Annotated in this window: 102 protein-coding genes and 1 riboswitch (2 of these 103 only partly in view); of the genes, 38 read left to right on the top strand and 64 right to left on the bottom strand. The window is 39.5% G+C overall.

Annotation, left to right across the window (positions count from 1 at the left end):
- The 5 genes from AC0VX1_RS04965 to AC0VX1_RS04945 form a co-directional block, all read right to left on the bottom strand.
- Positions 1 to 1,156, bottom strand: partial view of a malate synthase G gene (locus tag AC0VX1_RS04965; protein ID WP_475470170.1) — the 5' portion only. The gene continues 1,019 nt to the left of window position 1, outside the view; the window shows 1,156 of its 2,175 coding nt (coding positions 1–1,156); it begins with the start codon at positions 1,154 to 1,156; the stop codon falls past the left edge of the window.
- A gap of 290 nt (positions 1,157 to 1,446) precedes the next feature.
- Positions 1,447 to 2,751, bottom strand: a complete 1,305-nt coding sequence (locus AC0VX1_RS04960; RefSeq protein ID WP_475470168.1) for a uracil/xanthine transporter — start codon at positions 2,749 to 2,751, stop codon at positions 1,447 to 1,449.
- 204 nt (positions 2,752 to 2,955) lie between these two features.
- Positions 2,956 to 3,339, bottom strand: a complete 384-nt coding sequence (locus AC0VX1_RS04955; RefSeq protein WP_194719361.1) for a cupin domain-containing protein — start codon at positions 3,337 to 3,339, stop codon at positions 2,956 to 2,958.
- Between the two features lie 110 nt (positions 3,340 to 3,449).
- Positions 3,450 to 4,214: a (S)-ureidoglycine aminohydrolase gene (allE, locus tag AC0VX1_RS04950; protein WP_063577190.1), complete on the bottom strand. Its 765-nt coding sequence runs from the start codon at positions 4,212 to 4,214 to the stop codon at positions 3,450 to 3,452.
- Positions 4,215 to 4,469: 255 nt separating this feature from the next.
- Complete coding sequence (locus AC0VX1_RS04945; RefSeq protein WP_413009339.1) at positions 4,470 to 5,822, bottom strand: allantoinase; 1,353 nt, start codon at positions 5,820 to 5,822, stop codon at positions 4,470 to 4,472.
- A gap of 979 nt (positions 5,823 to 6,801) precedes the next feature.
- Here AC0VX1_RS04945 and AC0VX1_RS04940 point away from each other — a divergent pair.
- On the top strand, positions 6,802 to 8,454 hold the full coding sequence (locus AC0VX1_RS04940) for a PucR family transcriptional regulator (protein WP_475470165.1): 1,653 nt from the start codon (positions 6,802 to 6,804) through the stop codon (positions 8,452 to 8,454).
- A gap of 337 nt (positions 8,455 to 8,791) precedes the next feature.
- On the opposite strand, the gene AC0VX1_RS04935 is transcribed toward AC0VX1_RS04940, so the two are convergent.
- The 18 genes from AC0VX1_RS04935 to AC0VX1_RS04850 all read right to left on the bottom strand — a co-directional run bounded on the left by AC0VX1_RS04935 (position 8,792) and on the right by AC0VX1_RS04850 (position 33,054).
- A complete protein-coding gene (locus AC0VX1_RS04935; RefSeq protein WP_413022547.1) occupies positions 8,792 to 10,042 on the bottom strand; it encodes an allantoate amidohydrolase in 1,251 nt (416 codons plus the stop codon).
- A 203-nt stretch (positions 10,043 to 10,245) separates the two neighbouring features.
- Positions 10,246 to 11,184, bottom strand: a complete 939-nt coding sequence (locus AC0VX1_RS04930; protein ID WP_057275700.1) for a sugar phosphate isomerase/epimerase family protein — start codon at positions 11,182 to 11,184, stop codon at positions 10,246 to 10,248.
- A 143-nt stretch (positions 11,185 to 11,327) separates the two neighbouring features.
- Positions 11,328 to 13,085, bottom strand: a complete 1,758-nt coding sequence (locus tag AC0VX1_RS04925; protein WP_413022545.1) for a thiamine pyrophosphate-binding protein — start codon at positions 13,083 to 13,085, stop codon at positions 11,328 to 11,330.
- On the bottom strand, positions 13,086 to 14,540 hold the full coding sequence (locus AC0VX1_RS04920; protein ID WP_413022544.1) for a four-carbon acid sugar kinase family protein: 1,455 nt from the start codon (positions 14,538 to 14,540) through the stop codon (positions 13,086 to 13,088).
- Between the two features lie 33 nt (positions 14,541 to 14,573).
- Positions 14,574 to 15,521 carry a transketolase family protein gene (locus AC0VX1_RS04915; RefSeq protein ID WP_475470161.1) on the bottom strand — a complete coding sequence of 316 codons (948 nt, stop codon included), beginning with the start codon at positions 15,519 to 15,521 and terminating at the stop codon, positions 14,574 to 14,576.
- 1 nt (position 15,522) lies between these two features.
- Entirely contained in the window at positions 15,523 to 16,347 is an 825-nt protein-coding gene (locus AC0VX1_RS04910; protein WP_413022542.1) for a transketolase, read from the bottom strand.
- 979 nt (positions 16,348 to 17,326) lie between these two features.
- A complete protein-coding gene (locus tag AC0VX1_RS04905) occupies positions 17,327 to 18,082 on the bottom strand; it encodes an IclR family transcriptional regulator (RefSeq protein WP_034314964.1) in 756 nt (251 codons plus the stop codon).
- 167 nt (positions 18,083 to 18,249) lie between these two features.
- Positions 18,250 to 19,632: an allantoinase AllB gene (gene allB, locus AC0VX1_RS04900; RefSeq protein ID WP_475470159.1), complete on the bottom strand. Its 1,383-nt coding sequence runs from the start codon at positions 19,630 to 19,632 to the stop codon at positions 18,250 to 18,252.
- Between the two features lie 133 nt (positions 19,633 to 19,765).
- On the bottom strand, positions 19,766 to 21,163 hold the full coding sequence (locus AC0VX1_RS04895; protein WP_413009331.1) for an NCS1 family transporter: 1,398 nt from the start codon (positions 21,161 to 21,163) through the stop codon (positions 19,766 to 19,768).
- A 341-nt stretch (positions 21,164 to 21,504) separates the two neighbouring features.
- The gene (locus AC0VX1_RS04890) at positions 21,505 to 22,170 is read right to left on the bottom strand and encodes a GntR family transcriptional regulator (protein WP_230134720.1); all 666 of its coding nucleotides are present in this window, start codon (positions 22,168 to 22,170) and stop codon (positions 21,505 to 21,507) included.
- 557 nt (positions 22,171 to 22,727) lie between these two features.
- Entirely contained in the window at positions 22,728 to 23,258 is a 531-nt protein-coding gene (tpx, locus tag AC0VX1_RS04885; RefSeq protein ID WP_283930081.1) for a thiol peroxidase, read from the bottom strand.
- A 148-nt stretch (positions 23,259 to 23,406) separates the two neighbouring features.
- Positions 23,407 to 24,324 carry a class II fructose-bisphosphate aldolase gene (locus tag AC0VX1_RS04880; RefSeq protein ID WP_475470156.1) on the bottom strand — a complete coding sequence of 306 codons (918 nt, stop codon included), beginning with the start codon at positions 24,322 to 24,324 and terminating at the stop codon, positions 23,407 to 23,409.
- 295 nt (positions 24,325 to 24,619) lie between these two features.
- Positions 24,620 to 25,924, bottom strand: coding sequence for an MFS transporter (locus AC0VX1_RS04875; RefSeq protein ID WP_475470154.1), 1,305 nt, complete (start codon positions 25,922 to 25,924; stop codon positions 24,620 to 24,622).
- Between the two features lie 1,064 nt (positions 25,925 to 26,988).
- Positions 26,989 to 27,129, bottom strand: a complete 141-nt coding sequence (locus AC0VX1_RS04870) for a hypothetical protein (protein WP_153246179.1) — start codon at positions 27,127 to 27,129, stop codon at positions 26,989 to 26,991.
- Between the two features lie 541 nt (positions 27,130 to 27,670).
- On the bottom strand, positions 27,671 to 28,570 hold the full coding sequence (locus AC0VX1_RS04865) for a carbon-nitrogen hydrolase (protein WP_475470151.1): 900 nt from the start codon (positions 28,568 to 28,570) through the stop codon (positions 27,671 to 27,673).
- 33 nt (positions 28,571 to 28,603) lie between these two features.
- Positions 28,604 to 30,229: an amidohydrolase gene (locus AC0VX1_RS04860; protein WP_475470150.1), complete on the bottom strand. Its 1,626-nt coding sequence runs from the start codon at positions 30,227 to 30,229 to the stop codon at positions 28,604 to 28,606.
- Between the two features lie 30 nt (positions 30,230 to 30,259).
- Positions 30,260 to 31,615 carry an APC family permease gene (locus tag AC0VX1_RS04855; protein ID WP_413022535.1) on the bottom strand — a complete coding sequence of 452 codons (1,356 nt, stop codon included), beginning with the start codon at positions 31,613 to 31,615 and terminating at the stop codon, positions 30,260 to 30,262.
- Positions 31,616 to 32,307: 692 nt separating this feature from the next.
- Positions 32,308 to 33,054 (bottom strand): polysaccharide deacetylase family protein, encoded by a 747-nt coding sequence (locus AC0VX1_RS04850; RefSeq protein ID WP_475470147.1) that lies wholly within the window; start codon positions 33,052 to 33,054, stop codon positions 32,308 to 32,310.
- Positions 33,055 to 33,374: 320 nt separating this feature from the next.
- On the opposite strand from AC0VX1_RS04850, the gene AC0VX1_RS04845 reads away from it, so the two are divergent.
- Both AC0VX1_RS04845 and AC0VX1_RS04840 read left to right on the top strand, forming a co-directional pair.
- Complete coding sequence (locus AC0VX1_RS04845) at positions 33,375 to 33,650, top strand: MFS transporter (RefSeq protein WP_475470145.1); 276 nt, start codon at positions 33,375 to 33,377, stop codon at positions 33,648 to 33,650.
- 411 nt (positions 33,651 to 34,061) lie between these two features.
- Complete coding sequence (locus AC0VX1_RS04840) at positions 34,062 to 34,850, top strand: carbon-nitrogen family hydrolase (RefSeq protein WP_440439851.1); 789 nt, start codon at positions 34,062 to 34,064, stop codon at positions 34,848 to 34,850.
- A 223-nt stretch (positions 34,851 to 35,073) separates the two neighbouring features.
- Here the strand turns inward: AC0VX1_RS04840 and AC0VX1_RS04835 are convergent, their stop codons facing one another.
- Entirely contained in the window at positions 35,074 to 35,508 is a 435-nt protein-coding gene (locus AC0VX1_RS04835) for an SMI1/KNR4 family protein (RefSeq protein WP_475470142.1), read from the bottom strand.
- Between the two features lie 357 nt (positions 35,509 to 35,865).
- Here AC0VX1_RS04835 and AC0VX1_RS04830 point away from each other — a divergent pair, with 357 nt between their 5' ends.
- On the top strand, positions 35,866 to 37,098 hold the full coding sequence (locus AC0VX1_RS04830; RefSeq protein WP_475467719.1) for an IS110 family RNA-guided transposase: 1,233 nt from the start codon (positions 35,866 to 35,868) through the stop codon (positions 37,096 to 37,098).
- 145 nt (positions 37,099 to 37,243) lie between these two features.
- On the opposite strand, the gene AC0VX1_RS04825 is transcribed toward AC0VX1_RS04830, so the two are convergent.
- Positions 37,244 to 37,606, bottom strand: coding sequence for a group I truncated hemoglobin (locus AC0VX1_RS04825; protein WP_191929007.1), 363 nt, complete (start codon positions 37,604 to 37,606; stop codon positions 37,244 to 37,246).
- A 672-nt stretch (positions 37,607 to 38,278) separates the two neighbouring features.
- Here AC0VX1_RS04825 and AC0VX1_RS04820 point away from each other — a divergent pair.
- From AC0VX1_RS04820 to AC0VX1_RS04805, 4 genes are all read left to right on the top strand, one after another.
- Positions 38,279 to 38,488, top strand: coding sequence for a hypothetical protein (locus AC0VX1_RS04820; protein ID WP_063591951.1), 210 nt, complete (start codon positions 38,279 to 38,281; stop codon positions 38,486 to 38,488).
- Between the two features lie 586 nt (positions 38,489 to 39,074).
- Positions 39,075 to 39,947 carry a DMT family transporter gene (locus tag AC0VX1_RS04815; protein WP_413022530.1) on the top strand — a complete coding sequence of 291 codons (873 nt, stop codon included), beginning with the start codon at positions 39,075 to 39,077 and terminating at the stop codon, positions 39,945 to 39,947.
- Between the two features lie 424 nt (positions 39,948 to 40,371).
- Entirely contained in the window at positions 40,372 to 40,959 is a 588-nt protein-coding gene (locus AC0VX1_RS04810; protein ID WP_475470139.1) for a chromate transporter, read from the top strand.
- Positions 40,959 to 41,510: a chromate transporter gene (locus tag AC0VX1_RS04805; RefSeq protein ID WP_413022528.1), complete on the top strand. Its 552-nt coding sequence runs from the start codon at positions 40,959 to 40,961 to the stop codon at positions 41,508 to 41,510. Before AC0VX1_RS04810 ends, AC0VX1_RS04805 begins: the two co-directional genes overlap by 1 nt.
- 35 nt (positions 41,511 to 41,545) lie before the next feature.
- Here the strand turns inward: AC0VX1_RS04805 and AC0VX1_RS04800 are convergent, their stop codons facing one another.
- Entirely contained in the window at positions 41,546 to 42,022 is a 477-nt protein-coding gene (locus AC0VX1_RS04800; protein ID WP_034315019.1) for an Lrp/AsnC family transcriptional regulator, read from the bottom strand.
- A gap of 25 nt (positions 42,023 to 42,047) precedes the next feature.
- Complete coding sequence (locus tag AC0VX1_RS04795; protein ID WP_413022527.1) at positions 42,048 to 42,272, bottom strand: hypothetical protein; 225 nt, start codon at positions 42,270 to 42,272, stop codon at positions 42,048 to 42,050.
- A gap of 752 nt (positions 42,273 to 43,024) precedes the next feature.
- Here AC0VX1_RS04795 and AC0VX1_RS04790 point away from each other — a divergent pair.
- From AC0VX1_RS04790 to AC0VX1_RS04780, 3 genes are read left to right on the top strand one after another with little or no spacing between them, the layout of a single operon-like run.
- Positions 43,025 to 44,350, top strand: a complete 1,326-nt coding sequence (locus AC0VX1_RS04790) for a HAMP domain-containing sensor histidine kinase (protein WP_475470135.1) — start codon at positions 43,025 to 43,027, stop codon at positions 44,348 to 44,350.
- On the top strand, positions 44,328 to 45,005 hold the full coding sequence (locus AC0VX1_RS04785; RefSeq protein WP_413009314.1) for a response regulator transcription factor: 678 nt from the start codon (positions 44,328 to 44,330) through the stop codon (positions 45,003 to 45,005). Before AC0VX1_RS04790 ends, AC0VX1_RS04785 begins: the two co-directional genes overlap by 23 nt.
- 1 nt (position 45,006) lies before the next feature.
- Positions 45,007 to 45,561, top strand: coding sequence for a TVP38/TMEM64 family protein (locus AC0VX1_RS04780; RefSeq protein ID WP_413009313.1), 555 nt, complete (start codon positions 45,007 to 45,009; stop codon positions 45,559 to 45,561).
- A gap of 312 nt (positions 45,562 to 45,873) precedes the next feature.
- Here the strand turns inward: AC0VX1_RS04780 and AC0VX1_RS04775 are convergent, their stop codons facing one another.
- Positions 45,874 to 46,020 carry an HD domain-containing phosphohydrolase gene (locus AC0VX1_RS04775; protein WP_475470132.1) on the bottom strand — a complete coding sequence of 49 codons (147 nt, stop codon included), beginning with the start codon at positions 46,018 to 46,020 and terminating at the stop codon, positions 45,874 to 45,876.
- A gap of 176 nt (positions 46,021 to 46,196) precedes the next feature.
- Positions 46,197 to 46,355 (bottom strand): hypothetical protein, encoded by a 159-nt coding sequence (locus tag AC0VX1_RS04770; protein WP_475470130.1) that lies wholly within the window; start codon positions 46,353 to 46,355, stop codon positions 46,197 to 46,199.
- A 376-nt stretch (positions 46,356 to 46,731) separates the two neighbouring features.
- On the opposite strand from AC0VX1_RS04770, the gene AC0VX1_RS04765 reads away from it, so the two are divergent.
- Positions 46,732 to 47,508 carry a SurA N-terminal domain-containing protein gene (locus AC0VX1_RS04765; protein ID WP_413009310.1) on the top strand — a complete coding sequence of 259 codons (777 nt, stop codon included), beginning with the start codon at positions 46,732 to 46,734 and terminating at the stop codon, positions 47,506 to 47,508.
- 85 nt (positions 47,509 to 47,593) lie between these two features.
- On the opposite strand, the gene arsC is transcribed toward AC0VX1_RS04765, so the two are convergent.
- From arsC to AC0VX1_RS04705, 12 genes are all read right to left on the bottom strand, one after another.
- Positions 47,594 to 48,013, bottom strand: coding sequence for an arsenate reductase (thioredoxin) (gene arsC / locus AC0VX1_RS04760; RefSeq protein ID WP_413009309.1), 420 nt, complete (start codon positions 48,011 to 48,013; stop codon positions 47,594 to 47,596).
- A gap of 32 nt (positions 48,014 to 48,045) precedes the next feature.
- The gene (locus AC0VX1_RS04755) at positions 48,046 to 49,344 is read right to left on the bottom strand and encodes an arsenic transporter (protein WP_475470127.1); all 1,299 of its coding nucleotides are present in this window, start codon (positions 49,342 to 49,344) and stop codon (positions 48,046 to 48,048) included.
- 17 nt (positions 49,345 to 49,361) lie between these two features.
- On the bottom strand, positions 49,362 to 49,703 hold the full coding sequence (locus tag AC0VX1_RS04750) for an ArsR/SmtB family transcription factor (protein ID WP_475470125.1): 342 nt from the start codon (positions 49,701 to 49,703) through the stop codon (positions 49,362 to 49,364).
- Between the two features lie 429 nt (positions 49,704 to 50,132).
- Positions 50,133 to 51,548 carry a SpoVR family protein gene (locus AC0VX1_RS04745; RefSeq protein WP_413009306.1) on the bottom strand — a complete coding sequence of 472 codons (1,416 nt, stop codon included), beginning with the start codon at positions 51,546 to 51,548 and terminating at the stop codon, positions 50,133 to 50,135.
- A gap of 164 nt (positions 51,549 to 51,712) precedes the next feature.
- The gene (locus tag AC0VX1_RS04740) at positions 51,713 to 52,792 is read right to left on the bottom strand and encodes a YkvI family membrane protein (protein WP_475470123.1); all 1,080 of its coding nucleotides are present in this window, start codon (positions 52,790 to 52,792) and stop codon (positions 51,713 to 51,715) included.
- Positions 52,793 to 52,922: 130 nt separating this feature from the next.
- Positions 52,923 to 54,035 (bottom strand): o-succinylbenzoate synthase, encoded by a 1,113-nt coding sequence (menC, locus tag AC0VX1_RS04735; protein ID WP_475470121.1) that lies wholly within the window; start codon positions 54,033 to 54,035, stop codon positions 52,923 to 52,925.
- A gap of 13 nt (positions 54,036 to 54,048) precedes the next feature.
- Positions 54,049 to 54,843, bottom strand: coding sequence for a GNAT family N-acetyltransferase (locus AC0VX1_RS04730; RefSeq protein WP_187050526.1), 795 nt, complete (start codon positions 54,841 to 54,843; stop codon positions 54,049 to 54,051).
- Positions 54,836 to 55,984, bottom strand: a complete 1,149-nt coding sequence (locus AC0VX1_RS04725; protein ID WP_413009470.1) for a M20 peptidase aminoacylase family protein — start codon at positions 55,982 to 55,984, stop codon at positions 54,836 to 54,838. Before AC0VX1_RS04725 ends, AC0VX1_RS04730 begins: the two co-directional genes overlap by 8 nt.
- A 64-nt stretch (positions 55,985 to 56,048) precedes the next feature.
- Positions 56,049 to 56,891 carry a MurR/RpiR family transcriptional regulator gene (locus AC0VX1_RS04720; protein ID WP_475470119.1) on the bottom strand — a complete coding sequence of 281 codons (843 nt, stop codon included), beginning with the start codon at positions 56,889 to 56,891 and terminating at the stop codon, positions 56,049 to 56,051.
- Between the two features lie 1,445 nt (positions 56,892 to 58,336).
- Positions 58,337 to 59,218 carry a radical SAM/SPASM domain-containing protein gene (locus tag AC0VX1_RS04715; RefSeq protein WP_034315057.1) on the bottom strand — a complete coding sequence of 294 codons (882 nt, stop codon included), beginning with the start codon at positions 59,216 to 59,218 and terminating at the stop codon, positions 58,337 to 58,339.
- A 229-nt stretch (positions 59,219 to 59,447) separates the two neighbouring features.
- Positions 59,448 to 59,768 (bottom strand): DUF3889 domain-containing protein, encoded by a 321-nt coding sequence (locus AC0VX1_RS04710; protein ID WP_413009302.1) that lies wholly within the window; start codon positions 59,766 to 59,768, stop codon positions 59,448 to 59,450.
- Positions 59,769 to 59,817: 49 nt separating this feature from the next.
- Positions 59,818 to 60,786, bottom strand: coding sequence for a M14 family zinc carboxypeptidase (locus AC0VX1_RS04705; protein ID WP_413009301.1), 969 nt, complete (start codon positions 60,784 to 60,786; stop codon positions 59,818 to 59,820).
- Positions 60,787 to 60,917: 131 nt separating this feature from the next.
- Here AC0VX1_RS04705 and AC0VX1_RS04700 point away from each other — a divergent pair, with 131 nt between their 5' ends.
- The gene (locus tag AC0VX1_RS04700) at positions 60,918 to 61,160 is read left to right on the top strand and encodes a YhdB family protein (RefSeq protein WP_048689737.1); all 243 of its coding nucleotides are present in this window, start codon (positions 60,918 to 60,920) and stop codon (positions 61,158 to 61,160) included.
- A gap of 130 nt (positions 61,161 to 61,290) precedes the next feature.
- Here AC0VX1_RS04700 and AC0VX1_RS04695 read toward each other — a convergent pair whose 3' ends face one another.
- The 3 genes from AC0VX1_RS04695 to AC0VX1_RS04685 all read right to left on the bottom strand — a co-directional run bounded on the left by AC0VX1_RS04695 (position 61,291) and on the right by AC0VX1_RS04685 (position 65,409).
- Positions 61,291 to 61,818, bottom strand: a complete 528-nt coding sequence (locus tag AC0VX1_RS04695; protein ID WP_098186036.1) for an NADPH-dependent FMN reductase — start codon at positions 61,816 to 61,818, stop codon at positions 61,291 to 61,293.
- A 156-nt stretch (positions 61,819 to 61,974) separates the two neighbouring features.
- Positions 61,975 to 63,705: a phospho-sugar mutase gene (locus tag AC0VX1_RS04690; protein WP_413023803.1), complete on the bottom strand. Its 1,731-nt coding sequence runs from the start codon at positions 63,703 to 63,705 to the stop codon at positions 61,975 to 61,977.
- Positions 63,706 to 63,861: 156 nt separating this feature from the next.
- Positions 63,862 to 65,409 (bottom strand): carbon-nitrogen hydrolase family protein, encoded by a 1,548-nt coding sequence (locus AC0VX1_RS04685; RefSeq protein WP_063577224.1) that lies wholly within the window; start codon positions 65,407 to 65,409, stop codon positions 63,862 to 63,864.
- A 190-nt stretch (positions 65,410 to 65,599) separates the two neighbouring features.
- Between AC0VX1_RS04685 and AC0VX1_RS04680 the strand changes: the two genes are divergently transcribed.
- Positions 65,600 to 65,899, top strand: a complete 300-nt coding sequence (locus tag AC0VX1_RS04680; RefSeq protein ID WP_222620111.1) for a disulfide oxidoreductase — start codon at positions 65,600 to 65,602, stop codon at positions 65,897 to 65,899.
- Positions 65,900 to 66,023: 124 nt separating this feature from the next.
- The gene (locus tag AC0VX1_RS04675) at positions 66,024 to 66,494 is read left to right on the top strand and encodes a thioredoxin family protein (protein WP_475470114.1); all 471 of its coding nucleotides are present in this window, start codon (positions 66,024 to 66,026) and stop codon (positions 66,492 to 66,494) included.
- 67 nt (positions 66,495 to 66,561) lie between these two features.
- Here the strand turns inward: AC0VX1_RS04675 and AC0VX1_RS04670 are convergent, their stop codons facing one another.
- Positions 66,562 to 66,969, bottom strand: coding sequence for a DUF5365 family protein (locus tag AC0VX1_RS04670; protein ID WP_057275650.1), 408 nt, complete (start codon positions 66,967 to 66,969; stop codon positions 66,562 to 66,564).
- Positions 66,970 to 67,201: 232 nt separating this feature from the next.
- Here AC0VX1_RS04670 and AC0VX1_RS04665 point away from each other — a divergent pair, with 232 nt between their 5' ends.
- The gene (locus AC0VX1_RS04665) at positions 67,202 to 68,110 is read left to right on the top strand and encodes an RluA family pseudouridine synthase (RefSeq protein WP_475470112.1); all 909 of its coding nucleotides are present in this window, start codon (positions 67,202 to 67,204) and stop codon (positions 68,108 to 68,110) included.
- A 1,546-nt stretch (positions 68,111 to 69,656) separates the two neighbouring features.
- Here AC0VX1_RS04665 and AC0VX1_RS04660 read toward each other — a convergent pair.
- Positions 69,657 to 69,911: a GlsB/YeaQ/YmgE family stress response membrane protein gene (locus AC0VX1_RS04660; RefSeq protein ID WP_170946860.1), complete on the bottom strand. Its 255-nt coding sequence runs from the start codon at positions 69,909 to 69,911 to the stop codon at positions 69,657 to 69,659.
- Positions 69,912 to 70,385: 474 nt separating this feature from the next.
- Positions 70,386 to 71,216 carry an aldo/keto reductase gene (locus AC0VX1_RS04655; RefSeq protein ID WP_475470109.1) on the bottom strand — a complete coding sequence of 277 codons (831 nt, stop codon included), beginning with the start codon at positions 71,214 to 71,216 and terminating at the stop codon, positions 70,386 to 70,388.
- Positions 71,217 to 71,611: 395 nt separating this feature from the next.
- On the opposite strand from AC0VX1_RS04655, the gene AC0VX1_RS04650 reads away from it, so the two are divergent.
- The 6 genes from AC0VX1_RS04650 (at position 71,612) to ald (ending at position 78,042) form a co-directional block, all read left to right on the top strand.
- A complete protein-coding gene (locus AC0VX1_RS04650; protein ID WP_475470107.1) occupies positions 71,612 to 72,610 on the top strand; it encodes an inorganic phosphate transporter in 999 nt (332 codons plus the stop codon).
- A gap of 236 nt (positions 72,611 to 72,846) precedes the next feature.
- Positions 72,847 to 73,467, top strand: a complete 621-nt coding sequence (locus AC0VX1_RS04645; protein ID WP_034315087.1) for a DUF47 domain-containing protein — start codon at positions 72,847 to 72,849, stop codon at positions 73,465 to 73,467.
- A 15-nt stretch (positions 73,468 to 73,482) separates the two neighbouring features.
- Positions 73,483 to 74,481, top strand: coding sequence for an inorganic phosphate transporter (locus AC0VX1_RS04640; protein WP_413023809.1), 999 nt, complete (start codon positions 73,483 to 73,485; stop codon positions 74,479 to 74,481).
- A gap of 128 nt (positions 74,482 to 74,609) precedes the next feature.
- Positions 74,610 to 75,866 carry a PucR family transcriptional regulator gene (locus tag AC0VX1_RS04635; protein ID WP_413023810.1) on the top strand — a complete coding sequence of 419 codons (1,257 nt, stop codon included), beginning with the start codon at positions 74,610 to 74,612 and terminating at the stop codon, positions 75,864 to 75,866.
- 91 nt (positions 75,867 to 75,957) lie between these two features.
- Complete coding sequence (locus tag AC0VX1_RS04630; protein WP_475471704.1) at positions 75,958 to 76,737, top strand: EcsC family protein; 780 nt, start codon at positions 75,958 to 75,960, stop codon at positions 76,735 to 76,737.
- A gap of 171 nt (positions 76,738 to 76,908) precedes the next feature.
- A complete protein-coding gene (ald, locus tag AC0VX1_RS04625) occupies positions 76,909 to 78,042 on the top strand; it encodes an alanine dehydrogenase (protein WP_034315093.1) in 1,134 nt (377 codons plus the stop codon).
- Between the two features lie 255 nt (positions 78,043 to 78,297).
- On the opposite strand, the gene AC0VX1_RS04620 is transcribed toward ald, so the two are convergent.
- The gene (locus AC0VX1_RS04620) at positions 78,298 to 79,665 is read right to left on the bottom strand and encodes an FAD-binding oxidoreductase (RefSeq protein ID WP_475470103.1); all 1,368 of its coding nucleotides are present in this window, start codon (positions 79,663 to 79,665) and stop codon (positions 78,298 to 78,300) included.
- 83 nt (positions 79,666 to 79,748) lie between these two features.
- Positions 79,749 to 80,555 carry a pyrroline-5-carboxylate reductase gene (proC, locus tag AC0VX1_RS04615; RefSeq protein WP_057275644.1) on the bottom strand — a complete coding sequence of 269 codons (807 nt, stop codon included), beginning with the start codon at positions 80,553 to 80,555 and terminating at the stop codon, positions 79,749 to 79,751.
- Positions 80,556 to 80,841: 286 nt separating this feature from the next.
- Here proC and AC0VX1_RS04610 point away from each other — a divergent pair, with 286 nt between their 5' ends.
- The 5 genes from AC0VX1_RS04610 (at position 80,842) to AC0VX1_RS04590 (ending at position 86,685) form a co-directional block, all read left to right on the top strand.
- Complete coding sequence (locus AC0VX1_RS04610) at positions 80,842 to 82,407, top strand: MDR family MFS transporter (protein WP_475470100.1); 1,566 nt, start codon at positions 80,842 to 80,844, stop codon at positions 82,405 to 82,407.
- A 115-nt stretch (positions 82,408 to 82,522) separates the two neighbouring features.
- Positions 82,523 to 83,146, top strand: a complete 624-nt coding sequence (locus tag AC0VX1_RS04605; RefSeq protein ID WP_413009291.1) for a DNA-3-methyladenine glycosylase — start codon at positions 82,523 to 82,525, stop codon at positions 83,144 to 83,146.
- A 356-nt stretch (positions 83,147 to 83,502) separates the two neighbouring features.
- Positions 83,503 to 84,384, top strand: coding sequence for a permease (locus AC0VX1_RS04600; RefSeq protein ID WP_222620109.1), 882 nt, complete (start codon positions 83,503 to 83,505; stop codon positions 84,382 to 84,384).
- 14 nt (positions 84,385 to 84,398) lie between these two features.
- On the top strand, positions 84,399 to 85,235 hold the full coding sequence (locus AC0VX1_RS04595; protein WP_475470097.1) for a TIGR03943 family putative permease subunit: 837 nt from the start codon (positions 84,399 to 84,401) through the stop codon (positions 85,233 to 85,235).
- Between the two features lie 277 nt (positions 85,236 to 85,512).
- Positions 85,513 to 86,685 (top strand): C40 family peptidase, encoded by a 1,173-nt coding sequence (locus AC0VX1_RS04590; protein ID WP_413023818.1) that lies wholly within the window; start codon positions 85,513 to 85,515, stop codon positions 86,683 to 86,685.
- A 498-nt stretch (positions 86,686 to 87,183) separates the two neighbouring features.
- Here the strand turns inward: AC0VX1_RS04590 and AC0VX1_RS04585 are convergent, their stop codons facing one another.
- Both AC0VX1_RS04585 and AC0VX1_RS04580 read right to left on the bottom strand, forming a co-directional pair.
- Positions 87,184 to 87,327, bottom strand: a complete 144-nt coding sequence (locus AC0VX1_RS04585) for a hypothetical protein (RefSeq protein WP_187050520.1) — start codon at positions 87,325 to 87,327, stop codon at positions 87,184 to 87,186.
- A 1,616-nt stretch (positions 87,328 to 88,943) separates the two neighbouring features.
- Complete coding sequence (locus AC0VX1_RS04580; RefSeq protein WP_475470094.1) at positions 88,944 to 90,617, bottom strand: alpha-keto acid decarboxylase family protein; 1,674 nt, start codon at positions 90,615 to 90,617, stop codon at positions 88,944 to 88,946.
- Positions 90,618 to 90,881: 264 nt separating this feature from the next.
- Here AC0VX1_RS04580 and AC0VX1_RS04575 point away from each other — a divergent pair, with 264 nt between their 5' ends.
- Positions 90,882 to 92,285, top strand: coding sequence for a sigma-54 interaction domain-containing protein (locus tag AC0VX1_RS04575; RefSeq protein WP_475470092.1), 1,404 nt, complete (start codon positions 90,882 to 90,884; stop codon positions 92,283 to 92,285).
- An 86-nt stretch (positions 92,286 to 92,371) separates the two neighbouring features.
- Here the strand turns inward: AC0VX1_RS04575 and cobT are convergent, their stop codons facing one another.
- The 4 genes from cobT to AC0VX1_RS04555 form a co-directional block, all read right to left on the bottom strand.
- Complete coding sequence (cobT, locus tag AC0VX1_RS04570) at positions 92,372 to 93,418, bottom strand: nicotinate-nucleotide--dimethylbenzimidazole phosphoribosyltransferase (protein WP_475470090.1); 1,047 nt, start codon at positions 93,416 to 93,418, stop codon at positions 92,372 to 92,374.
- 129 nt (positions 93,419 to 93,547) lie between these two features.
- A complete protein-coding gene (gene lepB / locus AC0VX1_RS04565) occupies positions 93,548 to 94,084 on the bottom strand; it encodes a signal peptidase I (protein ID WP_034315582.1) in 537 nt (178 codons plus the stop codon).
- A gap of 263 nt (positions 94,085 to 94,347) precedes the next feature.
- Complete coding sequence (locus AC0VX1_RS04560; protein ID WP_413023824.1) at positions 94,348 to 95,055, bottom strand: nitroreductase family protein; 708 nt, start codon at positions 95,053 to 95,055, stop codon at positions 94,348 to 94,350.
- A gap of 114 nt (positions 95,056 to 95,169) precedes the next feature.
- A complete protein-coding gene (locus AC0VX1_RS04555) occupies positions 95,170 to 95,586 on the bottom strand; it encodes an RrF2 family transcriptional regulator (RefSeq protein ID WP_057275636.1) in 417 nt (138 codons plus the stop codon).
- Positions 95,587 to 95,908: 322 nt separating this feature from the next.
- Here AC0VX1_RS04555 and AC0VX1_RS04550 point away from each other — a divergent pair, with 322 nt between their 5' ends.
- The gene (locus AC0VX1_RS04550; protein WP_475471702.1) at positions 95,909 to 96,874 is read left to right on the top strand and encodes a bile acid:sodium symporter family protein; all 966 of its coding nucleotides are present in this window, start codon (positions 95,909 to 95,911) and stop codon (positions 96,872 to 96,874) included.
- Between the two features lie 107 nt (positions 96,875 to 96,981).
- On the top strand, positions 96,982 to 97,527 hold the full coding sequence (locus AC0VX1_RS04545) for an NADPH-dependent FMN reductase (RefSeq protein ID WP_106026744.1): 546 nt from the start codon (positions 96,982 to 96,984) through the stop codon (positions 97,525 to 97,527).
- Positions 97,528 to 97,604: 77 nt separating this feature from the next.
- On the opposite strand, the gene AC0VX1_RS04540 is transcribed toward AC0VX1_RS04545, so the two are convergent.
- From AC0VX1_RS04540 to AC0VX1_RS04515, 6 genes are all read right to left on the bottom strand, one after another.
- Positions 97,605 to 98,390: a glucose 1-dehydrogenase gene (locus AC0VX1_RS04540; protein ID WP_413023826.1), complete on the bottom strand. Its 786-nt coding sequence runs from the start codon at positions 98,388 to 98,390 to the stop codon at positions 97,605 to 97,607.
- A gap of 15 nt (positions 98,391 to 98,405) precedes the next feature.
- Entirely contained in the window at positions 98,406 to 99,260 is an 855-nt protein-coding gene (locus AC0VX1_RS04535) for a RhaT/GlcU family sugar-proton symporter (protein WP_475470087.1), read from the bottom strand.
- A gap of 500 nt (positions 99,261 to 99,760) precedes the next feature.
- Positions 99,761 to 101,587, bottom strand: a complete 1,827-nt coding sequence (locus tag AC0VX1_RS04530) for an APC family permease (RefSeq protein ID WP_057275633.1) — start codon at positions 101,585 to 101,587, stop codon at positions 99,761 to 99,763.
- 138 nt (positions 101,588 to 101,725) lie between these two features.
- A riboswitch (cyclic di-AMP (ydaO/yuaA leader) is annotated at positions 101,726 to 101,872 on the bottom strand.
- A 351-nt stretch (positions 101,873 to 102,223) separates the two neighbouring features.
- On the bottom strand, positions 102,224 to 102,679 hold the full coding sequence (locus tag AC0VX1_RS04525; RefSeq protein ID WP_413022316.1) for a GtrA family protein: 456 nt from the start codon (positions 102,677 to 102,679) through the stop codon (positions 102,224 to 102,226).
- The gene (locus tag AC0VX1_RS04520) at positions 102,639 to 103,661 is read right to left on the bottom strand and encodes a glycosyltransferase family 2 protein (protein ID WP_475470083.1); all 1,023 of its coding nucleotides are present in this window, start codon (positions 103,659 to 103,661) and stop codon (positions 102,639 to 102,641) included. The genes AC0VX1_RS04525 and AC0VX1_RS04520 overlap by 41 nt, the downstream gene beginning before the upstream one ends.
- 15 nt (positions 103,662 to 103,676) lie before the next feature.
- Positions 103,677 to 105,341, bottom strand: coding sequence for a DUF6044 family protein (locus tag AC0VX1_RS04515; RefSeq protein WP_328129778.1), 1,665 nt, complete (start codon positions 105,339 to 105,341; stop codon positions 103,677 to 103,679).
- A gap of 168 nt (positions 105,342 to 105,509) precedes the next feature.
- On the opposite strand from AC0VX1_RS04515, the gene galU reads away from it, so the two are divergent.
- The 7 genes from galU to AC0VX1_RS04480 all read left to right on the top strand — a co-directional run bounded on the left by galU (position 105,510) and on the right by AC0VX1_RS04480 (position 110,987).
- Positions 105,510 to 106,370, top strand: a complete 861-nt coding sequence (galU, locus tag AC0VX1_RS04510) for a UTP--glucose-1-phosphate uridylyltransferase GalU (RefSeq protein ID WP_034315138.1) — start codon at positions 105,510 to 105,512, stop codon at positions 106,368 to 106,370.
- A gap of 262 nt (positions 106,371 to 106,632) precedes the next feature.
- Positions 106,633 to 106,773, top strand: coding sequence for a hypothetical protein (locus AC0VX1_RS04505; protein WP_156404291.1), 141 nt, complete (start codon positions 106,633 to 106,635; stop codon positions 106,771 to 106,773).
- Positions 106,774 to 107,075: 302 nt separating this feature from the next.
- Positions 107,076 to 107,597, top strand: a complete 522-nt coding sequence (locus AC0VX1_RS04500; RefSeq protein ID WP_475470080.1) for a cytochrome P450 — start codon at positions 107,076 to 107,078, stop codon at positions 107,595 to 107,597.
- Entirely contained in the window at positions 107,546 to 108,349 is an 804-nt protein-coding gene (locus tag AC0VX1_RS04495) for a cytochrome P450 (protein ID WP_475470079.1), read from the top strand. The genes AC0VX1_RS04500 and AC0VX1_RS04495 overlap by 52 nt, the downstream gene beginning before the upstream one ends.
- A 72-nt stretch (positions 108,350 to 108,421) precedes the next feature.
- Entirely contained in the window at positions 108,422 to 108,592 is a 171-nt protein-coding gene (locus AC0VX1_RS04490; RefSeq protein ID WP_156404290.1) for a hypothetical protein, read from the top strand.
- Between the two features lie 476 nt (positions 108,593 to 109,068).
- Positions 109,069 to 109,746: a FadR/GntR family transcriptional regulator gene (locus AC0VX1_RS04485; RefSeq protein ID WP_413022323.1), complete on the top strand. Its 678-nt coding sequence runs from the start codon at positions 109,069 to 109,071 to the stop codon at positions 109,744 to 109,746.
- Positions 109,747 to 109,760: 14 nt separating this feature from the next.
- Complete coding sequence (locus AC0VX1_RS04480; protein ID WP_475470076.1) at positions 109,761 to 110,987, top strand: CynX/NimT family MFS transporter; 1,227 nt, start codon at positions 109,761 to 109,763, stop codon at positions 110,985 to 110,987.
- Between the two features lie 565 nt (positions 110,988 to 111,552).
- Here the strand turns inward: AC0VX1_RS04480 and yhbH are convergent.
- Together yhbH and AC0VX1_RS04470 are read right to left on the bottom strand one after the other, a co-directional pair.
- Positions 111,553 to 112,722: a sporulation protein YhbH gene (yhbH, locus tag AC0VX1_RS04475; RefSeq protein ID WP_057275627.1), complete on the bottom strand. Its 1,170-nt coding sequence runs from the start codon at positions 112,720 to 112,722 to the stop codon at positions 111,553 to 111,555.
- Between the two features lie 466 nt (positions 112,723 to 113,188).
- Complete coding sequence (locus AC0VX1_RS04470; RefSeq protein ID WP_034315155.1) at positions 113,189 to 113,368, bottom strand: hypothetical protein; 180 nt, start codon at positions 113,366 to 113,368, stop codon at positions 113,189 to 113,191.
- A gap of 118 nt (positions 113,369 to 113,486) precedes the next feature.
- Between AC0VX1_RS04470 and AC0VX1_RS04465 the strand changes: the two genes are divergently transcribed.
- Positions 113,487 to 113,696, top strand: coding sequence for a metal ABC transporter ATPase (locus AC0VX1_RS04465; RefSeq protein WP_034315156.1), 210 nt, complete (start codon positions 113,487 to 113,489; stop codon positions 113,694 to 113,696).
- Positions 113,697 to 113,908: 212 nt separating this feature from the next.
- On the opposite strand, the gene AC0VX1_RS04460 is transcribed toward AC0VX1_RS04465, so the two are convergent.
- A protein-coding gene (locus AC0VX1_RS04460) for a PrkA family serine protein kinase (RefSeq protein WP_034315159.1) crosses the window boundary here: on the bottom strand, positions 113,909 to 115,343 show its 3' portion. Its footprint extends 461 nt past the window's final position; only the last 1,435 of its 1,896 coding nucleotides appear in the window; its start codon lies off the right edge, out of view; its stop codon occupies positions 113,909 to 113,911.

The following is a 115,343-nucleotide window of genomic DNA, read 5'->3' as shown; positions in this document are numbered from 1 at the left end:
TAGATGAATTTTGATATTTACCATTCCCCAACAAGGAATGTTTGGCAAGTAAACTAGTCATGACTGTATCCATAATCCCTTCAGGAATCTCCTCACCATTTGCATCCAGGACTGCGTTTGTGGTCATTAAATGTCCCACGTTACGGACAAACATAAGTGAACGGCCAGGTAAAGAGAATTCTTCTCCATTTGGTGCCCTGTATAAACGATCCGGGTTCATTGTACGTGTCATCATTTTATTATCCTTTTTGAAAGTTACAGCCAGATCCCCCCTCATAAGACCTAACCAATTTCGATAGACCAGGACTTTATCATCAGCATCCACTGCCGCAACAGAATCCTCACAATCCATAATGGTCGTAAGGGTAGATTCCATTAGAACGTCCTTAACGCCTGCTTTATCTTTTTTACCGATCGGGTGACTTCTATCAATCTGAATTTCAAAATGCAACCCATTATTTTTTAATAAAATCGCCGATGGATTTCCGTATTCACCTTGATTGCCAACTAGCTTAGATTCCTCTACTAAACTCGTAATTTCTCCATTTCTGAGTGTAACAGCTAATTTCCCATCTACTACTGTATATTTCACGGCGTCTTTATGTGAATGATCCTTTAAAGGAGTTACTTGATCAAGAAAATCCTTTGCAAATGAAATGACTTCTCCACCGCGTACTTCATTGTAGCTCCCTTCTCGGTAGGCTCCTTCTTTTTCGCTAATAACATCTGTACCATATAGGGCATTATAAAGGCTTCCCCACCTTGCATTTGAAGCGTTAATAGCATAACGAGCATTATCAACCGGGACAACTAGCTGCGGACCGGCTTGGAAGGCAATTTCATCATCTACCCCTTCTGTGGTAATATGAAAGTCTTCTCCTTCAGGTTCGAGATAGCCAATTTCTTGTAAAAATGTTTTATATTCAGCAAAGTCCATCTCTTTATTTTCCCTGTGCCATGTATTGATATTGGTTTGAATTTCATCACGACGAGCCAATAATTTTTTGTTTTTTGGAGACATGTCATGTACCAATTTTTCAAAATCAACCCAAAATTGTTCCTGATTCAGTCCGCTTCCAGGCAGCCCATCTTTATTGATAAATTCAAAAAGTACCGAAGCCACTTGAAGATTACCTACTTTCACATATTCTCCCATGATGTATTCCTCCTCTAAAAATTAGTTTGACTCCCGGCATACGCCGAGATAATTTTCTTAAACCAGGTGATCTCTCCTCCCTTTGAACGGGTTCAATACTTAGTTTGTTTTCGATTTCAAGTTCTCAAATTTATTGTTTTGTTTTCTTATAATCAATTTCAAGTTTATCGTTAGAGATGTCAAATATAGTCAGTATGGTATGAACACCTTTTTTTCTTCACTCGCAAAATGAAAGCCCATTTTTTAAAAAATAATCACTTTGTGTTTCCATTTCCAGGTAGATAGATCGGTTACTGCCCGACCTCCAACTTATTCATTAATTTATTCCAATTAATGAATTTCTCCAAAAAGATCGATATAATGACACCCATAATGAGACCATTTGTAATGAAAGGCTGCAAGAGGACAGGTACACTGCCGAATAATGCTGGCGGGATGTTCATAATGCTAACTCCAACTAGGACCGGCCCTGCTAAACGGAGTATCGTTTCAGAGTTGAATAACGTACCTTTCAGACTGTTTAATGCGGTCCCGAACAATTGAAGGTATGCGACAAATAAAACAGCGTTACCTATTGTTAATGGTATTGTTCCTAAGAATCTCCCTAATGGAGGAATAACTCCAAGGAGAGTAAACAAAAATCCGCTTATAATGAATGGCTTTCGTTTGAATAACTTGGTACTTTGTAAAAAACCTATCGTAGATGTAAATGGTGTAAAAGGGACCAAGCCAAAAATCGAAGTGATAAACGCAAAAATACCTGTTACAAAAATAGATCTCCTGTATTGACTATGTTCCACCTTTTCCTTGTAAACATCTGCAACAGCTTGAATAGAAGCGAAAGAATTCGTTAAATTCAAAAGGACAGCAAAAAAGGAAACAAAAATAATACCAATATTCAAGTTTGGAGTTCCAAGGGGAAAGAAAGTGAATGCCATACCTGAAGAGCTAGCCGTCGGAAGATCTGAAGGGAAAATAATTCGATATAATGACCACCCTACGATAATTCCGATCAGGATTGAGAAATTGCCTAGTATTTTCCCTCCTTTAATCCTTAAAAAGCCAACGAAGATGACAATCAAGATTGAAAACAAACTGACAGGGAGATCAATTGTTCCACTTTCGGTTATTTTAAACATACCTTTGAAGAAAATAAAGATGAGCTGAAAGGTCAGTAAAAATATATAAACACTTATCACCATCGGCTTAATTACTTTTTGTATGATATAAATCAGGTTAAATGCCGCAAGCAGTACGGTTACAGCTCCAGCCAGCAAAATACCTGTTGCAATTCCTCCCCCTACGGTTGCAAAATCCAATCCGAGTGCAGATGCAGAGATGCCCATATTTATCATCAGACCCCACATTAGCCCTGAATGGCTGTCCAATAATGGATAACGATGCCCAACCCATGCCTGCAGAATACAGGATATTCCGGTAAAGATAAAGGAGCACCTTATCGTCATTTCAATTGTTTCTGTAGGAAGCTGGAATGCTGCTCCTACAGAAATTGGTACGACAACCGTATTGGCAAAAATAAAAAAAAGCCACTGTAAAGAGGAGAATAATGTTACAGTAACTCCTTGCTGTTTCATCTTAATCATCACCATTTCCGATTTCTGGATTTTTATAAAATCTGTTTTCTAGTTTTTAAGGAAGCCAATCGTAGAAATTACAAAACAATAAAAATATAAGCGAAGCGCTGTCTTCACTACAATCGCTTCGCCTTAATCACTTTTTTGTTTTTTAAAAGAAGAAACTTAAATTATTTTGTAATGTTTAATAAACTTAGCATTTTTTTAATATCTTGTTATATCCATAGGCAATGCCCCTGCAGCAAAGCCTACAAACATGAATCGGCTGTTTCCTGTATTTCGCATTCCATGAATTTGATTAGGCTTGGCTAATACTACCATTCCTTTCCTGATCGTGATCTCATTCTCTAGGTCAGGGAAGTATGTTCCTTCCCCCTCAATGCAGACCCAAATATCATCAACATTCGAATGGGAATGTAAATATACTTCCTGCTCAGGTTCAAGACACCAAACTGCCCCAACAGTTTTATCCGTTTCATAGAAATAATTTTTTTGTGGTGCATTAGAATCGAATTTTGCTATTTTATCGATTTCAAAAACTCTTTCCTCTATTATCGACTTTTTGTTCAAAATTACATTCTGGTCCATACCTCAGCACCTCTTTTATATTTAATGGTCATCTCCCTAAAATACAATTCTGCCCGCATTAAATCTCTTGAAGTTGTCATCTACTCATTTCTTCTATATGATGTGACCTTTTACAAGGATGCATCACGATTACAATCTTTAGAGTAAACATATGTTAAACTTTCTCTGCCTACCGCATAGGCTGCTTGATGTACATATGGACCCATAAAAATGTAATCCCCTTTCTTTACAGGAACCCACTGATTATCCAGGTTATACATCCCTTCTCCCGAGAGTAAGTAGGCTCCATGTTCTTGCACATGTGTTTCGATGAACGGATGAGATGCAGCGGGATCAAAGGAAAGAATGTGAAAATTCATATCAAAATCTATATCAGCAGGCAAAAGATCCTTAAGATGGACATTATGCATATCATCATAAATCCTGAATTCAATGTTGTTCGCATGGTTTGAATGAACCCATGGCCTCCGTCCTTCAAGCGGACGATACTTTTGCTTATATAGGAATAGTTTAGAATCTCCATCCGATTGGTTTTCTAAATACATCTTTGTTCCGGGCGGACAATATAAATAACCGCTTTCATCGAGGACAAACTCCTGTTCACCTGCAGCAGCTTTTATTTTCCCTTCAATAACATAGACAAATGTCTCAACATCTTCTTGTCCACCAAACCCCTCGCTGTTCTTTCCATCCTTTTGCATTGTCACAATGTAATCGACAAAGCTTGCTCCAAGCTTGGGAGAACCCAAAATGGAAATGATACAATTCTCAAATCCCGGAATAACATTATTAACCAATCCTTCAGGTGCAATTAACGCATATTTACCGTGCTCAATTATTGATCTGCTTGCTAATAAATCTTTAGGATAACCCATCTTTTAAACTCTCCTTTTAATCGTATTTTATTTGAAATATGTGACTCATGGTGTGCCCATTTCCCGCTATTAATCAACTTATAATTGTAGCTTCTTTTCATATATTATTAGCTTGTGTTAGAAACAATTAAGTCCCTTATATAAATATTAACTGCTTTCATTTAATTAGTCTTTATGCCTAATCGATAAAAACGTTTTATATTTTTGTTCATTATAGATAAAAAGATTTTCTCCAGTCCTTTATGCTTAACAATCCTAGATTTTAATTTTTTCCACAGTGGCAATACTTCCATTTTCAAAAACAATATCCCCATTGACGATCGTTGTTGTTACTTGCCCTTTGAATGTCCTGCCAACATAAGGCGACTGCTGATGGCGGTAGAACAAATCTTCCTTTTTAAGTTCGAAGCTTTTGTTCAGATTAACTATCGCCAGATCAGCGTCGCTATCAACGGCTATTATCCCTTTATGGGGATAAAGGCCAAATAACTTAGCTGGATTCGTTGATGTTAATTCAACAATTTTCCCCAGAGGAAGATTACGGTTGAAATGCCCCTCTGTCAACATAATATTGAGCGTAGATTGGGCACCGGAAATCCCGCCCCAGGCACTGAAAAAGTCATCATTTATTACTTCTTTCATAGAGGCAGGTGCTGGTGAATGGTCGGATGCTATTACGTCAATTTCACCGTTTGCTACAGCTTCCCATAATTGTTCTACTTCTTCATCATCACGCAGTGGAGGGCAGCATTTTGCCAAACCGCCTTTTTCCTCTAAGTCTTTTAATGTCAAAGATAAATAATGAGGGCATGTTTCTACCGTAATATCCAGGCCTCTTTGCTTTGCCTGATTGATGACTTCCACTACTTTGCGGCTGCTCGCATGAACAATGTGCAGTTTACACCCTGTGGCTTCTGCATATGAAATGATTCTTCTTACCGCTTCAATTTCGGAAATTATCGGTCTAGATTCGACGAAGTCTTTTGCAGTCGTCTTTTTTTGTCTTTGTTTTTCTTGTGCAAGCTGATCACAAATCACTGTACTTTCAGCATGAACGGCTAAAAGTGAACCTACAGAGGCAATTTCTCTCATCCCTTTAAAAATCGTAATATCATCGACATGATTGAAATCGACAATTCCGCTCGGTGACATAAAAGCTTTAAATCCAATTACTCCATTTTCATCAAGTTCCTTAATATTCTCAATATTTTCCGGTATAAGTCCACCCCAAAAGCGGCAATTGACTACCGACTTTTCTTCGGAGCAAGCTCTCTTTAATGCCAAATATTCTTTATTGATTGTTGGTGGTGTACTGTTCAATGGCATATCAAAATAGGTTGTCACCCCACCTGCCGCTAAACTTCTGCTGCCAGTTTGAACACCTTCCCACTCAGTTCTGCCTGGCTCGTTGAAATGAACATGAGTATCAATTAATCCTGGGAGTATGTGCTGCCCCTCAGCATTAATTTCTCTTGTTGCTAAAGCATCAATATTTTTGCCAATAGTCACTTCTTTAATTTTCCCTTCCTTAATTGCAATATCTCCTTGAACAATTGAATCAAACATTACAAGATTTCCATTTCTAATGATTAAATCATATGTAGCCATAGGTTCATTCCTTTCTGTGGGAAATCAAATTTTATAAAAACCTTTAAGGAGAATCCTCTTTTACAAGTTGCATAATGAAGAAACGAACATCTTGCTTTCTACAACTGAAATCGTATATATTCCGAATTAAATACAACTATTACTTTCTGAACATCGTTTTGAGATTTAGTAGATTCCGCTAAAACTTCTATCAAGCAATTTTGGAATGAAACGTACAATCCATTTCCCCAACTTAATCGCATCCACCTTTATGAAGACAGGAAGCGAGATGCGCAGCCTTGGCTGTTATCTGGTTTTGTACGGCACCCTCACCAAGGCCGTCAACACTGATCCTTTTTTTTAATATTGGGACTCTTTCCCTGACTATTTCACGTTTCCATCAATTAAGCCCCTTTAACCACATCCTCTCGTTCCTGTTGCGCTTTTTAAACAAGGCTCTTTTCGTAAAGATTGTTGTTTTTAAAACGAAACTATTTTAGGTTGATTGGAGCGGAAGTGCGAGACTCCTGCGGGAGCAGCGGGACAGGTGAGACCCCACAGGCGTCTACGCCGAGGAGGCTCACCGCCCGCCCCGCGGAAAGCGAGCACCTGGAGGGGAAATCAACCACACTGCACCACTTCGTAAATAGCAACAAAGTATGCGAAAACAGCCTTAAACAAAAACAATATAGATGAACGAATGCGAGCATCCTACCAAAGAAAAATGATAGAGAACTGGCGGATTGTATACGCTTCAAAATATAAATATAGTTTCTAAATATAATAAGAACTTGGGATTTATGGAATGTAAAAAAAAATCTTGAAAACAGTTTCATTAACCTTCAATCCTCTATACAATTGATTATAAGCGGATTCATTCACAAAATCATTATGCGATGTAAACAATTTCCATTTAAATTTTTGTCCAAATTTAACAAGATTCGTTTGCTTCCCTTTCTAGTAATAAAAACTGACAAAATGTAGAATTAGAAGGTGTATGATGAAAAAGGTAGAAGATTTATTTATCGTTGATGTGTTTCAAGAAGCCAAAATTATTGCTGGACATGCTGGACTTAAAAGGAAAGTAGAATCAATTGAGATTTCAGAAACACCAGATGCCATCAATTTTTTAGCTAAGAACTCCCTATTATTGACAACAGGATACGCTTTTAAAAACGACCCCCATGCATTATGCAATCTCATTTCCCAAATTAATGAACTTCCATGTGCAGGGATTGCCATTAAACTTAAAAGATTCATTGATGAGATCCCGCAGGATGTAATCGAATTGGCCGAATCATTAGAATTTCCAATTATTCAAATTCCAGAGACATTAACATTAGGTGCGGTTGCTCATCAATTATTAAGCTTTATATGGGATAACCAAATTGAAGAGTTATTCTATGCGATGCATATTCACAAGGAATTTACCAATATGATGATAAAAGGCTACAGTCTGAATTCTTTAATTGAAAATCTTGGCTCCCTATTAAAATGTCCTGTTCTCCTACTTGATCCTATTGGTGATGTGACATCCTTTTCTCATCATTTTCGTACAGGAAATATGAAAATCGTTATGAAAAATGTTCAAGAACAAATTAAACGTGATATAGAAACATACCTAGAGAAAAACCAGCTTACTATCGACATCCAAAATACGGACATTTCTATAAAAATGTTTCGGGTGAAAACAATGCGTCCCTATCCCTATTTTCTATTAATTCTTCATCCTGAGAAGCTTTCATACCCATCTTCACAATTAGCTATAGAACAAGCATCAACAGTCATTTCATTCACGCTGCTTAAAAACGAGGCTATTAGAGAAAACAGTCGTTTGTTAGAAAATAACTTTTTTGCTTCCCTTGTTGATGGAAAGATTTCTAACAAACAAGAAATTATTCATAGGGGAAAACAGCATGGCTTAATCGACAATATGAAATATGTATGCATTGTATGTAAGATTGATGATGATAAACAAAACGCTTTACAAAAAAGTTCAGACATAATGAATAGATTATACGACTATTTATATAAATTTTTACATAAATCATTTTTAAAAATAGATACTAACAACATCGTTTTTATGAAAGATGGATATTTTGTTATTTTGATGCAAGCTCCTCTGAATATTAATGATTCGATTAAAAGCATAATAGAAGAAAGGCTGAAGGAGTTCCAGAATGAGGCTTATTCAAATCTAAAAATTTCGTTGTCGTTTGGAGTTGGAAACTTTTCTAATGACCTTACCTATATCCACCTTACATACGAAGAGGCAGTGGAAGCATGGACAAATGGGGCTGAACTGTTTCAAAATAAATTTATCAACTTTTACGAGACCAAGCAATTAATCGAACTGATTCGGTTAATTCCCGAAAAAGATTTAAAAAAATTTTATGAAAATACTTTACGTTCTTTATCCTACCCGAAAAATAAAGATGAAAAAGACTTAGTTAATACCTTATTGGTATATTTGGATAATAATTGTGAACTTGCAATTACATCCAGGAAACTGTTTGTTCACCGTAATACCGTTAAATACCGAATTGCCAAATGTGAGGACATGTTGAATTATTCCGTTCATGATGCAAAAAACTCACTTCATTTACGTATAGCTTTACTCATGAGTTCAATTTTCAGGGGTAATAGTGATTAATAAGTTATTGTAATCACTACTAAAGCAGATATTGACTGAAGGTAAACTGCTCCACGCAGACAGAGATCAATATAAAGAGTAAATCTCGACCTTTTTTTCTGGAAGTGTCTTGGATTATGGAGGAATCCAGGAATTTCAGTGGCTTTTTTATGAACATACAGAACTCCTTTTATTACATTGGATCATTGTCGATACGCATGACTGTTTCATCGAATGAAGGATCTTTGTCCTATAATTGAAATGTATTCATTTTGAAAAAACTCGTGTTCCGATACAGTCGGATCACGAGTTTTTTTGTAAGTTCTCTTTTAGTTGATAGCTAAAACTTATAAGTTCCTCAATATTGTTTTGTGGCTATCTTAATCACTGTAGAGTAAAGGACTCTAGCTCCTGTACCCATATCTTCTACAGTCACGAATTCATCTGGGTGATGACTGAGACCATCTTTACAACGAACGAAAATCATTGCAACATTCGTTACCTCCGCCATAGCCATCGCATCGTGACCAGCACCGCTTACAAGACTGATAGGACTGCCATCCAATTCGCTAATGGACTCCTCGATTACTTTAATCAATTGTTCATCACAGTATACAGGATCAGCTTCCATGACCTGTTCAAAATGAATTTGGAGTCCTCTAGCTTTTGCTACTCTTTCACCTTCAGTTAATATGGCATCAATGGCTTTTTTCTTACGATCCACATTTAAATCACGGATATCCAGCGTTCCTGTTACAAGGCCTGGTATTACATTACTAGCACCCGGACTTACAGTAAGTTTTCCGACGGTCGCCACTAATGGTTCATTTTGGATAGCGATGTTCTCAATGTAGGAAATGAGATCACTAGCTCCTAAAAGCGCATCTTGTCTAAGGGCAACAGGAACTGTCCCTGCATGTCCAGGTTTCCCGATAATTTCAAAATAAAATCTTGTAGCACCAGCAATCCCACGAACTATACCGACAGGTTCATTCTCCTTCTCAAGCACAGGCCCCTGTTCGATATGAAGTTCCAAATAAGCGAGAAGTTCTTCTGGAGTACGACTAGCGTCTTTATAAGCATATGGGTCAGCAATACCAATTCCTTTTAACGCTTCAGCAATTGTTATTCCTTGTTCATCTGCTCTTTCTAAATCTTCAGCAGTAAAAGTTCCTGCAATCGCTTTACTACCAAGGAAAGTTGAGTGAAACCTTACTCCTTCCTCATCACAAAAACCTACCACTTCGATTGGATTGTATAATATAATGCCATTATCCTTAAGAGTTTGAACAACTTCTATTCCAGTTATAACTCCTAGAATCCCATCATATTTACCTGCTTCAATCACGCTATCTAAATGTGAACCAATCATTAAGACTGGAGCTGTTGGATCTTTCCCTTCATAACGTCCGATTATATTATTAAGAGCATCTTTTCTTACCGTCATCCCAGCTGCTTTCATCCACTCTTCAACTAGACTTTCTGCTTTTAAACTTTCCACTGTGAAAGGTAGTCTAGTGACACCAACAGTTGTGGATGAACAAGCAGCAAGTTCTTCGGTTCTAGTGTTGATTCTTATAGCATCAACATCCTTCTGAAGTTTAACCAATCGATCACTTCCCTGCCAATTTAATCTCTAAGTGAAATTTTTGTTATTTAAATCCAGTTACTTAATATGCAAAGTCATATTAACACTTTATTTAGTCTTTGCTCAATAGGAATTCTGCATGATAAGCTAATTAAAAGTTAGATTAAACGGTGACAAGCAAAAGCACTTGTCACCGTTTAATACATATCGTACATATATATAGGCTAACTAACTAAACGCCCTTTTTTTGAATGTAATAATGACCATGCATCAACGAGAGTACGTTTTGACTGTGCAATTACAATATCAGATGATTCTGTACCGACAGGTTTTACTTCAAAAGCGACTATATTCTTTATACCTTCACCGATGTAACCAATTTCTAATAGAGATCGTAAATACTCCGCTAATTCAGGAACATCAACTTCACTTCCTGGATATCCGAAACGCGGATGCTGATCGCCGTAAGCAGGATCAGAAGTATCTTTAATATAGCAATTTCCGATATGGGCATGGTTAATATAATCACGAGCTAACGTTAATGCATCATGAGACGTTTCTCGCTGCATTGGTAAATGACTTAAATCAAGCATTAAACCGAAAGTGGGATCTACTTTACGAACTTCTTTTGCAACTTCAACAGCAAGTTTATTCGAACCGATTAAACATTTCTTATCAGTCTCATCATCAAATGTTTCAAGTGAGAGTACTAAATCACCTTTAGATTTTGCATAATCGCATAATTCTTTGATTGAATTCGTTAGTAATTGTAAGGCAACATCTTGTTGAGTATCTGGTTTAGCCCCACTTAAGAAACCAAGTTTAGCAGCATTTACTTCGTAAGCCTGGTCAATTCCGCCTTTTACTAAATCGATAGCCCTTCTACGCTCAGCTTCATCAAAAGAATTAAGGTTTCCTTTGTTTCTTAATAGAATCGGTTGTGCACCAAATCCTACATTCATTCCACCGGATTGTAAAATTTGAGCAGCCTCTTTACGTTCTTCAGGATTGTTAATAGATGTAATTTCAATTCCAGAGAAAAAATCATCTTGTACAATTTTCTTAATTGTTTCAACAGCTGGGCCATCTCCACCCATTGTTTCCGGATAAGCCATGAAGTGAACAATTCCGACTTTCATAGAATTATGAAGATTTGCTGACATTGTTTCGCCGATTTTTCGGCTTCCCTCCTTTAATGAACCCATTATTTAAGTACAGTCAAGACTGCTTTTCATTACTAATATGTTTTTTGAAGCAATAGGTTATATCCCATTGCTTCAAAAAACACTTCCATCAAGAGTGATGATTATTTAGAATAATCAATCTTTTCTGAGTATTTGAAGCCGTTAAGTGCACCGTTATTAGAGAATTCGCATGCGTTCTTAGGATCTGGATCAACTATAACTTCGATTAAATATGGTTTACCTGAGTCAACTGCACGTTGCAGAGCTGGTTTGATATCATCATAATGTGTAACAAGCTCACCACGAACACCCATACCTTCAGCCGTTTTAACAAAGTCGATTCCGCGCTCTTCATTATCACATAATTCATTTTTGAAAATTAAGTCCGTAGAAATTTGACGTCCATTATAGAACCAGTTTTGTTGTTGACGAATTAATCCCATTAATGAGTTATTCATACAGAAAATAATGACCGGAATATCATGCTTTGCAGCTGTAGCAATATCTTGTAATGACATCCCCAAGCTTCCATCACCAAGGATGTTTACACTTTGTCTTTCAGGAAATGCAAGTTTCGCTGCCATTGCTGCACCAAGGCCCCAACCCATTGTCCCCGCACCACCAGTTAATAAGTAAGTTCTTGGTACATACGTTTCAAATAATTGAGAAGACCAGATTTGGCTAATACCGCAGTCATGAGATACGAAGGCATCTCGATCTAAGAATTCACGAAGTTCTCGCAATGCACGTTCTTGTCTGATTGGAAGTGTTGTGTAATCCGTTTTTCGTGCCCATTTCTTACGCTCTTCAGTTAAGTTGACTCTAGTACCTACTTCGGCAGTTGCAGCTACTTGAGCACCAAGTGCTTTATGGGCTTCTGCAAGTTTAACCATGAATGTTTTAACATCAGAAACGATACCTAAAATCGTTGGTACAACTTTACCAATTTCCTTATTATCAAGATTTACGTGGATAATTTTCTTACCGTTTTGTGTGAATACAGAAACATTACCAGTTGAACGGTCAGCGAAACGTCCGGCAAGGTTGATTACTAAGTCAGCTTCAACAATTGTTTTGTTACCGAATGGAGTATCAAGCATCGTTCCCATACGTCCAGCGAATAAAGGGTGATCGTTAGGGAAGGTATCCATCCCCATGCCAGAAGTTACTACAGGGATTTGCAGTTCTTCAGCTAACGCTTTCAATTCAATGGTAGCGTTAGCAATGTTGACCCCTCCACCAGATAGTAAGACCGGTCTTTTAGCATCTTTTAATAATTCCAATGTTTTCTCTATATCAGCGTCAGAAGCTTGTGGTAAGTTATCGACTGGAGTAGAACCGATAAGTACATCTAAGTCGACTTCTATTTCAACTTTTTGTTGATCAACTGGTAAATCAAGAAGAACTGGACCCTTTCTGCCAGTAGTAGCTGTTACCCATGCTTCATGGATAAATTCAGCAGCTTTCGAACCGTCAGTTAAACGGTATGCAGCTTTCGTTACAGGCTTTGCCATTTCAACGATAGGCGCTTCTTGGAATTGCATGGTTCCAATTAAACTATTTTTTTGTTGACCGGTAATGGCTATCATTGGAATGGAATCCATCCATGCACCGTAAAGGCCAGTTAAGAAGTTAGTTCCGCCAGGCCCTGATGTGGCAGCACATACGCCTACTTCACCAGTTGCTCTTGAATAACCATCAGCCATGAAGGCACCCGTTTGTTCGTGACGAACAATATATGATTCAATTTTAGTTAATTCTTTTACTGCATCATAGAATGGTAAAATCGCAGCTCCCGGTACACCATAAACATGTTTTACCCCTCTTTTTTCTAAATACAAGGCAATTAACTCAGCAGCTGTCATTTTTTGTTTAGCCATTTATATCTCTCCCTTTTGATCCTTTTTTATATTTTCAAAGATTTGAGCAATTGAATCTTTATCCCCAACGTTGCCCGGAAATACGATATAAGGTGTATCTTTGAACTTAGCTTCACTTCCGGTTAACCATACTGGAACACCGGCGATCGCTTGCCCTAAAATTTTTGCATATTTAATATCTAAGCCGTCAGTTGCCACATCACTCGAAGTTATGCCACCTTTTGCAATGATGAATTTCGGCTTTACTTTTAGTGAGCGAATAACTTTAACTAAAGAACTTGAAACAGTTTGACTAATCTTTAAATTTTCTTCCTTATCTTCCGCACTAATTAAATCTCTACTCGTATATACAAGCGTATCGCGATTAGAAGAAATATTTTGATCTACTAATTGACATACTCGTGTTAGCTCTTCAATTCTTGTTTCTTTATTTAGAACTTTCACAACACTCATTTCGATTTGTTCAATCGGGTATTTACTCATTAGTTCCTTAATTTGTTCCGTAGTTTTATTCGTGTGAGAACCTACTATAATAAAGCCACCATTGTTTTGGCTTTCATCATTTGAAACAATCTCATTAGCTGATAAATATGGACGATCATGAATTCCCGCAATCGATTTTACAATAGATGCTGCAGTTCTAAACAAGAATTGCTTGCCAGAATCAATTGCTTTAAGGACAGCTAATGATACGATGTCCAAATCATAATAAGATTTAGCATTTACTATAATAGGAGCATTATTGTTAGCAGATCGTAATATCTCATAAACTCTATCAATGCCGCCATCATGAATATCTTCCAGTGAAATGATCAATGCTGACTCTGAAGCTACGCTTCCATTTGTCTTTTCTTCAATCCATTTTGGCAAATTAGCGGTTTTGAAACCGAAAACGGAATCATTCGCAAATTCTGTTTCATTTACTGGGACAAGCTGGCCGTCCACACCTAAATAATGAATATTATCTATGGTGTAACGATGTGCTTCAAAAAAAGCCGGAATGATTAAATGACCTGAAATTTGTACATCAGCAGTTTTTAATAATTCATCTTGGAGCACATTAATTTCAAGTGGATAATGCCCTCTTAATGTTGAGTCACTTCTACTGATAATTGAATAATTGATTCCCATTTCCTTAGTAACGTCAACAATGTTTTGGACAATCTCCCTATTGATGTTTTCCGTCTTTTCTGCATTATAACTTCTTGTGTTTGTTAAAATATAAAGTACACTTCTCTCATCAGATAATCCTTTTTTAATCCAGTCTTTTCCCCAGTCCGTGATGACAAAAATATCATGTACCGTTTGGACACCGGTTGGATCATCATCTAAAACGATAAACTTATGTTTTGTTTGATTTAAATGAGCTTTGATTTCAGCACGAAGGCTGTCATCCGATTTAGAGAAGAGGTCTAAAGTATCCTTTAAACTTAGATATTGGGTTGCGTTTGACAAAAACCCTCCCCCTTTCATTATCTAAAAATGTGATTAGCTAGTTACTCTATGCCCTAATAATTCATTTGCAGTAGAAATAATTCGGTGTGCTCTTAATTCAAATAAATCAAGTAATTCATCCATTTTTCCAGAAACCCCAAAACGGTCATTTGTACCGATTCTTCTTAATTTAGCTGGTCGGTTTTCCGATAATACTTCAGCAACAGCACTACCTAATCCACCTATAATTGAATGCTCTTCAACTGTGATGACATGTTTTGTTTTCGCAGCAGATGCAATAATGGCTTCTTTATCAATAGGTTTAATTGTATGGATGTGTAAAAGTTCGGCGCTTACACCTTGCTTTTCCAATTCACCTGCTGCTTTTAGTGATTCATCAAGCATTATCCCAGTACTGATGATTGTTATATCTGATCCTTCACGATATTTAATTGCTTTACCTATTTTGAATGGTTCTTCTTTTTTGGTAACGATCGGTACTGGTAATTTGCCAACACGGAGGTAAATTGGTCCTTCATGGTAATAAGCAGCTTCTACTGCTTTTTCCATTTCAACCGCATCAGCTGGAACAATTACCGTCATACGTGGAAGTGAGCGCATTAAAGAAATATCTTCAAGCGGTAAATGTGTTGCACCTTCTTGAGCAGCTGATGTACCAGCGTTATGACCGACAATTTTCACATTGTTATTTGAATAACATACCGAAATTCTCATTTGATCAAATGCGCGCCCAGTAAGGAAGTTTGCATAAGCATTGGCAAATGGTACTTTACCCGCCACTGCCATACCGGCTGCGGTACCTACTAAATCACATTCAGAAATACCAATGTTGAAAAAGCGTTCTGGAAATCTATTTTTATATAGATTTGTCATATTCGATTTTGCGCAGTCCGCGTCAAGTACCACTAAATTGTCATGTTTTTCTCCAAGTCTAATTAGTGCATCAGCAAAACCTTTACGTGGTGCTTCTTGATTTGCCATCTTAAGCCAACTCCTTTAAAGCGATTTCTAATTGCTCATCATTCGGAGCCATTCCATGCCATTCATGGGTATCTTCCATAAATGAAACTCCCTTGCCTTTAACCGTATGAGCTAGAATTGCAGTAGGTCTGCCTTTAGTGCGTTTAGCTTCTTTATACGCTTCATTAACTGCATGAATATCATGACCATCAATTTCAACGACGTGCCAACCGAAAGCCCTAAATTTATCACCAAGATTTTTTAAACCTTTTACATTTTCAACAAAATCATCAAGTTGAATTTTGTTCCAGTCGATAATCGCACAAACGTTATCAAGATTGTAATGTGCAGTTGTCATTGCCGCTTCCCAAACTTGACCTTCTTGTAATTCACCATCACCTATCATGCAATATGATCTTCTATTGCTGCCATCCAGTTTTGCAATTAATCCAACACCATTAGCTACCGATAATCCTTGACCAAGTGATCCTGAAGATATGTCTACACCTGGAATATGCTCTCCACATGGATGTCCATGTAACCTACCGTCAACATCCCTGAATGTCATTAATTCTTCAACCGGGAAGAAACCTTTTTCAGCTAATACTGAATAAAATACAGGTGTACAATGCCCCTTAGATAAGAAGAAACAATCTCGGTCTTGCCAATTTGGGTTGTCAGGATCAACATTCATGTGTTCAAAAAATAGGACGGACATTAATTCAGTTGCCGATAAAGAACCACCAGGATGACCACTTCCAGCATGGTTCGTCATTTTAACTATGTGCCGGCGAATCGTTTTCGTTAGATTATTATAAAATTCGCCTTTCTCTTTAGAAAAATCCACTATTTACTCCTCCTTTTAGTCGCACAATAAGCAACGCTGTTTCATTAAATGGTTAAAAAATAAAAATAAGTAATCTGTTGCTTATTAACTAACCTTGTTTCTTATTTTGATATTATCACCGTTTTTTGAATATTTCAAGTATTTTACCATTAAATTTTTTATAAAAATTTTCGTAGGGCAAAACACCAAAGTTCCTATTCAAAGATAAACTTGATTCAATAAATTTCCACAAAAAAAGAATTGGTCTTAAACATTCTTTCAGACTGTAGACAATTTGAACGTTCTCCTCTCCGGGCACTCGCTTTTCCAGCAGAAGTATCGCACCCTCCGTTCCAATCAACTTTGTTTTAACTTTTTAGAACCCCTTTTGTCTACAAAAAAAAGAATTGATCTTAAACCAATTCTTTCAGACTGTAGACAAACTCGATGAAAATCGAGTTTGTCTATTTTTTTGGCTTGTACAATTTGACGTATATTGGAACGTAAGGCACTCGCTTTCCGCGGGCGGTCGGGGAGCCTCCTCGGCTTTCGCCTTTGGTGTCTCCCCTAGACGCGCTTTTCTAAGCAGGAGTCTCGAACACCCGCTCCAATCAACTTTGTCTTACCTTTTAGATAGAACACTTTTGCCTAGAGTCATATTTGTTTTAAAATAGAAGTATTAATACTTGAGGTGATGAGGATGCTTTCGAAACATGATTCCATTCAGCGAGATCAACTTGAAATGATTATTTAGATCAACTGGTGCCACCGAACCATTAGTCGTAAAATGGAGGCTGCCATTGATTTCACTTTCATTTATGACTTGGTGAAAGGTTTGTATTAAGAGGTAGGATGCCTTCAAATGAATTAAATCAAGGATTGGACAAACCATGGAAAGAAGCCTTTTCCACCTGATAAATTTGATAAGGAAGGAAAAATCCCGAACCCCTTTTGTACACAAAAAAAGAATTGGCATTATACCAATTCTTTTTCACATTATTTAATTATCCGTGTAACCAAGCCTCTTGGAAATCTTTTTACCAATATCCATTATAATTGGTTTAATTTCAGTTAATCTTTCTTCAGTCATTCGGATGCTTGGTCCTGATATACTAACAGCAGCTGTAATTTTCTTACGATTATCAAAAATTGGCGCTGCAATACAGGTGATTCCTTGTTCATTTTCTTCAATTTCCCTACCAATACCTTCATTCCTTATTTTTCCCAATTCTTTAAAAAAGGATTCTTTATCGGTAATCGTTTGTTCAGTATGTTTTGGTAAACCATGCTTGTCAATTATATCTACGATCTCATTTAATGGCAGATGGGCCAAGATTACCTTCCCAACTGCCGTACAATGCATTGGGGCTCGTCTCCCTACTTGTGAATGTGTTCTAAGGGTTTCACTTCCCTCAAGTTTTTCAATATAGACTACCTCTCCTTGATCATATACGGTCAAGTGGATCACTTCATTAATATGTGATTCTAACTCTTCCAGAAATGGTTTAGCTTGAGTTCTCAAGTCAATAGATTCAAGCAGCATCGAACTTAATTCTAAATATTTATAGCCTAATCTATATTTTTTAGTTTCAGGATTTTGTTCGATGAATCCATGATCTACAAGAGTACTTAATAGTCTGAATATAGAGCTTTTATTTAAATCTAGGTTGGAGGCCAGCTCAGTAACCCCAATCCCTTCTTTACGCTTGCTCACTAATGAAATAATTGTTAATGCCCTATCTACTGACTTAACCATTTATATTAACCTCCGATTAAATCCTATATTACTGATCCTGTTTCTTTATCTTACCACAAGAGCAATACCCAGACATAATACCAGTCAAAAAATAAACCAAAAAAGAAGGTATGACGCCATTAAGGGCAACTCAAGTGCCCTTTTGGGTCAACCTTCTTTACATAACTTTATGCTTGTACGATACTATTTTTTGCCGAAATGAACTTCCCAATTGGATGACTTACAATCCCTTTCTCAAAATCAAATACTAGTTGTCCTCTTACAAACGTTTTCGTCACTCGACAGTTAATCTTTCTTCCAACATAAGGGCTTTGTTGATGACGGTAATACAAATCTTCTGGCTGAATGGTGTATGATTTATTTGGATCAAGAAGAATGATATCAGCGTCATAGGAAACTTTAATGCTTCCTTTATTTCTTAAGTTAAATATTTCTGCAGGTTTTGTCGCAATCATCTTTGAAAAATCACTTACAGAAACCCCACGTTTCTTAACAGTCTCGTCAAACATTAAATCAACATTATTTTGGCAGCCACTAATCCCTCCCCACACTTCAAACATATTATTGGTGTTGCTCTGCTTCATTTCTGGAGGACATGGGGAATGGTCTGAGGCCAGGATATCAATTTTCCCTTCCTTAAGTGCTTCCCATAATTTATCTTGTTCTGTTTTAGTACGAAGCGGCGGGGCGCATTTCGCAACAGGTCCTATCCTTTCAAAAGTTTCCATATCCAACGTGAAATAGTGAGGACACGATTCTATCGTAACCTCTTGGCCTAGTTTACGTGCTTTAAGGATTTCTTCCACAGCCTCTTCACTGCTAATATGAACAAAATGCAATTTGCATCCAGTCTCTTTACCCAATAACAAAGCACGTTTTACAGCATCAACCTCAGTAAAAATGGGGCGGGACTCTACATAATCTCTTGCTGTTGTCTTCCCTTGTTTTTTCTTTTCAATTGCCAGTTTATCGGTAAGCTCTGCATTCTCAGCATGTATAGATAAAATATGCCCCAATTCCGATAGTTTTTTCATACCTTGATATAGAGTAAAATCATCAACATTTTTAAAATCTCCAATTTCCTCACTGCCACATGTTGCCATAAAACATTTGAAAGCAACAACACCTTCGTTAGAAAGGTCCTCTAAATCTTGGAGATTATCAGGAACTAATCCACCATACAAAGCATAATCAACATACGCCTTATTTTCAGCAGATCTTAATTTTAAATGCAGTGAACTCTTTGTAGTCGTTGCCGGCAAAGCGTTTAATGGCATATCTACAAATGATGTTGTCCCTCCTGCAGCCAGTGCTTGAGTTCCTGTTACAAACCCTTCCCACTCCGTTCTGCCTGGTTCGCAAATATGGACATGGGCATCTATCATCCCAGGCATGACATATTGATGAGCAGCATCAATGATTTCAGCAGATTCTCCGGTTATTTCTTTTGAAATTTCTGCAATCTTACCGTGAAGTATACCGATATCTAGTTGTTCCACTGTATCCTCAATTACTACATTTCCGTTCTTTATAACTAAATCAAACTTCATTCTCCCAACCCCTTTTTTGCAATTTTCAGTATATTAACATTGTTCAATTGCCTTGTTCATTTCCTCCTCAGATTGCATCAATCCATTATAAATAGACAGAGAGAATAGCCCCCGGAAACATAGAAATACAAGTCTACTTTTCAAAAATTGTACCCTTTTTGAATTTTGAATCTTTAAATGCAAATTTCATCAAAAGCAAATATGCACTGCCTCCCACAACAACGCCGATAATCCATGCCAGCTCCACTTTCAAACAGGCTGCACCGGCGCCGATTAGCAATGCAAGCACCGCTGCTGGATTATACCCGGCAAATGGACCGTCTTCCTTATACAAATCTGCAACATTCACCTTCTGCTTTCTTAATATATAATATTCGACTAATAATATAGAAACAATCGGTCCTAAAAATGCGGAATATATAAGAATGAAGATTCCAAGACCCTTTGCCGAAGAATCCTGCACAAGAACCCAAGGGAATGAACAAAATGCAAGCAGTCCGGTTATGGTAACTGCAGGTTTATATTTCATTTTTGTAAGCAATGTAATAACATAGGTTGGCGGAATGATATTGGCAACCATGTTTACTGCCACCGCACCCAAAACAATAAATGCGGATACAAAGAGGGTAATATACGAGTTATCCACCACGACCGCAAATGCTTTTACAGGATTGTTGATGCCGGTTGCGGAAGCAAGCATTCCACCGATTGTAAGTGTCAAGCCGTACGCTGTTAAAATAGGAAGAAAGTACAAAAACCCGCGTTTTTTGTCGCTAATACCGGTTTTTAGCTCTCTTGAATAGTCCGCTGCACTTAAAAAGATAGCCGCATAATTCCCCATAAACATCATGATCAATGCAAAGAAAGGTAAGCCCCATGATCCTTCTGCATGAACCCATTTTTCTGCAATAACATCGCTATAGGAGGTTAGTAGAACGCCAAATACATAGAGAAGCGCAAGTACAATAACAATAGAGGCAAGCGTTTCCACCCATTTAATGGCATGGAATCCATACAGCGAAAGTCCAATTTGCACTAACTGCAGCACGACAAAGCAAATGGCAACATTATCAAAGGCTCCACCCGTCACAATCTTCGCAATTTCATTTAAGGCAGTACCGCCAATCCAACTTTGAAAACCGTACCAAACGATGGCGGGAATACCGCGCATCAGTGATGATATTACGGAACCTTTCAGGCCAAAGGACATTCTAAGCTGTACAACATAGGGGATACCCGTTCTGTATCCGAGCCTATCATTTAAAGCAAAAACAGTTGAAATGATACCAATTGCCATGATAGCTGCGGCAAATGTCTGAAAGATGTTTAACGTAGCGATTCCCGCTACAATCATACTCGCTCCAAGCGTCATATTACCTAGATTAACACCGTCACCAACCCACATGAAAATATAGTCTACCGGACTTACCGTCCTACCTTCCTCGGTTTTCGGATTAAGTGATTCATCCACACCCGTATCATGTTGAATCTGCGTTTCTTGTGGAACGTAACTTTCTAAATTTGTAGACATGATACATCCAACCCCTTTTTTATTGTTTGCCGCATTTTAATGCATTGGTTAACAAGTTAGGTCTTAGATGTTTGCCAAGGCTATGATATGTTACAAACTTCCTTCTAAGTGGTCTTTTCCGTTCATCATTCACAGGAATTAAAATGCGAATTTGTTTTGTTAAAAGTACTATTTTCCATCACTCGATGTATTGTCGCGTATTAAGCAACGTCGTTTCTTTGAATTTGCAAAAAAAAACCACATGACAACACTTTAAATCTGAAAATGCTTTCGAAGGGCTGTATCACCTCCTTAAAAACCCTAATGGTAAGCGCTTTCATTAACTGTATATCAAATTACAATTAAAGAAATATATCTGACAAGGAGGAAGAGATCTGTAATTCCTCATTAAAATGAAGATTCGACTCAATTTCACTAAGATGGATGAGAGATAAGCGTTCTGCAAGATCACCGTCCCTTTGCTTAATGGCATTAAAAATTTGCAAATGATCGTGAGAACCACATGTTTCCATTTTACCTCTTCCATAGATTGCTATAATCACATAAGTTAGGGAAATCAAGTCTTCCAGATATTGATAAAAATACGAATTCCCTGCGATTTCAGCTATTTTCAAATGAAAATCCCCAGAGACTTTTAAAGATTCATAAAAATCCAGACTACCATAAATATGTCGTTCTTCTTCTACCAGAGTCTCTAGTTCTTTTAATTGTTCCTCATTATAGAGTCTGCATGCTCTTCGCACTGCTTCCCCTTCTAAGATTCTCCTCATTTCAAATACTTCTTTTGCTTCTTCAATTGTTGAACAGGAGACAAAGGTACCTTTATGCTCTTTAATTTTCACTAATTTTTCATATTCCAATCTGCGCAGAACATTTCGAACAGGGGTACGGCTTACGCCAAACGATTCAGCAAGATCCTTTTCTATGAGTTGCATATTTGGCCGAAGCTTTTGCTGGATAATTGCTTGCTTGATTTTTTTATAGATATCCATTTCTAAACTATTCAACCCTTTATACCTCCCCTCAATGAAGAAATCAAAATTGAATGCAGTATTGTATACAATACTGGGTAAAAAAATTTGAACTGGATTATTGTACTAAATTTTATATGATTGATCATTTAAATTAAGTTGTTTAAAATGCTTCAATCTGTCTGTTTTCAAGGAACATTGCCAAATCTCAAAAGATCTAGCCGCCCTTCCTGTCCCTCAATAAGCAACATTGTTTCAATAAGTGAGTAAAATGTAGCATTTTATTCTATATTTTACATTTTTATACTATCACCACTAATTTAGTTTTTCAACAAAAAATTGTAAAATTCAGAATATTCCTTACTCCTTATTAACATAAAATAAATACTATTATAGCAGGATGCAATTTTTTAACTTAAGCCTATTCCTTTAAGGTAATAACAACTTTTGCACCTCACCACCCCATTATTAATAACCATATAGGAGAAGAGGCTGACCTTGAAAGGCAGCCTATCTGCTGAGAAAAAAGATTTTAATGCAGTAACATTTTACTTCTTAGGATCTTTAAACAAGGTGTATATTGCTTACTTTTATCACTTTTTAACTTTTATAAATGATTTAATTGCTTTTATAGCTGCTTCATAGTTCGGATGTTCCGTAATTTCCGGAACGTATTCAACATACTGTACGATATCATTTTCATCCACAACGAATACTGCACGGCATTCTAAACGATGTTCCTTTATATATGTGCCATAAGCTGTTCCAAATGACATCTTAAAATGATCTGAAAGGGTTTGGACTTCTTCTATTCCTGCTGCTCCACACCATCTTTTTTGTGCAAATGGAAGATCTACACTAATTGTTAACACTTCTACATCATTTCCTAGATTGCTAGCTGATTGGTTAAATTGCCGTGTTTGTGCGTCGCATACTCCTGTATCAAGAGAGGGAACACATGAGATAAGGCGGACTTTCCCTTTTGAATCTTCAAGTGTAACTTTTGAGAGATCGTTTGCTAACACTTCAAAATTTGGCGCTTTATCCCCAACACGAATTTCACTCCCAATCAACGTAACTGGATTTCCAGCAAATGTTACTATACTTGATCTTTCTATAGACATATTATTTTTCCTCCTATTACCTTAGCAATTCTTCTAAAAAAAGTTATCTTCAACGATAAGTAGTATAGCCATAAATTATGTGGTTAAAGGGTTTATCCATGTGTCTAATATATGGGGTACTGTTCAAAGGTTCGTATCATATTACTCCTTAATCATAGTAAGAAGCACTATCACTACTTATTAAAAAGTTTTCAATTTTTTCTTTTACTACGTTCTGAACTGCGTTTTGGACTAAAGTCAATGTTTCAGTCGGTAGTTCCGACCACTCTTTTTCTGTAACATGAATTTCTCGATTAAGAGTTTTTATCATCATATGTTCTAAATCTGTTGCAATATTCACTTTACTGATTCCACCATTAGGAATTTGAATTGCATTCTTTATCATCTCTGAAGGAGTGCCTGAACCGCCATGTAACACTAAAGGTACAGATGTTAATGCACGAATTTCCATTAAACGATCAATATCAATTTTTGGATCTTTAACGAGATAAACCCCATGTGAAGTTCCGATAGAAATCGCTAATGCATCAATACAGGTCTCTTCAACAAACTGTTTTGCTTCTTCAGGCTCTGTAAATAGCTCTTCATCAACGTCGGTTTCAATAAAGTCGGTTGTCCCTATCTTGCCTAATTCAGCTTCTACAGTTACGCCTTTTGAATGTGCATACTCAACAACCTTTTTTGTTATCTCAATATTTTTATAGAATGGTTGCTCTGATGCATCAATCATAACGGATGTAAAACCAACTTCGATGGCTTCTGCAATTACATTGAAATCCTTCGTATGGTCTAAATGTAACACAGCAGGGATCGTAATATTCTCCTCTTGGATCACACGATAAAACTCTCGGCTAAATTCCGCTAAATTAATTCCATATCGTTCCTGCTCCCTCTCAGAAGTTTGAACAATAACCGCAGATTTCTTTTCTTGGGCCGCTCTAAGTATAGGAGCTACCATCTTTGTAGCTCTAGGGGTAAACGAACCGACAGCAAATTGATTTTGCGTAGCTACTGCAAGTACCTTTGTTAATGAACTAACATTGTTTGGTTTTAAATTTACTTTCATTCATTCAAACTCCCTTAAAAATGATTTAACTTATTTCGTTCATTCACGCCCTTTAAGTTACCTAATAAGCAACAGTGTTCCCTTTTAATTTTAAATACTTTTCTGAAAATCCAACATTTCCCCCTCTTTCTTACCCACTATCTGAAAAAAAGCGTCTGTATTTCAATGTACGAGGATTCGGCATCTGACAGCCTCTTTTCAACAAGGGTTTTCTAAATATAACGCTATTACCACGTAAAAAACATTCTCAACAAAGATAAACGAAACCATTTACTTACTAAATTGGCAATTCAAATTAGGCTTCCACTATTGTTTCTGACTTTAATGAATCTTCTTTTTCGGTATCATTGCCAATCGTAAGGGCGATGATTGCTGCTACAATGATGGCTGCAATCATTAATATGAAAGATGAATTGTAAGAACCACCGCTGCTTTCAATCATATATCCCATTAAAAACGGGGCGATAAATCCTGCAATTGATCCGAAACAGTTAACAGTAGATGAACCTGCAGCCATTATTTTCGCAGGCAGTGTGTCAACTACCAGACCCCAGAATGCTCCTTGAGCCAAGAACATGAAGAATGCTGCAACACATTGATACGTAATGACCATTGCAGTTGAAGAAGCTTGAAGCATTAATAATAATGCCAACCCACCAATTACAGCATTAGGAATGAACACCCATTTCCTCTTTCCTTTTACTTTATCTGACAAGTACCCACCAAGAATGATGGAGACTGTACCTACTAAATACGGTAAGGCACTGAAAATGCCAGTATTCATTAAAGAAAGTCCTCTAACATTTATCAGATAAGATGGGAGCCAAGAAGTGAAGCCCCAGAAAGTAATATCAAAGAAGAACCAAATAAGCGCCATTTGCCATAAAATTGGTTTTCTTAAAAGTTCCTTAAAGGAAACTCCTGATTTCTTTTCTTCTTTCGATTTTTCAGTATCAATGTCTTCTTCTAATTCTGCTAGCTCTTCTTTCGTCATTTTAGGATGATCTTTCGGATTATCTTTGAATTTAAACCAGATATACAGACCGAGTATAATGCCCGGAATACCCATTACGATAAAAACTGTACGCCATCCAAATGCCCCAATAATTGCTGCAGCAGCAATAACAGCAATAGCCGGTCCCAACGTATTAACCGTTGACTGAATTCCTGTAGCTGTTCCTCGTTGCTTACTAGGAAAGTAATTAGCTATCCCTTTGTAAGCAGCACCTGGTAAACATGCCTCACCTAAACCGAATACGAATCGAATAAGTAACATAAGTGGATAAGAAAAAATAAAACCAGTCAATGATGTGAAAATTGACCACCAAACAATCGCAATGCTCATCACACGACGAAAGCCAAATTTATCTGATAACATCCCGCCCGGAATTTGGAACAGTGCATACCCCGCAAAGAAAATACTTAACAGTAACCCTTGAGCTGTTGCCGTAAGATTAAGATCTTCACCAATATATGGCAATGCAATAGTGATTACCATTCGGTCCAGGAAAGAAAACAGCCAACATAACCATAATACGAATAAGACAGTATAACGAACTTTCCATTTAGATTTCTTTTTCAGCTGCAGTTGTTTGTTCATTAAACAAAAACCTCCTGAATGATTTCATTTCCATCATGTAAAGTTGTGCCTTTTCTAAACTAGTTACGGTGTTACAGTAAAAACACGGTACATTACCAACTGATAACCTTTATACAAGCGCTTACATTTCATCCATTCCACAAAATAAATCATTAACATACATCGCCATAACTTTTACCGGTGCTAAACTAATTTTATTACCTATTATTTCCGGTCCAATGAAGGACTTCAAATCATCTTTCTCCCCCCTTATAAATAGATTTGAAGAATATTAAAACTGAAGATGTTTAATCAACACTTCCAGTTCCCTAATAAGCAACACCGTTCCTTTCCATAACCAAAAAATTTTGTATAAAAAGAATGATTAGTTATGTCGAACTGTATAACAATCATTGTACTGATTTTTTGTTTTAAGGTACTAGGCAAGAAGGCGTCGCCATAGACTTTATTTCCTAGATAGATTCTTTAGTCCCTTCATTATCGGTTTTCGTTGCTTATTGGGAAACATAGTTTCAACAAAAAATCAAAATCATCTTATTTCTAATATTCTTACCTGAAATGAATTCTAACATGAGCATGAACCACTTTCAAGAAAATTCTGAATTTTTTGTTCTTACCCACTAAAGTTTATGACACAGCCTTTCTCTTTTACTAGTAATGTAATAGTCATTGATATTTTATTGCTTTAATTTCAGATGAACTTATAAAACACCAGCAATTACAAGCTGCCTATTTAACAAAGGAATCATACCGGCTTTACCCTATACAGTCCTCGAACAAAAGAAGGTTCTTTCGCAAACATGACCATGAATACGATGAACATATTGATAGTTACCTTTGTCTTCGGGCGAGCTATTAAAGTGCTCAACAACAAATAAAGAGGGCCATCGCGAGAATAAATCGCCAACAACATCTGTGCAACATGCCAAGTTATCCTATTAAAAATCAGCGCTTAAAACATATGACAAAACCCCACCTGTTCCCATAGCAACTGGTGGGGTTTCTAACTGGCTTCTACATCTACATCAACCGGGAGGTCCATCTTTGCAATCACGTCCTTTCGTTTAAACGGCTAATTTACTGTATTCATCCAACTGATCTTTAGTTAAATTTTTGATGAAATGGTCAATGTTTATCGACTCGATTTCATACCTTTCACAAATCTTTAAATAACTTTCATAAGCTTTGTCATAAATGTTCATCATCTAGATTCCCCCTTCTGTTATATAACAATAAATTTAACTTAATAATAATATATAACAACCTTGTTTTCCCGTCAATGTATTTTTCTGAAAATTCGGTAAGAATTTCATTCTCTTAGTATTTCCCTTATTGTTCTTAGCTAACCGTCTTATAAGAAAAAGCCGCCTTAGCGATAGCTCCGATCATAAAGCAAGAAATAGAATGCCTGTTACATTAACGGCGAATGAATAACGTAAAAAAACAACTCTCCATATAGGAAAGTTGGTTTTTATCATTTCAACGATAGATTATCCAAACAATGCAGTCAGTCATTAGTTGTAACTGCTGCAAGCACACCAGTGTATTTAGTTCTGCCACTAATAGCTTCGCCTAAAATTTAGCCTGTCCAAGGGAGACTCCACAGGCGCCGTGCCTAGAAGGCTCCCGGACCGCCCGCGGAAAACGAGTGTCTAGAGTGGAAAATAAATTGATTTCGGCAAACTCGATCATTATCAGGTTTGCCTACAGTCTGAGCAGGTACTCCGGCCTGCTATTTCTTACATATCAACTAAACAGCGCTTTGTTTGTTCCCTTTTTTGAAGGGGATGGGGTCGGGAGTATTTCTTTTTGTAATATAGGGCTGTATGTATCGACACGACGGTCTCTAAAGAATTGCAGAATTTTTCTAGTCTCTTCTATTTCTTTTAAATCAATTTCTTGGACAATAATTCCTTCTTCCTCATCAAGTGAAGCTAAAATATTCCCGAATGTATCGCTAATGAATGAACCGCCGTAAAAATTCATGTCCTTTTCCTGGCCCACTCGATTTGTCGCAGCAACGAATACACCATTAGAAATGCCATGAGCGGAAATTGCCTTTTCCCAGGATGATCTTGTTGATATCTCGGGATGATCTGGCTCTGAACCAATAGCAGAAGGATAGAATAATATTTCTGCACCTTGTAAGCTCAAAATTCGGGCAACTTCTGGATACCACTCATCCCAGCAAATCCCGACTCCTATTTTTCCATAAGCCGTTTCATAGACAGGATATCCAGTATTGCCTGGAACGAAATAATATTTTTCATGATACTGGGGACCATCCGGAATATGATTTTTTCTTGTAATCCCTAAACATTCCCCATCAGCATCAAATACAGCTGCACTATTAAAATAAATGCCAGCACCTGCTCTTTCGTAAAAAGGGACAATCAAGACAATGGCCAATTCCTTAGCCAATTCACCCATTGCGGCCAATGTACCGCTATCTACATCTTCTGCTAAATCATAATTTTTCACACTAACCGTTTGCGGAAAATATTGCGAAGAAAATAATTCCTGCAAGCAAACGATTTGTGCGCCTTTATTTACTGTTTCTTTTATTTTCCCTATCGTTTTTTGAATATTTTCCGCAATGAATTCCCCGCAATGAATTTGAATAAGCCCAACTTTCACTTTTGACATTTTCTCACTACCTACCTTTTATCATTTTTTATCTTATACGGTTGTGACGACCTGGTTTTCATATACGATCTTTCCATCCATGATCGTCATCTTTACTTCTGTTTCAAGAATTTCCTCTGTTGATATGCTAAATAAATTTTTATTTAATACTGCGATATCCGCTATCTTCCCTGCTTCCAATGTGCCTAATTCCTTTTCTCTGAAAGACCCGAATGCCGGTGTAGCCGTGTAATACTTTAACGCTTCTGCTAATGTTACTCCTTCCGACTCTTGCCACGCCTTCCCGGTTAAATCTTTTCTCGTGATTGCCTGATAAATGCCCATCATGGGATTTAAGGGCACTACAGGAAAATCTGTACCAAAGGCAATTTTTGCACCAGTATCCATGAGTGTTTTGATAGGATAATAAAGTGGTTGTTGTTTTTCACTGATTCTGGCCGTATATGCCTCACTTTCCATTAATTCAATATGTTTAGGTTGAAATGAGGCGATTACATTTAATTCCTTAAAGCGATGAACATCGTCAGGATGCAATACCTCCACATGTTCAATGACATGTCTGGCATCCCTTTCCCCATTTACGTTTCTCGCTTCTTCAAATGCATCCAATGCTAAGCGGACAGCACCGTTACCAATAGCATGGAAACGAATTTGAAATTTTTCCTTATCTGCCTGTTTTACTAATTGTTTAATTGTTTCAGCTGGATAGGTGGTCCCGCCTTTTGTTTCAGGACGGTCTTTGTAATGATCCAATAAAAAAGCAGTATGGCTTGTCACGACGCCATCTATAAATTGTTTTAATCCAGAAAAGGTAAGCTTGTCTGACTGATAATTTTTTTGTAATTCCTTGGCGGCAGCTACATCCATTTTTAACTCCGGCGAAAAGTGAATTCTGGTTGTTAGTAACCCTTCTCTCTCAAATTCCTTAAAAATTTCAAGGTCGTCTAATGGATTCGGAGCAATTTTAGCTCCGTATAAATCATTAACGGATGTGATTCCCAACCTTTTTGTTTCATTAAGAAAACCTTGGAATAGGTTTACACGTTTTTCTTTCGGTAATTTGTATGCATGTTCTGATGCATACCCAATTGCCTGTTCAAATAGGAGGCCTGTCAGTTCCCCATTTTCATCTTTTCCAATTTCTCCATACTCCGGATCTGGGGTATCCTCCGTTAATTGGATCATTTCCATTGCTTTACTATTGATCCATGCGTAATGCACTTCTGCATTGAATAATAAAACGGGACGATCACAAATATATTTATCCAGTGTCGTTCTATGTGGCAGCACTTTATTCTTCCAATTGGTATGATCCCAGCCAACACCGAATATCCACTCATCATTTGGTCTCGTTTCTGCAAATTCGGCTACTATTTTGGCTGCATCTTCTTCTGAAGCTGCATCATATAATTTGGCACTATCCTTCTGTAAAATGCTTCCCATCATAATGTGCATATGAAAATCATGAAATCCCGGAATGATCAGCCCCTCTTCGAAGTCATACACCTTTGTTTGATCTCCAAGGAATGACATTATATCTTCTTTAGAACCGATTTTAATCATTTTATTATCTTTAATAGCGATAGCTGCCTGTATAGGCTCATCTTGTAATCCAGTAAAAACATGTTGACCAGAAAGAATGATGTCTGCATTTACCATTATTATTATCCTCCTTGATGCATAAAGCTTTTATGCTTGAATTTCTTTTTCAATCGCACTATCAATAGAAAGCTCTGGCGGCCGCTTACTAAACATTTTCGTATTTGAAAGCAGCATGATGACACCTATTCCGAACCATCCTAGTCCGAGTAAGAGTGCCTTTGAATCAAGACTGGTCCATAACCAAATTGTGAAACTCGTACCAATCAGCGGCAATATTAGGTATTTCAGTGCATTAATTCCGTTTCGCTGTTTTTCTCTAATAAAATAATGGGAAATAACCGAAAGATTGACAAAAGTAAATGCAACAAGCGCCCCAAAGTTAATAAAGGATGAGGCTGTCACTAAATCAACAAATAAAGCAGATAAAGCAAAAATACCCACTAAGATGATGTTGTGTGTTGGAGTTTGAAATTTCGGATGAATATGACCAAATATTTTCTTTGGAAGAACTCCATCTCTTCCCATCGCATACAAAAGCCGCGAAACACTTGCATGAGCTGATAAACCGGAAGCCAGCCCACCGGTAATGTATCCTGCTAGAAAAATAGATTGAAATAAATGACCCCCGATGTACATGGCAATTTCCAAGGATGCGGAATCTGGGTCTTTAAAGGCTTGGAAATTCGGGTAAACAAGGTGACTGATGTATGAGATGGCGACAAACAGACCTCCTCCTATTAATGCGACGAGGAAAATGGCCTTTGGTATCATTTTTTTCGGATTAATGGTCTCCTCCGAAAATGTGGTAACAGCGTCAAATCCTAAAAAAGATAAACATAAAATGGAGGATCCTGCCAATACTAAAGATAGCGGTATATCGCCATTCACGAATGGAGAACTCATGAATAATGTTTCTGAACCCATTCCGTTAAGTACCCCTTTAATCGAGAGGAATGTAAATATAACGATTATTAAAAATTGAAAGGCAACTAATAATAGATTTATTTTTGTTGCTATTTTCACTCCAATTATATTTACAGCGGTGATTAAAATGACAAAGGCAATTAACCAGACGGAAAAGGGAACGGATGGAAAATACGCGTTTAAGTAAATGGCGATCAATAATCCATTGATCATTGGCAAAAATAAATAGTCCAATAGGATGACCCATCCCACTAAGAATCCAAGGTGAGGATTAAGGGCCTTTTGAGTAAATGTATAAGCAGAACCGGCAACAGGGTAGGCCTTGACCATTTGACCATAACTATAGGCTGTAAACAACATACCAACCAAAGCTACGATATAAGCAGCCGGCACCATCCCTTTCGTTATTTCCGCAACAACTCCATAAGTAGAAAAAACTGTTGTAGGTGCCATATAGGCCAATCCAAATAGCACTAAAGGAAATACTGTTAACGAACGTTTTAACTTTGCATTCTCCATGTATCACTCCACCCTTATTCGTGATTAATTAACTTATATGCAAATACCATACCAAGTGGGGATTATTGGTATTTTTCCTGCAATTTCAATATACAGATTATTCGATGAATTAAAAGGTTTATGCAATTCTACATCAATTATTTAATATTGCATAATCAGTCTTCAGGAACATGTTATGGGAACTCATTTTTCAATAATTTTTCTAATTCAGCTAGCCGTCCTCGGCGCTCACTATCGTATATGTAAAAAATATCTATTCATTAAGTCATATATTAAGAGAAAAAAAATAGCTGGGCCGTTTATTATTTTACTAATGCCCTCGCTGCATTAAGGATTCAGGGAAAAAGTTGATGAAGGAATCAAAATGCACACATAACACCGTCCTATTAACGGACGGTGTTTAACTTATCAAAGTCAGCAACAATAAAGTCATTTAAAAGTTAAATTGTACCTTTCATTCTAATTACTTTCACACCTAACTCAGATTTAAGTTCTAGCATTGCTTTTTTAAAAAAACAATTGCTTGCTTGTTACTTGGTGACACACGAAGGGGTATTCATCAACTCCATTGTTTTTAAAGAACTTCAATCCCTTTAACTTTTGAGTTATAATTAATGTTTTCCTTTTCCGTACCCATTTACTTATATACACAATATTAAGTACTTTTCCCTTGGTTCTAAAAGAAAAAGCGATTACCTGGTATAGGAACCGCCTTCAACTATCTTTGCAAAGTCATCAAGAGTAGTTGAATACTTGATATAAATTCGTGGTAAAAGATAAAGTTCGTCTTTAATGCCCTTCTCAGAAAATAGTTCAGGAGTTGTCGTAAGTCCAAACAAATAATATTTCTTCGTTTCTTCTACGACTTTGTCATTGAAATTTCCGTATGGATACGCAAGAGCATTAACTGGTTTGCCTGTTATTTTTTGAATTTTATCTTTGGACCCTTTCAGTTCATATTCATAATTTTTTATTTCCGTCAAATCAGGATGTGTAGCCGTATGAGACTGGATTGAGATTATACCCGAATCAGCCATCATTTTTAAATCCGATTTCGATAATCGGTTTGAACGACCGATAAATTCAGAAATAACAAAAATGGTACCACTTGGTTTAAAACGTTCGTTTTCAAGTTTTTGAAAGATAGCAAATGCATTCAGATTGTTTTTGTATCCGTCATCAAAGGTAATGAAAATGGGTTTATTTTCTTTATAAATGTCTTGCCAACGATCAAAAGTTAATAATGTGTAGCCATGGTCTTTTAAATAAATCATTTGTTTCTGGAAATTATCAGGAGTTACATATAGCTCCTTAGAACCCTGCCCAGTAAACTCGTCAATCGAGTGATAAATTAAAATTGGTACTTTTCGTTGAGCAAAAACTTGTGATGGAAGAATTAAGATAAGAAGACATAAGAAAAACATTACAACCTTTTTCATAAAATTCCTCGCTTTGCATCCTTTTTATTTCTTTTCATTTTATGGTGCCTCAAAAGCATAGTTCTATTATGATTTCTCCCATATTTGATTCTATCTCCCATTGATCAATGGTGATTTTGATAATCCCAAATGAAAAACAAATTTCTTAAAACACTAAAGAATCGGACTAAATGCCACATTAGCTCTATAAGAAAATTCTTGTTCACTAATTCAAGTTAATTTTATCGATTTCAATTTTGTAGAAATCTAATTCTTCACTTTAGGTGAAGGCCCGACGTTTCCAGCTGACGCCATATTTAACACAAAATGGTCAAGAAGAGATGAAAAGGCCAGAGTATCTAGTGCTTTATTCTTTATTGGCAGGTTCATATGTTGGACCAGTTACAGCCCCAATCGTTACGGTTTATATATATCAATATTTTGGTTGGCAAGCTGCATTTTATATTTTTGGATTAATAGGAATATTCATTGCGGGTGTATGGTATGTTTTTACCCGAGACTATTCTGAAATTCACAAATTAGTGAATAATCAAGAAAAAGAATATATACTTGAAGACAGAGAAATTGTTGATACTGCCAAAGTTAGAGCACCATGAAATACTTTTCTGAAAATCTATAGATTTTGGTCGTTAGGATTGCAATATTTTGTTGTTTTATATCTTATTACTTTCTTTTTAGTTTGGTTACCTACCTATCTACTGGAAGATAGAGGATTCTCATTAAGTAAAATGGGGTTTTCTGCAAGCTCCCTTGGTTAGCATAGGATTCATAGTAGTGTGTTCATGGGCTTCTGCTACAGACTTAGGCAGAAACTATTCAGGTTCCGTTTCAGGTTGGATGAACTTGTGGGGAAATCTAGGCGCATTTGTATCACCGTTATTATGTGGATGGTTAGCAGAAAATTTCGGATGGAATATCACACTCGGAGTAACTGTAATCCCTGTAGCTATATTGTTGTTTGTAAAACCGGATACTTCATTACTAAATAATATTGAGGAGTGAATAATGTGAATTATTTGGTATTTCAAATGGATTTAGAAGTTGGGAATCCAGAAGAGAATAGGAAAATCATTGAACGTTGGTTAGAAGCTAACTACAGTGATGATTTAGACGTTGCAGTATTTCCTGAAATGTGGTCTACGGGTTATGCGTTAGAAGAATTGAAAGAAATCTGCAAAGTGGATGGTAATCAATCAATTGAATTTCTACAATCACTAGCTAAGAAGTTTACTGTAAACTTGGTGGGTGGCTCAATTGCCGTACTAGAAGGTCAAGATATCTTTAATCGTGCAGTTATTGTAAATCGAATGGGTGAGATTGTTCATACATATGACAAGATGCACCTTGTTCCGATGTTAGATGAACCCAAGTTTTTAACAGGCGGTCATAATCAAGTGGAAGTATTTGAACTTGAAGGTGTGAAAATGGGGATTATTATTTGTTACGATTTACGATTCCCTGAAATTATTCGTGACTTAGCATTACAAGGTATTCAAGTGTTACATATCGTAGCAGAATGGCCACTCGCAAGGGAGAAACATTGGAATACGTTACTTCGTGCGCGCGCAATTGAGAACCAAATGTATGTTGTTGCATCAAATGTAACGGGAACAAAGTTAGGGGTGGAATTCGCAGGCTGCTCACAAATTGTAGATCCATGGGGAGATATTGTTCAAAAATTAGACCAAGAAGTTGGTGAATTAAAGGCAACTTTAGAATTAGAAAAAGTACCTCAAATAAGAAAAGACGTTCCCATATTCGATTCCAGAGTACCTGAAAAGTATAGAAAGTTATAAAGTAGAAGCTACTCCAGAGATACAATCTGGAGTAGCTTTTCTGTTTAAATTCTTTTTGTATAACAAAGCATAAGTTTAACATGGAAAATTCAGATAAGGATATATTTAGATAATTTCTTATGGAACTAAACTGCCCGTTTAGTTCTATAAGAAAAAGCCGTCTTAATGACAGCTACGATCTTAAGCTATTGCACCCATTAGTTCAACAAGATTAGCTTATTAATTATTCATCCTCATCAATCTCATCTTCAAATTCAGAATTCGATACAATAAATTCTTTTAAGTTAGAAGCTAACTCTTCTAATTCCTCGGTTTCATGATACCAAATATAAATTTTACCATCCATTACCGTATCAACAATCCGAAAACATAATTTGTCCCCTGTACCATCTTCACCAATAGATATTAGGTCCTCTGCCATTCCTTCATCCCTCACATCTTGATTTTGTCTTACAATATCATCCCAGGTTCTCTTTAAACTTTTGGATTCTTTAATAGGAAACAGAGTCCATTCATCAATCTGAGCATTGTTAGATAGTTTAAAAAGTTCTTTGTATTGTTTAGGAAAAATAACGCCTAATTGTTCTTCTGCTGATTTTATATCTAAATCCGTAACTCCAGGTTTTCTTGTGTCAATCAAATCGATTACATCATTCATTTAAGAACGTACCATCCCTTCATATTCTTTTACATAAACCTTCTTGATTTTTCTTCAAAAACCCTCTTTAGTTGCATAAGAAACTTCTATGGCGGCCAACCTCGCCGCCACCATCTACTACGAAAATCCAAACTCAAAAATAGAGTCTAACCCATTAACCCCTTGACGATAATGGATGATAACAATACAACCAGGCTGAGCTTTTTTTGGTGGATCTTAAGGAAGATACCCTGTATAAGAAACTGGTTGTGACAGGATGGAAGAACCATTTAGTGTGCTACTAGTACGTATACAAAAATTTTTGTAACAAATCTCCTGTCATATGTATTGTTAATCTTTTTTTGAGGTGATTCTCCTATGGAAGCAATGATTGAACGGTGTGCTGGCTTAGATGTACACCAAGAAACAGTAGTAGCCTGTGTGTTATTTGGTCCATTAGATAAAAAGCCAAAAACCTCTATTGAAACTTTTTCAACTACAACAACGGGACTCTTGGCTTTAAGTGATTGGCTCGCTACCCTTCAGGTATCCGATGTTGTGATGGAAAGTACTGGAGTCTACTGGAAACCAGTATGGAATATACTCGAAGGATCTTTTCACCTTGTTCTTGCCAATGCCAGGCATGTCAAAAATGTTCCAGGGCGTAAAACTGATGTGAAAGATGCCGAATGGCTTGCCAAGCTTCTAAGATGCGGACTTATTGAAAGCAATTTTGTCCCACCAGAGGATATTCGTGATTTACGAGATCTTACTCGTTATCGAAAAAAATTGATTCATCATCGCACCTCAGAGCAGAATCGCATTCACAAAATTCTTCAAGATGCTAATATCAAGCTAACATCCGTGCTATCAGACATTTTTGGTGTATCGGGACGCCGTATCCTTGAAGCGATTCTAAACGGTGAAAAAATAGAGACCGATGGTCTTCGAAAAATGGTGGATTGGCGAACAAAAGCAAGTATTACTGACATTGCCCATGCAATTAATGGTCGTATTCGCCGTCATCACCGTGATATGTTGCGTTACCATTGGGATCATATGAGTTATTTAGAAAAAGCCATAGAAGAATTGGAAAAACAAATCGATCAACTCCTGTCCCCCTATCGTAAGGAAGTAGAATTATTGGATGGTATACCTGGTGTGAACAAAGCTGCCGCAGCTACTTTTATTGCGGAGATGGGCGTTGATATGTCCGTATTTAAGTCGGCTAAACATCTTGCATCTTGGGCTGGTGTGAGTCCCGGAAATTACGAAAGTGCTGGTAAAAAAAAAACGAGTAAAACCACACAAGGAAATAAAGCATTAAAAACGATGGCCGTAGAGTGTGTATTAGCGACATCAAGGCAAAATAACCGAATTGCTTCACATCGAAAAAGGATTACCAAACGGCAGGGAAAAATGAAGGGACGAATCGCTTCTGCCCATTTACTATTAACGATTGCTTACAACATCTTAAAAACAGGAGAACCCTATCATGAACTAGGTTCAAATTACCTTGAAGAAAAACAAATGAACAAAGAATTAAAAATGATCGAATACCTAAAAAAGAAAGGCTATACAATCGCTCCATCTGAACAACAAACTGCATAACCATTAAAATAACGACATGGTACATTTACGTCCTTCAAAAAATTAGAATATGGTGGGCTTATTTTGTATGGCCTTTCACGAATATATTTTCATACAAAAAGGAGTTGCCAAAGCAACTCCTTGTAATGCATCTGTTAACTAATATTCATTTATTCAAAATATCATCTTTTAGTGAAGCAACTTTAGACAAAGCTGTATCTCTGTCAGCTTCATTCACCCCAAAGTGAGCAAGCGCATCATTAAGATGTTTGACAATGGCATTAAAATGGGCAGGTTGTAGATTCAATCCTTGGTGCGCCTTTGCCATGGATTGTCCAGAATATTGTTTTGGGCCGCCTAATGCAAAACTAATAAATTTTGTCTGATGACTTCGTTGCTTTTCCATATCCGTTTTTTCAAAAAAATGATTAACTGTCTCATCTTTAAGGACCAATTCGGAGTAAAAATAGTCCACAACTTTTGCTATCGCTTCTTCTCCGCCGACTTTTTCATAAAGTGTTTGTTCCATATCCACACTCCTAATTTGTAATTAATAGAAGTATTCTTTGTAGAAAATTTGATTTTATTCCTTATCTTTCAATAATATCTCCTTCTGCTCTAGTACCCTTGCAACTAACCTGTCCCCTTAAGGCGTAAAATTACTGGAATTGGATTAGAAGATGGAATTTGGACTCTACTTGCAGCTAGGTATGAAAGAAAGCCAGATTACTCGAATGGTTTTCGTTGAAAATCTGCTCATGAATCGATAAAAGTTTACATGTAATATCATTATGCTAATTATTCCAAACTCCTGTCATTTGTACAATACATCACTCAAGAATATGGCTCAATTAAAGTAACAATAGAGAAGGAATGCGATAGTGACACCCTGCCCCCCTCTTAGGGAATGTATAATTTGAACGTTGCCTCCAGGCACTCGCTTTCCGCGGGCGGTCCGCCATCCGTACCAATCAGCTTTGTTTTAACTTTGAAACGAGTTAGCCGACAATATTTTTTCAGCAATTAAATAACCACTAATGGGTAATGCCTTCTCCTATTTTTCGATTTTGCACTCAAAAAGAAGGATATCCAAAAAAACTGAAGACATTAATTTTAAGATAAAAAAGTTACCAGTTTGGCCAAAAAATAAGTATAAGAATGTAATAGATTGGATAAACTAATAAAAAAGGAGTGGGAGATTATGGAGACTAAACTTAAAGTAGGAACGAAAGAAATGTGGAGCGAAATTAATGAATGTATAACTCGGAAAATCAATGAAAAACATGATTTATCTTTTCAAAAGAAAAGCAATGATAATTATATGAATCTATATATTCAAACAGCCGTCTTACACACGTTATTTGAACTATCAGATGAGTTCAGGAAAATCGAAAGAAAATATAACGGATAGTGATGCTTCCGGAAAGGACATGCACTAAATTCACCTTAGCGGTGGATTAGGATTAAACTCTTTAAGGGAGCCTATTAATCCTAATCCACTTTTTCTTTCCAGCTTTTTTATTTACATCATTACCGCTGCCGGCAATTTGACCAGCATTATTACTGTACCATTTGTTTCCCTTCCCTATAAATCCCTCTTTCTATTCCAACTAGAATCCATGAACCAAATAGAAACCCGACCAGTTTTTAAGGTTGGGGTTTTTCCTGTGTTTTAAGTTTATATTGCGAATGATCTTAATGGTACGCTAGGTTAATTACTATAATTTGTTGTTTTATTAATCTAAAATCTTGTATATTTAAATGAGTATGTTTTATAACTTGCTGACGTTTGAAACGAATGATCGGTAGTAGCTCCGAATAGCTTTTTAATTAGCTAAAATCATTGAAAATAAATATTTTTTGAAAGTGAGCTGAAAGCTGATGTTGTGGTCACCACTATTCGAAAATGATGTACCTGCAGTTATTCTTCCTTAACGGCAGAAAACTTGCATCTCCGTTAGGGACTGGAATGTTTAGTTAAAACGGAGGGTACAAAAATGAAAAACACTATATTAGGTTCTTTATATTTATCACTCGCTGCCAGCATTTGGGGCGGGATGTATGTTGTGGTAAAAGTTGTGGTAGACGTTGTTCCGCCACTTGAATTAGTATTTTTACGATATATAATTGCGATTTTAGCATTGCTGACAATTGGTTTTATAACAAAACAATCTTGGCGGATCGACAAACGGGACTGGCTTTTGGTTTTCATTATAGGACTTGTTGGAAACACCATTTCCATCGTAACCCAGGAAGTTGGCACGCTACTTTCTTCTGCGCAAATGGGAGCCATCATTACTTCAACAACACCTGCGTTCATGGTGATATTTGCACGGATCATTTTAAAAGAAAAGATCACTTTTAAAAAATCAATTTCTGTTATTTTAGCGACAATCGGTGTCGGTATCATTGTCGGAAATGCCCATATTGGCTCATCTCACCAACTTGGGGGCGTATCACTGCTTATTGCTGCGTTAACTTGGGCCCTTATGTCTGTTCTAATCAAACGTGTACCTGGGCAATATTCACAAATTGTTTTAACGACCTATGCCGTGCTTGTGGCAATTGTCCTTTTAACCCCTTTTACGATTAGTCGATTGGATGAGCTTGACTTTCAAGCCATCATGCATCCATCCATATGGGGCGGCCTTCTATACTTGGGCGTTATTTCAACAGCATGTGCCTTTTTACTGTGGAATCGCGGACTGCAAATGCTTACCGCTTCAAGTGGCGGACTATTTTTCTTTTTACAGCCTATAGTCGGTACTTTTTTAGGTTGGTTAATACTAGGTGAACAAATCGGCTTGTCCTTTTGGATCGGTACAATCTTAATTTTTACCGGTGTGCTATTAGTCATTCGGGAAGAATGACCCAGATTAAGTTTATTAGAATTATATATTAAAAAATGCACCTTATAGAGCAGTCACTCTGAAACAGGCTGCCTATAGGGTACTTTTTTAGGTTTAAAAAAGGGGGCTTGCAGAAAAGTTGTTTTTTTGTTTATAATTTCTCCTTCTTATCCCCCTTTAATAAGGCGGAATCCAATAACCCATCGCACTAGAGTGAATAGCATTATACTAGCTTGTTTGTCTAATGTAATCCAAACTTCCTTCCTCAAGGCAAAAAGATACTTTCTTTTGTTTATTTCAACCCATTATATCGTAAATCCCCTAAAATACATTCATTACGTAATTATTATCATAATTTCATGTACATTTTGAAAGGATTTTTGTTATCATTAATTCATAATCTTGGAAATGAATGCTGAATTTTATAACAAAGGAGGAATCGTTTTTGAAAAATCCATATACGGAATTGACGATTGGAATGATGAGAACGGGGATATTAGGATTCGGCGGCGGGCCATCTGTCATCCCGCTCATCCGCCACGAAGCAGTTTCCCGTTATCACTGGCTTGACGATGATGAATTCGGGGACACATTGGCGATTGCCAATACACTCCCTGGACCGATTGCCACGAAGATGGCAGCATATCTTGGTTATAAATTAAAAGGCTGGCCGGGAGCCATCGTAAGTGTGGCGGCTCACGTGTTACCTTCATGCATTGCGATGGTTTTCTTGATTGCGTTCATTAATGTTCTAAGTAATTCGGCAATGATCAGTAATATGATCGCTGCTGTCATGCCGGTTGTCGCTGTCATGCTTGGTCAAATGGCTTATGAGTTTGGCGAAAAGGCGGTAAAAGGGTTAGGAAAGGTGCTCGGAATCACCTTTTTTGCGATTTCCTTTTTGCTTCTGCAGGTCATTTCCCTGCATCCGGGTATCGTCATTATGATGTTTCTTTTATATGGGGCGTTTCATTATAAATTAAAGGATAGAATGAAAAATAAAAAGACTGATAGGAAGGAGGAATCCGCTTAATGGGTATTATTATCCCAATAGGAGTTACTGTTTTTCTAGCGTTTTTCATTGCCAATATTCTTGGTTACGGCGGAGGTCCAGCTTCGATTCCGCTTATGTATGATCAAATCGTCACCCGTTTTGGCTGGCTAGATAATACCGAGTTCTCACAAATGCTCGCGTTAGGAAATTCACTCCCTGGACCCATCGCCACGAAAATAGCCGCATATGTCGGATATGATGTATATGGCTGGCCAGGATTTCTAGCTGCATTGGCAGGCACGATCATCCCATCAGCCGTGGCTTTGATATATCTATTAAAAATCCTGCGAAGATACAAGCATTCTCCTATCGTTAAAGGCATGTCACTACTTGTACAGCCCGTGATCGCGATCATGATGTTATTGCTCACCTGGAATATGGCCGCGGACGCGGTCGGGTCCATCGGCTACATCCATTCAATCTTCATCGCTGGATTGGCCTTCTTGGCTTTAGGTAAATTCAAGATCCACCCTGCATTCGTAATCATTCTTGCCTTTGCGTATGGCGGCTTTATCATCCCGCTCACATAAATAAAAAAATCCGCCTATTTAGGGGGATTTTTTTATTAAAGCTTCATGCCCATCCGGCTTTTATAACGTTTAATGAGAATTTGGCAATCAACGCTGACAACACCGACGACCGCATACAGTTTCTCATTAAGAAAGCGTTCCATCTCTTGATTATCAGTAAAGATTCCGTGCATATGGAGTTTACTCGGACCGGTCATATGATATAAACTCGTAACAGCCGGTTCACTTTCTAATTGCTGCGCGACCGATTCCAGATATTTTGGCTCAACCTCCACGTTAAAGAATGCCGAAACATGGATGCCGACCTTAGCTGGATTTATGACCGCAGTGAACCTCTCGATCACACCGTTTTCAACTAGATGATTAATCCTCATCTGAACCGCAACTCTGGAAAGCTCCACTTTCTTCGCTAAGTCGGTATATGAAATTCGTGCATCTTCATGTAAAACCGATATGATTTTCTTATCGATCTCATCAACTTTCAAGCTGGGAATCTTAAAGTCCTCCGCCATCTTACGTAACTCCTTTTCAATTTCTTTACTCCATTATCGCAGAGAACACCATCGGATCACAACAATCTTCCTTTTCACTTCTCACAACGCAAGAAATTTTTTCGTATCCCTTTTCAATGAACTCCCTCCTCCTTGCCAAGAAATGTCCATCGTTTATGTAATTTTCAAACTTAAGGTGCATCAATTCAACCAGCTGGGTGCAGCCGCCAAAAAGATCGATTAGACTTAGAACCGGACAAATTGACAACATCGCCCACACTTCCTTGATATTCTAATAGTCTGCAGTCCCCCTCCTTTAAGATTGAAAGGCGGGGGTTTTACAGACCGTATACTGCATGATAAAAGTTTATGAATAACCAAGGGACACTTCCTCAACCCTTTGGTTGAAAGGTCTTTGCGATATTTTTGTATTCCTCATCATTGAGAATGCCCATTTTTTTGAATAATGCGGAATATGCCATTATTTTTTTCTGCGTACGGTTTGTACAATTCATATGGATCAGCTCCTTTTTTACATAGTATTCATTGACGACAAAATGTTTCCTTAATACAAAACATTTTGTATAAACTAAATAAAGAAACGGTCCATTTCACGCTTAGAGGTGTACTTAAAATAAGTTCTATATGAATAATTAGTAACAACTTCGAAAAGTGTTATGTTTAATGGTTTCGCGTGAAAATTATGTTTTTCCACGGTTGCCGCATAGCAATCCTACGTATATGTTTTGAGAGGAGTTGCTAAATACTTCCTGATTCCCCCCTGCACAGGACTTAAAAAAGTGACAGTTTTGGCCCATTAAACCTATTGCCTCTCTTGCAACAAGTCATCATTCGGATTATCGTTGTTTAATAGATGCGAAGAAATTGAAAAAATCTGCATACTTTCTTCATACTTTTTCGCTAAACTGACTTTATTCAATAAGAAGGTGAATAATCCTGAAAATCTCCTTTAAACTCGGACTATCTATATTTATTTGCATTTTTTTGATGGAAACCGTCTCCATGATTTACTTGCATAATAAAGTGATCCATTCCCGTATCAATCAAGAATTGGAATCACTGATGGCCCGTGGCAATAGTCATCGTGATGTGTTGGAAATCACGTATTCCGACTCTACCCTTAAGCATATCGGCTTGATGGGATACCATACCGATACAGATGTCGTGATTACGAATACAAGAGGAGAAATTCTGATATCTTCCGCAAAGGTAAATGGGGGAATGAACAAAATCTTGGCAAAAAACATCTCCCAAGTACCCCGAAAAGGTATGGTCCTCCAATCAAGTTGGAAGGATGAAAGATATATAGCCACCGTCACGCCATTTATCAGTGATAAAGAAAAGAAAGGCTATGTTTATATGTTCAAAGATACTAGAGATGTTGAGGATTTAATCGCACAATTGAATAGGCATTTCCTTTTTGCGACTGCATTGCTCCTTTTATTCATGCTTATCACCATCTATTTTCTATCAAAGGCTTTGACTAGACCGCTTATTTCGATGAAGGAAGCAACAACCAAGCTTAGCAAAGGGAATTTTTCAGTGGCTGTGCCGGTAAGATCTCATGATGAACTCGGGGAGCTTGCCCAATCCATTCAAAGCTTGGCTAATGAATTGAACTATTTAAAGAAGGAACGCAATGAATTTTTGGCAAGTATCTCCCATGAACTGCGCACGCCGCTAACTTATATCAAGGGATACGCTGATATAACCCGCCGGAAAGATTTGGATGCATCCGAACGAACAAGATACTTGGAGATCATCCATGATGAATCGGAACGATTAAACAGATTATTGGACGAACTATTCAATATGGCTAGAATGGATGTAAATACATTCACCATATCAAAAGAAATCGTCCAGCTCTCTTCATTCCTGCAAAACATTCATGAAAAAGTGTTACCGGCTTTTGCAAATGAAAGAATTCAATTGAATCTGGAATGCAAGGATGATTTATTTATAGCTATAGATCCCTCACGGTTTGAGCAAGTCATTCTTAACCTGTTGGATAATGCGCTGAAGTACTCGAACGAATATACAGTCACTACTATCAAAGCCACTGAATGCAATGGCTGGATTTCCATCTCCATAATCGATCAAGGGGTTGGCATTCCACCTGAAGATGTCCCCCATATCTTTGATCGTTTATATCGTGTCGAGAAATCACGCGCCAGAGATACCGGCGGTTTCGGATTGGGGCTCTCCATCGTCAAGCAATTAGTGGAGATACAAGGTGGAACCATTTCGGTTAAAAGCAACATGGAGCAAGGAACGTGCTTCACTATCACATTTAAGGAGATAACAAATGAAGACAGTAGTTCTGGTTGATGATGAACAGAGAATGCTTGATCTATTAGAGCTATACATTAAACCTCACGGATATACATGCCTGAAGATGAAATCTGGACATGAAGCCTTACAGTTCTTAGCGCATGAACATGCGGACATAGTACTTCTTGATGTAATGATGCCTGAGATTGATGGGTGGGAAACATGCGAAAGGATCCGTGCGTTCTCCAGCATTCCCATAATCATGCTCACCGCGCGGGATGCTGCACAAGATATGGTGAAAGGGTTGAAAAAGGGTGCAGATGATTATATTACGAAACCCTTTCATGAAGATGTTTTACTTGCCAGAATCGAAGCAGTGACGCGGCGGGTGCATAATCAGGATGATTCTTTGACCTTTAGGGGGCTAAAATTAAATGAATCCGCTTATGAAGCACATTATGATACCAAAACAATTCCATTTACACCGAAAGAGTTCTCACTGCTGTGCTTGTTTTTAAAATCCCCAGATCAAGTGTATTCCAGAGACCACCTGCTTTCGACCATATGGGGATTTAAAACGGATACCGAAGATCGGACAATCGATTCCCATATTCGAAATATAAGAGAGAAATTGCGTCATGCCGGTTTTCCAGCAGATCAACATTTGAAAACGGTCTGGGGCATCGGGTATAAATGGAGTTCTGGGGATTGATATGGATTTCATTTCTGAGGCATTACTATCCAGCGGCCCTTTCTCCATTGCTGTAAGTTTAGTATTCAATATTTTGATCAGCGTGCTTGGATTTATTCCCAGTGTATTCATCACGGCCGCCAATATCAGCGTATTTGGATTTGAAAAGGGATTGATCCTTTCTTACATAGGGGAAATTGCCGGTGCAGTGATCAGCTTTCGGTTATATCGAAAGGGCTTTCAAACATTCAAACCCAAGTTCATGAAGAACCGGTGGGTCAAGAAGCTGCAAAAGTCACAAGGGTTTCATGCATTTTGGGTGATCCTGATGCTTAGGCTCCTTCCCTTTATACCATCCGGCGCAATCAACCTTACAGCAGCATTAAGCAAGACGGGAATGATGATTTTCTTCCTCGCGACTTCCATCGGAAAACTGCCCGCCCTCCTTGTCGAGGCCTATTCGGTAACACAGGTATTGAAGGCATCGGACGATTTAAGGATTGTTTTGATACTGTTGATTCTCGTAATCTCAGTCGTTTATTATCTTAATAGAAATAAGAAAAAAGGAAGGGAGTAAAAATCTTCACTATTTTTTTGGTAAATTGAAGCGATTCATTTACCATTTATCGTTAACCCTTTATCTCCAAGGGTTAACGACCAGATCCAGAAGGCGCGATGTTTACTATATCCCTGTGCTGCGAATGGTATCGCAGCCTTTTTTCTGCGCCGCCTTTTCATCAAAATGGCAAAAGAAAGACATCACGATGTATGGGACGAAATGATTTCCTTTTTTTTCGTTTATGAAAGATAATGCCCGCTCCACTGACCAGGAGTCTTTATACGGCCTTCTGCTGGTCAATGCATCAAACACATCCACAATGGCTACGATTCAAGCTTCCAATGGGATTTCCTCCCCTTTCAAACGGTGGGGATATCCCGTTCCATCCCATTTTTCATGATGATGGGGGATGATGGTTTCAGCCACTTCCAGGCTGCTGATCACATCATTGTTTATTTCCCTTGAAATGTTATTCAAAATATCGGATCCAATTAACGGATGCATCTCGGATGATTTTTCGTTCATATGGGGATAACGGGCCAGGTTTGTATAAAATCCCTTCAGGAATCTCCGCTTTCCTGATATCATGCAGAATACTTGAATGGACGATATGATTTATATAGCTTTTAGATAGTTCCAGCTGGCATCTTCGATTATGAACGATAACAAGCTGCTTGGTCAGGTTTTGACCTCAATAAATGCGCTTCACTTTGAACCCAATGATGCTGTTCCTGGAATACCCTTCCAAATCGCATGACAGCCTTGATTTCCCTTTCAAAATCCATACCTCCAGTAATTTGCTGGATTTCCAACTCTGTCTCTTAGTCACTATTCTCATTGTCACGGCTCACTCCGTTCATGATTGAAAGATAGGTTAAATGAACTATATCCGGATGATAAGGTATATAATGCCATACAAGTTTTATATACAAAAGTTACTAAGCATCTTTTTGTGAATAAGAGATAGATGACAAGTTTCTGACTGTACCAGGTCCTTTTAAGCATATTGCATGACGAAGGGTAAATGGGTTCATTTCCGCGAATGTTACACTTATATAATGAGATGATGCCTATACTATCTTCCTGTTTTCTGGAAAAAAGAATGAATTTATTGTGTTTTAATGGGAAATTCCTTTATAATGCGCATTAGATGATTTTTTAGCATTGAATTCGAGAGGAGACTGAAATATGAAGAAACTATTGTACCCAATCATCATTGGATTATTGGCAGTTGTTCTAACGGCTTGTGGTTCGAACGATGAAGCTGATAAGAAAAATGACGAGAAAGAGACTAAAACAACTGAGAAAGAAACGGCTAAAGCAACTGAGGAACAGCAAAAACAGATGGAAGAAATGAAGAAGAAACTGGACAAGCAAAAGGTGGATGAAAAGAAAACGGTAGCCATCGTCAATGACGAAAAAATTTCAGGTGCGGAATATAATACCGTGTTATCCACCACACAAATGCAGATGCAGCAATTCGGACAAGACCCAACAACCAAGGAGGGCGCCAAACAAATTAAAGAGCAAACGCTCAACTCTTTAGTGGGGCAAAAATTGCTGCTTCAAGCAGCTGATAAAAAGGGCTACACCGCTTCCAAGGCTGAAATTGAAAAGCAACTTGCCGAAATCAAGAAGCAATATGAGAGTGAAGAGAAATTCAAGGCGGCATTGAAACAAGCAGGTCTGAATTCGGAAATGCTGAATGCCCAGATCGCAGAGAACATCCCATATACGAAGTACGTTGAAAAAGAGATTAAAGTAGAAGAAGCAACTGATGAAGAAATCCAAAAGTATTACGATCAGGTTGCGGAGCAAGCTAAAACAAGCGGACAGAAGGTACAGAAACTCGAAGAAATGAAGCCGCAAATCAAGGAACAACTAGAGCAGCAAAAGAAACAAGAAAAGCTTGTGAAGCATGTCGAAGAACTTCAGAAAAATGCTAAGGTCGATATTAAGATTTAATGATGAAAAGAGCTGCCGAATTTGGCAGCTCTTTCTTTATGGTCTTTGGTCCGCCTGCTAACACCCACGGCTTTTCAATTTTCATTTATTCACCGGGTCTAGAGAAACGTGCAATTCTTTCACCTATTTCATCACGAACACGTTGGAAGGTTGCCCATTTCTCTTCATCTGTTCCTTCCGCTTTTGCCGGGTCATCAAAGCCCCAATGTTCACGTTTAACATGCGGTGGTGTCATAGGACATTTGTCAGCCGCATCGCCACATAATGTAACGACAAAATCAGCATTATTCAATATATCCGGGTCAATGATATCCGATGTTTGATTGGAGATGTCCAATCCAACTTCATTCATTGCTTTTACTGCTTTGGGATTTAACCCATGGGCCTCGATTCCTGCACTAAGCACTTGCCATTCGTCACCTAAATATTTCTTCCCCCATGCTTCTGCCATTTGGCTTCTGCAAGAATTGCCAGTACATAAAAAGTATAGCGTTTTCTTAGCCATGCGGTTTCTCTCCTTTGTTTGTAAAGTAAGGTTTAATGAATAATTTGCAGCCATATATATAAGCCGGCCAATGTGATGAACAATGTTGGGATGGTTAAGATGATTCCCGTTTTAAAGTAAGTTCCCCATGAGATTTTCACGCCTTTTAATGAAAGGACATGCAGCCACAATAACGTAGCCAAAGAACCAATCGGTGTGATTTTCGGGCCCAAGTCCGAACCGATGACATTTGCATAAATAAGTGCCTCCCTGATTGCTCCAGTTGTATGGGTGTCGGAAATGGCAAGAGCGTCTATCATGACCGTCGGCATGTTATTCATAAGTGATGACAGAATGGCTGCTATGAAGCCCATCCCGACAGTAGCAGCGAATAATCCTTGATCAGCCGTCACTTGTATAAGGTCAGCTAAAATGTTCGTCAATCCAACGTTTCTCAATCCATACACCACGACATACATTCCAATGGAGAAAAACACAATCGCCCATGGTGCGCCCTTTACAACGGTCTTGGTATTTACAGCTGGACTTCGTCTTGCCATAAACAAGAAGAATATGGCGATAACACCTGCAATGATGGATACAGGAATGTTCAAAAATTCACTGATAAAGTAGCCTACCAACAGAATGCCTAAAACAATCCCAGACAGGCGAAACATTTTCACATCCCGAATGGCATCGACTGGCTTCTTCAATTGAGCCATATCATAATTCTTCGGAATGCTCTTTCTGAAGTACAAATATAATACCAGGATGCTTGCTGCTAATGAAAACAGGTTGGGAACGATCATTCTAGATGCGAATTTAATAAACCCGATATCAAAAAAGTCAGCAGAAACAATGTTGACCAGATTACTTACCACAAGCGGTAAGGATGTAGTGTCTGCAATAAACCCACTCGCGATGATAAATGGGAAGATCATTCTCTCTTCTAACTTCAAGTTTCGAACCATCGCCAATACAATCGGAGTTAAAATGAGAGCGGCTCCGTCATTTGCAAAGAACGCAGCGACCAGAGCACCGAGAATGCTCACATACACAAACATCCTTACTCCATTTCCCTTAGCCGCTCTAGCCATATGCAGGGCTGCCCATTCAAAGAAACCAATTTCATCTAAAATCAAAGAAATAATGATAATAGCAATGAACGCCAACGTCGCGTTCCATACAATACCTGTAACAGTAATTACATCGTTGAGGTCAACAACCCCAAATAGTAAGGCAAGTACCGCCCCCCCGCATGCTGACCAGCCGATTGACAATCCCTTAGGTTGCCAGATGACGAATGTCAACGTCAGCAAAAAGATGATACTAGCTAATATAACTGTACCCACTTATGTTATCCTCCTCGTTAATCACAACAAATCCGTTTTCCTTGTGCTGTTAATTCTTCTAATTTAAAGTTTTGACTCGGCAAGTCCTTGATGACCGTTTGAATAAATGAGTAATACGAGGATGATTGGTTTAACGAGTAGAATATCCATTGTCCCCTTCTCGCTTCATTCACAATTCCGCTATCTTTCAACTTTCGTAAATGTTGGCTTATAGCCGGCTGGCTCATCTCGAATAGATCCACAAATTCACAGACACAGCATTCATGCTCAGACATGATCTTAATCATGGTCAAACGGGTTTTATCGCCTAATAATTTAAGAATGTTTGCCGTGGTTTCTATATCCAAAGCCTCATTCATTGCCTTTCATCCCTCCTGGCTCAAAGTAAATAAGTATATGCTTATGTAATTATCAAACATCATTGTATAAGCATATTCTTATTTAATCAAGCATAAAATATTCCGCATTATAATTTCCTTACTTTAATATTCTTAATAGCACTTCAAAGAAATTATAAAAGACCAGCCTGGTTTCAGACTGGTCTTTCTATTTCATTCACAACAGGAATTATTTTTCATTTCCAATCTCGCTAGAACGGGGCTGCCACAGCAAGAACGATCGTTTGTTTCAGTTGCAGGAATATCAGAATCGCAGGAATTAGATGCAAGATTCACACTGCAAACTCCTGTTTCAGACAGTTCCAAGTGTACTTCTTTTGAAAGGATCACTATACGAATAAAAGTGCTTGAAACAAGAAAACTGCCGAATGACCGGCAGTTTTATCAGCTTTATAAATATTTACGGTGAATGCCTTTTCCATCATAGGAAAACAGGACTTCTTTTCCTTCTATGACTGATTCCATATGCACGGAGCGGCCCCAAAGCTGATGGATATATGGCATGACTTTTTCGAGATATTTCAGATCCAGCTCAATATCTTCATACCAATGTTTTAGATAAAGTTCCCCATTACGCATGAAGTCCCCATCGTTAACTGTGATATAAGGGAAACCTCCGTTAACCCTCATGCTCACGAGTTGATCACGAACATGTTCCCATGCCTTATCGACGATTTTATAATCCTTGCCCTGCTTTTGGAATAGGTACATATCCTCCCGCATGACCAGGTCCTTCGTCAAATAATTGCGGAGAAAGGAAATATCCGATTCGATTTCCCTGACCTCGAACATCTTTTCCCGGCCAGATCCTGGCTTGACGCCGAGCCTGATCATTTCTTCGGTCGGATTATCATAGCGTTCTTCAATATCTTCAAGCACTTTCAATCCAAGATAATAAGGATTGATGCTGGTCCGTGAAGGCTGCACGACACCTGCGTTCAGTTTCGCGAATTCAATGGCTTCCCCTGAGGATAGATCCAATTCACGGATAATGCGCTGATGCCAGTAGGATGCCCAGCCTTCGTTCATGATTTTCGTTTCCAGCTGCGGCCAGAAATACAGCATCTCTTCCCTGATCATCGTCATGATATCCCGCTGCCAATCGGCTAAATCCCTGCTGTACTGTTCTATGAAAAGCATAATATCCTTTTCTGGCCTTGGCGGGAATTTCTTTCTTTTTTTAATGTTGGATTTCTGCGGTTTATCCTTATTATCAAGATTCCATAAATCATCGTATTGTGTGGCTGTCGGTTTTATTTCCTCTTCTTCTTCCTCATCTTCCATCGTCCAGGCAAGCTTCGGTCTCATCAGCGACGGATCGATATGTTCTTCAATGGCTAAAAGTGCATCCAGGAAGGTTTCCACTTCCTTTTTGCCATGAAGGATTTCATATTCACGGATTCTTTCTGCCGTTGCCGACATACTTTCTACCATATCCCTCTTGGTATTATTGAAACGTACATTATTCTTAAAGAAGTCACAATGCGCCAAAACGTGGGCAACAATCAATTTATTTTGTACAAGTGAATTGGAGTCCAGCAGAAAAGCGTAACAAGGATCAGAGTTAATGACCAGTTCATAGATTTTACTTAATCCAAAGTCGTACTGCAGCTTCATTTTATGAAATTGTTTTCCAAAGCTCCAATGAGAAAAACGGGTCGGCATCCCGTAGGCACCAAATGTATAAATGATTTCTGAAGGGCAAATTTCATAGCGCATCGGGTAAAAATCCAACCCGAACCCCGTTGCTATTTCTGTAATTTCACTAATGGCATATTCCAGAGCCTTTTGCTCCGCTTCATTCATCCGATATCCCCCTTGTCTTCCGCCTTTAAACTAATGTATGAAAAAAAGGAGGAAAAATGCCGTGATCATGAGTAAAGGTCCTCGATAACAGAAAAAAAAACACCTCCATGAAGAAGATGTCAGGCCAAATGTTTCATGCAGTTCTGCACTCAATCCCTTTGATATTAAAATTTTGCTAATTCCGGATTCACAGCCTCTTTTTTCATTTTTGAACGGATCCAGGAAATGATGAGCGCTGCAATGATGACAAAACCTAAGTATCCTGTGATTGGGTATACCGTCCCAACCAATTTAATAAAGCCAACGAAACTTGCAAGGAAGGCAAGAATCCCGACTATAATCACGGATAATTTAAATCGTTTCGTTTCCGCAGGCACCAGCCTGGCGGTGAATGCATACAGCATCCCGACAGCTGTATTATAAATCATTCCTAAAAGGATGATTGATAGGATATATCCCAACCATGGAGAAACCTGATTCGCTAAATGAAGGGTAGGCATACCAGAGCCTTCTATGCCCTTCAAGTCGGACATCATCCCCAAATTGATCAAAAATAACAGGATCCCCAATCCGATCCCCCCCAGGATTCCTCCCATTCCAGCCTGTTTCTTATTCTTGAAGGTCCCGCCCATTACGGCCAGCATGGCAATTCCGGCAGTCATATTATATGAAACATAAAGTAATGAACCCATCAACCAATTTCCGGTAGCAGCCGTTCCTTTACTTGAAGATGAAATGATTTGATTGAAACTTAGATTGGATGTGAAAAATGAATAACCTGAAATAATGATCATGATAACGAATAAAAACGGTGTGACGGCACTAATGATGGACATTATTTTATTAACATTAAGTAAAAGCGTACCAATCGTGAGCACCGTCATGACGATTGCACCGACCATGCTTGGAATCCCGAATTGTTCCTCAAAAATCGTTCCGGAGCCGGCAATCATGATGACCGTAACGCCAAACAAGAAAAACGTGATGATAATATCGACCACCCTGCCTATAAAGCGGCCGCAAATATGATCGATGATGCTTTTGTGGGAACGTGTCTGGAGAGTGCTCCCCAACTGGGTAACTTGCATGCCCAAAAACGCGAATAAAACTGTCGCCACCACAATTCCCAATACACTGTAGATTCCAAAACTCGTGAAGAACTGTAACACTTCTTGTCCTGAAGCAAAACCTGCTCCAATGATGATTCCAATATATGCTCCCGCAAGATTTATACTGTTTTTCATATCAAATACCACCTTAATTATATGATTATTCTGACAATTTAAGTTATGAGAATATCTTTCCTTTCTTCATTATCCTTCCGGCTTCATGGGCAATTGCCCATGAAGCCGGAAGGTCCTTTAATTCCAACTCTTATTTATTTGTATATCTTTTACTATAGGAAGTGAATTCATCGACCGCTGTGTAATCGACTTCATAGCCAATGCCTGCCGCTTTTGGAACGGTTATGACCCCATCATTCACTGTAACCTCTGGTTGGATGATGTCTTTATGCCAATAATTCGCGGATGCTGCCGTATCACCAGGCATCGTGAAGTTATCAAGTGTTGTCAATGCGATATTATGGGCACGACCCACACCAGATTCCAACATGCCACCGCACCAAACCGGTACATTCCTTTCTTTACATAATTCATGTATTTTCATTGCTTCCGTTAAACCGCCAACCCTGCCAATCTTAATATTAATGATTTTACAGCTTCCCAATTCAAGGGCTTTTCTAGCATCTTCGACGGAATGTATACTTTCATCCAAGCAAATCGGTGTTTTGATTTCCGCTTGTAATGTGGCATGATCGACAATATCATCCGATGACAAAGGCTGCTCGATCATCATTAAATCAAATTGATCAAGTTGTTTGAGTAATTCAATGTCTTTCAGCCGGTAAGCGGAGTTTGCATCTGCCATGATCGGGATATCGGGATATCGATTGCGCACTTCCTTGATTACGTCTACATCCCAACCTGGTTGAATTTTCATTTTGATTCTTTTATATCCATCCTTCAATCCAGCTTTTATCTTTGCCAGTAATTCAGGTACCGTTTTTTGGATGCCGATACTGATTCCAACATCGATCTTTTCCAGCTCCCCGCCTAAAGCCATACTTAAAGGGATATTCTTTTCTTTTGCGTATAAATCCCAGATGGCTCCCTCGATAGCCGATTTTGCCATATTATTTTTACGGATATGCGAGAACATATCCGATACATCACGAGGATGCTCTATTTCTTTATCCAATACAAGCGGAATCAGGAAATCCTCCAGCATGGTCCAATTGGTTTTTATCGTTTCTTCGTTATACCAAGGTGCTGAAAATGCCACAGATTCAGCCCAGCCTGAAAGTCCCTCTCCATTTTTCACTTCCACAAGAATGAACTCCTTATCCAAAAACGTTCCAAAGCTTGTTGTAAAGGGAGCTACCAAATCCATATTTAAATGACGTAAACGCACTTCCGTTATTTTCATCCCGATTCCCCTCTTATTCTTGTTTTTTTAATAAATAGTTTTGAATGTTTTCACCTTGTTCCCGTTCGATCCCGGCTGCAACATATCCTTTGGCAAAAAGAGCTTTGAATAATTCACCGGTTTTTAACCGCCAATCAATCGCAAGGCGAAGATCAGATTTTTTGATTTGTTGAATATCCGTCGGAATGGGGATTGCGATCACCTCGGCATTGGTTTCGAAATGATAATCCTTGATGTAAGGAAAGCCTTGGTCATTCATTCCTGTCGTTACGATGTGTATGGCTTTATCAGGAAGCGGAGTCTCTTCCTTTGCTTCCTGCCGTATATTCCATTCCACCATGAATCGATCAGTGGAAAGTCCTTCATTGAGGGTATCCTTCATATTTCCATAACAATCTTCCATATATGTAGAGCAAACAGCTTTTAGCTTACCGATATTCAAGTTTGCATTCACACTTTCCAATGGATCATATGTCCATGTGATCAAGTCGTAGCCCTTTTTAAGTGCTTCTTCTTTTTGTGCAAGTTTAAGTAATCTGCCGTAGCCCTTCTTTTGATGGGCCGGATGGATGGCTAACATATGTGAACAAAGATATCCCCTTCCGTCCTTGAATCCCGGGAAACTGTATTGAAACCCGACTAACTGGCCATTGATATAGCCGCCTAATACAAGCCCGCCGTTTTTGACAGCCGTAATCGTCTGATGGATGGGAACGCAATCCATGCCCCATACAAGGGCTTCAAGCCGCTGCACTTCTTGTAGATCCTCTAGTCCGGATAGGGATTTTATGATAAATTCTTCAGTCATGTAAGTGGCCCTCCCCTCCATATTTCTCAAAAGTGAGTATGATGGCTTTGGCCAGGATTTCAATTCCCGATAATAAAGCTTCTTTATTGAATGTCATGTTCGGATGATGGAGCCCTGGTGCCAAATCACAGCCCAATCCAAGCATCGTCGCTTTGAGTTCAGGTCTTTTCAACGTATAAAAATGAAAATCCTCTCCTCCTGTTGTAATGACAGGCGCTACCAAATTTTCTTCTCCAAGTGTATCGGCTATCGCTTCAGACATTATTTCCTGGGCTTGATCGTTCACGGTTGCTGCAGCAACACAGGTTCCCGGTTCGAGTTTCACTTCGACTCCATGGACAATGGCCAAAGATTCTGCAACCTTTTCCACCTTTTTGGTGAGCTCTTTCATCACTGCATTATCCTGTGCCCGTAAATCCAATGAAAAAGTGGCTCTCCCTGGGATGATATTGGAACTTTCGCCGCCAGCAAAAAACTGCGTCATTTTTACAGAATAAGGGATGGACGGATTGAGATGGATTCCATTTAACAAAGTGATGAATGCCGCTCCTATCTCGATGGCATTCTGCCCTTGATGCGGTCTTGCCCCATGCGCATCAGTTCCCGCTATTTCACCTTTAATGAACTGAGCGGCTCCATGCACAATGGCTGGCGCCGCTTGCCCATCTTTCACTTCCTCAACCGGTCTTAGGTGCACTCCATAAAGGAAATCGACATTATCCAATACTTTTTCTTCAATCATCTTCAAGGCGCCCGTACCTTTTTCTTCAGCAGGTTGGAAAATGAATTTCAGCTTGCCTCTTGGACGAAAGCCCATTTCCTTCAATACAAGGAATACTCCCAGTGCCAAGGTCATATGACCATCGTGTCCACAGGAATGATTGGCTTGAAACGTCCCTTGCACCTCCTGCCAAAGTGCATCGATATCCGATCGTAATCCGACCGTGAAATCCCCATCCCCGATTTCGCCTACCACACCTGTACAGTCCTCGAATGTTTTCACCGTACACTGATTCCCCGTTAAAATACTTGAAATGAAAGCTGTCGTATTCACCTCATTCCAACTCGTTTCTGGATTTGCGTGTAAATGGTCAAAAATATCGAGTATACGCGGTCTTAATTGTTCGATAGTTTGTGTGATATCCATTTCTGTCTCCCCCTTACCGGTTTAATGGGCATGTTCACCAACTGATGGATGTTTTATCTCAAAAGAAATAATCGTCTTGATTGAACCCATCATATATAGCTTTTCTTTCTTTGAACCCTTGTTCATCCTTAATCGTTACACCAGCTACTAAACTATTCAATAAAGAGAATAACACTGGTGCCGTATCGATCGTGGAAGTCCTTGGTGTTGAAATAGGCAATAAAATGTCAGTGTATTCCGCAATCGGAGCCAGTTCGGAATCCGTAACCCCAATTACAAATGCACCCGCTTTTTTGGCCATTTCGGTTATTTTCACAGTCTCTTTAACATAGCGGTGAAATGAAATGGCTACAAAAACGGAATTTTCAGTCATTTTATTCAACATTAAAAATATATCATCAGTATCAGGCCGATATAAATGAACCTCTTCCCTAACAAGCCTAAGCGTAAAGGTTAACCAATGTGCTGCCGAAAATGATAAACGGTGTCCGGAAATCAAAACATTGTCAGCTGCCGCCAATTTATCGACTGTTTTGGCGAAATCTTCGGTTGATAAATTTTTCATGGTCTTTTCGATGCTGATGATATCCTGCCCCATCACCTGAGCCATGAAGTTTGGCTGACTCGCGGCTTCAAGTTTTGAAGAATGATATTCATTCAAACTGCTGCTCTCGTATATCAACTGATTTCGAATAAGGTTTTGAAGCTCTGCATATCCGCTTAACCCCAATGAATAGCAAAAGCGGATGATGGTCGTTTCACTCACACCAATGTCTTTTCCGAGCCTTTGAGCTGAAGTCACTGCAAATGTATGTGAATGCACCAACAAGTATTTTGCTACCTTTTTTTGACCAGTAGATAAACCAGGGAATACTTCTTTAACTTTTTGCTGTAAATCCATAAAACATCCCCTCTGAAGCAAGATATGAATCCAATACTTTTTATATGACAATATGAAGTATAAACTTCATTAATAATAGTGAGTATTTTATCACGGGACTTTTAATAAAACAATAATATTCTGAATTTTTATAATAAGATGGTGGCAATGTCCTTCAAGCACCATAAAAACAGAGATGGACTCCATGGTTTCAGTTTGGCGAAATAAGATGGGGTTCGGAGTACGAGGATGGTTTTTCAATCGGCGAAAAGGGAGCGGATTTCTGAAAGAGGGTATGTTTAATGATTTCCACTCCAGTCACTCGCTTTCCGCGGGCGGTCCGGGAGCCACCTCAGCGCTCCTTGCGACTGTGGGGTCTCCCTCGACACGCTTTTCCCGCAGGAGTCCACCCGCTCCAATCAACTGGAACTTTTTTCAAAAGAATATTGTAGGGAAACTGGCTCTTCTCTAATTCGTCTACAGTTTGGGGGTTCCATCAACTTTTCGACAAAAGGAGTTCGGATTGTCTCGCCCTGAACCAAGGTTTTAAAAATAAACTTGATTTTCTTTCATGTTTTTTTACTGCCTAATCTCGTTGGATCGAAGAAATTTGCGACGCTCCTGCCGAATTTACCGGCTAGCCGAGACCCCACAGACGCTTGCTTTGATGCGGCTTGGCAGACAATCGGCGGAAAAGGGAGCGGATTTCCGAAAGGGGTATGTGTAATGATTTCCACTCCAGGCACTCGCTTTCCGCGGGCGGTCCGGGAGCCACCTCAGCGCTCCTTGCGACTGTGGGGTCTCCCTCGACACGCTTTTCCCGCAGGAGTCTCGAACACCCGCTCCAATCAACTGGAACTTTTTTCAAAAGAATATTGTAGGGAAACTGGCTCTTCTCCAATTCTACAGTCTGGAGGTTCCATCAATTTTTCGACAAAAGGAGTTCGGATTGTCTCGCCCTGAACCAAGGTTTTAAAAATAAACTTGATTATCTTTCATGTTTTTTTACTGCCTAATCTCGTTGGATTGAAGAAATTTGCGACGCTCCTGCCGAATTTACCGGCTAGCCGAGACCCCACAGACGCTTGCTTTGATGCGGCTTGGCAGACAATCGGCGGAAAGGGAGCGGATTTCTGAACCTTTTAAATATAAAACTTCAGGCATGGAGATGGACTCCATGCCTGAGGTTTGGCGACAAAATGGGGTTCGAACCGAATAGTGAGGATGGTTTTTTACTGTAATTCTCATTGGATTGAAAAAATTTGCGACACTCCTGCTGAATTACTGGCTAGCCGAGACCCCACAAGCGCTTGCGCTGAGGAGGCTTGGCAGACAGTCGGCAGAAAGGGAGCGGATTTCTGAAATCAACTGCACTTTTAAATAAAACAACTGCAGGCAAACTGATTTTTCATCAAGTTTGTCTACAGTCTGAAACCACGAAGGTGAACTCCGTAATTTTCCTTCATTTATTTTTTATGACGCTTTGCGTAGCCACATCGTTTACATAATTCTTCAACTGCACATCTTCTTGAGAAACCATCATACATATTTTTAGCCCGTTCACCATTTAAAATGTCTTCAAGTGATGTTTCGAATATATTTCCAAGCGGTATTTTCCCTTCACTATCCAAACAACAAGGTACGACTGTACCATCCACCAAGATACCTAACTGATCTCTAAGAGCATAGCAGAAAATATTTTCATCAATAATGTCACGGTCCAATTCCGGCCACTCGAATTTTTCGGCCATATTTATATAAACCCGGTCCCTTAACTTAATATTATTCTTTTGCTGAAGAGCTTCACTTAAGCGAATGTCCAATGAAAGCTTCTCCTCCAGCATGCTTAGAATATCATCGTTCAGGCCATTACTCGCTTTTAATTCAGCCGTATCCATATTCCATAAACGAATGGCACAGATCACTTCACTTTTTTCATTTGCTTCATTTATAAAATCGGCAATATTACTGACATAAGAGTCAAGACTATTGGTCGTATCGTTTGCCTCAAAGCTATGAAGTGAAATATTCACCTGCCGGAGGGCTTTTTTGGAGAGCAGCTTGTCTTTGACCTTTTGAATCAAAGTACCGTTCGTTGTAATATTAACCTTCAGGTCATTTTCAGCACTGATATCCAGGAATGTACCCAAATTTTTATTTAAAAACGGTTCACCCATCAGATGAAAATAAATATGATCGGTGTGTGGTTTGATTTTCTTGATAACATCCGTAAACCCTTCGGGATCCATGAATTTAAGGGTCCTTTGCAAGCTGGAACTTGGGCAAAAATTACACTTCAAATTACATATATTCGTAATTTCCACATAAACTTTCTTAAACTTTCTCATTTTCTAATACCCCTACAATCAAGCTTATTGTTTCAATCTGATACTAACTATACTGGTTAGCTGCCCATAAATGCAATGAAAACTTCATGACAGCTGACCGTATTGGAATAACAACGAATCCGATATCCCCCTTTTCCGGACTACTTTTAAAAGAAATCAGAAAAAAACATCTTCTCGAGGTGAAGATGTTCGGTAAGATGCCTACCTGGAATTTCGGTTTGTCCTGATCTCACTTTCCTTTTTGCTCCGTAACCTTCAAACTAAGTAATTTTTCATTTTTCAAATCATGTTGTACGGTCACGATGACATTGAAGTCCTGACCTTTATCCTCGACCAAAAATCTGAAATCGTCTTCGACGAGATTTTTCGCTACAGTTTTTCTGCCTTTATATTCGTAGTCAGTAATCTCAACTTCAGGATAATCTGCCTGCACTACCGTAATCGCAATCTTTCCGTATTTTTCGTAATCGGGTTTTTGGGCCTGTGCTGAAATGGATCCTGCTTGTATGATCAAAAAAATCCCCATTAGCATCACGATGATTTTTTTCAAAATCTTTTCCTCCTCATACTTTCCGCTTAGTATTATTATGTAAAAATGTTCAGTTGTTATGCAGCTGCCCCGCTTCTTTTACAAGCATGATGCCAACTAATCGATTCCTCTTCCATTCCTCAGGAAACACAGTCAACGGCGGATTGGTTTCATCCACTAAATAACTAAGTTCGATCGTCATTCCCGGGCGGCTGAATTCAGTTATGAACCAATCAGTAAATCCGCTTCCTACCGCTTCTTTCTCCGGAAAGGTCAGTTCATACCCCGTCATTTCGGCAGTCTTTTTGGCAATCCCATAATCCCTCACCATATTTTTCCGTTTATTTTTGTAATGCCAAAAGATTTCCCTTCCTGAAGTATGATAGGAAACAGCAATAAGGGGATCGACCTCCTTCGTGAAATCCGTAAGCGCTTTTACTTCGGCTGCTTCCAGTGGTTGTCCGCCTTTATAAAATTGATACGTCGGTTTTGTTTCACGATTCATTACTTCTTTCCATCCAGCCGGATATTGCCTATTCAAATCAATGCCTTTAGCGTTGGCTTTCCACCTGGACCAATTCCTGCTATATCGGTTCATTTTCCATACTGCAGCCTTTTCAAGAACATTTAAATTGGATAAATCTCCTTGCTGGATGCTCACTCCATCTGGATTAAGCATCGGGATGAACCAGATGCTCACTTCATCCAATGATTCCGACGGAAATTCTCCAATAGGTTTGCCCGCTCGATAGGCGGCTGCATACCCTTCAAGCATACGCATTAAAAGTATGGAACTGAGCCATTCCCGTCCATGATGTGATCCCACCAGCAAAATCGATTTTTTTCCTTTCCCTAACTTGACTGCCTTTATATTTTTCCCCTTTTCAGTTTGTCCGATTATTCGAACGTCCAATTCATACTGCTTTTGGATTTCTTGCAAATCCATTTCCATCTGTTCAGGGGAATACACTTCTGCTGCCAGCGATGGTTCAGGGAAAAAAAGAAGCACCAATATTCCAATTACCATTATTTTTCTCATGTACTCACCTTTTATTTTTATTCAGGTAAAAAGCAACAACCGCGGTCCAATTACATCGCCACTTATTGTAAGGAAATGTTCTGTCAGATCTGAACAAAATACAAATAGCTCCTTATTAAGGGGGAGAGAACATGAGGATTGCGGATTATGATCAGGCATTGTTTCACACACACCGTTCTGATTGGGACAGCTTGTTAGTATTGATGGTTCGGACGAAAGATCACTTTCTTTCGAAAAAAATAGAACATTTCTTGCACGCTTACAGGTTTGAGCATGATTATCAAATCGTTCAATCCCAGCTGTATGCACTGCTTCGTTATCTGGATCATGCGGCAGAAAAAACAAGTGATTATTTAAGTGAACTTCCAAGCTAAAATCAACTATAGTTTTTGCAAATCGGGAAAATTTATACAAGAGGATTAATTATCGGGGATATAACTTTGGCTGGTGAAACCCTATAAAAACAAGGAAGGGTCAGGTATTGAATACCTGACCCTCATTTCATCATTTTTTCATTGTAGCATATGCAGTTGAATACATTTTAAGCTCTTCGATCATACCTTCAACAAGTACCGCAGACTCTTCAAATAAACCATCATTTTCGTAATCGAAGCAATGCGGATCCAGAACCAATTGTTTGGCGATCACATTTGCATAAAGGCTTCGACCCACTGTCCTCATGGAATTCAAGGCATTGATCCCGCCTTTTCCTCCCCCGGAGACAGCCAATAGGGCGACAGGTTTATGCGTGAATTGTTCACTGCTTAAAAAATCCAAGGCATTTTTCAAGGCTCCGCTCATGGAACCATGATATTCCGGAGAGGTCAGAATTACGCCATCAGCTTCCTCGATGCTTTTCCTGAGCCCTTGAATCACTTCCAATTGATATTGCTCACCTTCACCTGAATATAAAGGGATTTCGCTATTGCTTAAATCAATAAGTTCCGCTCCGTATTTCTTGGATATGTAGCGTGAGGCAATCCCTGTACGCCCTTGTTTACGTGGTGAACCATTAATGATTACTAATTTCATGAATTAAACCTCCATTATTCCCGATGTTTCCGAGATCAGTCGCCAATACAGTATACCAAAACCGAAACGGAATTTCCTAGAATTTTGATTTTTCATTCAACTAAAAATCAAAAAAAACGAAAGACCGAGGAAGTCTTTCGTTTAGCTTTCATACATTTAAACCAATGCTTCAATCTTGCTCATGAAATCTTCCATGACTCCCGATAACTTGGACTCAGCTTCTTGCATTGATTTGCCTTGGACACCGAAATAGAATTTAATTTTCGGTTCGGTGCCTGAAGGACGCAGGCAAACCCATGTACCATCCTCAAGGAAATACTTTAATACATTTGATTTCGGAAGCTCGATCAATTCTTCATCATTTGAAAGTAATGTCCGCTTCTTGCTGCTTTGGTAATCTTCTTCAATGACTACCGGAATGCCAGCTATTCGGGAAGGAGGATTTTGACGGAATTGATTCAATATTCCTTGAATCTGTTTCGCTCCCTCAATGCCCTTTAAAGTCAATGAACGCAAACCTTCCAAGTAAAAGCCGTACTTTTCAAACACATTCAGCAACCCTTCATATAGTGTCAATCCCTGCTTTTTATAATGGGCACAGACCTCGACAGCAAGCACTGCAGCTTGAATGGCATCCTTATCACGTGCAAAGTCTTTAATCAGATAACCGTAGCTTTCTTCATATCCGAACAAGAAGCTACTTTCCCCGCTTTCATGATACTGATTTATTTTCTCGGCGATGAACTTGAACCCGGTAAGTACATCAACCGTCTTCAAGCCATAAGACTCGGCAATCGTCCGACCGATTTCCGAAGTGACGATGGTTTTTAAGACGACTCCATTTTGGGGAATCTTTCCTTTCTCTTTTTTCTGGGACAGTAAATAGTCCAGGAAAAGTGCACCTGTTTGATTTCCAGTCAGGACAACATATTGACCCATCTCGTTTTTAACGGCAATTCCAAGCCGATCGGCATCTGGGTCCGTTGCTATCAATAAGTCTGCCTCCACCTTGTTTCCAAGCTCGATGGCCATTTCAAATGCAGCTGGTTCCTCTGGATTTGGAGACTGAACTGTCGAAAAATCCGGATCCGGCAATTCCTGCTCCTTAACGATATTCAAATTTTGATACCCTAAGCTTTGCAGTGCCCGCCTGACGGATTTATTTGCCGTTCCATGAAGCGGCGTAAAGACGATTGACACATCTATTTCCTCGGCAAGCTGCGGATTCTCAGGAACCGTCAGCAGCTCACGATTATAGGCAGCGTCCAGTTCCTCCCCAATCATTTCGATGAGGCCCTGCCCTTTAAGGACTTCAGCTTCTTCAACCTGAATTTCAAGCTCACTTTCAATGGCATTCACATAGCCGATCACCTGATCCGCTGCTTCCGGCGGCAATTGTGCTCCATCTGACCCATAAACCTTGTAACCATTATATTCAGGCGGATTGTGGCTCGCCGTGATGACGATTCCAGCAAAAGCATTCAGCTCGCGAACCGCAAATGACAATTCTGGAGTTGGACGCAATTCATCGAATAAATAAGCCTTCACCCCAAATGTAGCCAAGGTCTTAGCCGCTTCGAGTGCAAATTCCGGGGACTTATGTCTCGAATCATAAGCGATCACAGCCCCTCTTCCTTTTGCTTCTTCCCCAAACGAAGAGATATATTGAGCCAACCCAACCGTTGCCTTCCTTACAGTATAAAGATTCATCCGGTTCGTTCCCGCTCCGATTTCCCCACGCATTCCGCCTGTTCCAAACTCTAAATTTTTGTAAAAGGCATCTTCGAGTTGTGCTTCATCCCGCTGCATTTCCTCAAGGAGGACACGTAATTCCCCATTTAAATTCTGGTACCCTGCCCAAGTAGTGTATAAAGATTTCCAATCCATCTCCAACATCTCCTCCCAAACGCCTTATTTGTAATTATTATGTATCTGTCTTACATATACAAAATTATCATATTTATTCCAATAAATGAAGTAAAGGCTCGTAATGAAAAGAACCTAACCCAGTGTTCTTCACATCACGAGCCGTTTTCTTCCTATTTATTTCCCGCCATCTTTGTAATGCAGATGGTAAATATCATGACGGCGATCTTTCAATTGCTTCACAGTACCGGACTGACGCTCCCGCCTTAAGATTTCCAAATCGACATCGCCAATCAGGACCATCTCAAGGTTCGGGCTGGTTTCCCCAACTATGCCGTCACGTGCAAATTCGAAATCCGAAGGAGAGAAGATTCCCGATTGGGCATATTGGATATCCATATTTTCCGTTTGCGGGAGATTTCCAACCGTTCCGGAAATGACGGTATAAATTTGGTTTTCCACGGCACGGGCCTGGGCACAATAGCGAACTCGCAGGTAGCCTTGCCTGTCTTCAGTACAAAAGGGAGTGAATATGATTTTGGCTCCCATGTCGGTAGCAATCCGGGCGAGTTCAGGGAACTCAATATCATAACAAATTTGTATGGCGATCTTACCACAATCCGTATCAAAGACACGAACGCGGTCACCTGCGTTAATACCCCACCATTTTCTTTCATTCGGTGTAATATGAATTTTATATTGCTTTTCAATCGTTCCATCGCGACGGAATAAATAAGCGATATTATAGATATTATCATCATCTTCTTTAACGAAATGGGAACCGCCGATGATATTGACGTTATACCTTACAGCTAAAGTGGTAAACAATTCAATGTACTGCTCCGTGAAATCCGACAGTTTCCTGACAGCCAAGCTTGGTGATCTTTCATTCAAGAAAGACATCAGTTGGGTCGTGAACAATTCCGGGAACACGGCGAAATCCGCATTGGCATCCGAAGCAACGTCGGTGAAATACTCGACTTGGTTAGCGAAGTCATCGAATGAATCGATTTTACGCAGCATGTATTGCACGACGCAAATCCGAACCGGTTCCGATGTTTTATAATAACGTTTTGTTTTCGGCTGATAATCAACGTTATTCCACTCCATGAGCGTAGCATACTTATTGGATTGCAGATCGTCCGGCAAATAATTCGGATTGATCCTCATAAGCGTGAACCCATTTAAAAGCTGGAACGAAAGAACCGGATCATATATTTTGTGCAATTGAACTTCTTTTACATACTCCCTTGGTAAGAGTTCCTCCGCATGTTTATGGTAATTGGGAATCCTGCCCCCGATAATGATGCTTTTTAAATTCAAGTGGGCAACAAGTTCTTTCCTTGAATCATATAGTCTTTGACCAATTTTCATCCTGCGGAACTCAGGATGGACCATGACCTCGATTCCATATAAATTATAACCGTCCGGATTATGATTCGTGATGTACCCATTATCGGTTACATCATCCCATGTATGGCGGTCATCATATTCGTCAAAATTAATAATGAGGCTGGAACATGAACCAATCACTTTTCCATCATATTCAGCCACAAACTGCCCTTCTGGAAAAATTGCCAGATGGCTCTCAAGCTGATCTCGCTTCCAGGGAACCATTCCCGGAAAGCAACTCGACTGCAAAGCAATTATTTCATCTATGTCTCCTAGCCTCGTATTACGTATTTCCATTATTTTTTCATATTTATGCAGGTCCAAATTAGGCATTTTCCTCAGACTCCTTTAATCTCTTCCATAAGAATTATACCCCTTATTCAAAAATTAAAACAACCGAACCTACCCATTGATTTCAAATAATAACATTCTGAATGTCCGTTAAAAGAATATATATTTTACAGACGCGGTCCTTACATACTATACTTTTCATGAGAGTAAAAAGAGATGGGGAAGAGGAACCATGAACAATACAAAACGCAGTGTGGAAAACTTATTATTTGCAGCCTGGGCTGCTTCCATCATTGCGATGTTTGGAAGCTTATATTTTTCTGAAATTAAGCAATACGAACCTTGTGCACTCTGTTGGTATCAGCGGATCATCATGTATCCTTTTACGGTCATATCAGGAATTGCAATCATTCGAAAAGATTATTGGATCAGTTTTTATACCATGATATCGTCCGCTATCGGTGCATTCATTTCCACGTACCATTACTTGATAAAAAAGGATTCATTCTTTCCCGACCACACCCTTGCATGAGAAGGGTTCCAGGTACAGGATAATATATAAACGTATTGGTTTTATCACCATCACGTTCTAGCCTTGACTGCATTCGTCATTATTTTTACATCGTATGGACAAGATCCAAGGAGGTTGCAGCTTAATGAAGAAAATGGCTATATTTTTAGTGATAATCGTCGCCCTTTTTGTCCTGCTGGGCGTTTTTACAAACTTGAAAAAAGAAGAAAAATCAAAAGGAAATCCATACGGCAAGGATAAGCTTAAACCCGCTACTGTCGATCAGCTGGATGACCCCAATTATCAAAATTTGATTCTTCCTGTAGAGTTGGAGCAGGACCTCCAAGATAGTAAAGACGTGACCGTTTATTTCTATAGTCCTACGAACTCAATCAGTCAAAAAACCACACCAGTCGTGGCACCTTTGGCAGAAAAATTGGGTATTGATCTTGTTCAATTCAATCTTTTGGAGTTTGAACAAGGATGGAGGGACTATGCCATCAAAAAGACTCCTACCATCGTTCATTATAAAAATGGCAAAGAACAAGAACGAATCGTCGGATTTAAAGATGAAGTAACGTTCGAGAAATGGTTCGAGGACCACGATATTAATTAAGGATGAAAAAATGAGCCGGCCCTAACGGAAATGCTTCTCCCGTTATAGCCGGCTCATTTTTTTTGCCTTATACTAAATATTGATTCGCCACCTGGATGTCCATCATCTGCATTTCATTATTCGCTTCAAGGTTTATACTTGAAAAATGGTCATAATAAAAGGGGAAGAATATTCCGCATTCATTCAATAGAGTGATGTTATGTTGGAACAATTCTTCAGACTTAGGTTCCATCACCCTCTTTTGTTTGTCTAATATCGACATAAGGACTTGAAGACATGTCATTACTTGAAATGCGTCTCTTAATGTTGCCAAGTAAGTAACAGAACTTTGATTGGGCTCTAAAACGCCAATCTCACGAAAATGAAGGATTTCACTTTCCGTAAAGTACTTTGGAAATACAGATTCGTAGAAACGAGACACGAGACTCGCTATTTCTTGCTCTTGTTCTTCCGTTGAAGAAAAGACCGTCTTCACTAAAAAAACCACCTTTTTTCAGATCCGTTAGACCTATCTATTATATGTATATTCTAGGACAAGGGATTTCTTTCCCCATAGAATAACATAAATATTGTAAAAAATATGTGGTAATTTCCACCACTGAAAATCTTAGCAATAGGCCCAAGGTTACTTTTTTATACCATATCCATAATTATTATAGATTTTTTTCATTCAAGCACAACCAAACGAGTCGAAAGTAGGAGTTAAATTGGAAAATTTCAAAATAACTAACCAACATTTAATAATTGATGTTCTCCAAAGTTGGAATGGATTAACATTGGAAAAGCTTTTCAGGGAGCGTTGGAAGGCCCCGAAAAAATTAGTGCATGAATGGAGGATGAGTAAAGAAGTGTCAATGAACGGGAATTACGTCACCTGGTCAACTATCCTCAATGAAGGAGATACGATCAGCATCCCCTTATTGGATCACGCTGAAAATGAAACAGTTCAAGCCGCAGACTTAGGAATTACCATCTTATATGAAGATGATGTGTTGTTGATAGCCAATAAGCCGGCTGGAATGGAAACCCACCCTTCTCAACCGGGTGACGCACACTCCCTCCTCAATGGAGTTGCACACCATCTTCAAAAAACCAGCCAGACCTGTATGATCAAGCATATTCATAGGCTTGATAAAGATACCACCGGTGCGGTCCTTTTTGCCAAAAACCGCCTCATTGGGTCCATGCTGGATAGAATGTTGGAAGAAAGGGAAATCAAGCGGACTTACCTAGCTTTAGTCGAAGGAAACATTAAAAAGGATGAAGGAGAAATTAAAGAAAAAATTGGACGTGACCGCCACCATGCCACTAGACGAAGGGTTTCCCCTACTGGCCAGACGGCAGTCACCCATTATCGGGTGCTTAACCGTGATTCCAAGAAAAACTTGACCCTCGTCAGCTGCACCCTGGAAAGCGGCCGAACCCACCAGATCAGGGTGCATTTCAGTCATTTGAACCATCCCTTGGCCGGAGATACATTGTATGGCGGAAAAAAGACATTTCCACGTCAAGCCCTGCATGCAAGGAAAATCGAATTCATCCATCCCATTTCAGAAGAAAAAATGTTCGTTGAAGCTCCTTTCATTGATAGACCCGAAATATTCGATCTCATTTAAACAGAAATAAAAAACACCGTGCCATTTCGGACGGTGTTCGAGCTTGTCCAAAAGAGATCTAGCTAAATTTCAAAACAAAGTATGGTACGGAACTCCTGCGGGAAATCGTGTCCAGGGGAGACCCCACAGGCGCAAGTGCGCCAAGGAGGCTTCCCGGACCGCCCGCGGAAAGCGAATGCCCGGAGAGGTAATCAACATTTCAATTCTATAAACACTCAAAAATACTGTAGGAAAATCAATTATTATCGAGTTTGTAGTCAAATGAAACTCTTTCTAAAAGGTAAAACAAAGTTGATTGGAGCGTATGGTACGAGACTCCTGCGGGAATATGTGTCCAAGGAAGACCCCACAGGCGCAAAGCACCGAGGAGGCTTCCCGGACCGCCCGCGGAAAGCAAGTGCCTGGAGAGGTAATCAACATTTCAATTCTATAAATACTCAAAAATGTGCTGTAGGAAAAATCAATTATTAGCGAGTTTGTAGTCAAATGGAGCTCTATCTAAAAGGTAAAACAAAGTTGATTGGAGCGTAAGGTACGAGACTCCTGCGGGAATACGTGTCCAGGGGAGGCGCCGAGGAGGCTTCCCGGACCGCCCGCGGAAAGCGAGTGCCTGGAGAGGAAATCAACCTTTCAATTCTATAAACACTCAAAAATACTGTAGGAGAAATCAATTATTAGCGAGTTTGTAGACAAATGGGGCTCTAGCTAAAAGGTAAAACAAAGTTGATTGGGGCGTATGGTACGAGACTCCTGCGGGAATATGTGTCCAAGGAAGACCCCACAGGCGCAAAGCACCGAGGAGGCTTCCCGGACCGCCCGCGGAAAGCAAGTGCCTGGAGAGGTAATCAACCTTTCAATTCTATAAATACTCAAAAATGTGCTGTAGGAAAAATCAATTATTATCGAGTTTTAGTCAAATGGAACTCTAGCTAAAAGGTAAAACAAAGTTGATTGGAGCGTAAGGTACGAGACTCCTGCGGGAATACGTGTCCAGGGGAGACACCGCAGGCGCAAAGTGCCGAGGAGGCTTCCCGGACCGCCCGCGGAAAGCGAGTGCCTGGAGAGGAAATCAACATTTCAATTCTATAAACACTCAAAAATACTTCAGGAAAAATCAATTATTATCGAGTTTTAGTCAAATGGAGCTCTATCTAAAAGGTAAAACAAAGTTGATTGGAGCGTATGGTACGAGACTCCTGCGGGAAATCGTGTCCAGGAGAGACCCCACAGGTGCAAGTGCGCCGAGGAGGCTTCCCTGGCCGCCCTTGGATAGCGAATGCCTGAAGTGGAGATCAACACTTTTTTGCAAACTCAATTAATTTCGAATTTGTGACATTCTGAACATCGTAACATACCGGACGGTGTTCTTATTTCTTCATTAATATTATCTCAATTGTCGCTCGTATTTTTTTTCAGCGGACAGATTTTCTGCATGTTGGGTCGAGTTTTTCCGCTACACGGCCGAAATATACACATATTGGGACGAAATCCGTTCATTTTGGCATAAAAAAATAGCTGGCCACTTGGGCCAGCTTTATTTTTGTATTTATGAAGCTTTTCTCATGCCTTTTAAGATAAGGCTTAAGATGAAGACAAATACGATTGCACCAATCAATGCTGGAATTATAGCGAAATCTGCCACTGAAGGTCCCCAGTTCCCAAGAATTAATGAACCTAACCATGCACCAACAAAACCAGCGATAATGTTACCGATAATTCCAAATGGTACGTCACGTCCAACAATCATACCTGCTAACCAACCGATGATACCTCCGATAATTAATGACCATAAAAATCCCATAATATATTTCCTCCTTCAAATTAGTTATTTTTTGATTTTCTGCAGCAGACTCCAAGAAATTAAATCACTTCCATATTGTCATGCTTTTTTTCAGTACTTTTAACCTTTACATTCAAATGGTATGATGCCGATTCGCACAATATCTAATGAATGTGAATGTTTAGTTATTGGGTAGTGTTAGCTAGCTATAGCCCTTGAGTAACTGATTGGACAATCCTCGTGTTAGTGAATTTTTTCTTTTTGTTTGCTGCTGTACTCATTATTTTCCCCGTTTAATTAATCTAAAACCTAATTTTTTTAAAAAATATTTGGCAATAAAAACAGGATTATCAGATATATTAAACGGGTATACCATAGGCTTAACTTTGTCACATAGTTAGTATAAGCAGCATTCGTCTCAATTATGTTCATAAAGCAAAAAGAAAAAGGATGCCCCATTATCGGGACACCCTCCTATCATTTGCAGTATTCTTTTTAGAACAAAAGTTCATCGGGATTGCTGCCGAAACGTTCATTTTTGTTCAAGGCATCTATTTGATTCATTTCATTTAAACTCAATGAAAAATCAAATACCTGTGCATTTTCCTTGATACGGGATGGCGTAATCGATTTAGGTATTACAACTAGATCATGTTGCAAATGCCATCTAATCAACACTTGTGCTGGACTTTTCCCGTGCTTCTTTGCTATATGATTAATTGTCGGCTCTTCCAAAAGGTTCCCTCTGCCTAGCGGGCTCCAAGATTCTACCTTTATTTCATGTTTTTCACAGTAATCACGAATTTCGACTTGAGTCAAAAGTGGATGCAATTCAATTTGATTGACGACCGGCTTCACTTCACTGTTTGCAAGTAAATTTTCCAAATGATGAATATGGAAATTACTTACACCGATTGATTTCACCTTTCCATCCTTATAAAGCTTCTCCAAGGCCCTCCAGGTTTCCAGATATTTATCTTTTCCCGGCCAGTGGATCAGGTATAAATCCAAATATTCCAATCCAAGTCGATTTAAACTATCTTCAAATGCCTTGAGCGTCTTATCATATCCTTGCTCGGTATTCCACACTTTGGAAGTTATGAACAATTCTTCACGTGGCACTCCGCATTCCCGAATCGCTTGGCCTACACCTTCTTCATTTTCATAAATGGCCGCTGTATCAATCGCACGATAACCGACTTCGACCGCTTTTTTGACGGACTCAACCGTTTCATTGCCGTTTTTCACTTTAAATACACCGAAACCCAACTGTGGCATTTTAACTCCATTATGTAAGGTGATCGTTTCCCCAATATTCGAAATCATTCCATCATTCCCCCTTACTTTTATTTACCAATTATACATCCCTCCACCTTCTATTTCTAACCATAAGCATCGGGATTTATAAAGTCCTTGAGCGCGAAAACAACACTTAAATACCATTTATAAGTATTAAAGGATGCATTTTTACCTTTTAATCATTCATTAAGTTAAATATTTTGTAAAAAAATGACGAAACATCTATCCTAATAGGTATGTAATTCGTTACAATAGTATAGTTCGACTTTAAACCATGTAAAAAAGAAGGTGCCATCTTTTAAGAATAATCAAAACTAAAACTCCCATGCTATATATTGAGGAGTGCAAGCTGTCCTGTGCCCATTCATCGGCCATAATCTATATACACTTTACATACTTGAAATCAAGGGAGTCCTCCATGTATGAATAGCATTCTCATCTTAACCGCGCTAATTATTGTTTTTGCTTTGGTCTTTGACTTTATCAATGGTTTCCACGATACGGCTAACGCCATCGCTACAGCCGTATCAACCAAGGCACTTAAACCACGTCATGCAATCATCATGGCTGCGGTCATGAATTTATTGGGAGCACTTACCTTTACCGGTGTAGCGCATACCATTACAAAGGATATCGTCGATCCTTTCACATTGAATAATGGTTCTTATGTTATCCTTGCTGCACTAATTTCGGCAATAATATGGAATTTAATCACTTGGTATTTTGGCATTCCAAGCAGTTCCTCCCATGCGATCATTGGTTCAATAGCTGGAGCGGCCATCGTGGCCAGTGGATTCGATGCTATTAAATGGAGTGGATTCACTAAAATTGTACAAGCATTGATCCTATCTCCCATCCTTGCCTTTACGCTTGGATTCATTGTTTACAGTATCTTCAAGGTAGTATTCAAAAATAATAATTTAGGAAAAACCAATACACGATTCAGGAGAATACAAATTGTCACGGCGGCCATCCAGTCTTATACACATGGGACGAATGATGCTCAAAAATCCATGGGTATCATCACGATGGCTTTGATCGCTAACGGATATGCCTCTACCTCTGAAGTTCCTTTCTGGGTACAATTATCTTGCGCAATAGCCATGGCGCTTGGTACATCGATCGGAGGTTGGAAGATCATCAAAACCGTTGGCGGTAAAATCATGAAAATCCGCCCGGTTAATGGTGTGGCTGCCGATATAACTGGAGCAGCGATCATTTTCGGTGCAACCTTCCTGCATATGCCGGTCAGCACGACTCATGTCATTTCTTCTTCAATACTTGGGGTCGGTTCTGCGCACCGCATCAAAGGGGTAAAATGGGGAACCGCAAAAAACATGTTGGTCACTTGGTTCATTACATTGCCAATTTCTGCTTCCTTAGCTGGAGTCATTTACTACTTGATTGCTTTATTTTTATAGAACCTTTTGCCTTTCCATATCGGAAAGGCTTTTTTTTACAAATACCCCCTTATAAATGCAGGTTTTTCCCTTTTTTTAATTTTCCTTGTTTTTTTATGTAAAGTTTTATTAAGATTTTGTAAATTTTCGTCGAAAAACCTTCCCGGATCCTACATGAATTCGTTACAATCAATTTGTTAATACTAAGCGTACGACTAAAGTGCGTAAATTTGCATGACTAATTGGGAGGCTTTAACATGGCTTTTAAATCAAAAAAAGACAAATTCGCTGTAATGCTTTTTAACATCGCTCAAAACCTTAAAGAAGGTGCTGACTATTTCGCGGATTATAAACTCAAAAATATCTCCGATCTAAAAGTATTTTCAGATACGATGAAAGACTATGAGCATAAAGGCGATTCAATGGTTCATAATGTGATCAAAGAGCTGAACAATGCTTTCATCACTCCTATCGAACGGGAGGATATCCTTGAATTAACCATGAGAATGGATGATGTCATAGACGGTTTGGAACACTGTGCGGCATTATTCGAAATGTACTCAATTGTAAATGCAGATGAGTATATGCTTAAGTTTGTGGATGCAATCAAACAGTGTACTTATGAAATTGAAAATGCTGTCGATACACTATCCACTAAAAAATTGCCATTGATACGTGAACATGCAATCAAAATTAAAGATCTTGAATCCGTTTGTGACGGAATCCAACGTCAATCAATCAAAAACTTGTTTACAGTTGAAAAAGATCCAATCAGGATCATTCAATATAAAGAAATTTACGAAAGCCTTGAAGAGATTGCCGATCACTGTCAAGCGGTGGCCAATACACTTGAAACAATCATAATGAAAAACGCCTAAGGAGTACCCCAATAAATGGATACTTTATTAATTATAACAATATTAATCGTTTTCTTTGCTTTAGCATTTGACTTCATTAATGGTTTTCATGATACAGCCAATGCAATAGCGACTGCCGTTTCAACAAAGGCCTTGAAGCCGAGGCATGCCATCATCATGGCAGCCGTCATGAATTTCGTCGGTGCCATGACATTTACTGGAGTGGCGAAGACCATAACGAAGGATATCGTGGATCCGTTCACGCTTCCGAATGGTTCATATGTAATTATGGCTGCCCTGCTTGCCGCTATCATATGGAACCTTCTAACCTGGTATTACGGAATACCAAGCAGTTCCTCCCATGCATTGATCGGTTCGATTGCTGGTGCAGCCATTGCTGCAGCGGGGTTCTCTGGAATTAAATGGGAAGGTTTCATGAAAATTCTTCAAGCTTTGATCTTCTCCCCGTTAATTGCTTTTGTAATCGGGTTTATCGTATACAGCATCTTTAAAGTTGTCTTTAAAAACAATAACCTGACAAAAACAAACCAAAAATTCCGGACTATACAGATTGCTACTGCAGCACTTCAATCGTATACCCACGGAACGAACGACGCACAAAAAGCGATGGGTATCATCACGATGGCCCTTATTGCAAATGGTTATGCATCAAGTACCGATATCGCCTTATGGGTTCAGTTCTCCTGTGCTCTCGCAATGGGACTTGGAACTTCCGTCGGCGGATGGAAAATCATTAAAACCGTTGGCGGCAAAATCATGAAAATCCGCCCGGTCAATGGTGTTGCTGCCGATTTAACCGGAGCCTTCATCATTTTCGGTGCGACTGTAATACACATGCCAGTCAGTACAACCCATGTTATTTCGTCTTCAATCCTTGGTGTTGGATCTGCGCATCGTGTCAAGGGAGTAAAATGGGGAACGGCAAAAAGAATGATCATCACTTGGTTCATTACCATTCCCATCTCGGCAACATTAGCTGGTTTGCTTTATCTTTTAATTAACTTCCTATTCTAAAATAAAATCCCTTCCGGTTTCCATCGGTAGGGATTTTCTGTTTTACAAGGATTTATCTATGCTTATCAATAGGAAATCGTTTAAAATTCAAGTAGAAGGAATTTTTTTTAGCGAGGGGCAAAATAAAAATGAAGGAATTCGAAAAAAATAGAGATATTTTTAAAGACCTTTATGGAGATATGATGGAGTTTGCCGATAGAATCAGTTCTGTTTTAGGTTGCCCCATTACAATCGAGGACGGTAACCACCGCTTACTTGCCTATAGCACTCACGATGATACTACGGATCAGGCCCGTATCATGACCATAATCGGAAGACGTGTCCCTGAAAAGGTCATCAACAGTTTATGGAAAGATGGCTTCATCCCTGCGTTATTGAAGGAAGATGCCCCCATTAAAATCGGGGCCATCAATGATGTCGGTCTTGGTAACAGGGTTGCGGTTTCCATCCGGAAAAATAATGAAGTGCTTGGATTCATTTGGGCCTTGGAAGTAAATGAACCTTTCACCGAAGAAGATATGAAATTTCTGCAATTCGCTGCCAAGGAGGCAAAGAACCAGTTACAGCAATTGCAATTGAAAAAGAAAAGGAAAGAAGCAGGTCATCAAGAGTTCCTATGGCGCATGTTGACCGGGCACTACCAAGAAGAATCGGAAATGATTGAAAATTACAAGAAATTCTCAATCCATGTTCCAGTGGTTTTTTCCATATTGGTATTCGAATTTCCTAAAGAGATAAATCGCGAAGTGGAGCGCTACATTTCATACATGTTAACGACCACTCAAAAGATAAACAGTTCCTTATTTGCCATTGACCATAACAAGCTCATTCTTTTCGCGGGAGCCAACCAGGAAAACAGCCCTTCTTTCACTTCATCGATTTATGAGTTCATCCCCTTTTTCATTCTGGAGATGAAACGGCGTTTCGGTGTTGAGCATATCCTTGGAACGGCTGGCAATATGTATAAAAACTTAATGGATGTTAAATCAAGTTACGAAGAAGCTCTATACACCCTAAAAATGAAGAATATATTCCCTGATGACATGGCACTCATTTTACATTATGAAGAACTTGGCATGTTTCAAATGATTGAATCACTCGCAAGCAACAAACAGCGCCGTGTTCATCCTTCCATCCTTAAACTAAAAGCATACGATATGAAGAACCAGACGGAATTGCTGCAAACACTCACCGTCTATCTAGAGAAAGACTGCAACCCAAATGAAGCTTCAAAAAATCTTCATATCCATGTAAATACATTGAATTACCGATTAAAAAGAATCTCTGAAGTTGGAAATATTCGATTAAAGGATCCAATTCAAAAAATGTCCCTCTTTCTTAACATTAAACTTAATCAATATGATGAATTTTCCAAAAAAAATTAATGATAAATTCCCAGATATGGAATGTAAAAGAAGTGTGGAAAGGTTGATCATATGATTAGAAACAAAAGAAGAACTTGAAAAAGAATTAACAATCATTGAAAAATGGGAGAAAGATCAGAAAGGACTATGGTTTTGGGAACGGATTGGGCGCATCCCCTTCAAGCTATTGGATAAGTTGACTCCGGATTTCATTCAAAAAAAATTGGGTGTCATGCTTGATGAAATCGGCAGCTACATTCAGAATGGCGGAAAATATTTAACGAAAGAAGCCCATATTCTAAGTCAGCTGCAAGCCAAGGTTCCCGAGTTGAATATTAATGACCTGGAAGATGTTTCAAGAATCCCCCTCCATATCATGGATAGCGTGAGTCAGGATATTAAAACTTCAGGCAGCAAATTGGCAACGGTTCAAGGTGCCACTACCGGGATTGGCGGAATCTTCACCTTGGCCATCGACATCCCACTTCTTCTCGGGATGTCCATCAAAACCCTTCAGGATATCGCCATCACATATGGCTTCAATCCTAGGGACCGCCAAGAACGTATTTTCATCGTCAAATGTCTGCAATTTACAACATCGGATGTTGTCGGCAAAAAGGCTCTATTAAATGAATTGTCGAAAATGAACCAGACTGATTCCCAATCAAAAAGGGAAATAGCATCCGAACTCCAGGGATGGCGAGAAGTCGTTTATACATACCGCGATCAGTTTGGCTGGAAAAAGCTTTTGCAAATGGTTCCTGTTGCCGGAATAATATTTGGCGCCATTACAAATCGTTCAATGATTGCCGATATCGCCGATACGGGAATCATGCTTTACAAGAAAAGAAGGATTTTAGAGCGCATTCAAGAGCCTATTGCAAAGAATTGACTTCAGCTTTACAAAGGTCTTGATCCTCGCAAGTCCATGGTTTTTGAAACTGCGTTTGTGGAATTCCACAAATACACCTTTTTCATTTTTCTGATTTCCACATACTAACTGTTTCTTTTTCCAACTATACTTGTGATACAAATAGTAAAACATATTATTGGAGGGATTAAGATGAGAATAGGAATTCCAAAAGAGATTAAAAACAATGAAAATCGTGTAGCTATCACTCCAGCTGGGGTCGTGGCATTAGTCAATGCAGGACATGAAGTATTAATCGAAATGAACGCAGGTCTAGGAAGCAGTTTCACAAATGAAGCATATCAAGAAGCTGGTGCTGTTATAGTCGAGGACGCTGCTAGCGTTTGGGCAAGTACAGAAATGATCATGAAAGTAAAAGAACCTATCTCATCTGAATATAAATATTTCAGAAAAGATTTAATCCTTTTCACATATTTACATCTTGCGGCAGAGCCGGCACTAGCTCAGGCACTAAAAGAAAGCGGTGTCTTGGCCATTGCTTATGAAACGGTTGCAGTAAACCGCACACTTCCATTATTGACACCAATGAGTGAAGTTGCAGGCCGCATGGCTGCACAAATCGGTGCTCAGTTCCTTGAAAAAAATAACGGCGGTAAAGGAATACTCTTAAGCGGAGTTCCTGGAGTTAAACGCGGTAAAGTCGCTGTAATCGGCGGAGGAATGGTTGGAACGAATGCTGCTAAAATCGCTATTGGTTTAGGCGCAGATGTTACCATTCTTGACTTAAGCCCTGACCGCCTGCGTCAGCTTGATGATATTTTCGGAAATGAACTGACTACACTCATCTCCAACCCTTATAATATTGCAGAAGCAGTCAAAGATGCCGATTTAGTAATCGGTGCCGTATTGATTCCAGGTGCTAAAGCTCCTAAGCTCGTTACTGAAGAAATGGTTAAAACGATGTCTCCAGGTTCAGTCATTGTCGATGTTGCAATCGACCAAGGCGGTATCTTTGAAACGGTCGACCACATAACAACACATGATAACCCTACTTATGTTAAACATGGAGTAGTTCATTATGCAGTGGCGAATATGCCAGGGGCAGTGCCTCAAACTTCTACAGTAGCTTTAACTAACGTAACAGTCCCATTTGCACTTCAAATTGCAAATAAAGGTGCCATCAAAGCGATCCTTGAAAATGATGCTCTTGCAAAAGGCGTCAATGTGGCCAACGGTGAAATCACGTTCGAAGCAGTTGCCACAGACCTTGGCTACAATTACGTAAGTGTTGAAAACGCCTTAAACCCGAATAACATTAACGCTTAATATAAATAAGACTCCAGGAATCTTGTCTGGAGTCTTATTTTTTTTGGACGAGGGCCTCGATGAAGCTGAGCTTCTTCGTATGATATCTGGATCAGGCCGGGATATTCCGCACAAGGGTCGAATTATCCTCATATGGTTGGATTATCTGCTCGGACGGGCGATTTTTCCGGAGATATAAGATATGCCACTTCTTGATCAAGTCTGCCCTTTCCCCGGTTGAGGTTCTTACTAATCATACAAAATAGAATATTCCTCTTAATCTATAAAAATCTTTCCAGGGTTCATTATTCCTTTCGGATCCAAAGCCTGTTTGATCGTTTTCATCACTTCATAAGCAGCTCTATGCTCCCTTCGCTGATACTTCGATTTTCCAAGTCCTACCCCATGTTCACCCGTACATGTACCGCCTTTTGTTAATGCATATTCGACGATTTCTTCATTTAACCTCTTCGCTTCTTTAACTTCTTCAGGATTTTTCAAATCAATCATGAACAATACGTGATAATTCCCGTCACCTACATGTCCTACAATCGCACCCTCCACTTTGGATTGTTCGACTTTCTTCCTTGTATCCAGTATGGCATTCGATAATTCATGTAGTGGCACACTTACGTCGGTCACCATCAGCTTTTTTCCGGGTGCACTATGAATGAAAGCGTACGCGAGATTATGGCGCGCTTCCCATAAGGCGTTCCGTGCTTTTGAATCGGTTTCAAACTGGATATCTCCACAGCCAAAATCACTTACGATTTCCTTGGCAAATTTGACGTCCTGTTCCAGTCCGGCAAAATTCCCATGAAACTCGAGGAATAGAGTTGGTTGGACATCATAGGATTTGTCCATGAATTGATTAACTTTTTTTATGGACTCGGCATCCACCAATTCAATTCGTGCAATCGGGATTCCAGCAAGCATGATTCCATTAACCGCAGATACTGCCTGTTCGACGGTTGGAAATGAGGCTCTTCCGGCCATTGTGACTTCAGGGATGCCATATACCTTCAATGTCAGTTCAGTAAATACACCCAGCGTACCTTCAGAGCCGACAAACAAGCCATTCAAATGAATGCCTGAAGATGATTTTGTCGCTAAGCTTCCGGAATGAATCACTTCACCGTTTGCTAAAACCACTTCCAAATCCCTGACTTGATCGCGCATTATCCCATATTTGACCGAGGTCGTCCCACTTGCATTCGTAGCTGCCATCCCACCCAATGTAGCATCGGCGCCAGGATCGACGGAAAAGAACAAACCGTACTTTTTTAATTCTTTATTAAGTTGCGTCCTTGTCACACCCGGTTGGACCTTAACAAGGAAATCATTTTCCCTGATTTCCAATATTTGATTCATCAAGGATAAATCCAGGGAAATACCCCCATTGACTGGAACGACATGCCCCTCCAAACTTGTTCCTAACCCAAAAGGAATGACTGGTATTCCATGCTCATTCGCATAACACATCACTGCGCTTACTTCTGCAGAATCCCTTGGATATATGACCATATCCGGTAAATGCGGGGTGTGATATGATTCATCATGGCTGTGCTGTTCCAATAAAGTTTCATTCACCGTTACTTGTTCTTCCGAAAGTATCTTCCTTAATTCTTCTATATGACCTTTCATTATTACAGCCTCCTCTTTTCCCCGAACATTCTGAAAATGTACCGCGAATGAGATTGCCCGCTAATAGGCAATCCAACTTTTCTTCATTTACTGAAACCTTTCGTTTTATCCGTGCAGGCCTTCATTGCTTGCAGAATGCTGGATCTTAGCTGATTCTCTTCTAAAGCCGCTACCGCAGAAATCGTTGATCCGCCCGGCGTGCAGACATCATCCTTTAAAGCAGCAGGATGTCTTTCCGTTTCCAGTACCATTTTAGCAGCTCCCATTACAGCTTGTGCTGCCATTCGGTATGCTTGTTTTCGTGGAATGCCATCACGGACCCCTCCATCAGCCAGCGCCTCGATGAACATATAAACATAAGCAGGCGACGAACCGCTGATGGCCGGAACTGCGTCCATCAAATCCTCATGAAGGATTTCCGTTTTACCGAAACTATTCAGCAGTGCAGTCACATCCTCTATATCAGCATCGGTAATTTCATCATTGATGCACATGGCAGTCATGCCTTCACCGACAAGCGAAGGAGTGTTTGGCATCGTCCGGACTACCTTCACTCTTTTTTCGAAGCTGTTCTCAACTAGAGATACAGTGATCCCTGCTGCCATAGTAATGATAACGGTGTCTTCTTTAACATGATTCTTCACTTCTTCAAGTACTTGCTTATGCATGGCAGGTTGGATCCCCAGAAAGAGAAAATCGGCAAAACCGGCAACCTCTTTATTATCCAAAGTACCTCTAACGTTATATTTCGTGGTGATTTTAGTTTTGGTCTCCGCACTCGAAGTACTGACCATGATTCCTTCAGGTGAAATGACCTCTGCATGCAGCATGCCCTCAAGCATTGCCTCACCCATTTTGCCGCATCCAATAAACCCGATTTTTTTATTCATATCTTACACTTCCAATCATAAGTTCATCTAAGTTCCCACTTTATTATATCGGATATGATAAATGGAAACACGTTGGAGATATTAAACAGGAAGGATTTGGTAGTTTCTGGTCGAATTACTTAAAGTGATATGGATGAATTTGTATATTCACCTTTACCCACTATAGTCAAGTAATTGAATTCTTTTGCAAAAAAAAATGTTGACTAATTGGTCATTAGAGATTTATAATTTTGACCTATTAGTCACAAACGAATAAGAAATACAGTTATAGAAATGGAGAAATGCTATGCAAATGGAAAAAAAAGCGGTCAATACCAAGCTTGTCTTAACAGGATTGATCATAGGAATGTTTTTCAGTTCATTGGAACAGACGATCGTCGGTACGGCCATGCCGACAATTATCGGGGAATTGAATGGCTTCACCATCTTTGCATGGGTAACGACTGCCTATTTAATAGCCTCAACGACTGTTGTACCCATTGTTGGAAAGCTATCTGATTTATATGGCAGGCGTTCCCTTTATCTGCTTGGCACAATCATATTTACGATCGGTTCGTTTTTATGTGCCACAGCCACTTCGATGGAGCAATTGATCATCTACAGAGGTCTGCAGGGAATCGGCGGCGGAATGATCATGCCTTTGTCCCAAACAATCATCGGCGATATATTCTCTGCGGAACAAAGAGCCAAATGGCAGGGTGTATTCGGAGCCCTTTTTGGATTAAGTTCTGTCATCGGCCCTTTTCTGGGCGGCCTGATCGTTGACCATATCAGCTGGCATTGGATTTTTTTGATCAATGTACCGACAGGCTTACTATCGGCCATTTTGATTTATGTAGGATTGAAACATGAAACGATAAGGAAAACTGAGAAAGTGAATATCGATTATCTAGGAATCTTCACTTTGATTCCTGGTATTGTCCTGTTATTGCTTGGCTTGACCTTCGGTGGTGATAAATTCGAATGGTTATCACTGGAATCTATCTTGATTTTCGGCAGCACCATTGTCTTCATTGTCCAATTCATCATTTTTGAAAGAAGAGCGGTCGAACCGATCCTTGATTTAACCCTTTTTAAAAATAGAGTTTTTTCCACCACGAATATTTTAGGATTCCTGCTTGGCCTTGGCATGTTTGGGGCAATCATGTTCGTCCCGCTGTTCATGCAAGGCGTTTTGGGAGTTTCACCAACAAAAGCGGGATCGACCATGACTCCGATGATGATCGGTATGATTCTTTCCAGCATCATTGGCGGGCGGTTACTTTTGAAATTCCGTTTTCGTACCGTGCTTACCTTTGGAATGGCCTTTGCGACGCTTGGCTTTTTCCTAATGAGTATGATGGACGGCAGTACGACAATATTCACTGCGTACTCATTCATGGCCATCCTTGGGATAGGTATGGGGCTTGTCATGCCGACATTGATGATTGCCGTTCAAAACGAATTTCCAAAATCGCAGCTAGGGTCGGTTACAGCGGCTTCAACCTTCTTCCGCTCAATAGGTGGAACGATGGGCATCACGATTTTGAATGCTGTCATGAATCACAATCTCCAGCAAAATATGGATGATGCGGTCGTAAGTCAAAAAGACCCTATATTGCATGAGGCACTGAAAGCATTAGCCGATAAAACGGATACGTTATTCAACATCATGCTTTATCCCGAAAACCTAAAAATGCCAGCAGAAGTCAGCAATGTCCTTGTTAAAACGATAGAAAATGCTTGGATCCATGCATTCTCCAGTGTTTTCATCACCGGTATCTTTTTCGTTTCCGCAGGGATATTAGTGGCACTTTCCGTGGGTTCGGGCCGAATCAAAAGAGATCAAGAAACGGAAAAAGAATTAGGCTAAAACAGGCTCGGGACCGGCTGATATAATCAGCCGGCCTTTTTCATCCCTTCAATCCTATGTTTCTTTTTCATTGATAAGGGCATTTTACCTATATGAGACTAAATGGGGTGATACTATGGACAAGATAAACGATTCAATTTTGCTTGCTGATTTTTATCAGCAGCCCACGCTTGAACTGGCGAAATCCCTTCTTGGCTGCCTGATCGTAAAAGAAACAGCGGAAGGAACCGCTTCTGGATTCATTGTTGAAACAGAGGCCTACATGGGACCTGGGGACAGGGCCGCACATAGTTTTGGAAATAGACGGACAAAACGTACGGAAGTGATGTTCGGAAATTCCGGTTTGATCTATACATACGTCATGCACACACATACACTGGTCAATGTCGTAAGCGGCGGACCTGAAAATCCGGAAGCCATTTTAATTCGCGCGATTGAACCGTATTCAGGGCTCGAGTTAATGCATGACAGACGCGGAATTGCCGATATTCGTAAATGGACCGATGGACCAGGGAAGCTAACAAAGGCACTAGGCATCACCATGGATGATTATGGCCGATCTTTTACCGATCCCCCGCTATATCTAGCTGCCGGAAAAAAGCCTGGCCACATATCCAGCGGTCCCCGCGTCGGAATCGACAACTCCGGGGAAGCAAAGGATTACCCTTGGCGTTTCTGGGTTACCGACAATCCATTTATATCCCGTAAGAACTTAATTAATAAAAGGGGGCCAAAATAGTCTCCATGATGTTATTCCCCTCTAAGCGAACATTGTAATTCTGTGTATGTTACACAACTTAGAGGGTATTTTGCTTTGTCGGTAAGCATCCCGAAATCCATATCAAGTATCGTATAGAAAGTATTATGAATAAAGCTAATGACAGCCCTAGCCTCAAAAGGAACAAAACTTTAATTGAAGTTTAATTTCTGCCAAACTTATACATTAGATTATTCAAGTCCCCTCAATATCCCATAATTCAATTTCCAAAATTTCCTTACCCATTCATCTTCCAGCCTATTTCCCCAGTAATAATAAATTGACTTCCTTCCATTACGAACCTAATATAGTTAAGTCAGCAATATGGAAGGTGGTTTATGATGAACGTTCAGGCCCTTTTGCAAATGAATACAATTTTTATTAGTATCCTAATTGAATCCCTTCCCTTCATTTTACTGGGAGTCCTTATATCTGGAATCATCCAAATTTTTGTGTCGGAAGAGATGATTGCAAAAATCATTCCGAAAAATCCGATCTTATCTGTTCTATCCGCAATAGGTGCAGGAGTCTTTTTTCTTGCCTGCGAGTGCGGAATCGTCCCGATCACCCGCCGTTTGATCGCTAAAGGGGTTCCTCTTTCAGCGGCCATTGCCTTTATGCTTTCTGCACCCATTCTCAATCCGATCGTCCTGTTTTCCACCTATATAGCGTTTGGCAATAGCTGGAGCATGGTTTTCTATCGTGGCGGAATTGCATTCGCGGTCGTCCTGATTATTGCATTCATCCTGTCTTTTCAATTTAAGACAAATCAGCTTAAACAGGAACATATCGAACATATACATCACCATAAACTTACATTTAATGACAAAATAACGGGGATGTTCAAACATTCGATTGAAGAGTTCTTTTCTGTTGGAAAATACTTAATCATTGGTGCATTGCTGGCGGCTGCCATTCAAACCTTTTTGAAAACATCCCTATTGCTTGAAATCGGTCAAGGAAAACTATCAGGGAATGCAGTCATGATGGCTTTATCCTATGTCATGTCCTTGTGTTCCCAAGCGGATGCCTTTGTTGCAAGTTCTTTTAGAAGTACCTTCTCTCCCTCTTCACTAGTTGCTTTTCTTGTATTTGGGGCCATGTTTGATATTAAAAATACGATCATGCTTTTAGGTACCTTCAAAACAAAATTCGTTTTATGTTTGATGGCCTATATATTTATTTCCGTCTTAGGCCTAACTTTATTGTTTATTTCTTAAAGAGGGTGTTTTATATGGGAAGATTATTCATATTACTTGGACTTACTTTTTTATTCATGCATTTACACGCCTCAGGGAATATATCGAAATACATTAATATGGAATATTCATATGTTTCACAGATTGCTATCTATATACTGGCAATATTCACTTTAATGGGATCTTACTTATATTTTTTGGAAGGTAATCAAGAAGAAGGTGTTGATTGTCAGTGCGGACATGATCACTCCCGGGAAAATAAGAAATGGAAAAGGAACCTTACTTACTTCCTATACTTCATTCCCATTTTAACCGGTCTCTTTTTGCCTGTTGCCACTATGGACTCCAATATTGTAGAAAAAAAAGGTTTTCATTTCCCTGTATATGAAGACTCGGATGAATATAGCCAGCATCAATTCCTGCAGCCGGATACGAGTCTTTATTATGGCAAGGATGACTATTTAACTTTAATGGATAACTCTCTCAAAGGCCTGGTTGATCGTGATAGTCTCCAATTAACAGATGAAAACTATCTAAACGATTTAGAAGCCATCTATTACTCTCCTGGAAAGTTCACTGGCAAGCAAATAACGTTAACCGGATTTTCGTACAATTCAGATGAGCTAGCCAAAAACCAGGTATTTCTGTTTCGTTTTGGGGTCATTCATTGTGTCGCTGACTCTGGGGTATTCGGTATGTTAATCGAATTTCCTGAAGGAATGCATCCTAAAAATGATGAGTGGTATTCCGTGACAGGTGAATTGGAATCCATTTATTATCAGCCATTCAAGAAAACCATTCCCCTGCTCAAAGTATCATCACATAGTAAAATCGCTGAACCGGATGATCCCTACGTTTATAGACAATATTAAAAAAAATGGGTAAGGATATGCCATCCTTACCTTTCTTTTTAATCTCCTAAAACCTCCATTTTTATGAAATGCTCTTTTTATCCATTTATGCGAAATTACAGTATGGCCCTCTTACACTCCATCCAAACCCCATAAATACCCATTTACCTGTAGCAAGATTACTCAAAAATGACGAAAAAGTTGAATTTTATTTATATGGGTCATGTTTTTTATATTCCATACCTTTATAATATAAATGCTAGATATTTTTTTACCACATCAGGAGGAACTTTCCTAAATGAACAATTCTAAAAACTCTTTCATTCTTGCGGGGACCATTATAGGTACCCTAATCGCCGGCACTTCTGCTAATGCTGGTTCTTATCAAGTTAAATCAGGGGACACCCTAGATAAAATCTCTAAAGCCAATAATACAACTGTCCAGCACTTAAAATCTCAAAACCATTTGACTAGTAACCTTATTTTTCCCGGCCAAGTCTTGAAATTTAATACCCTTAACAACCATACAGATAATAGTAAAGATAAAACCGAAAAATATGTGGTTAAACTTGGGGATTCTTTATCTGAAATTGCCAATAAATATAATGTATCCGTTAGTGCCCTGCTTAAATTAAACCCTAATATTTCTAGTTCGGACCGAATATATATTGGCCAAACCATCCGGGTTTCCGGACAAACCTCCGGATCCAGCCCTTCGGCTAAAAATAGTTCAAATGCTACATATAAAGTCAAATCCGGGGATACACTGGGCAAAATTGCCAGAGTCAATAATATGACTGTCCAACAATTAAAGTCTATGAATCATTTGACTAGCACTCTCATTTTTCCAGGTCAGGTCTTGAAGGTTAATGCCATTACCAGCAATCCGGATAAAGGTAAAAATACAACAGGCGTTTATGTCGTTAAATTAGGGGATTCCTTATCAACAATCGCTAAAAGATATAACCTTTCCCTTAGTGCCTTACTTAAAATAAACCCTAATATTTCCAATTCAGATCGTATTCGAATCGGCCAAACCATCCGGGTTTCAGGGAAGGCCTCGGCATCTGCAATAAATAAACCGTCCAAATCCAACAAGGCAGATCAAGTTTTGGCAGCTGGTGCTAAATACTTGGGAGCCAAGTATGTTTACGGTGCGAGCACTTCACGCACTGATGTATTTGATTGCTCTTCATTCACATTAAGAGCATTCCAAAGTGCAGGTATTTCCTTGCCTCGAAATTCAGTGGCCCAATCACACGTTGGTAAAGCTGTATCCTCAAAGGCCCTGCAAAAAGGGGATTTAGTATTTTTCGATACCAATAATGATGGAGTAATCAATCATGTAGGAATTTATGCCGGTAACGGTCAAATGCTGAATGCTTCGACATCTAAAGGTGTATCCTACGCTAATATTAACAATTCCTACTGGGGACCAAGCTTTGTGAAGGCAGTCCGAGTCCTAAACTAAATGATGGTGGCAGTAAACGATAAAAAGCAAAAAAAGCGTGTTTCGATAAATGATCATACACGCTTTTTTGCTTATGATAATGTTAACTAGCCGCCAACTGGTGTTATCGCTTATACCCCTTCTTTTTGAAGCCATCCTAACTCTCGCATTAATATATGCTTATAATTCGTTAAAGTATTAAGTCTTTTTTTATAATTGATTTTACGATTAAAAATACTCAAAACACATTAAAATATACAAAATAAACTAAACCTTCACTAGTAAACCCAAATGTATAATAGATACTCGCAGCAATGATAAACACACCCGTTAAAAGTATTTTATAATACCAATACTTACTCTTTATCAATAGGTAGAATAAAATATAAAGTTAAGCTAACCTTTTTTATCCTCTCTTTCCTCATACCTGGCGCATTAACCTTGCATTTCCACAATCGCATAATTCAGTTGATTACTGATACGGACTCCTTCAAAGCTTAATAATTCCTTTTCGTTGGCCTATTTCATCCTTCCTTGTCTTTCCTGCATTTCAACCTGCTTTCTATGGACTTTTTCTTCTATAAGATCTATGAACATCTGATTATTGTTGAGATTTTCTTTATTAGACTCTATTAACCGCGCTAATGATACATTTTTACGCATTTTTTGTACCTCCTTCCCTACAGAAATTGCTAGCAGGAAAAAGAATGGTTTTCTCTGCTAAGGAAGAATACTTTTCCTATTACTTCATGATATTTTCATAATACTCTTAGTTTAAAAATTCTTGGTTTCAATTTTGAAATGACCGTTACCAATATTGGTATTGTCATTCTGGGTATATCCTGTTCACTTTTTCAACTTGCATTCTTGTCCTTGATCGGGCCGTACAGATATAAGTAAGTACATTATCTACATTTCCAACAAAAAAAGGCCTTCATCACAGAAGACCTTTTCAGAAAGTATACTAATAAGAAGAGTAAGTTTGCCTGAGCTTTTTTATTTCAAAAAAGTTCCAGTCGATTCCAGAAATCCGCTCCCTTTCCGCCGACTGTCTGCCAAGCCTCCTCGACGTAAACGTCTCCGGGGGTTTCGGCTAGCCAGTTACTCGACAGGAGTGTCACATATTTCTTCCATCTTTTAAGGATTAATGTAAAAAAACTCAAGGATCACCTCGTCTTAAACTTGGTTCGGGATGTCCAGCCTACGGTTTTTTTCTTAATATTTCATTCCAGTCGATCCCAGAAATCCGCTCCCTTTCCACCGACTGTCTGCCAAGCCTCCTTGACGTAAACGCCTTCGGGGTCTCGACTAGCCAGTTACTCGGCAGGAGTGTCGCAAATTTCTTCCATCCTTTTAGGATTACTGTAAAAAACTATGAAGATCCCCTATCTTATGCTTGCTTCGGGATGTGTCCGAGCCTTCAGTTTTTTCTTGAAATTACATTCCAGTTGATTTCAAAAATCCGCTCCCTTTCCGCCGACTGCCTGCCGATTCTCCTCGGCGCAAGCGCCTGTGGGGTCTCGGCTAGCCAGTTATTCGGCAGGAGTCTCGCAAATTTCTTCCATCCTTTTAGGATTACTGTAAAAACATTAAGGATCCCCTATCTTAAGCTTGCTTCGGGATATGTCCGAGCCTACAGTTTTTTCTTAAATTTGATTTCAGTCGATTCCAGAAATCCGCTCCCTTTCCGCCGGCTTTCTGCCAAGCCTCCTCGACGTAAACGTCTCCGGGGTCTCGGTTAGCCAGTTATTCGGCAGGAGTGTCGCAAATTTCTTCCATCCTTTATGGATTACTGTAAAAAAAACTCAAGGATCACCTCGTCTTAAATTTGGTTCGGGTGTGTTCAGCCTTCGCTTTTTTCTTAAATTACATTTCAGTCGATTCCAGAAATCCGCTCCCTTTCCGCCGGCCTTCTGCCAAGCCTCCTCGACGTAAACGTCTCCGGGGTCTCGGTTAGCCAGTTATTCGGCAGGAGTGTCGCAAATTTCTTCCATCCTTTATGGATTACTGTAAAAAAAACTCAAGGATCACCTCGTCTTAAATTTGGTTCGGGTGTGTTCAGCCTTCGCTTTTTTCTTAAATTAGTCGATTCCAGAAATCCGCTCCCTTTCCGCCGGCCTTCTGCCAAGCCTCCTCAAAGCAAACGCCTGTGGTGTCTCGGCTAGCCAGTAATTCGGCAGGAGTATTTCATAATTTTTCAATCTAATGAGGTTTCATAAACAAAACATTAAACTATATTCTAGTGTTTAATCAGGGGTGATTGCATTTCGAACATGGAATTACTTTAGTTTCTCTTGCTCTTCAAGGTACTGCCTTATTTTTTTCAAATAATCCGGTGCATCCATCTGATCTTTCACGACCAGTTCTATAAGGCAAAGTTTATCGGCGTTCATATCTTGGGCATTTGTAATGGCTTCATCCAGTTCACCATTCGTCTCGACTCTTGCTGTGAATGCCTCTTGACCAAATGCTTCAGCCAGTTTTGTATAATTCCACTCTGGTATCTCGTTGTATTTCTGTTTTTCTATATCGACTTTTACGTTTAAGAATTTTTCTATCGTATAGCCGTTATTGTTGAGGATGAACACGATGGGCTTACAGCCGTTCTCCAGCATCGAGCTTATTTCCTGTGCTGTCAGCTGTATCGATCCGTCCCCGGTAAACAAAAGGACACGCCGGTTTCTATCCGCTATACAAGCACCGAAAGCTGCAGGCGTCGCATAACCAATGCTTTGCCAGCCTCCCTGGGCTATGTAGGTCGCCCCTTTCGGCAATCTGACCTGTGACATGCCATAAGAGAATGTTCCTGTTTCCGTGACCACAATGTCATTTTCCTTCAACATTTGCTGAATTCGAGGATAATAGGAAGTCGCTTTCAGTGGTGCAGATGGGTCTTCCACCATTGTGTCAAACGGAAACGAGATGTTTCCGACAGATTCGTTCTGACGGTAGCCAATTTCCTGGAGCGCATTTAGTATTTCCTCCGCCTTGACATTCATATAGCTGGCTTCCCCCACTTTTAATGTGTCAGGTTGAATTTCCACCATTTTCAACGGGTTAAGCTTTGCTGTACCTTTGGAAGTATTGACGTCTGACCAAACAGTACCAACGGCTATGATCAAATCCGCTTCTTCAACAGTCTCAGTTACATCCTTACTTCCGAAAGCTCCGCCGTATACACCAATATACTGGGGATGACTCTCATCAAACCCGCTTTTCCCCTGCATCAATGAAGCAACTGGAACATTTAACCTCTCAGCGAGCTGCAGTACGGGTTTCTGCAAGTTATAACGAAGTGTTTTCACGTCGACAAGCAGAACGGCTTTATTTACATGTTCTAACATGCCTTTTATATGCTTCACTGCTGACTGCAAATCATCGACATTCGTTTTTGTCATGTTTTCTGATGTCTTACCGAGAGAAAGCAATGGTTTTTCAACGAGATCGATAGCCACTACCAAATAAACGGGCTTTTTCTTTTCTTTCGCGATTTTGATTGCAGCCGGTATCTCCCTAGCCGCGTTTTCTGGTGTAAGTATTGCTGTATAACCGGTAATATGCTCATAAACCTTACGGAAAACATCAAAATCTCCATCCATTAACGTATGGTGGGCAAGCTCCTTTTCCTGCTGCATCATGGTCTTTGGCGAGCCGACAATATGGATGAGCGGCACATTTTCACTGTACGCTCCAGCGATTGCATTACATGCGCTCATTTCACCGACACCAAAGGTGGTTATCAGTGCCGACATGCCCTTCACCCGGGCATATGCGTCCGCTGCGTAACCAGCATTGAGTTCATTTCGTCCATTAATAAACTCAATCCCATCGTAATCTTCCAAAGTATCTAGCAATGAGAAATTATAGTCTCCAGGCACACCAAAAATCTCTGTAATGCCTTCTGCTTTTAAGCAGTCATATAAATATTGTCCCAAGGTTGTATTTTCAGCCAAGTCAATCACTCCTTCAATCGATTACTCTCTACTTTATTTATACCCAAACATAAGTAGGTTAACCGTATAAGTATCCATTTGCTTTAATGTGGGTGGCGTCTCTATTACTCTAGTTTTAGCATGATGAATGAAGTGAGTGAGACTATCTCAGGCATGATTCTTATAAAAAATGATTCAATTCCAAATCGAAATAACTGAAAATTCTTGATTTCGCTTCTGTTTTTGATTTATATTTGAATCACCGGCACAGTGATAAGGGGGAAAATGATGAGTGATAACAACGTCAAAAGAGTTTTGGAATGCATTATCAACACATCCAATAATAATATTACCGTGACCGATGAAAAAGGATTCATTTTATTCACGAATCCTAACCATTGGTGGATATATGGAATCGAACCAGAACATTACCTTGGAAAATCCGTTTACCAGCTCGAAACGGAAGGAATCCTTTCACCTTCGATTTCCGCCATGGTATTGAATGAGAAAACGCCTATCCAGATCATGCAGCAAACGAAGACGGGAAAAATCGTCATGTCGACTGCCTATCCCATCTTTGATGATGATGGTGAATTGATTCGTGTCGTCAGCTATGCCCAAGATCAAACTGAAATCAGGAACCTCCAGGATCAGTACGGTCAATTGGAGAAAAAGATTCAAGAATACCAATCGGAGGTCGAGGAACTAAGGGAACAGGAGGAGTTGATCTATCGCAGCAAGGAAATGCGGCAAATCGCCAAAACGATACACCGTGTTTCCAAAACGGATGCGACAGTCATGCTACTTGGGGAATCCGGTGTGGGAAAGAGCGTATTCGCCCGCCGGCTGCACAATCAGAGTTACCGCAGCAAAGAGCCATTCATCGAAGTCAACTGCAGTACCATCCCAGAAAGTCTCTTTGAATCCGAAATGTTTGGATATGAAGCGGGATCCTTCACCGGAGCGCAGAAGCAGGGGAAGCAAGGGCTGATCGAACAAGCAGATAACGGAACCTTATTTCTGGATGAAATTGGGGAGCTTCCCCTCGATATGCAAGTGAAGTTATTAAATGTCCTGCAAGAGAAGACCTTTAAAAGAGTGGGAGGAAAAAAAGAGCATAAAATTGATTTCCGGCTTGTGACGGCAACCAATCAAAACCTTGAGGAAATGGTGGAGAAGGGAACATTCAGGCTCGATTTGTATTATCGCTTAAATGTGATTCCCATCCAAATACCGCCGTTACGAGAAAGAAAAGAAGACATTGCCATCTTAATCAATCATAATCTCGAAATCATCAATAAGAAATACAAGTCGGATAAGAAATTGCACCCTTCCACTTACGAAATACTGATTCAGCATAAATGGTCAGGAAACGTGCGTGAATTGGAAAACCTGATTGAACGGCTCATTTTGACCTCGGAAGACTCCATCATTTTCCCAGGCTTTCTCCCCTCCAATTTCCATGGACAAGAATCTTTGGAGAAAATAGATGATACCCTAATGATCGACAATATGATGGTTGATGATAGTGATCTCAATACTGCTCTCGAACAAGTCGAAAAATGGATGTTGATGAAAGCGAGTAAACAATGCAAGTCCACATATGAAATGGCTAAATTCTTAGGTATCAGCCAGCCTTCCGTCGTCAGGAAAATGAAGAAATATAAAGATCATCTGCCTATTAAATAACAGCGGAATAGAAGAATGTTTCAATGCAGTATCCAATTTTTTACCTGTATAAAAAGGAGACCAGCGTTATCGAGGTCTCCTTTTTCTTACTTATTTGACACGCCCGCAGATTCAAATGTTGCCATTTCTTTAATGACCAATGTCGCTGCCTTGAGAATGGGGTATGACAGGGCAGCCCCTGTTCCTTCCCCGATTCTCATTCCCAGGTCGAGGATCGGTTCCTTGCCAAGCAGTTCTATGGCCGCTCTATGACCAGGTTCTGCAGATCGATGTCCAACAAACATATAATCGGCTGCACGTCCGGAAATCAGGTTTGCCAATACAGCAGCCGTTGTTGTAATGAAACCATCAACAAGAATGGGTATACGGTTATTCGCTGCAGCAAGCATGGCCCCTGCCATACCTGCAATTTCGAATCCACCGATATTCATCAAAATGTTGATTGGATCATCAGGATTAGGATTTCTTAATGAAATCGCTTCTTCAATTATTCTTCGCTTATGTAAAATGCCTTCTGACTTCAATCCTGTTCCTTGCCCCACTAGTGATTCGACGCTTTTCCCGCTTATGATGGAGATGATGGCGGTACTGGATGTCGTATTTCCGATTCCCATTTCACCAAGAATCAGGCAGTTCACCCCACGGGCAATCATTTTCTCTGCACGGCCATACCCAATGTCAAGCGCTTGATTTACTTCTTCCTTTGTCATAGCCTCTTCCTTATAAAAGTTTCTAGTTCCATTACGGACTTTTCTGGAAGTTAACCCCGGTGCTTCGATATCTGCATCGATCCCTATATCGACAATGTCCAAGTAAGCATCTATCGCACGGCTTAATACATTGATAGCAGCACCGTCATTCAGGAAATTAAGTGCCATTTGTTCCGTCACTTCTTTTGGATACGCGGAAACCCCTTCTTCCGTAATTCCATGGTCGGCTGCAAACACGATCACCCCCGGTTTCGAAATGTCCGGAAATGCCTCCCCTGTCATCTTGGCCAGTTCAATTATCCATTCTTCCAGCCGTCCTAAGCTTCCCTGAGGAACCGTCAGCGAATCGACATGTCCTTTAACCTGACGTCCCATTTCTTCATCCAGCATCGGGATGGAAATGGCAGATAAACCATTCTTCATATTAATCCCCCACAATCCAAAATAAAAACCTTAACCATAGGAAAAGGCTCTTATCCATCATCTGCTATAAATACAACTTAGTCCATATCATTATCATCCAGGCTTTCACTTGAATTCACTGTGGTCGTTTCACTTCGGCACTCCCATTTCATTTAAAGGGTAGATGCGAAATTTCACCTTGCCCACAAGTGATTTTTCAGAAATAAAACCAAATCTTCTTCCATCCCAACTATTCCTTCGATTATCCCCCATGACAAATAAATGACCGACAGGTACCTTGGATTTCCCGAGTAAATCACTTAGGGTGAAATTCTCCGTCAGATTCTCTTCAGGTGGAATTTCTCCTTTTTTTGTATTCAAATATGGTTCTGTATACTTTTTCCCATTGATATATAAGACATCATCTTTCATTTCGACGCTGTCCCCTGGTAAACCGATCACCCTTTTTATATAATTCTCTTCCGCGTCCGGAGCATAAAATACGACCATATCGAAACGCTCCGGCTTTCCGATTTTAGCTACCACGATCCGGTCATCATTTTCATAAGTCGGCTCCATCGATTCACCTTTTACCGTGACTGGCGTAAATAAAAACTGTTGGCAAATGAACACGATCATTAAAGCGAATAAGATAGCTTTCAACCACGAGAACACTTCACTTTTCATATTCTTCACACGGACTCCCTCCCATCCATTGTCAACGGCTAAACCCACGATAATTGCTGTATTTTGGCTAGCAGCGCCAAAAAGAATTCATTAGCTTAATTTGCCGGTCGGTGATTTTTAGAGGAGACATTCCAAAGAAATATCTGGAAAAATTGTAACACATTCATTTATTGCTCGCGAGAATAAATGATTTTTCAGAGCCAATCTCAAACCATGAGAAAAAGGATAGCGATTTTAGCTATCCTTTTTCTTAGTTTTGTTCCTCAGAATTTATTCCAAGTCAATATAGTATCGAGTGGCAAACGGACTTTTTCAAAGCCTGCTTTAGTTCCTTTTCCAAGGGAAATCAACATGACAGGTTTGAAGTTTTCCGGTACATTGAACGCATCCACAAATTTGGCTTCATCGAACCCTCCCATTGGGACTGTATCGTATCCTTTTGCTTTTGCAGCCAACATGATCTGCATGGAAACCAAGCCACCGTCAATCATGGCTACGCTTAAAGCCTTCTCAGCGGAAAAGTTGCCGTAATTATGCAGAATAGAGGCTACATATGGCTCTTTGATTTCATTCTTCATGATCCCTTTATTGACTAATTCACCATAAATCCGTTCTGCACTTTTGTAACCTTCTATATCAGCTAAAACGGCAATGACAGCAGATGCATCGACGATTTGTTGTTGGTTATTTGCGATGGGTAGCAATTCTTGTTGGGTTTGCTTATCTTGAATCACAAGGAATCTCCATGGCTGTAAGTTGGAAGAAGACGGAGCTTGAATCGCAATCTCCAGGATTTCACGAATTTCCTCTTCAGTCATCACGTATTCAGCATCGTACTGGCGAACAGATCTCCGTTCTTTTGCTACCGTAATGAAATCCGTATCATTAAGGACTTTCGGCTTTTCAAGCGGTACATTCAATTCTTTAGCTTTATTCAGGTACTCTTCTTTACTCATTATATTTTTTGTCATTGATAATGACCCCCATTTAACTGTAATTATTATAGGAACAGTATATAATGCATACTGTTCTTTTGTCAAATACAGTTTAAGAAAAACGAAACCCTGGCAGTTTCGTTTTTCACATCAAGATTTTGAAAGTAAATCAGCAATCGTCTTTTGTTCCAAGCCTTGTATAATCCAGCTCTCCATCTCGTTTTTCAAGCCACATAAAGCTTCGCGGGAAGATGGTTGAAAGCATTTTTTAGCATTCACATCAAGAAAGCCTTTTGAAAAAGGTTCGGATTTAATTGCAGAGTATATATCTGCAAGGATGATTTGTTCGGGATTTTTGGCAAGTGAATATCCCCCATCTCTTCCTTCCTTCGCTTGAATCAGCCCTGCCTTCACTAAATTACTTAATATTTTTCTAAGAAAACCTGACTCCGAATCAAGCTTAACGGCCAATTTATTACTATTGCATAATCCATCATGATCAGCAAGAACAAGCAGGGCTTGTACTGCAAGACTAAACCACATTATACTGGAAACCTTTTCTGCCATTTCTTTCACCTCTCTCCTCTACTTTAAACTATTTTTCATTGAATATACAACGTTACATCGAACAATCCTGCCTAAAAACCTCCTTATAAAACCATCCATCAGGGAAAGCTTGCAGCCCTTTTTGTTTCATAGCAGCGAAAGTAATGGAGAACACAAAAAGAATGGATATATTAGCATCCCACTTGGCCTATTTTATATAGTCTTACATTAAATGCATTTCACCATCTTCAAAAATAAATTGACAAAATTCTTGTCTTACAAATTATATGTTTTGGAATATGGTAAACTTACTTAATAGAATGGATGAGGAAGTGGATGAATGATGCTGAAAACAATAAATGAACAACTCGATAAAGTCATGCCTCTCATCACGCCGATAAGCGTGATTATTGGGGTATTATTGTCCGAACATCTAATGGATTACACCTTTCTTGTTCCATGGATATTTGCCTTCATTACATTTTCCGGGAGTTTAGGCTCTAACTTTAAATCTCTGCAACAGGCAGTCACCCACCCTTTACCCGTTTTCATCGTATTGATCATCCTTCATATGCTTATGCCAATTTGGGCTTTTGGCCTCGGTCATTTAGTATTTCATGGTGATGCTTTCACAATTACCGGCCTAGTCCTCGCTGTAGTGATTCCAACCGGTGTCACCAGTATGATCTGGGTATCCATTTATAAGGGTAATGCCATACTTGCCCTAACCATCATCTTAATCGACACCCTACTCTCGCCATTCATCGTCCCATACAGCATTTCCTTTTTCGGAGGCGGTTCGATCGAAATGGATTTGGAATCGATAGTGAAAGGATTAATCGGAATGGTCGTTCTTCCCTCCATGCTTGCCATGTTCTTGAATCAGGCCACAAAAGGAAAGATACAAAATACACTATCTCCACGATTAGCTCCATTCTCAAAGATAAGCGTTGGAATCGTAGTCATATTGAACAGTTCAAAAATAGCGCCTTTCTTAACCCATTTCGACAAGAAAATAATGATCATGGCCTTCTTGGTTTTTTTCATAGCCGCTTCAGGTTATGCCCTTTCTTGGATGGTCGGTGCATGTTTAAGATGGGAAAAGGCGGATATCATCACCTTGACATTTACAGGCGGTATGCGAAACATCAGTGCTGGAGCCGTTCTTGCAACCACCTATTTCCCTGCTGCCGTTGCGGTACCCGTTGTACTTGGCATGCTGTTTCAACAAATGCTTGCCTCCTTTTTTGGGTATGTCATGGAAAGACATTTTCATCGTGGTGTGATTGAAGGGCCATCCGCCGAATGATTATTTCCCAAGCATCCTTTTTCCCTTTCAATTACATTCCAATTATAATAGGGAAGTGGAACATATTTACATGATTATCCATTATAAAATCATTGGGGGTATTGGAGATGAAAGTTGTTGCCATAGTGGGAAGTATCCGTAAAGAGTCATACAACCTTAAGCTAGCCAAATATATTCAAACTAAATATCAAGATCGTTTTGATCTCGAAATCTTGAACATTCGGGATTTACCTTTTTATGATCAAGATATTGAAAATGATCCTCCATTGGTTGTAAAGGAATTTAAAAGCAAAGTGGCCGAAGCAGATGCAGTCTTGTGGGTAACACCTGAATACAACGGGACGATTCCAGGTGTATTGGGCAATGCAATTGATTGGTTATCACGTGTCGATAAAGTCTTGATCGGCAAACCATCATGGATCATGGGTGCGTCAATGGGGCAATTAGGGACGGTAAAAGCTCAATTGCATTTGCGTGAAATTTTATTCGCAATAGGCATCTCCTCCCCACTCCTTCCTGGGAATGAAGTATATGTTGGTGCAGTGCATGACAAAATCGATAACGAAGGCAGCCTTATACATGAGCCGACTGTCCAGTTTATCGATACGGTCGTCGATAATTTCATTAGCTGGTATAATCATCATACCCGTTAATGCTTTACACAAGAATCCCAGCAGGCTTGATCCTGCTGGGATTCTTGTTGCATCATAAAAGAGGAATTAAACAAAACTCATCCTCTACCCGCTTGGAATGAAGGGTATTTTGTCATTCCTCCGTCAGCGAATAGAGTGATGCCCGTTACATAACTGGACTCTGAAGATGCCAGCCATGCAGCAACCGCGGCAATTTCTTCAGGCTTTCCGATATAACCCATCGGAATCATGCTTTCAAGGTCCTTTTTCTTTTCGGGGTCTTCAAGCTTGTCGACATTTATTGGCGTGGCGATGGCTCCGGGACCAATGCTGTTCACGCGGATCCCTTTTGGTGCATATTCAAGAGCCAGGGTTTCCGTAAGCAGCTTCACCCCGCCCTTGCTAGCTGCATAGTGAACGAATAAAGGCCAGGGAATCATCTCATGTACACTGGACATGTTAATTACATTCCCTTTAATATCGTTCTCGACAAAATACTTGATAGCTTCGCGGCAGCCTAAGAAATTCCCCGTTAAGTTAGTATCGATTACCCTATTCCAGTCGCTTAACGGCATCTCGTGAGATGGAACCGGATTTTCAATCCCTGCATTATTGATGAATATATCAAGTTTCCCGAAATTCTTTATCGCTGATTGAACAAGGTTAATAACATCTTCTTCAACGGTGACATCGCCTTTTACTGCAATGGCTTCCCCGCCATTTGTTTTGATTTCTTCCATTACACTATCCGCTTCCTCTGATTTAGTGCGATAATTAACAACGACCTTTGCCTTTTCCTTAGCAAAGCGAATGGCCATCGCTTTTCCTAAACCAGTGGATGATCCGGTTATGACAACGACCTTACCTTCTAAATCTGTATACATGTAATCACCCTCCAATTAACTTTTTGCCAATCCCAGCATAATCCCAGCTATGATGATCAAGATAATCCCAATTACTATTCCAATTAGTTGGCGCTTCGTTTTCTTTTCACGTAAAATGAAGATCCCGCCAAGGGTTGAGATGACTATGCCCATCTGCGAAAGTGAAAAACTAGTGGCCACTCCCACACGTGGCTGGGAAATGAATAAAAACATGTTCCCTGCAGCCCATATCAATCCCGGAATGATATTACGAATCGTATATTTGTTAAACGGTTTATGCTTAAAAGTCAATAACAGACCGCCTATCACCATCCCGATCGCTTGAGGGAACAATGCTGACCATCCATCAACATCAAAAAGACGGGCCACGACCACATAAACCAAATAACCGAATGTCGAGATGAGGAGAATAACAATTCCTTTCTTCAAGTTTCCCGATTTGCCCTCTTTCGATTCTTTATCTTCCAATGAGGTCAAGACGATTCCTATAATAATGAAAACTAATGCCAAGACGCCTAAAATGATTGCTTTCATTGTAGACCATTCATGAAAAACGATGACCCCGAATAAAGTGGTTGAAATGAGCTGCAATCCTGTTGAAATCGGCATTGTTTTAGAAACTCCCATTAAATCAATGCTCTTAAGCTGATTAGCTTGTCCAACGGCCCAAAACAATCCAGATACGACTCCGACACCAAACACCAAAAGTGACAGCTTAATATCGGCAAAAATATAAACACCAATTGAAAAAATCAAGGCGCCAATCGTTGTACCTAGTGTTTGACTATAGGGTCCACCCCCGAGTTTCACATTAAATAAAACGATGCTTCCCCAGAATAATGCCGGCAAGAGAGCTAATAATATATCCATTTACAACCCCCATATATGTAAGTTCAAAATTAAGCAGGAAATTTCATTTTGTCTTCTTAATATGTTCGCATTATTTGAATTGACCCTTGGTAATTTTATGAAGTGTTTCCCCTAAAGTAGTGTTCAACACAAAAAGGGCTGCAGACTCAGCCCTTTTTAATGATACTGATTGATGCTAGCCACCATTTTGATGAGTTGCATGTCCATTTCCGAATCATCATCGACTTTGAAATAATGACTTTCCCAAACAGCCGTCGTTCGGATAATGAAGATGGGGAAAGTTTATATTAACATTAATTAAAACTTTAAAAGAGGAAGTATCCCCACATCTTACTGCAAATCCTTTTTATCGTGCGGGCTTCATAGTTACTGTAAATTAATGAGCTGGTAATGAATGTTCATACTCAATATCGGCAGCGTAAGTTACTGCTGACTTTTTTATAAAGATTAGAAAAAAAGCAAACCTTATGTAGGTCTGCTTCTTTTCTTAGATATGGAACTTACTTCTTTAAATGATATGGCACTGTCGCAACAACCACATTTCTTCTATAAAGCAAGTAGGCCTTAATCAGTAAACTTGATTGGTTATGAAGTATATTGTGCCAGCCCTTCTTCGGAATGAATTGGGGGATGATCACCGTAACTTTATAGTTGGATTCACTAGCCTTATGTTCTACTGTATCCACAAATTTAGTTAGTGGCTGAATGATACTTCTGTAATACGAATTCAGTGTAACGAGCCTTACATCCGGCTGCCATTTTTTCCATTTTTCTTCGAATTTCTTTTCATCTTCTCTTTCAAAAGCGACATAAACGGCAATGACCTGATGTGCAGATAGAGATTTTGCATAATTTAAAGAGTTCTCAACCACATGAGTTATACCCGCAACAGGTACAATGATGATATTTCCTTCGATTGGTAAGATCGGCTCACATGTTGTAATCCTTAGTTGGTCTCCAACTGCTTCATAATGCTTTCTAATTCGATGAAAAATTAAAATGATGATAGGTAAAAAAATCAAAACAGGCCAAACCTGAATAAATTTGGTTAAAAAGAATATCATCGTGACGATAAAGCTAATTATGGCACCAATTGAATTAATGGTTAATTTCATCATCCAGCCTTTTGGCTTTTCGCGAATCCATTTAACAATCATCCCGGTCTGGGATAACGTAAATGGGATGAATACACCAACCGCATAAAGCGGAATGAGATTTTCCGTATGTCCTTCAACTGCGACTATCAAGATGATGGATGCAAGTCCAAGTATGATAATTCCATTGGAATACCCTAAACGGTCCCCTCTTATCGTAAACGCCCTTGGTATGAATTTATCCTTCGCCAGATTTACCGCAAGCAAAGGGAAAGCCGAATATCCAGTATTTGCCGCAAGTATCAAGATCAATGCAGTTGTACCTTGAATGAAGAAATACATGAAATTCCGTCCAAAGATCTCTTCAGCAATCTGGGAGACGACCGTTACCTCTGCGCTAGGAACAATGCTTAAATAATAGGCTAAGTATACGATTCCCGAAAACAAAACAGCTAGTAAGGAACCCATCGCTATTAATGTTTTCGCAGCATTATTCGGTGCTGGATCTTTAAAGTTCGGGATTGCATTGGAAATCGCTTCGACTCCTGTCAATGCGGAGCTTCCTGATGCAAATGCTCTTAGCAGTATAAATAAACTGATGCCGGCTACCGGAGTACCGATTGACGCATGCAATTCCGGTGAGACTCCTCCTGTCAGAATCTTGTAAATCCCAACCCCAATCAAGATGAACAAGGCTAAAACGAATAGGTACACCGGATAGGCCAAGACAGATGCCGATTCCGTAACCCCCCTAAGGTTCAAGATAGTAAGTAGGATGACGAAAATAATGGCTATGAGGACATTATAATCATGCAGGCCGGGAAAAGCGGACGTGATGGCATCCGTACCAGCGGATACACTTACCGCGACAGTTAATATATAATCGACCAATAAGGATCCTCCAGCTATCAACCCTGGGTTGACACCTAAATTGTTTTTTGAAACCACATAGGCTCCCCCGCCATGTGGATAAGCGAAAATGATTTGTCTGTAGGACAAAATTAAAGCGGTTAACAGGATCAATACTCCAATCGCGATAGGGATTGAATACCAGAATGCCGCAGCACCGACCGTGATCAGGACAATCAATATTTGCTCCGGCCCATATGCAACCGAAGACAATGCATCTGAAGATAATATCGCCAACGCCTTTGTTTTGTTAAGCTTTTGTTCACCAAGTGCATTTGATTTTAAAGGTCTCCCGATCAAGAACCTCTTTATAGAAGATAACATCAAGAATTCACCACCATGTAATTTATAAGTTTATGTTTCCCAGCTGTCGCAAAAAAACGAGACGAAACACAAAAATGCCTACAAGTCATAGCTAAATAGACCTGTAGACATCAATTTTTTTTGTCTAACAAGCTCCACCTTCCTTCTCATATAACGCTTACGAGGTTAGCTGTCGGATTCGGACCTAAGAGTAGCCCTACCTTTTAAAGGATTCACCCCTTGGATTGTTAAAGACAATCCCAATAACGGGTCCCCCGCACCATAAGGTTTAAGCGATTTAGAAATATGAAACTGTTGATTATCATACTCCCGTGAAATGGAAAAGTAAATGAAAATTTTGCACAGAAATAGAATTATTATTTATAAGCGAGGTTTTATTCTTGACTTATATAACAAAAGTCATGCAAACACATGATTCGATGGTAGGAAAGGAGGAAAGTAAACGTCTGAAAGGAAGATATTCAAGAAGACAATGAACAAAAGATAGATTCCCCAAAAGGAAAAATGAAGTAACGTGATGGATTAAGTAAAACAGATCTGCCCCAGCTTGGATAGTCATAAAATCAGAATTTCGCTTTCCGATTCCATTTTTAATTCCCTTCCTTTCGGGGGCATTATTCCACTGATCTATGCTATTTAGTTCCTTCCTTCTTGAATTGGCCTCAAATTGCTTTTTTTAAAGACAAAGTATTTCTGGCCAAGATAGTTAAGCACTGTATAAAAGATTGTTCCTATCAGAACAGCCAAATTTTGTTGTATGGATAAATGAACGGTTCCTTCCAGTGATTCTGCAATGGCTTGGCCTATAGAATAAGCGGCGGAATAACAAATCAGGATGACGCAAAAGAAACGGGCAACTCCTCGCCGCCATTCTATATCGCTTTTAAAGGTAAAAGTCCTGTTCAAAAGAAAACTCGTCACAGCTCCCGTACCATTGCCGATAAAGGTGGAGATCCAGTAAGATAATTCAAGAGCATTCATGAGAAAAAGCATGATGGTAAGTCCAACCGCTGTATTGACTATTCCAACCAATAAAAAGCGGATAAAGGAGTTAGTTTGTTTTAGATAGTTTTTCAATACTGTTCCGTTCATTTTCTAATTGCTCCCGTTTTTTAAAATCGAGCGGATTAAATAGATCAAGATCAACAATATATTTAGGCCGGCGTTTGGATTCATTATAGATTTTTCCGATATACTCCCCAATCAACCCTACAGCAATCAACTGTAGTCCACCGATCAACCATATGGAGGTGATCAATGAGGTCCAGCCAGTTTCGGTCTGCCCATAAAATTTCAACCATAAAAAGTAAGACCCAAAGAGTAAGCTAATGAAAAAGGAAAGACATCCTATCCATAATACAAGCCGGATCGGTGTAACTGAAAAGGAAGTAATGCCATCAAGTGCAAAAGCAACCATCTTCTTAAATGGATATTTCGTTTCCCCGGCCAATCTTTCTTTACGGTCATAATAAACAGAGTCCGTCTTAAACCCAATGAGCGGTACAATCCCCCGTAAAAAAAGATTCGTTTCATCAAAGCGTTCCAACTCCATGATCGCCCTTTTGCTCATTAGCCGGAAATCGGCATGATTATAGACAAGGTTAACCCCCATCTTGTTCATCAATTTATAAAAACCTGTTGCAGATGTTCGTTTAAAGAATGAATCAAGGTCCCTTTTCTGGCGGACACCATATACGATTTCACATCCTTCATTGAATTTACGAATGAATTCCGGGATGACTTGAATATCATCCTGTAAATCTGCATCAATGGAAATCACACAATCTGAGGCTTCCTTGGCTGTAAACAACCCAGCCAGAAGTGCATTTTGATGTCCAGCATTCCGGGAAAGCTTTAGCCCGCGAACATATTCATTATTAATCGTTTCTTTGTAAATGATCCTCCAAGTTTGATCCTTGCTCCCATCATCGACAAACAAAATTTTACTTTGACCGGAAACAACGTTTTCATCGACCAACCCCCTCATCAATCCACAAAGCTGCGAAATGGTTTCCTGCAAAACGCTTTCTTCGTTATAACAAGGTACAACAATCGTTACAATCGGTGAATTCATTCTATTCCCCCCTTTTCACATGACTCTGTATAAATGAATTTTCCATACGCTTCCTTTTTTCGTGAAAACCCTATCCAGCACCAATCCGTTTTCCTTCGCGTTGTTGATTGGGATGGCAGAAAATATATACGTTCCGCCTAATCCTTTAAACGCATCCATGTTGAGGTCCAAATTTTCCAGCTCTTTCTTCGAGCCTTTCTTGAACATATAATGCTTCCCAAGCTCATCGGTAAATAGGTAACAACGTCCTCCCCATTCATCAAAATAGATTCTGATGTTTTTATTCTTAGCCAATTCGTTTTCAATTATTTGACGAAATTGATGTTTGTAAGAAAGCGGATAAAAATTGTTATAGCTATCGAGCGTGTAAAATCCATTATATTGAGCGATTGCGGGATGCAGCCCAATGCTGGCAACACGATATTCTTCTTGTGGACGGTCAATATGATCTTTTATTTCCTGAAAAAGGCTTTCTGAATAGAACTCTTTAAAAGTTGGCTTTTTATTGTGGCTGATTTCCTCATTGAAACCGATTAAAATCAGTATTTGAACGGCGATGAAAATAGAAAGGGTTTTCTTAGCATAGTCGCTGTATTCCCAAATGATTTTTATCGCAAGGGCAAACCCCAAGTAAATGATCATCGGCCTTAAAAAGTGAAATCTGGCAAAGTTAAAAGTATCCAGGGTGTGAAACCTTTCCGTTAAAGGAAGCCAGCCTTTATAAAACCAAAATGCGTACCACGCAGAGAGCATGAAATTCAAGCCGAATAAAAAAACATATACCTTTTCCTGTCTCCACAATTTTTTTGTCAGAATAATATAAAGGGCAAAGACTGTAATCGGCAGGATGATAAGCGCATGTACAGTCATGACATGCGTATGTCCAAGAACGAAATTTTTGAAAGTAAGCTTAATGACCCAATCGAGCGGCAGCCTTGCGTGAAAATATTCATCTCTGCTGTTTGGCTCCGAATCAAAAATGAATGAAGCGACCAAACGATACTCCACCAAACCAAAAATGACGGTCATATAAACGATCGAAAGAAGAAACGTTATATTCCATCCTTTTCCCCTGATTACATCCGTTAGCCAAAGAAAGCCCATTGCAACAAGGAAAAAGAAAAAGCCAAGCACGATGCTTGAATAAAGCGGTAAAAGTGTAAGGACCAAATAATTCTTCCAAGAATGATCCTTGCTGCGGATATTCAAAAAAGCCCAAAGGGCTAAAGGCATCCCAAGTGTACTGAGCATTCCCGATGGCCAAAATGGGGTAAGGGCAAAGGCTAAGGATGTTCCAACCCTAATCCAACCTGATTGTCTTCCTGTAACCAAATGTTCCTTCAATAAGATATACATACCAAAGAATGCAATAAACCTTGTTAATGCCTGGCTTATTGCATATGCGACCATTGTTGGAAAAAGAGCATGAAGCCACACGATAATACTGAACTCACTGCCAAAAGCATTACGGGGCAGCCCATTCATAATCTGAGGAATTCTGGCGTCAATTGCACCGAATAACTCACCGCTTTCTGAAAGGACTTTATACCAGGCAAGGTTGGAATCCAAATTATCATGTACGCGAATATGCGCATTTTCTCCAAGGATGATTAAGGGCGAAAGATATAAAACAATGACGAGTAAGGCAAAAAGGATTTGTTTTCTCTCTTTATTTTCAATTGGCAAAATATCCACCTCTTGATTAAATTCATATATCCATAATATTTGGCTTCGGAGGTAAATCTATTCTTTTTAAGGGATTTATTTTAACCTATTTTGATATAGGTCAACCAATGACCACATAAAATGCAATAAGCATATAAAAGAACCTTAAAAAGGGGCTGGGCTATGATAAGGAAAGCGGTGATTCCAGCAGCCGGTTTAGGAACACGATTTTTGCCTGCTACGAAAGCTCAACCAAAGGAAATGCTGCCGATTGTCGATAAGCCGACCATTCAATATATTATCGAAGAAGCGGTACAATCAGGGATTACGGATATTATCATCGTTACGGGTAAAAACAAACGTGCCATCGAAGATCATTTCGATAAATCGATTGAGCTTGAAATGCTTCTGCAAATGAAAGGTCAAAATGATCTGCTTAAGATCGTGGAGAACATTTCCAACATGGTCGATATCCACTATGTAAGGCAAAAGGAACCTTTAGGTCTGGGTCATGCAGTTTTATGTGCCAAAACTTTTATCGGAGACGAACCTTTTGCCGTCCTGTTAGGGGATGATATCGTGGATAGCCAGGTTCCAGCCTTGAAGCAGTTAATGGAACGGTATAACAAGGTTCGAGCGAGCATTATCGGATGTAAGGAAGTATCACCAGCCGATGTCTCCAAGTATGGGATCGTAAACTTCCAAGAACGATATGAGGATTTATTTCTGGTAAGAAACTTGGTGGAAAAGCCAAAAGTGGAGGATGCACCATCAACACAGGCGATAATTGGCCGATATATTTTATCACCTGCGATTTTTGAAATCCTTGAAAACGTACAGCCCGATCGTAAGGGGGAGATCCAGCTTACCGAAGCTTTAGACCTTTTGTTAGAAAAGGAACCATTATATTCGTATATCATCGAGGGAAATCGTTATGACGTCGGCGATAAATTCGGCTTCCTTCAAGCTTCAATAGATTTCGCCATGAAACGACCTGAACTTCGTGATCAGCTAATAAAATATTTAAGGCAGTTGTTTCCTTAATGAAGTTAATATAGACCATGCCCAATTACCAAAAAGAGGTGATTGGGCCATTTCCACATCGGATTGACCCCTTTGGTTGTAAAATGATCCACTTACCATAATCCACCAAGTAAAATATAACTGTTTATACTTCCGTAAAATGTTACAGCAGAAAAAGTTGAACAGAGAAAGAATAGTTTTCTATAAGTGAGGTTATGTTGATAATATATCCTTCATGATTGTTCCAAACACACGATATCCAGAAAGGATTGTAGAGAAACACATGCACAATAAAGCAAATAATCCAATAATATCTGATGAATTTTTAGAAAAAGTGGTTAAGGAGATCAATGCACAATTTGGCGGGCCCATCAATGAAAAAAATGATCGTTTCCAACATAGGGGCGATGATGAAAGAAGTTGAATTGAATCCCCCTTCATTAATCTAAAGATCTCATGAAAAACTCTGGCTATATTCATCCAGGGTTTTTTCGCTGTAACTTTATTTCTTCAATAGAATTATCAGTCCTTTCTTTAACGACTTGTCCAAACCAATTTAGCTTATCCTCATACAATGATTACATGTAAGTATTTTAAAGAAAGGGGAAAAACTTCATTGAGCCACGCTGATGATGTCTTCCGCACTTCTCAAATGGTTCCAAAAGGCAGGCTGGTTTCCGGACATACAAAAGAGTTCCAACAGATCCCATTGGGTTCCTGACCCGATTGTCCAAGGAATATGGGGAAGTTGCTAAATTCCGTTTAGGACCATTCCAAACTGTTTATCACGTTTTAAATCCTGATTTAATCAAACAAATACTTGTAACAAAACAACAATCTTTCGTCAAATCCAGTGACTTCAATCTTTTAAAACCGCTTATCGGTGAAGGTCTGCTTACAAGCGAAAAAGACTTTCATATGCGACAGAGAAGGCTTATCCAACCCTCTTTCAAAAAGACTCATATTAGCCAATATGCCAAGGATATGATTGATGTCACAATGGATTATATATCAACTTGGCAACATGATGATGAACGGAGTATAACGAAGGATATGATGAACATCACTCTCGGGATAATAAGCAAGACCATGTTCAGCATGGAATTCAAGGATGGATATGAAATCGTTGGGAAACCTCTGGAAACTGCATTGAGAATAACAGTCAAAAGGATGAGAAAGATTTTCCGTATGCCATTATGGGTACCAACCGTGAATATAAAAAGGCGATACAAAGGCTTGATAAAGTGATTTACGGCATTATTGAAAAACGGAAGAACGACACAGTAAAACATGAAGACATGCTAGGGATCTTGATGGACGCCCGTGATGCCGACGACGGGTTAGGCATGTCAAGCCATCAGGTCCGTGATGAATTAATGACTATTTTTCTTGCCGGTCATGAAACGACAGCAAATGCTCTTTCCTGGGCACTGTATGCAATTTCGAAGCATCCGGAAATTCAAGCCAAGCTTTTCAATGAAGTCAATAGCATAATCGGTCAGCGGACACCCAAGCCTGAAGATTTCATGAAATTACAATACACTCAAAATATCATTCATGAAACACTTCGTTTTTACCCGCCACTGTATATCTTATCCCGTGATGTGACGGAGGATGTCACAATAGGAGGATATCGCTTTAAAAAAGGCGATATGATACTAATAAGTTCTTATGTGATGCAGCATAATCCAGAGTATTTTGATCAACCGGAATCATTTATCCATGAGCGATTTGAAAATAACTTTATGAAAAGCCTGCCTGCGTTCGCTTACTTTCCATTTGGCGGAGGGCCGCGGGTTTGTATTGGCAATCACTTTGCCATGATGGAAGCAGTGTTTGTCCTGGCCTGCATTGCAAAGAGATATAGGATAAAGCTTGCACCTGACCATCATGATGTAACTCCCCTTCCCTCCCTTACACTCAGACCCAAGAATGGACTGCGCATGGTGTTAGAAGAAAGAGCTGCAGAAGCCTTTGAACCTGGCGCATCCAATTTTTAGTAATAGGGGTTTTTTCCCTAATAAATATCGTTGTACTAACTGGCCTACCCTTTTAAAAGGAGGGATGAAAAAATGTATTTGCTCCATTCACCACGAAAGGGAATCATCCACACTGAATTGCACTATTTAGGAATGGCCTCACAGGTATATACCGGTTATCTGCAATTTTTAAGCGAAATTGAACCGAAACAAGAAACCGAGTACCTACAGGCGCCGCTCCCCTTTTCAAATGGGAACGGATAGTTTCCCGCTTCGTACCTTATATTAAAGAAAAACCGACCTTTTAATAGGTCGGTTTCAGACTGTAGACAAACTCGATGAAAATCGAGTTTGTCTATTTTTATGGCTTGTACAATTTGGACGTTGATTGGAACGTAGGGCACTCACATTCCGCGGGCGGTCGGGGAGCCTCCTCGGCTTTCGCCTGCGGGGTCTCCCCTAGACACGCTTTTCCCGCAGGAGTCTCGAACACCCGCTCCAATCAACTTTGTTTTAAAAGAAATAACACCTTTTGTCTACAAACTAATAATAAAGGAGAATCTGAAACACTCTAACACCGACGATGGAAAGGGAGCGGATTTCTGAAATCAACTGCAATTTTTTCTGAAGAATAAAAGGGAAACAAATTTGGATTTAAAATACTCCTTACACCCATTTTCAACATACATATGTTAAAATAACCAATGAACCAATCATCCTACAAATTCGAGGTGTGTATCTTGACCATATCCAAAACAAATCGCTTATCACTTGTAGAGCAGGTGGTTTCCCAAATCGAATCGTTAATCGAATCAGGTGAATGGAAAATAGGAAATCAAATTCCACCTGAAATGGATTTGATCCAACAGTTCGATGTTAGCAGAAATACATTAAGGGAAGCTGTACGATCACTTGTTTATGCAGGGCTTTTAGTAACGAAACAAGGAAAGGGGACATTCGTAAGGTCATCAAGTGCCTTGGGGGCAGCATTTGAAAGAAGGATCCAGCAGTCAAGTATATTAGAAACGTTAGAGGTCCGTCATGCCCTTGAAAGAGAAGGAGCCCAGTTGGCGGCATTAAGACGTAATCAAGAAGATATAGAACAATTGCGGTTTCATATATCAGCCTGCAGTAGAGCTGCCGAAGCAAAGGATATCAAGGCCTACGAAGAAGCGGATATACAGTTACATAAATCGATTATGGTTTCATCACATAATGATTTATTGATTGATTTGTACGAACATATGGAACACTCCCTGCATGAATCCATCCATCAGATAGTGGTGATGAGTTCTGATGTGAACTTTCATTTGAACATTCATTGCAAACTTGTGGATGCCATCATCGGACAAGATGTGAACCGGGCAATCGAAACAGTTAATGAATACATTGCACAATTCAAAAAATCTTTAGAGTAAGTAAGGAGGAGATTATGGGCATTCATCAAGCGGCAAATCAACTAGAACAAAGAAAAGTGGATATTAAACCCAGATTAGGACTGCTCATCATCGGAATCATTCTTCTTGGGGCAAATCTGAGGGCTCCCTTAACATCGGTTGGACCCCTTGTCACTTCGATCCGTGATAACTTGGGGATTTCCAATACATTATCAGGTTCATTAACGACATTGCCTTTGCTTTCCTTCGCTTTATTATCACCGTTTGCTCCTAGGATAGCACGGCGTTTTGGAATGGAGCTCACACTTTTCCTTTCCTTGGTATTATTAACGATCGGAATTGGGATACGCTCAGTTGGCGGAGTGCCGACATTGTTCATAGGGACCATTTTAATCGGGTTAGCCATTGCAATAGGCAATGTTTTGTTACCCAGTCTGATTAAACATAACTTTGCCAGGAACATCGGTTTGATGACAGGAACCTATGCTGTTTCCATGAATTTATGCGGCGCAATAGGTTCTGGGATCAGCATTCCCCTTGCTTCTTCATCCGGATTGGGATGGGCTGGTGCCCTTGGATGTTGGGGGATTTTATCACTTATTACAGTTTTCTTATGGATGCCGCAATTAAGACGGCCATTCAACTCAGGTAAGGATGTACAAACGGCGCAAAAGGATAAAAAGATTAACTTATGGCGTTCTGGTTTAGCCTGGCAAATTACATTTTTCATGGGTTTGCAATCGTTTATTTTCTATACAGTAATTACCTGGATGCCTGAAATCCTGGAGCAAAAAGGCCTGAATGCTGATGAAGCTGGCTGGATGCTTTCCATCATGCAGCTTGCAGTCATTCCCATAACATTCCTTGTGCCAATTTTAGCTGGGCGCTTACAAAGTCAGCGTCTGTTAGTGGTCCCGCCTGTCATCTTCCTTATATCAGGGATATTCGGAATATTATCCGGAAGCACTCTCTTCATCCCAGTATGCATGATATTGATTGGGATTGGAGTCGGAACCATATTCAGTTTATCGATGATGTTCTTTAGTCTTCGAACACAAAGCACCCATGAAGCGACGGAATTATCAGGAATGGCACAATCATTCGGGTACCTTTTAGCTGCCATTGGACCGGTTTTATTCGGATTGCTTCATGACATTACACACAGCTGGACTCTTCCCTTACTGATGTTGGCCGCTATATCGGCACTTATTTTCATTGTTGGAATGCGTGCAGGAAAAAATGAATATGTAACGACTCAATAAAGCCAGTAAAGGTATAAAAGGTTCTAAACGGCAATGGCCCCGGTATTGTACCGGGGCCATTTACATACCAGCCACTGATAGCGGTACGACAGGTTCCCATTCCGTGATTTTAATTTCGAATAAGTAGAGAGTGGTCTTTGGTTTAAATAGAGAAGGAATATATGGCGTTCTCGCTTCTCGTTTCGGTCATTTCGCGGCTCCCTTATCTTTAGTAAAAATTATCAACCTCAAACTCTGTCAGATAAGAAAGTTTCACCTTCTCCATTTGGAGAAAAAGAAATGACCTATACTTAGAGGAGGTTGCTGCATATTATGGTTCATTATCATTGGGTTAAAGTACAAAGTGATTCCGATAACTCATTTACATTCTTTGGACCCTCGCTCAATATCCGAATGATGTGCATGCGAAAAAGCCATTGCTTAATGTTGAGCAATGGCCTTTGTGTATTTCCTTAATACGAAATAAAACCGAATATTCCGAAAAGGGCGTCCGATGTGAACCGTCCGCCTTTTTACCTTCAACTATATTGAATTGAAAAAAAAATTACTCTCCACTCTTCCTATTTTAAGCATACTTCTTACTTTCCTCATCTTTAAAAAAGCTCTTCATTGCATGGAAAACATCAGCCTTTTGCTTAAGGATATAGTACCTGAATTTTTCATTATCGATGTTCTTATAAGCTGTCATCAATGTCGAATGGCGATTGTATTGATTGACTTCCCCGTATCCGAACATATTGGAAACCTTCATGAGTTCTTCAACAAGCTTAACGCATCGGACGTTATCGGATGTTAGGTTATCACCATCGGAAAAGTGAAACGGATAGATATTAAACTTCGCAGGGTCATATTTATGATCAATAAGTTCTAATGCTTTTCGGTATACGGACGAACAAATCGTACCGCCGCTTTCCCCTTTTGAAAAGAAATCCTCTTCCGGAACGACTTTCGCTTCTGTATGATGGGCAATGAACTCGATTTCCACGGTTTCATATTTTGTCCGCAAGAAACGGTTCATCCAAAAGAAAAAGCTTCGAGCCATATATTTTTCCCATAACCCCATACTTCCGGAAGTATCCATCATTGCCAGTACAACTGCTTTGGAATCAGGTTTCTGAACCTCATTCCAGGTTTTGAATTTAAAGTCTTCCTTATAAATAGGGTGAAAACCGGGGTGCCCTCTTAAGGCGTTCCGTTTGAAAGCGGATATCATCGTTTTCTTTTTATCGATATTTCCCATTAGGCCTGTCTTGCGGATGTCGTTGAATTCAATATGTTCAAGAGTGTGCTCCGCATGTTCTTTCTTCTGAAGATTAGGGAGTTCCAGTTGACTGAACAGGGCCTCCTCCAATTCCATCATCGACACTTCGGCTTCATAATAATCCTCGCCGGCCTTGTCACCTGCACCTTGGCCCTTACCGGCTCCGGCATCGGACGGTGAGCCATCCCTTGCGACTACATCCCCCACTTTACTGTCTCCATCGCCTTGCCCTACATGTTTGTTCTTATCATAGTTATAACGAATTTTGTATTCATCCAAGGAGCGAATGGGGATCTTGATGACATCCCGGCCATTGGACATTACGATGCTTTCTTCTGAAATTAGATCAGGCAAATTATTCTTGATCGCTTCCTGCACCTTTTCCTGATGACGTTGTTGATCATCATAGCCTTTCCGATGGAGGGTCCAATTTTCCTGTGAGATTACATACTGTTGATTATTCTCTTCCGACATTCTCTTCCCCCCTTAAAAATGTTTGCACGCTTTTCATCATTCCTTCATATAATAAGTTAGTGTGGGAATGCCCACATCATTCCGGTTTTCCATTGAAAAATACAGTGCGAAAAAACGGATGAAAAGAAAAGTATTACTCTATCTTATGCAGCGACGCAGGATAATTTACAACAAAATTAATAATGGATGTTTGCCCATGAACTAGACAAGTCCTGACAGGGGTGTTAAAGCCCTTTAAGGTTATTTCTAAATAAGGAATATAACAAAACGAACAGACCTGATGATTTTCAGGTCTGTTCGTTTTTTCATTCATTCGTAATAGGATCGCTTTAAGCCAGAAGTAATGGAGCAGCAAAAGACTTCCAAGGACATTTAAAAAAGCAATGGAACACAACAAAAAGGGTGTCCCAGCAGTTTTCTGGACACCCCTTTTACACAGATAGAATGATTCTGGTTGTGGTATTCGTCAATCCTTCTCTTCCTCTATTTCATGTTGAACTGTACCTGGGCGTTTATCCCACTCTTTCAATTCTTCATTCGTCCTTTGATTTTCCATCTGCTTTCCAAGTTCTTTCATCTCTTCATAATCCTTAGCCATGGAGCTATTTTCCGGTACATGTTCTTTTTTCAGTTCCTCTTTGCTCATTTGCCATCACCTCTACTTGTTGATACCCAATATTACCAAATCCGAAACGTAACATATCTAATGGAAATATGGGGTATAGATAAAACATTATGAGCAAATGTAAGGAGGTGCAAGATCTATGCAAACAACAACCCTTTATGTAAAGGAAGCAACGTCAGAAGGCCCAATTTTAAATCTGGAGTCCATACTTTTGAAAACGGAAGGTGTGGAACGTGCGATCATCGATGTTGATGATGGGGAAATTAAAATCGACCATAGCGAAGAAAAACTATCACCGAATCAACTTATTACACTTATTGAACAGTATGGCTTGAATGTAACTAAATAGAAATCAATAGCACCGGGTTTCCTTCATTCAGAAGGGCCCGATGCTTTGTTGAGTTATAATCTCCCATGCCTACTATAATCACCGTTTTCAAAAGATTCATGATTTCAATAGAAATTCTGGATTTCCTCTAATCCACCTTTCATCCATCCAACCTACCGTAAACGGTAATAAACCCCTGCCCGATGAGGGGGCAGGAGCAAAAAAACCATGGATTACCGATTTAACAAGCTGCCCACATAGCGCAGCAAATCATTGGCTGAAGTCGAATTATATCCATGCTCGTCTATAAGTCTCGTGATGACCTCGTTCACTTTCTTCAGTTGCCTTTCGTCTGGTGTCTTCGTTGAAGTGGTGATCTTAACGACATCCTTCAAATCAGCGAATAGTTTTTTCTGGATCGCTTCCCGTAAACGATCGTGGGAATTATAATCAAATCGCTTCCCTTTACGGGCATATGCTGAAATTCGAATCAATATTTCTTCGCGGAATGCTTTTTTTGCATTCTCGGAAATTCCAATTTGCTCTTCTATCGAGCGCATCAATTTTTCATCTGGGTTGATTTCTTCTCCAGTCAATGGATCGCGCAGCCTTGATTTATTGCAGTATGCTTCGACATTATCCAGATAATTATCCATGAGGATTTTCGCCGACTCTTCATATGAATATACAAAAGCTTTTTGCACTTCATTTTTTGCAATGGCATCGTATTCTTTACGTGCCAGTGAAATGAAATTTAAATACCGCTCCCGGAGTTCGTTCGTAATGGACGGATGCTGGTCAAGACCTGCTTTTAATGACATAAGTACATCCAATGCATTAATGGACGGATTCTCCTTACGTATGATCGTAGAGGAAATCCGGTTAATTACGTAACGCGGGTCGATTCCGCTCATGCCTTCGTCCTGATATTCTTTTTTCAATTCATTGATGTCTGCGGAATTAAATCCTTCAACATTTTCCCCATCATAAAGCCTCATCTTTTTCACTAAATCGATATCGCCCTTTTTGGGATCTTTCAGGCGGGTCATGATGCTGAAGATTGCCGCCACCCTCAATGTATGCGGGGCTATATGAACATCCGAGACATCACTTTCACGAATCATTTTTTCATAAATCTTCTCTTCCTCGGTAACCTTCAAGTTATATGGAATAGGCATGACAATGATACGAGAATGCAATGCTTCATTTTTCTTGTTGGAAATGAACGCTTTATACTCCGTTTCATTCGTATGAGCCACAATGAGTTCATCTGCACTGATCAATGCAAAACGGCCAGCTTTAAAATTCCCCTCTTGTGTTAATGATAGCAAATGCCATAAGAATTTCTCATCACATTTCAGCATCTCCTGGAACTCCATCATCCCGCGGTTCGCCTTGTTCAGCTCGCCATCAAAGCGATAGGCACGCGGATCTGATTCAGAACCGTATTCGGCAATGGTCGAAAAATCGATGCTGCCCGTCAAATCAGCAATATCCTGTGACTTAGGGTCAGAAGGACTGAATGTTCCAATTCCAACACGCTTATCCTCCGAAAGGAAAATACGTTCGACCATAACATCTTCAATCCTGCTTCCATACTCCTGTTCTAATCTCATTACATTCAGCGGCGAAAGATTTCCTTCAATCCTGATGCCATATTCTTCAAAG

The organism is Peribacillus sp. QJM3NY_7 (genome assembly GCF_056173225.1).
This window is presented reverse-complemented; position numbering and strand designations above follow the sequence as displayed.

Bases quoted from the DNA above. Each gene is read 5' to 3' on its own strand.
- AC0VX1_RS04875 (WP_475470154.1), bottom strand. From the start codon at position 25,924: ATGAACAAACAACTGCAGCTGAAAAAGAAATCTAAATGGAAAGTTCGT.
- AC0VX1_RS04850 (WP_475470147.1), bottom strand. From the start codon at position 33,054: ATGAAAAAGGTTGTAATGTTTTTCTTATGTCTTCTTATCTTAATTCTT.
- AC0VX1_RS04635 (WP_413023810.1), top strand. From the start codon at position 74,610: ATGAAGGAATTCGAAAAAAATAGAGATATTTTTAAAGACCTTTATGGA.
- tpx (WP_283930081.1), bottom strand. From the start codon at position 23,258: ATGTCTATAGAAAGATCAAGTATAGTAACATTTGCTGGAAATCCAGTT.
- AC0VX1_RS04650 (WP_475470107.1), top strand. From the start codon at position 71,612: ATGAATAGCATTCTCATCTTAACCGCGCTAATTATTGTTTTTGCTTTG.
- AC0VX1_RS04905 (WP_034314964.1), bottom strand. From the start codon at position 18,082: ATGGTTAAGTCAGTAGATAGGGCATTAACAATTATTTCATTAGTGAGC.
- AC0VX1_RS04640 (WP_413023809.1), top strand. From the start codon at position 73,483: ATGGATACTTTATTAATTATAACAATATTAATCGTTTTCTTTGCTTTA.
- AC0VX1_RS04550 (WP_475471702.1), top strand. From the start codon at position 95,909: ATGCTGAAAACAATAAATGAACAACTCGATAAAGTCATGCCTCTCATC.
- AC0VX1_RS04660 (WP_170946860.1), bottom strand. From the start codon at position 69,911: ATGGGATTTTTATGGTCATTAATTATCGGAGGTATCATCGGTTGGTTA.
- lepB (WP_034315582.1), bottom strand. From the start codon at position 94,084: ATGAAAAGTGAAGTGTTCTCGTGGTTGAAAGCTATCTTATTCGCTTTA.
- AC0VX1_RS04860 (WP_475470150.1), bottom strand. From the start codon at position 30,229: ATGGTAAATGCAGACATCATTCTTTCTGGTCAACATGTTTTTACTGGA.
- AC0VX1_RS04525 (WP_413022316.1), bottom strand. From the start codon at position 102,679: ATGAACGGAACAGTATTGAAAAACTATCTAAAACAAACTAACTCCTTT.
- AC0VX1_RS04715 (WP_034315057.1), bottom strand. From the start codon at position 59,218: ATGAGAAAGTTTAAGAAAGTTTATGTGGAAATTACGAATATATGTAAT.
- AC0VX1_RS04940 (WP_475470165.1), top strand. From the start codon at position 6,802: ATGAAAAAGGTAGAAGATTTATTTATCGTTGATGTGTTTCAAGAAGCC.
- AC0VX1_RS04960 (WP_475470168.1), bottom strand. From the start codon at position 2,751: ATGAAACAGCAAGGAGTTACTGTAACATTATTCTCCTCTTTACAGTGG.
- AC0VX1_RS04520 (WP_475470083.1), bottom strand. From the start codon at position 103,661: ATGAATTCACCGATTGTAACGATTGTTGTACCTTGTTATAACGAAGAA.
- AC0VX1_RS04610 (WP_475470100.1), top strand. From the start codon at position 80,842: ATGCAAATGGAAAAAAAAGCGGTCAATACCAAGCTTGTCTTAACAGGA.
- AC0VX1_RS04490 (WP_156404290.1), top strand. From the start codon at position 108,422: ATGTATTTGCTCCATTCACCACGAAAGGGAATCATCCACACTGAATTG.
- AC0VX1_RS04800 (WP_034315019.1), bottom strand. From the start codon at position 42,022: ATGGCGGAGGACTTTAAGATTCCCAGCTTGAAAGTTGATGAGATCGAT.
- AC0VX1_RS04740 (WP_475470123.1), bottom strand. From the start codon at position 52,792: ATGAAAAACAGTATAAATCTTGCGGGAGCATATATTGGAATCATCATT.
- AC0VX1_RS04505 (WP_156404291.1), top strand. From the start codon at position 106,633: ATGCACAATAAAGCAAATAATCCAATAATATCTGATGAATTTTTAGAA.
- cobT (WP_475470090.1), bottom strand. From the start codon at position 93,418: ATGAAGAATGGTTTATCTGCCATTTCCATCCCGATGCTGGATGAAGAA.
- AC0VX1_RS04595 (WP_475470097.1), top strand. From the start codon at position 84,399: ATGGGAAGATTATTCATATTACTTGGACTTACTTTTTTATTCATGCAT.
- AC0VX1_RS04880 (WP_475470156.1), bottom strand. From the start codon at position 24,324: ATGAAAGTAAATTTAAAACCAAACAATGTTAGTTCATTAACAAAGGTA.
- allB (WP_475470159.1), bottom strand. From the start codon at position 19,632: ATGAAGTTTGATTTAGTTATAAAGAACGGAAATGTAGTAATTGAGGAT.
- AC0VX1_RS04535 (WP_475470087.1), bottom strand. From the start codon at position 99,260: ATGGATATATTATTAGCTCTCTTGCCGGCATTATTCTGGGGAAGCATC.
- AC0VX1_RS04745 (WP_413009306.1), bottom strand. From the start codon at position 51,548: ATGAATGAAGCGGAGCAAAAGGCTCTGGAATATGCCATTAGTGAAATT.
- AC0VX1_RS04545 (WP_106026744.1), top strand. From the start codon at position 96,982: ATGAAAGTTGTTGCCATAGTGGGAAGTATCCGTAAAGAGTCATACAAC.
- AC0VX1_RS04780 (WP_413009313.1), top strand. From the start codon at position 45,007: ATGGATTTCATTTCTGAGGCATTACTATCCAGCGGCCCTTTCTCCATT.
- galU (WP_034315138.1), top strand. From the start codon at position 105,510: ATGATAAGGAAAGCGGTGATTCCAGCAGCCGGTTTAGGAACACGATTT.
- AC0VX1_RS04790 (WP_475470135.1), top strand. From the start codon at position 43,025: ATGATTTACTTGCATAATAAAGTGATCCATTCCCGTATCAATCAAGAA.
- AC0VX1_RS04835 (WP_475470142.1), bottom strand. From the start codon at position 35,508: ATGAATGATGTAATCGATTTGATTGACACAAGAAAACCTGGAGTTACG.
- AC0VX1_RS04655 (WP_475470109.1), bottom strand. From the start codon at position 71,216: ATGATTTCGAATATTGGGGAAACGATCACCTTACATAATGGAGTTAAA.
- ald (WP_034315093.1), top strand. From the start codon at position 76,909: ATGAGAATAGGAATTCCAAAAGAGATTAAAAACAATGAAAATCGTGTA.
- AC0VX1_RS04675 (WP_475470114.1), top strand. From the start codon at position 66,024: ATGAAGAAAATGGCTATATTTTTAGTGATAATCGTCGCCCTTTTTGTC.
- AC0VX1_RS04955 (WP_194719361.1), bottom strand. From the start codon at position 3,339: ATGGACCAGAATGTAATTTTGAACAAAAAGTCGATAATAGAGGAAAGA.
- AC0VX1_RS04945 (WP_413009339.1), bottom strand. From the start codon at position 5,822: ATGGCTACATATGATTTAATCATTAGAAATGGAAATCTTGTAATGTTT.
- AC0VX1_RS04530 (WP_057275633.1), bottom strand. From the start codon at position 101,587: ATGTTATCTTCTATAAAGAGGTTCTTGATCGGGAGACCTTTAAAATCA.
- AC0VX1_RS04845 (WP_475470145.1), top strand. From the start codon at position 33,375: ATGAAAAGGCCAGAGTATCTAGTGCTTTATTCTTTATTGGCAGGTTCA.
- AC0VX1_RS04590 (WP_413023818.1), top strand. From the start codon at position 85,513: ATGAACAATTCTAAAAACTCTTTCATTCTTGCGGGGACCATTATAGGT.
- AC0VX1_RS04730 (WP_187050526.1), bottom strand. From the start codon at position 54,843: ATGACTGAAGAATTTATCATAAAATCCCTATCCGGACTAGAGGATCTA.
- yhbH (WP_057275627.1), bottom strand. From the start codon at position 112,722: ATGTCGGAAGAGAATAATCAACAGTATGTAATCTCACAGGAAAATTGG.
- AC0VX1_RS04685 (WP_063577224.1), bottom strand. From the start codon at position 65,409: ATGCCTAATTTGGACCTGCATAAATATGAAAAAATAATGGAAATACGT.
- AC0VX1_RS04680 (WP_222620111.1), top strand. From the start codon at position 65,600: ATGAACAATACAAAACGCAGTGTGGAAAACTTATTATTTGCAGCCTGG.
- AC0VX1_RS04765 (WP_413009310.1), top strand. From the start codon at position 46,732: ATGAAGAAACTATTGTACCCAATCATCATTGGATTATTGGCAGTTGTT.
- arsC (WP_413009309.1), bottom strand. From the start codon at position 48,013: ATGGCTAAGAAAACGCTATACTTTTTATGTACTGGCAATTCTTGCAGA.
- AC0VX1_RS04600 (WP_222620109.1), top strand. From the start codon at position 83,503: ATGATGAACGTTCAGGCCCTTTTGCAAATGAATACAATTTTTATTAGT.
- menC (WP_475470121.1), bottom strand. From the start codon at position 54,035: ATGAAAATAACGGAAGTGCGTTTACGTCATTTAAATATGGATTTGGTA.
- AC0VX1_RS04480 (WP_475470076.1), top strand. From the start codon at position 109,761: ATGGGCATTCATCAAGCGGCAAATCAACTAGAACAAAGAAAAGTGGAT.
- AC0VX1_RS04795 (WP_413022527.1), bottom strand. From the start codon at position 42,272: ATGTTGTCAATTTGTCCGGTTCTAAGTCTAATCGATCTTTTTGGCGGC.
- AC0VX1_RS04470 (WP_034315155.1), bottom strand. From the start codon at position 113,368: ATGAGCAAAGAGGAACTGAAAAAAGAACATGTACCGGAAAATAGCTCC.
- allE (WP_063577190.1), bottom strand. From the start codon at position 4,214: ATGGGTTATCCTAAAGATTTATTAGCAAGCAGATCAATAATTGAGCAC.
- AC0VX1_RS04720 (WP_475470119.1), bottom strand. From the start codon at position 56,891: ATGGATTTACAGCAAAAAGTTAAAGAAGTATTCCCTGGTTTATCTACT.
- AC0VX1_RS04805 (WP_413022528.1), top strand. From the start codon at position 40,959: ATGGGTATTATTATCCCAATAGGAGTTACTGTTTTTCTAGCGTTTTTC.
- AC0VX1_RS04750 (WP_475470125.1), bottom strand. From the start codon at position 49,703: ATGAATGAGGCTTTGGATATAGAAACCACGGCAAACATTCTTAAATTA.
- AC0VX1_RS04925 (WP_413022545.1), bottom strand. From the start codon at position 13,085: ATGGCTAAACAAAAAATGACAGCTGCTGAGTTAATTGCCTTGTATTTA.
- AC0VX1_RS04575 (WP_475470092.1), top strand. From the start codon at position 90,882: ATGATGAGTGATAACAACGTCAAAAGAGTTTTGGAATGCATTATCAAC.
- AC0VX1_RS04855 (WP_413022535.1), bottom strand. From the start codon at position 31,615: ATGGAGAATGCAAAGTTAAAACGTTCGTTAACAGTATTTCCTTTAGTG.
- AC0VX1_RS04605 (WP_413009291.1), top strand. From the start codon at position 82,523: ATGGACAAGATAAACGATTCAATTTTGCTTGCTGATTTTTATCAGCAG.
- AC0VX1_RS04825 (WP_191929007.1), bottom strand. From the start codon at position 37,606: ATGGAACAAACACTTTATGAAAAAGTCGGCGGAGAAGAAGCGATAGCA.
- AC0VX1_RS04830 (WP_475467719.1), top strand. From the start codon at position 35,866: ATGGAAGCAATGATTGAACGGTGTGCTGGCTTAGATGTACACCAAGAA.
- AC0VX1_RS04930 (WP_057275700.1), bottom strand. From the start codon at position 11,184: ATGTCAGCAAATCTTCATAATTCTATGAAAGTCGGAATTGTTCACTTC.
- AC0VX1_RS04690 (WP_413023803.1), bottom strand. From the start codon at position 63,705: ATGGATTGGAAATCTTTATACACTACTTGGGCAGGGTACCAGAATTTA.
- AC0VX1_RS04620 (WP_475470103.1), bottom strand. From the start codon at position 79,665: ATGAAAGGTCATATAGAAGAATTAAGGAAGATACTTTCGGAAGAACAA.
- AC0VX1_RS04870 (WP_153246179.1), bottom strand. From the start codon at position 27,129: ATGATGAACATTTATGACAAAGCTTATGAAAGTTATTTAAAGATTTGT.
- AC0VX1_RS04645 (WP_034315087.1), top strand. From the start codon at position 72,847: ATGGCTTTTAAATCAAAAAAAGACAAATTCGCTGTAATGCTTTTTAAC.
- AC0VX1_RS04865 (WP_475470151.1), bottom strand. From the start codon at position 28,570: ATGTCAAAAGTGAAAGTTGGGCTTATTCAAATTCATTGCGGGGAATTC.
- AC0VX1_RS04555 (WP_057275636.1), bottom strand. From the start codon at position 95,586: ATGGCAGAAAAGGTTTCCAGTATAATGTGGTTTAGTCTTGCAGTACAA.
- AC0VX1_RS04495 (WP_475470079.1), top strand. From the start codon at position 107,546: ATGGGTACCAACCGTGAATATAAAAAGGCGATACAAAGGCTTGATAAA.
- AC0VX1_RS04895 (WP_413009331.1), bottom strand. From the start codon at position 21,163: ATGTCTACAAATTTAGAAAGTTACGTTCCACAAGAAACGCAGATTCAA.
- AC0VX1_RS04585 (WP_187050520.1), bottom strand. From the start codon at position 87,327: ATGCGTAAAAATGTATCATTAGCGCGGTTAATAGAGTCTAATAAAGAA.
- AC0VX1_RS04560 (WP_413023824.1), bottom strand. From the start codon at position 95,055: ATGACAAAAAATATAATGAGTAAAGAAGAGTACCTGAATAAAGCTAAA.
- AC0VX1_RS04815 (WP_413022530.1), top strand. From the start codon at position 39,075: ATGAAAAACACTATATTAGGTTCTTTATATTTATCACTCGCTGCCAGC.
- AC0VX1_RS04785 (WP_413009314.1), top strand. From the start codon at position 44,328: ATGAAGACAGTAGTTCTGGTTGATGATGAACAGAGAATGCTTGATCTA.
- AC0VX1_RS04465 (WP_034315156.1), top strand. From the start codon at position 113,487: ATGCAAACAACAACCCTTTATGTAAAGGAAGCAACGTCAGAAGGCCCA.
- proC (WP_057275644.1), bottom strand. From the start codon at position 80,555: ATGAATAAAAAAATCGGGTTTATTGGATGCGGCAAAATGGGTGAGGCA.
- AC0VX1_RS04820 (WP_063591951.1), top strand. From the start codon at position 38,279: ATGGAGACTAAACTTAAAGTAGGAACGAAAGAAATGTGGAGCGAAATT.
- AC0VX1_RS04540 (WP_413023826.1), bottom strand. From the start codon at position 98,390: ATGTATACAGATTTAGAAGGTAAGGTCGTTGTCATAACCGGATCATCC.
- AC0VX1_RS04700 (WP_048689737.1), top strand. From the start codon at position 60,918: ATGAGGATTGCGGATTATGATCAGGCATTGTTTCACACACACCGTTCT.
- AC0VX1_RS04695 (WP_098186036.1), bottom strand. From the start codon at position 61,818: ATGAAATTAGTAATCATTAATGGTTCACCACGTAAACAAGGGCGTACA.
- AC0VX1_RS04705 (WP_413009301.1), bottom strand. From the start codon at position 60,786: ATGAGAAAAATAATGGTAATTGGAATATTGGTGCTTCTTTTTTTCCCT.
- AC0VX1_RS04915 (WP_475470161.1), bottom strand. From the start codon at position 15,521: ATGGCAAATCAAGAAGCACCACGTAAAGGTTTTGCTGATGCACTAATT.